The following is an 83,639-nucleotide window of genomic DNA, read 5'->3' as shown; positions in this document are numbered from 1 at the left end:
GTGCGGAGGTGGGACGACGAAATCGAATTCTAACGAATGACCGATTTCTGTCCCACTCTCTATTTTGACGATTCAGTTTCATCCTTTAAGATCTCTTTCTTCACGCGCACCGTACTCTCATACTCAGCTCCAGCTAAACGGTCAAACGGAAAGCGACGATTAAGTAAGACGATGGCAAGAGTCAGAATCAAATACAATAAAAGTGCAAAGAAGAGCAATAAAATTATGGATAGGGTTAAGAGGGAATTATCCGTCAAATCGCTGTTCAAGAACGAAATCAAATAGAACAATCCCTGAGGAATCAGATAGAAATAGCCGACTACTAGGATCCCCCGCCAGATGGTGCGAAGCCATTTTTGCTTTTCAAAATGCAGGCGGAATTTCAGCAAAGCCATTCCCAAGGTTTTGCCCCGCCACAAGGGAATCAGGCCAAAATAAACAGCCAAAATCGCTACATAAGGAATCGCCCCTAAACGCTCGATCAGCGCGTAAAGTAAGGATAGCATCACAAAGTCGATCAAGAAAGCTAGACCCATCCGAAGACCCGATACTTTCATCCCTACTCGGAAAGAATGCTGGTCGATTTCATCTCGCGTCGGCAATAACCAAACTAGGAACCAACCGAGCAGGTAGCCCACTCCACCACCGGTGGTATTTTGAATGATATCATCGACATCTGCTAGGCGGTAAGGACCCGGATACCTAAAGTAGAGACCTGATAACTGGGTCAGCTCCAAAAAGAGACTAAAGAGGGCTGTCAGGAGAATCGTTTTCTTAAAACCACACTTGAAATAATAGCGCAGATACATCCCAAAAGGAATCAACATCAGAACATTAAAGGCAGGCACATAAAAAGTCGGATGCTTAATGGCCTGAAGCCAAGTGCTTGTCTGCGCCAGATCAAAGGGACTCTCCTTGAAAAAATCCACCACAAAGGCAAAGGGATAAAGATTGATCATTTCCGAGTAGCTGGTATGGATCTTACTTGGATCCGGCAGGGGCAAGACCACCAAGAGATAGACCGTCATCAAGTAAAGCATAAAAGAATAGAAAATCAGCACCCGTAATTTATTGACCGAGCCATATTTTCGGTAATTCAAAATCATGTAGGGCAAGGTCAGCAAAAACGCTAGGAAAGGAAAGAGCTGAACAGCTGTTTTAATTGTAGAAATATAGCCCATTGTGTCTCCTTTTTTTCGTTATAAAATCACCCTTTGCACAATGACAAAAGGTGATTTTTCATTGATATAGAGTATTATACGGCGCAGTGAGGGAAGAGTCAAGGAAGCAGGATGAAAATCTCGCTTAAGAGCCAGTTTCATTGGTAGAAGCCTTCTTCAGGCTGTTACTTCCGAAAAAGACCAATAGATAACTGGCAATCCCTGAAAGGTGTAGCCAGGTCGAGATCCAGCCGGTGATGGCCGGTAAGAGCATGAGGCCAGATAGAAAAACTAAGAATAGATAAAACAGTTTTACGGAGAGCGAATACTCTTTCCACATATTTGGTAGGATCAGAACTCCCCCGGTTACAAAGGCATAGCCTACAGCAGAGATCCCTGTTGCCTGAATGTCCTGCCCTTGCGTTAAAAGATGAAAAATGATGGAAGAGAGAGCTGTCGCCGTCACAAAAACAATCAATACTTGCCTGGATCCTCTTTTTCTTTCTAACAGTCCACCAAAAGGAAGGACCATGAGTCCATTTAAAATCAAATGGACCCATAAAAACCAGACAGGGGCTCCTTTACTGCCATGCATCAAGGTCCCACTGACATACTGCCAAGCATAGGCCGGCTTCGAATGAAAGGCCAACAGGTCATACATAGCATCCCCAAAAAAGGAAGTCAACAGGCCGAGCAACAAACAAGTTAAAGACAAAGTACTGACAACGGGGTAGGTTTTGAGGATTCTTTTCATGTTTCTCTTCTCTTTTTCAAAAAATAGCGTTACGATGTATCCATTCACGACCATTATACCATTTATTGTATTGGAGACAGAAAACTTTTTGGCTTCTTTCGTTTCAAATCTTTGCTGGAAAGCCTGAATATCGTGACCTATTAGTCGATCATTATTCAGACCTCATCCCTATTATTAGAATACCGTAGCGGATATTTGACTTTCCATTTCAGAGGGTATATACTTATATTAATCTGAACTAAATAGTTTTAATTCTTTAAATGAACTGTCTTCAATTCAGATTAAAAAACTACTTACTTAACGGAGGTGACACTATGTCATTAGAAGAAAAATTGAACCAAGCCAAAGGCTCTGTTAAAGAAGGCTTCGGTAAAGTAACCGGCGACACAAAAACAGAAGCTGAAGGCGTTGCTGAAAAAGTTGCATCAAAAGCTAAAGAAGTTGCTGAAGATGCAAAAGAAGCTGTTGAAGGAGCTATCAAGGGCGTGAAGAATATCCTTCACAAAGACGATAAATAATCCTTAACGTTCTAAAACCACCCTATTTTCTACAGTCCTATTTGACTAGGGAAGATAGGGTGGTTTTTTGTTTATTTCTAATTCAGTTCCGGTATACAAAAAGAACACCCCGAAGGGTGCTCATTGTAATGATTAGCATTCTTTTAATAGAACGTTTACTAAAGCTACTTTACAAATTTTTTAGAATTTTTATGTTATAGCTCTATCTTGGAATGAAATTTATTTTGATTGACTCATCCCTTTCAACATCGTCACCTCCATTTTCGACACCATTCATATAAATCCACGCTATTTAAAGTATCGTTTTGTTTTTCTTAATTGTGCAATATTGATATAGAGATGGATTAGAGCCGTTATAAGGACACCAACTAACTGCACTTCACCAAGAATGATGGATAAGGCAAATAAGATGATATAGACCGATGGTAAGATTAACTGATTGAGTTTGAACAAGATTAAATAAGCCTCTGCCATTTCCGCCTGTTTTTCTCCCTCATCATACGTTTCTAGATAGTCTAATACTTCTTTTGGTGTGGCTAAAATAGAGATCTGGTAATTACGAATTTTGCTCGTTGTTTTGACGCAGAAACTTCCAACAAGAATGGTTAATACCGCTAAGAGAAAAACTGATAACGGAAGATCATGACTAGGTAACACGGTAACCAAACTGAAAAACATACTAACTTGCAAAACATTGTAAGCAACTGTCCCATAATCTAGAGAGCGATACATCTTGATATAAGCCAGCTCATTTAATTCATCATCTTCTTCTGCTAGGTAGCTATCATAAGCTTTCCTACTATTCATAATAAAATAAAGAGCTACTATGGTCGATAGTATTCCCAGACAGAAAAAGAAGGTCGTCAAAACAAACTGTACTTGCTCTTGAGAAATGTTTAAATGAAGATTTGTGAAGGCAACACCAAACATTCCGATTAAACCACCCAACAATAAACTTCCTAACAATAGTAATAAATGTTTCTTTTTCATTTTCCATCTTCTTTCTAAAATAAACTAAGTAGTCCTTGAACCAGAGCATGACCAAATCCAAAGGTAGCTGTTAACACTTGATCACCAAAGCTATTCAGGAGAATGGAAACTATATAGAAAAATAGGATCTTGTAGCCTGATTTTTTGATGACTTCTTCAAGAGACCCACTCCCCATCCAGCCAGCTAAAAGGGCATAGCTTATCACTGTGAGAAGACTAATTTCTATAGAAGATAAAAAAAGCAAAGCGACTAATGCACGAACCATCAGGGGATCTACCTTGAAATAATTAGCGATACCCGCACAAACCCCTGCAATTTCTTTGTGTTCGGTATCTACTTGAAAATCTGCCAAAAACTCTTTCATAATCTTACTCCTTTTATACTCTTTCTTTTACTTTCTTTTCCACCCGCTCAAAGACGAAACTAAGAATCAAGCTAGTCCAGAAAAAATAATTACTGTCTAAAATGTGAAACCATCCCAGCAAGGTCCCGATCATCATCGAAACATTTGCTACAAAGGCAATGATACAAAGATAATACATTACTCTATATTTGTTCATGATTCTTCCTCCTCTAAGCGAAATACCGACTCTACTGGCTCATGAAATATCTGAGAGATTTTCAAGGCAATTATAATAGAGGGGGTATACTCATCACGCTCTAGCAAACTAATAGTCTGCCTCGATATACCTGCTAGCTTTGCAAGCTCGGTTTGGTTTAAACCATCACGAGCGCGAAGCTCTTTTAAACGACTTTTTAGCTTCATATTTACCATTGTCTATCAAATTCAACCATTTGGCTTAGATAGCCTAAAAACGGTAGAATTTGATCTTTCCTCCTTTGCTATTAAATAAGATAGTATTAACGATGCACACATAGTTCCTCCCTATCTAAGTTCTTATTTCTTTAACTTGATTACATTGTAACATATCTTTTTATTTTTGACAATGATATTAGTCAAAAATATCATGATTTTTGTCAATTTGTAAACAATTTAAGTCAAATTGCTCATTCTGATTCAAAATTGCTTAGAGCATTTCTCTAAACAGTGACAATATGAAGGCTTAATATCACAAAAGGTATAAGGTGAATTTTGGGGTGAACTTTGTATTTTTGAAACAAAAAAGACAGCCAAGAGAGTTCTCTTGAATGTCTGTAAACGTCGATAGTTTCGTATTGATTAAGATTTTGAGTCAACTGACTTTGTCAGGATGCAGCCGTATTTGTACGTGGCTAAAGCCACAACAACTGTGTCAATTGCCACAATTTAGCATGAAAATACAAAAAAACACCTTGCAAGATGCAAAGTGTTTTCGTTTGTATTCTGCTGTCCAGCAACGAATTAACGTTTAGAAAACTGGCTATCTTTACGAGCTTTTTTCAATCCTAGTTTGAAAAGTCTGGCTTTTAGGACAGCTAAAAAGCGCTTGATAGGAAACATCCGAAGAGTTTCTGCCGATTTTGATTTCAAGAAATAGGAATAGATGTATTTAAAATAGTGCAATTTCTTAACGCAAAACTTTCAATCCTATCCTCTTCCTTCTTATCCTAACAAAGTTTGTAATATTGGAATAACAACGATAAATAGAACCGTACTTAGAGTCACCACATTCGTAGAGAATTCTACATCTCCTTTGCCCTGATTAGCAAGGATTGGGAGAACAGCTAAAGCTGGTGTAGCGGACTGAATCATAAAGGTCTTAAATTCTACTGTTGCCATATTTGGTGCAAAGAACTTCAATACAAGAAGCATGATTAGAGGAGCTAGGATAAAGCGTCCAACTAAAGTGACAATTGTATCTTTATCAAAAGTAATAGTTTTCAAGCCTGCCTTTGCAAGAACGATACCAATATAAATCAGAGATAGGGGAGTGACGATATTTCCAACATAGGTTAAGGTATTCGTTGCGAAATTTGGAATAGAGATTCGGAGAATCAAAAACAGTAGAGCCACAAGAAAACCTACAAGCGGAGCTGGTAGCAATTTCTTCCAGTCAAATTTACTTGTCTCCTTGCTTTGACCCGATTTACTATCGCTCGTCATCAAATACACGCCCAATGTCCAGGTAGAAATCGTGTTGGTGATATAGTAAATTAAGAAATAAGGAAGAGCCTGATCCCCAAAAAGAGCAACGTTTAAAGGTAAACCAATAAAAATAGTATTGGCATTCACAAAGGTATTCATCATGGTTCCTCGCCGTCCTGGACGAACCTTGAAAACCATAACTGCAATATAAGCTACGATATAGCCCAAGATAAAGGCCACAAATGTATAAAGGAGGCCTCCAGAAAGACTGATTAGCTTATCTAGCGTTAGGTATTTCATCACCGACACAAAGATTGACGCTGGCAAGGCTACATTCATGATTAAACGAGATAGGTTAGGTCCAAAGTCATCTCCAAACCATCCCTTCACCTGAAGAATATACCCCAAAACAATGATAGCGATAATCGGAATGATACTCGTAATCGAGGTTAAAAAGAGTGACATAGGTATCCTTTCTAAATTACTTAAGTCCACAGCCCATACAAATCTGTCGCTAGCAAAGGATAGGCAGCAACAGTGAATTATTTATACTCTGGATACCACTTCAAATCACGAACTGCTTTGGACATATCTGTTTCCTTAGCACGCGCAAGACCTTGCTCTTGCGCTTTTTTAGCGACTGCTTCTGCTACTTTAATAGAAACTTCTGCTACATACTTGAACGGTGGCAAGACAGGAGCTCCTGGTTGGCCTGGATTGACAATACCACTCAATGAATGAGCCGCTGCTCCAATCATTTCATCAGTCAAAAGACTTGCTTCAGAAGCCAGCATACCTAGACCAAGACCTGGGTAAATCAAGGCATTATTGGCTTGACCAATCACATAGTCGACACCTTTATAAGAAACTGTATCAGCAGGAATTCCTGTTGCGACAAAAGCTTTGCCATCTGACCATTCAATCAAATCTTTGGCACTAGCTTCTGCTAGTTTGGTTGGATTTGACAAAGGGAAAATCATCGGACGTTCTGTGTTTTCACACATAGCTTCTACTATTTCTTTAGTGAAGGTATTAGGTTGAGTCGAAGTTCCTACAAGAATGGTTGGCTTCACAGTCTTCACTACTTCAAGCAGGTCAGTCAACTTGTCTGCATTACTAAAGTCAGCACGTTTCTTAGCAAACGGTTTTTGTTCAGGAGTTAGGTCATCCATGTCATCAAAGAGAAGACCTTGTTTATCAACCATAAAGAAACGTTTATAGGCTTCTTCTTCAGAAAGACCTTCACTCACCATTTCACGAAGAACACGAGAGGCAATTCCTGCACCCGCAGTACCACCACCATAGCAGAGATAAACTTGATCTGTTAATTTTTCACCACTAATATCCAGTGAACCAAAGATACCACCTAAGGTAACGATTCCTGTACCTTGAATATCATCATTAAAAGTTGGAATTTGTTTCCGGTATTTTTCAAGAATATTGGCAGCATTCGAGCGGCCGAAGTCTTCCCAGTGAAGGTAGAGTTTAGGAAAGAGACGTTCTGCTGTTTGAACAAATTGGTCAATGAAGTCGTAGTAACGATCTCCGCGAACCCGTTCGTGACGATTTCCTAAGTAATTAGGGTTGTTACGAAGTTCTTCACGGTTAGTTCCTGCATCAATAACTAAAGGAAGGACCATAGAAGGATCGATTCCAGCAGCACCCGTGTAGACCATCAATTTCCCAACAGAAATATCGACACCATTTGTTCCCCAGTCCCCGATTCCAAGGATTCCTTCTGCATCTGTTACAACAATGAGACGAATCTCGCGATCCCCAGCAGCATTTTTCAAAGTGGCTTCAATATTTTCAGGATGATTGATATCAAGATATCCCGCATATTGGGGATCTACAAAGAGGTCACTATAGCCTTCAATGGTATCTGCAATGGTTGGATCGTATACAATTGGATTAAATTCCTCCAAATGTTGAGAAAAGAGGTAATAGAAAAGAGTCCGGTTGGTATTAAAAATTTCCATAAGGAAAAGACGCTTTTCCAAATCATTGGCTTTTGTTTGCATTTGCGCATAAGTTTGCGCCGCTTGTTCTTCAATCGTTTGAACATACGGTGGCAGTAAACCAACAAGGCCTAGTTCCTTTCGCTCCTCTAAGGTAAAGGCAGTACCTTTATTGAGGAAAGGGTTGTTTAAAATATCATGTGCAGTCATAGTGCAACCTCCTTTTTGTTTCTATTATACCACTTAAAATGAATTGTTCGTCCAACTTTGTTGTTTAAAAAATACGATTATGTTCGTATATGTTATAATGAGTCTACGAGAACAATTTTCTAATAAGCTTTTTTATACTTAAAACACTATTATTGATGATGCTTCAAGTTGTTATATTTTATAAAGTTCTGAAGTCATGAAACTCTCGATGAGCACTCTTTACTAAAAGTTTCAAGTATAGCAAAATAATCATACAAATTGGCAATCCTAATTAAAATTAATACCATATAAGTTCCTTATACAATACTTTGTACTTTTTAATGTGTTTTTTTGTCATGCAAAACTTGTATTCTATTTATATGACAAATAAAAACTATTTACAACACTATATTTCCCAAAAAGTGAAATATTTTCGAACACAAAACAAAATGAGCCAGGAAGAACTTTCGGAACAAGCGGGACTTGGGCTTAAGTATATCAACCAACTCGAAAACCAAAATGTGAATCTGACCATTCACAGTCTTGAAAAAGTGATTGACGCCCTAGAGATGACCCCAGAGGAATTTTTCAATTTTGATAGTCTTGAATCAACCTCTGATAAGACTGACAATCTTTCACTCAAAAGAATCAACATGAAGATTAAACAGCTCCCTATTGATAAACGAGAAAAGATGTTGGTCATTTTTGAAAGTATCTTAGATAATCTTTGAGATTCCTGACTCACTTACATTTTAACCGGCGAATACTCGTATAGTCAAATTGTAGGATACGGATAAAATTTATTTATCTGGTGATTTCCACTTATTTTGTCTCCAATTAATGAAAGTGAGCCCCTATGAATTTAAAAGATCTACAATATTTTTATGACCTCTGCCAGCTTCAATCCTATACGGAAGTAGCAAAACTACATAAAGTCAGCCAACCATCTATTTCTTATGCCATCAAGCGCTTAGAGGAATCTTTTAATTGCAAATTGATTCACCACGATCCCTCGCATCGTTCCTTCAAACTCACTCCTCAAGGGCAAATCCTTCTAAAGCATACAGAAAAGATCTTACCTGAGGTTATTTCTACTCGCAAAGAAATTAATCGCTCCTTGGCACAATACTCTACTGTAGGATTCCCTCCTATTATCATTCAGTATCTCTTTGCTGCCTTAAACGAAAAAGATAAATTCGATTTTTTAAAAAAGGTACGCCCTATCCGCGGTGGCTCCTTAGAGTTATTAAATCTTCTCCTCAAGGGAGACCTTGATGCAAGCCTACTCGGCTTGATTGAACCACTCAATCATCCTTCAATAGAGACACATGAACTCTTTCATAAAGAACTGTATGTCGTTTTATCTAAGAACCATCCTCTTGCTACTGCTCCTTCCCTCACTTTTGAAGAGTTAGTAGATCAATCCTTTATACTTTTAGACGAACACTTTGTGCACCTGAAAGCTTTTGAACTACTTAATCAAAAGTATCAAAACAAGGCAGAAATATTCTTTAAGACTGACGACATTGTCATCATTAAAGAACTTTTAAAGAAAGGGATTGGCCTTAGTTTACTGGCTGATATCGCACTTTCTGATGAAGATGATGATTTAATAAAAATCCCTCTAATATCGGAGGACCAGATAACATTTACAGTTTATTACGCTTATCTCAAATCAGCTACACTGTCATCAGAAGTAAAAGCCTTATTTCATCTCATTAAATCATATGAATAGAAAAAAACTCTAGCTATCAACTACCTGATAGCTAGAGTTTTTTACATTATAGCTCTTAGACTAAAGCGTGAAGAAATAGGATATGATCGCCGAATTTTTCATTTACCCGATACCCTTCAAGGAGATTTCTAATTATAAATCTACAAGATATCAATAAAAAAGAACACCCCGAAAGGTGCTCTTTGTAAGTATCATAATTCCTTCGAAGAACGTTTACTAAATTGTGATGCTTTACGAGCTTTCTTAAGACCTGGTTTGGAAAGTATGGATTTCAGTTGGACTAAAAACAGCGTAATATCAAGGCTTTTCAGAACGATATCTACTTTTTAATTTCATAAAATATGAATCAATAAATTATAAATAGGGGAATAGTTTAGGTCTGTAAGCATTAAAATAATACACCTAACTTTGGTCACCGTTTTCTAGTTATTCACTCTTTTTTCAGATAGTGTTTTTAAAGTTATGATGTAAAATGCCGCAATTAAAACACTATACATCATAATCGGAGGATAGAGAATTAAGGATAGAATCAATCCCACTCCTTTAATTATTAGGTCAGGTATCAATAACTTTCTATATTGTGCGGTAGCTTCAAGTAATTCTTTCTGATCTATATTGGGTTTATCAATTACTTTATGTAGAAACCAGTTTGCTACCGTTGAAACAATAACGATCAGTCCATAAAAGAGCTGTGCCGTATGATCCATGAAATGACTACTAACTATTCCAGTAGCATAGGGCATAAATGAAACAAAAAATAAAAGATACAAATTCTTTCAAATTCCTCCCTTTTCAACTTGGCTAACTTGACCTGCATTACCTAGGTCGCTTTGCTTTAAATTATACTTTTTTCTTAAACATTTGATACGAGTAGGTATTTCTTGTGAGTAATTTTCATCAAAAAATTTCATATATAATCTCCCTATAATCATGGAAAAGTAGTAAAAATAGTTGTTATCCTAGTTGATTAAAAAAATCTCTGATTTCCTCATCTTTTATAAAATAATATATAATTTTCCCCTCTCTTCTAGTGTCCAAGATGTTTTGATTGGCTAGTTTACGAAGATGGTGGGAGGCAGATGCCATACTGAGATTTAATAAACAGGCTATATCGCAGACACAGAGTTCTTCGACGGCAAGGAGATAAAAGATGATATTTATCTGTTTATTATCGGTAAATTTTGATAAAATGCGAAGTGATTTTTGGACTTTTTCCTTTTCAAGGTAGTTCGTTGCGGTTGTAACATTTTGTTGATTTATAACATCCACTTGACAGATACTATCTTTTTTCATAATTTTTTCTCCTAGCTTAACACAGCCCATAGCATGTCAAAGCTGTTGTTTTCAATCAAGATATACATCCCCAATCCTAAATAGACAACGGCAATAAACCATCTGCTATATTTTTCCAAAGTTTCTCCAACAGAAGGGACTTGTGCTAATTTTTGGGCAGAAAAAACCAAGAGATAAATCATGACTAGAAAAGTAAGTAAAGTCACTATCAAATTCGCTAAATTTAAGGTGGTAAAATATGGGACAAAGACACCAATATTGTCAGCGCCACAACTTGCAAAAGTAATCATAGCGACTAGAAAAATCAGGTTTTTATTGTCTTTTCGCAAACCATCTTTTGCAATAGCTTCTCCATCAGAATCTCCTAAAAGCAAAACTTTGAGGCCTAGGAAAATTGGAATCAAACCGAGTAAACCTAAAATCTCTTTACTAGGAATATAATTTAAGACAAATGCAAAAAGCAAACTTAGGAATATTAGACTAACAGAGCCTAGAAATTGTCCTAAATAGATGTTAATGATGTCCTTTCTGCTTTTTCTTTTGGCAAAAAATAACATTAGGATAATAAGTAAGTCTACGGCTGTCCCAGAATACAGGATTATTGAAGTAACAATATTTTGAATCATAAAACACCTCATTCAAATATATTTTTGAATGTATTCTAACATTAAACTTTGTAGATGTCAACTTAAAATCCACCAATTAATAATTGCATGTCAATATTTGTATTGTAAAACTAGTTTCAGAAATATATAGTTTTAAAGTATGTCCACTGCCAATGGTTTTTTCAATATTTAAAAGGAGAGAACCAATTTGGTCCTCTCCAGGGTATAATTTTCCACCAACCCACTACAGTTGACAAAGAGCCGTTATTCTCAAATGAGACAACTCCTTTTAGTTTTTATAACCTCAGCTTCTCGGTCTCTTACCTACTTTTAATAGAAAGACTACGAAGGACGATTCTTAAAGTAGTCAGATTGTGCAATATCGAAAGATTAGATGGGCTTAACCAATTTAACAACCCAAATCCAATTAAACTTCCATTTATTACAACTGTTTCTTGAATATTTCTTTGAATTAATTTCTGCAACGATTCAGATAAAGAATTCAATTCCTCGAAGAAATCTAAACGATTATCTAATAATAAAATATCACTCATCTGCTTAGAAATATCAGCACTTTCATTCATCACAACCCCAATATCTGCAAGCGTCAAGGCAGCAGAGTCGTTTAACCCGTCTCCAACCATCAAAATAGTTCGGCCAGCTTTCTGTAATTCCTGAACCAACTGAAACTTACCATCTGGTTTTAAATCAGTATAAACGTTGTCAAATGGCAGATCTTTAACCAACTCTTCTGTTCTAGCCAACGTATCACCAGTTGCCAGAATCAGTTTTTTCCCTTGGCGCTTTAGCTTTTTCAATGCAACTTTCGCCTCGCTTCTCAAGGGAGTGTGGATACAAAACATCCCAATTAATTCTTTCTTATAAGCCAAAAACAATAAATTGTAATGAGTCTTATATTGCTCAATCAAGGCCAGCTGCTCAGAACTAATTCTTACCTGTTCGTCTTGCATTAGTACATAATTTCCAATGACAACCGATTGACCATCAATTTGCGATTTAATCCCTTTGCTTGCAACATACTGAAGCTTGCCATGCATTTCTTCGTGTTCAATGCCTTCAATTTCAGCTTGTTTAACAATTGCATTGGCAATAGGATGATAGATATGTTCCTCCAAACATGCACTTATTCTTAAAATATCTTTCTCAGTATAATCTCCGAAAGGAAGAACCTTTTCAACCAAAGGATAACTCGTCGTGATGGTACCCGTTTTATCAAACAAGAAAGTATCCACTTCCAGATATTTTTCTAATACATCACCATCTTTAATAACCATTTCTCGATTTAGACCTTCCTTTATGGCCGTAAGGTAGGCTACAGGTGTGGATATTTTTAGAGCACATGAAAAATCCACCAATAAAAAGGAAATGGCTTTTGAAAACGAACCTGTTAACAGATAAGTCAAACCAGCACCTAAGAAGTTATATTTTACAACCTTGTCTGCCATCCTAATAAAATGACGTTGTTTTGTCTTCTTACTCTCTTCAGATTTTTTCATCAGATTGATGAGTTGCAAAATACGACTGTTTATCTGATTATCAGTCACACGAATTCTTAACTCTCCTGTTTCCAAAACAGTATTCGCACATACAGAATCTCCCTCTTTCTTTTCAACAGGGAAGCTCTCTCCAGTCAAGGAACTCTCATTGACCATGCCTAATCCTGAAACCACTTGGCCGTCAAACAAGATTTCATTACCTTGGGAGACAACTAATACATCACCTACTTGAACATCAGAACTCTTGATGCTGATGACCATGTCTCCCCGCACTAAGAAAACATCACTTTCTTTAGCAAGAAGGCTTTGTTCCAAATCTGTTGCTGTTTTTTTTAAAGACCACTGATCCAGATGATTACCCAAATCAAGCATAAACATGATGTTGCTAGCTGTCTTGGATTGGTTCATAAACAAGGACAACAAAATGGCCGAACAGTCCAAGACCTCCATGGTTAGTTCCTTGCGCGCTAAAGTTTGATAGGCTTCTTTGACATAACCCAAAGCCTGATAACAAGTCCAAATATAACGAATAGGGTAGGGTACAAAACTTCGAAACAGCAAACGCTTAATCGCTGCACCCGATACAATTGAATAAGCACTCTCTTCTCTACGAATGGGAAGAGTCATCAAGTCCGAAACTTTCCCCTTGTCAATTTTTTTTAAAAAGGCCTCTGCATTTTCTAATACAGAGAAGCCTTCTTTCATACGTAGAGTAAAGTGCTGCTGATCCATATAAAACTGAATAGAGTCGATCCCTTTTTCATCTTTAGCCAAGGAACGAAGATAATCTTGAATATCCAAGGTCAGTGAAAACGAGGACGATAATCGGATATGTTGATATCCTCTGTGTAGCACTTTAAAAGACATATTATTCACCTGTCAGGCTATCTAATTGTTCTTCTTTCTTTTCCTGTTCGTATAAATATTTAGCGTCTTGTAAAACATCATCACCGTGTTGTTTTACAACAGAAACAGATGCATCCAGTCCATCTTTCAATTTGTAAGCTTTAGCCAAGGCCTTAGAATAGCCTTTCTTAGCTTCTTTACTTGCTAAGACTTTCAAGCCAAGCGTCCCAAATGCTACCCCTCCTAAGAAGAGAGATGATTTTTTCGCAACTTTTGCGACGTTTAATACTTCTTTTAACATGTTTATTTCCTCCTTGTAACTATTGTAGCGAAAAATGACAGCAAAAGCAATTGCTGATATCTGATATATAGATAAAATTCTCTATACTGATATTTAATTATATTATGATGAAAACAATATACTTTATTTTTTGATACTGTAAATAATTATGTGTAAACACTTAAGTAGAGTTACGGAGTGTTAATTAAATAAGCTTTCAAGTGTATCAGAACATTGACCAAACCCTTTATGGATTCGTTGACTTTGCTTGAAATTATAATCTTCAAACAACGTAACTAAGTAACGTTCCAGAGCCTCCTCATTAGGAAAAAGAACCTTCTTTTTCGTTTGATGTTTGATTTCTTTGTTAAGAGACTCAATGAGGTTTGTCGAATACATGCTGTGCCAAATCTGGTAGGGAAACTGATAAAAAGTTAAAAGATTATCCGTCTTCTCCAGACTTTCCATGACTTTCCTATACTTTGGTTTCCATTCGGCGAGAAAGTCCTCTAAAGCTTGTCCTGCCATTTCTAAATTTTCAGCACGATAAATCATTATAAATTGCCCCAGAATAACCGCTCTATCTGCTCGTTTCACTTTACTAGCTAGATTTCGACTAATATGAATTAAGCAACATTGTTGTTTAGCTAATGGGTGAGCCTGACTGATAATCTGCTCAAGCCCCTTAAAGCCATCTGTAACTACAAGAGAAATCTGTTGGATTCCTTGGTTTTGAAGCTTGTCTAACAGGGTGGACCAAGAAGCATTGTTTTCTTGAGGCAACTGTGCATAGCATATCTCTATGCGACTAAAGTCGCTAGAGCTATCCTAATTGCGCACCGCCAGTTCTCATAGAAAAAAACACCTTGCAAGATGCAAAGTGTTTTCGTTTGTATTCTGCTGTCCAGTAACGAATTAACGTTTACTAAATTGTGATGCTTTACGGGCCTTTTTCAAGCCTGGTTTCTTACGTTCAACTTTACGTGAGTCACGTGTAAGAAGTCCTGCGCGTTTCAATGAATCGCGGAAGTCTGGGTCTACTTGAAGAAGGGCACGAGCGATACCGTGACGGATAGCTCCTGCTTGACCAGCGTATCCACCACCTACAACGTTAACGAAAACGTCGTATGAACCTGCAGTTGAAGTAACTGCGAATGGTTGGTTGATGACCAAACGAAGGTCAGCGTGTGGGATGTACTCTTCAACATCTTTTTTGTTAACAGTGATTTTACCAGTTCCTGGAACAAGGCGAACGCGTGCAACAGCGTTTTTACGACGTCCAGTACCTGCATATTGTGCTTGTGACATACTTTATTGTTCCTTTCCTTAGATAAGTCCTGAAATATCAAGAACTTCTGGTTGTTGTGCAGCGTGAGTGTGCTCAGCTCCAACGAATACTTTCAATTTCATACCTTGAGCGCGGCCAAGAGTATTGTGTGGAAGCATACCTTTAACTGATTTCTCGATCAAACGAACTGCATTTTTAGAACGAAGTTCACCAGCAGAGATTGATTTCAATCCACCTGGGTGGTTTGAGTGAGTGTAGTAGATCTTATCAGTTGCTTTTTTACCAGTCAATTTAACTTTTTCAGCATTGATAACGATTACGAAGTCACCTGTATCAGTGTGAGGTGTGAATGTTGGTTTGTTTTTTCCGCGAAGCACGCTAGCAACAACTGCTGAAAGGCGTCCAAGAGGTACATCAGTTGCGTCAACAACGTACCATTTGCGTTCTACTTGGCCTGGTTTAGCCATGAATGTAGTTTTGTTCATGATTTCTCCTATATGAATGTCGTTTTTGTTTACAGGGCGGATGTTCCGGTCCGCAAGTTATTTGAAAGGTTCCGGGGCCTTACAAATGGGGTAAACAATACCGCCTACTATTGTATCAAAATTCTAAGATAAAAGTCAACCGATTTGGAAAATTATTTGCGATTTTCTTTTCCAATGACAAAACCGATCAAAGAATTCGGGCCAACATGGGCTGAAATAACCGGTCCAAGGGGCATCACAAGGACTTCATCAATCCCTTCAAGCGCAAGTATTTCTTGCTTCAGTGCTTCTGCTCCTTCTAGATCGTTGGTATATGATACCAAGGCTGTGCCTTCACCGATATCGGCTTTGATCAGCTCCAGTAATTCTCGGACAGCTTTTTTGCGTCCCCGAACCTTGCTAATAGGAACTAATTTCCCTTCCGCATCTATCCAGAGAATGGGTTTGATGCTGGCCAAACTTCCCATGATCGCAGCACTTTTTGAGAGACGGCCGCCACGCATGAGGTGATATAGATCATCGACGAGGAAATAAGTCCGCAGTTTTGGAGCTAGAGCCATGATCTCTTCTTTGGCTTCTGCTAATGAGCGACCCGCATCGCGCGCAGCTACCGCCCGCATGACCAGATAGCCCTCTCCAATCCCAGCAGCCTTAGGATCGACAATCTCAATCACGGCTTCCGGATAGTCTTCTAAAACCAGGTCTCGTGCCATGACTGCACTCTGATAGGTCCCTGATAAGACCGATGAAAAGGCTACATAAAGTACAGCTTTTCCTTCTTTTGCAAAGTGCTTAAAGGTCTCCTGGAATTGGCCCACATTAACCTGACTGGTTGTCGGTTTGGCCCCATTTTTCATGCCTTCTAAAAGCTCAGGGCTGGTCAATTGACCTTCTCCTACTGTCTGGTATACCGTCCCATCTAACTCAATGGTCAAACCCAGAATGGTTACCTGGTGTTCCTTGGCCCAATTTTGGTCCAAATCTGCGGTCGAATCGGTTAAAATAGCAAATGTCATTTCTTGTCTCCCATCATTTCTTGTAATTGTCGCAATACTTCGTGATCAAGCGGTCGCATGGGTGGTTTTTGATCATTGACCACTCGCTTCGCCTGATTGAGGTTTCCTTTGACGACTGCGACTCGTTTCTCTAACTCTCTAGCAGATACCCGAAGGGCTCCTTGAGCAAAGACAGTCCATTGTTCATGTAAGTCACTGGTTGCAACGGATACCTGGTGGAGGGGCGTATTGAGCTCTGCCGCCAAGCGCTCGATATAGTCATCTGCCGTCTCATCCTCACCGGTAAAGACCACCTGAACATTGAACTCATCGTAGGTCTGCCGCACTCCTGGCATATACTGGGCATCAAAGACACAGATGACTTCGATCCCTTCAAAGCTAGCATAATGGCTCAGTTTTTGCAGGAGGATGTTGCGCGCCGCATCGAGCTCACTTTTTTGAAAGAGCTGGCGGGTCTCCTGCCAGAAGGCAATCATATTGTAGCCGTCAACCAATAAGATTTTTCGTTTCATATCATTGCCTCTCTACTATTTATAGTCGGTTGCGAAAGACCTCATACATGAGGATAGCTGCTGCCACACTGGCATTGAGGCTTTGAACATGGCCATTCATAGGAATGGTGATCATCTCATCGACTTGCTTTTTGATATTGGCTGAGATCCCTTTTCCTTCATTACCAATGATCAAAGCCAACTTACCAGCCGTATTCCACTGGTGAGATGGCGTGCCGTTCATATCGGTTCCAAAGATCCAGAAGCCCTCTTCCTTTAACTTGTCTAGGGTTTGGCTGAGATTGGTCACACGGGCAATGGGAATGTGTTCCACTGCTCCGGTAGACGTTTTTGAAACCACTGGGGTTACCCCGACTGCCCGGTGCTTAGGAATGATGACCCCTGAGACATTGGTCGCATCAGCTGTCCGCAAGATGGATCCAAGATTGTGCGGATCGGTCAAGCCATCGAGAATCAACAAAAGCGGGTTCTCTTCTTGGGCTGTCCGTTTCAGAATCGCTGCCAAGTCTGTATAAGCAAAGGCTGCGACACGAAGGACGAATCCTTGGTGAACGGCTCCTTCTGTCATTTCTTGCAGGGTTTTCTTTGGCGTCCAAGAAATCGACACTTTTTTCTCGGCTGCTAAGGCCTTGATCTTGTCAACATTTTTCCCTCGGAGGTCTTCTTGAATATATAATTTATTGCCTGTATTGGCTTGTAAAGCCTCGGTGACTGCATGGACACCGTATACGATATCGTTATTTTCCATAGAACTAGTATACCACAAGAAAGAAGGATGAGGCCAATTCATGATATAATGAAATGAAATCTATCTCAGCGAAACCAGCAAAATAGAAAGGAAGCCATGCCTCTTTTTCAACGAACCATCAAGCTCACCTTGGCCACCTGTTTAGCAGCTGCCCTTGCTTATGCTCTGGGCTTGACCTATGCCATCTCAGCTGGCGTCATTGCCATCTTGAGCATCTCTGATACGCGACGGAGTACGATCAAGCAAGCCTACCAGCGCTTTATGTCGACCTTGCTAGCCCTTGTGATCGGAAGTATCGCTTTTTCCTTTTTTGGCTTCAACCTTTGGGCACTGGGAGTCTTTATCGCTCTCTATGCTCCTTGTGCCTTTCTAATGGGATGGCAGATCGGCATCACGCCTAGTACGGTCCTGGTCACCCATCTCTTGATTGAGCAGTCTACTTCCTGGGGGCTCTTGCTCAATGAACTTGCCCTCTTTTTAATCGGGACCAGCTTTGCTCTGCTGGCCAATCTCTATATGCCTTCTAATCAGGCTGCGATTGATCACTACCATGATGTTGTCGAAGACCAACTGAAAAAGATCCTTGGTCGTTTTGCGGAATTACTTGGTAAGGGGGATGGTCGCAACGATGCCCGCTTGATCAAGGAATTGGATGGTATCCTAAAGGACGCTTTAAATCTTGTCTATCTGGATCATTCCAACCACCTTTTTCATCAAACCAACTACCACATTCACTACTTCGAAATGCGCAAGCGTCAAAACGACATCCTGCGGGATATGGCAGAAAACGTCAACCGCTGTCAGTTAGCAGCGAGTGAAAGTATGATCCTGGCTCAACTTTTTAAGAAGACTGCGCAACAGTTAAGTCAGGAAAATCCTGCCCAAAATCTTCTAGATGATATTACTCAGTATTTGGCGATCTTCCGCGAACGGCCCTTGCCCAAGACCCGGGAAGAATTCGAAACACGCGCCACCTTACTCCAATTGTTAAGAGATTTAGAAACCTTCATTCAGGTCAAGGTAGATTTTTATCAACAATTTCATCAGGAGACAGAATAGACAGAGAAGCCCTTGCAAGATGCAAAGGCTTTTTTATTGCGGGAACTGTTGAAAACGCTTTCCTAAAATGGTATACTAGAACAGGAAAATAACTTTTTAAGGAGGGTCTTCTATATGAAGTCTTCATATAAGAAACATTTGTACACTACGACACTCAGCCTCTCAGCTGCTGTCTTGCTTTCCGTTATCGGACATGGCCAAGTATCAGCCGATAGCTTAGAAGCGCCTCAAACAGAACCAAGTACGGTCCTTGAAGCGGCACCCGCTACTGAGCAATCTGTGACAGCTGAGACTGCCAGTCCTGCTACAGCTGAAAAAGGAGACACCGCAGCCCCTGCCACTTCTGCAGAAGCAGCAACGACTTCTGATGTGGCTTCTACTACAGAAGTTGCTCCAGCCGCTAGTCCAAGCACTAACCGTGCTGCAACGACCGCTGACCAAGCGACACGATTGGCTGATAGTACCATTTATCTCTCTGAAAAGAGCACGATTGATGACAAAGTCCAAGAAAAAGCTCAAGCTGCTGGCAAGATCAACTGGACCTTGGACAACAAGCCTCTCTCGGAGTGGAAAACCTGGGATATGGAGACTGGAACCCTGAGCAAGGATCTATTCCTTACTATCACAGAGACTGCAAACGGCAATGATTTGGATCTCCATATGGAAGTAAAAGATCTCTTTGGTGAAGATCTTAGCCTTCGGAGCCCAAATAATATCCGCCGGACTTACCGCAACTACATCGGCAATCATGAGCTGGTCGGGACCAATGCAGACTTGGGTGTGACCATCAATAAAACTCTTGTTTTTCGACCTTACCAAGACTACCATACACATGAAGAGATGCTCGCTGCTATCGAAAAATCCAAGGAAGAAGCGAAACCTGATCGTTTAGTGCAGTTAGAAACCCTTGGTAAGAGCGCCCAAGGCCGGGACATGAAGATGGGGATCGTGAGCAAGGACCAAGCCAGCATCGATCACTACCTGTCTAGTACCAACCCTACAGCTTTGACCAAACCAAGCGAAATGCTGGCTGCACTGAAGGACAAGACCTTGGATTACAAACTACCTGTCTTAGTCCACAACACCCACGCGGATGAACAGCCAGGGATCGACATCATCACAGGCCTCTTCAATACCTTTGCGACCAAGGAAAAGGTGACCTTTAACACCACAGATGAAGCTGGAAATGCTAAGACAGTCACGCTAGACATCCCAACTCTCCTAAATAAATTCATCTTCTTATTTGACTTCACGGAAAACCCAGATGGGGATGCTCTCAACCTGCGGGCCCTAGCAAACGGGCTCGATCCAAACCGGGATGCTAGCTACCAAACCAACCCTGAAGTTCGCACGGTTATCCAAATGATCAACAAGTGGAATCCGATCGCTCTCTACGACTTACACGGTTTTGTAAAAGAATTCTTAATCGAACCTGCAACACCTCCACATGATCCGAACTTCGAATACGACCTCATGTCCAACCTCATGCTGGAAAATGCCCATCATATGGGCCGGGCTGGAGTTGCTAATTCCAAATACGACAGCTACATCATTCCAAAACTGGATTGGGGAGATGGCTGGGATGATTCCTTCTCAGGTTATACAGGTGTCTATGCTGTCTATCACGGTATCTTGGGCCACACCATTGAAATACCAGAATCCAACCAAGAATCCTATAAGGCTGGACGCAATGCTGTCCTCGGCGGCATTGACTTCCTCAACCAAGATCCAGACAAACTCCTTGAGATGCGGCTCAACTTCTACTTACGTGGTCTCAATAAAACTGAAGATCCAAAAGCTGAAAATGAACTGGTCGGCCCAAATGGGGAAATAGTTGGACGTGTGAAAAACGGTCGTCCAAAATTCTTCCCAGACTACTACGTCATCCCAATGAGCCTCGACAAAGACAACGATGCCCAAGAAGCTTTCAATATGATCGACTACTTCAAACGCAATGGTGTCCTCGTCAAAGAACTCAAAGAAGATATTGGCAACTATAAAAAAGGAGACTTAGTCATTGATATGGCCCAAGCCAAACGGGGCTATGCCAACCATATTCTCTATAAGGGCTCCAACGAATCTGCCTGGGCTGCGATGTACGCAGAGTTACTGGTTAACTTCCCAGATATGAGAGGGTTCAAGTCCGAACCTGTCTTTGAGGATGGTCTTTTCAATGGAAAATTAGGCGAAGTCACCACTACCCGTGCGACTCGTACTTCTGAGATCGATCCAAAAGCTCCTTACTATGTGATCGCAAATACCTCAGCCAGTGCCGTTAAAGCTATCAACCAGGCCATTTCCCAAGGAAAATCTGTCTACCTAACAGATGATGGCTACATCGTTGACCGCGATACCTTTGCTTCGCTCCTGCCAAACTATGCCATCTATGGTGATGCCCTCTACAAGGTACCAAGCGGGCCAACCTTGAAACCGATGAAGGTCTACTCTCCAAACTACCACTATAATTGGGCTGGAGTAGATGCGCCTGCTCATACTAGTCTGGTCCTTGAAAAATTAGGCTTCCAAATCGTCAATACACCAGAAGAAGCGGATGTTGTTATTTTGGAAAGCAACCGCTTTGACGCTTCCATTTTTGGCAAGAAACCAACCCTTGTCATTGGTGGGGAAGCCATGCAAAAATTGGAAAAATTGGGAGTTCTTACAGGATTTGACGCTGAAAAATTAAAAGGCGGTAGTGACTACGAAGGCTTGATGAAAGCGATTATTGATGATCAGGATCCATTGACCAGCGGATACAAGAAAAATACCCTCTTCTACTCCAATTCAGGAAACTGGATTGAAAAGGTTCCAGAGCATTTCAAGACCTTGATGAGCATCGCTCCGAGTGATTATTATATTGCAGGTTGGTGGCCACATAACGATGTTCTGGCCAACAAAGTCATGGCCATCTCTGGAGAACTGATGGGACAACCACTCTTTGTCTATGCAGGAAATCCAACCAACCGTCAACACCCTGTCCACTTCTTCCGCTGGGTAACCAATGCGATCTTTGGCAGCAAGTTGGCTAGCTTGATGGATTACGTCCCAGCTAAAGAACCAGATCAAGTGGTGGTTCCAATTCATAACCAAACAAGCACTCCACAGCCAATCTTGACCAAGAAGGATACTCCTAAAGTCCTCCTTCCACAAAAAGAAACGACAGTTGAAAATGAAGAAAGCGTGCAAGCCTTGACTTACCAAGTAGGACAAAGCTTCCAAGAAAGTCCAGCCAAGGCACAATTGCCACAAACTGGAGAAGACACAAGGGCGCACTTCATTCTTTCAGGCTTCTTGCTAGCCGTTAGCGGAGGCTTCCTTCTCTTGAAAAAGAAAGAAGTGGAGTAAGTTCCAGGCTTAGACTTGGATGACATGAAAAGAACCCTCGCATCTGCGAAGGTTCTTTTCTATTCCACCAATTCCAACACAACAGTTTGGTAAGGGGCCAATTCTAATACCTGATCTCCTTCTTGGAACAACCCAGCAGTATTATTTAAAACGAGCGTTTTAATCGGAGCTGGCAACTCCAAAGTGGCCTCACGATTTTGGAAATTGCTGATTACCAAGAGGCGCTTGTCCCCACGGCGTTCGAAGGCGATGATATTCTCACGGTCCCGATAAGCTGGGATCATATCTCCAAACCGGATGGTATTTCCATAGAGGGGATGGCGATACAAGGCCGTCAGCTGACGGTAATAATTCAAGATAGAATCTGGATCCTTTTCCTGGTCTTCCACATTAATGGAATAATCTGGTTTGGGACTGATCAGCCAGGCTGGTCCATCGCTAAAGCCCAGACCTGGCTCCGCTGACCACTGCATCGGTGTCCGCGCATTGTCTCGGCTGTAGTTGGCAATCACTGCTAAGGCTTCTTCCTCGCTCAAACCAGCTTCTTTAGCCACATGATAGCCATTGATGGTCGCGATATCATCAAAGTCCTCTACTGATTCAAAGACTTGGTTTTCCATTCCAATTTCTTGGCCTTGATAGATAAACGGAATTCCCTTGCGCAAAACCTGAATAGTTCCTAGGGCTTTTTTACTGGTGTCGTTTACTGGACCTTCCACAATATAATGGGACACGCCACGAGGTTCATCGTGGTTCTCAATGATGGTCGAGAGAACTCCAATACTATCTGCGCGCTCATGCGCTTGGAAAATACTTTCCTTGAGTTCATCTGCTGTTGGAAGACTATGGTCAAACCAGCCTTTTCCTTCCTGCCCTAAGCAGGTTTGTTTGAAATCAAAGATCGATGAGAAAACGCCATCTTTTCCGATAAAGAAATGCAACTCTTCGTCGGTTTCATTGAACACTTCCCCTACTGTGAAGGCATTGTACTTGGCAAAGGTCCGCTCATTTAACTCTTGCAAGAAGGGTTCAATCGATTGGGCATTCACTAGAGACTCCGGTACTGGGACCAAGCCATTTTCGCGATCAGACGGAAGCGAACGCCATTCTAGATCTTTTTTGATATTGATAATAGCATCGATCCTAAAGCCCGCGATTCCCTTGTCCAACCACCAGTTGATCATCTTGTAAATTTCTTCGCGCAAGACAGGATTTTGCCAATTGAGGTCTGGCTGGTCCTTGTGGAAAGAATGGAGATAGTACTTATTGGTGCCAGGAACCGGCTCCCAAACACTGCCCCCAAAATAACTTTCCCAGTTGTTGGGTTCTTTGTCACTTTCGATAAAATAAAAGTAATCCGCATAAGGGCCATCTGGATCCGCTAAAGCCTTTTGGAACCACTCGTGATGACTGGAACAATGGTTGACCACCAAGTCCATGATGATAGAAATGCCCCGCTTCTTACCTTCCGCAATCAACTCTTCCATATCTTCCATAGTCCCAAAGAGGGGATCAATGGCATAATAGTCTGAAATATCATAGCCCTGGTCAATAAAAGGACTCTTGTAAACAGGAGATAGCCAGAGAATATCAATTCCTAAGTCTTGAAGGTAATCGAGTTTCTCCGCGATTCCTTTTAAATCCCCAACACCATCACCATTGCTGTCCTTAAAGCTTTTTGGGTAAATCTGGTAAGCGACCTTCCCCTTCCACCAGTCTTTTTCCATGTCTTGTCTCCTTAAAATGAAAGAGACCGAGACAAATCGTCTCAGTCTCTATAGTGTCAGTAGGTATTAGTATACTGTTTTTTCAGTTTCTTTGTCGAAGAAGTGAGCTTTGTTCAAGTCAAATCCAAGTTCGATGGTTGCACCAGTTCCAAGGTAGTCACGCGCATCCACTTTAGCGATGAATTCGTTGTCACCAACTTGGCAATACAAGTGAGATTCAGAACCGAGCAACTCAGACACAGAGATCGTAGCTTTCACAACTGATTCTGGGAAAGTTTCAAGGAATGCAGCTTCTGTATTCACGTCTTCTGGACGGATACCAAAGATCAATTCTTTACCATCATAGCCTTTTTCTTTCAAGACTTTCAAAGCACCTTCTGGAACTTTCAAATTCAATCCATTAGCAACGATGTGTCCACCTTCCAATTTCACGTTAATGAAGTTCATCGCAGGGCTTCCGATGAATCCAGCTACGAATTTGTTCACTGGGTTTTTGTATACTTCTTGAGGAGTTCCGATTTGTTCTACACGTCCGATTGTACCAGTACCTGCAGGGTTTTTAGTAGCAGACATGATAACGATACGGTCAGCAAGTGTCATCGCTTCTGTTTGGTCGTGAGTTACATAGATCGTTGTAGCTCCGATACGACGGTGGATTTTCGCGATTTCAGCACGCATGGATACACGCAATTTTGCATCCAAGTTTGACAAAGGTTCGTCCATCAAGAATACTTTTGCATCACGGACAATGGCACGTCCCATGGCCACACGTTGACGTTGACCACCAGAAAGGTCAGCTGGTTTACGATCCAAGAATTCTTTCAAGCCAAGGATTTCAGCTGCTTCTTGTACACGTTTGTCGATATCTTCCTTGCTGTATTTACGCAATTTCAAACCAAATGCCATGTTATCGTACACAGTCATGTGTGGGTAAAGAGCGTAGTTTTGGAATACCATGGCGATGTCACGGTCTTTAGGTGCCACGTTGTTTACAACAGTACCATCGATGGAACATTCACCTTCTGTGATATCTTCAAGACCAGCGATCATACGAAGAGTTGTTGATTTACCACATCCTGAAGGACCTACGAAAACGATAAACTCTTTGTCTTTGATGTCCAAGTTGAAGTCTTCAACTGAGTAGTGTTCGCTGTTTGGATATTTTTTGTAAATATTTTTAAGATTTAATTCTACCATGATGGTACTCCTTTGATTTTTATAGTTCTATTGTAAATGAAAACGTTTTACAAATCTATGGCAAGTCTCACAAAAAAGAAAAAGAGTTTTGTGCAAGTTGCACAAAACTCTCGATTGATTCCGTTTAAATTACATCTTGTAAGACTAAATGGTAGCAAAGAGCCAGATCTGTCAGATTTTTCAACTGGAGACCCGTTAGCTCTTCCCACTTATCAATCTTGTATTGGAGCGAATTACGATGGAGATAGAGTTGCTGGGCTGCCTTGGTTACGACTGCCCCATTTTCCCAAAGAGCGACAATGATATCTTGCAATTGATCTTGACTTTCAATCAACTGATGCAAGCGTTCTTTGATCGGGGTAAGATCCAGACCTGCCTGCTCGATCCCCCACAGATAGAGTTGAGAAAAGCGATAGACGCCTTGATGCCCTTCTCGGATCCAAGCTCGAAAAACCGCCTGTTCTGCTCGGATAACCGGAGCCACTTTTCCTTCTTTTGACTCAGTCCATACCTGCCCGACCAGGATAGATAAACGAATATTGAAGTCATATTCCATAGCAGAGACGGTATCTTTTAAGATATCGGCCACAGGCAAAGACTGGTCTTGGTCCAGAATGAGCACGTAGTCCTGTCCACTCAGTTGCAAGGTTGCTCGGAAGTTGGGCAAGAGTGTCTGCATCATCTCTAACCAAGAAGCCATCCCTTCCGCTGTTGAGTGCGAGAGGTGGCAATAGACAAGCTGCATTTTTTTGATGACCTGAGGGGCTTCTCCCTTTCCATCGATCAGGTATTGGTACCAAGGATTGGGGGCAACCTCTTCTTCACCGCCCAACCAGGAAATCAATTGTTTTTCTCGCTCGGTTAACTCTTCTTCCTTCAGTAGCAGCCATTGATGAGCCTGAAGGGGTATCGCTACATAACCAGCTGGTGGATGGGCTTGTTCCGTCACCTCTGCATGAGGAAACCACTCTCTGATATTTTTCACTGCTTTCTTCCTTCTTCTACTTGCTGGATGCACCAGTTGATCAATTCTTCTAAACGAGCAAGCTCACCCGTCATATGAAGATAGCCCATAACGGCTTCAAAGCCTGTCGACATGCGATAAGTCACGACATCCGCATTTTTGGCCTTGGTATGGCTATTGGTATTGCGACCGCGCTTGTAGATCTCCAACTCTTTTTCTGTCAGAATTTCTTGCTCCAGCATGCTTTCAATCAAGCTAGCCTGAGCTCTAGCAGAGACGTAGCGGGTTGCAGCCTGGTGAAGCTTATTGGGCTTGGTCATCCCTTGAAAAATTAGGTGCCTGCGAATATACATGGAATAGACCGCATCCCCTTCAAAGGCAAGGGCGATCCCATTGATTAGATTGACATCAATCACGTGTCCACCTTACACCTTCTTTTGTATCCAAGAGCTTGATTCCTTGCGCTGCCAATTCATCGCGAATGGCATCTGCTCGCGCAAAGTCTTTCTTAGCCCGCGCTTCCTGACGTTCAGCGATCAAGGCTTCAATATCCGCATCCAAAACTTCTTCAACAAAGACCACTCCAAAGACTTCTAACATCTTTGCCAAGGCATCCTTGACGTCTTGGTTGTAGTGGCCGGAATTGATCCATTTGGCTAATTCAAAGACAACGGTGATTCCGTTTGCGGCATTGATATCTTCATCCATGGCCGCAATAAACTTGTCCACAAAGTTTTGTAAGTCTGCTGGATCCACTTCTCCGGCGAAAGGTTGCTCATAGGTATTTTTCAAATACTTAAGGTTGGTCTCCGCATCGCGGACAGCTTTTTCTGTGAAGTTAATCGGCTTGCGGTAGTGCTGGGTCGCAAAGAAGAAACGAAGCACTTGACCATCGATCGTCTTCAAAGCATCATGCACAGTGATAAAGTTGCCCAAGGACTTGGACATCTTGACATTGTCAATATTGACAAAGCCATTGTGCATCCAGTAGTTGGCAAAGGTTTGACCAGTTTTAGCCTCTGACTGGGCAATTTCATTGGTATGGTGCGGAAACTCAAGGTCAGCTCCACCACCGTGGATATCAATGGTATCGCCTAAAATCCCCGTTGACATGACCGAACACTCAATGTGCCAGCCAGGACGACCAGGTCCCCAAGGGCTTTCCCAAGAAACTTCACCTGGTTTAGCAGCTTTCCAGAGGGCAAAATCGACTGGATTTTCCTTGCGAGCTGTTTCCTCATCTGTCCGACCAGAAGCGCCTAGCTCTAGGTCTTCCAAAGTTTTATTGGCTAACTTAGCATAGTTGTGGGATTTTTCCACACGGAAATAGACATCGCCTTGGCTCTCGTAGGCATAGCCTTTTTCGATCAAGTCGGTAACAAAGCGAATGATGTCATCCATAAACTCAACCACACGAGGGTGACGGGTTGCAGGCTTGACCCCAAGAGCCGTCACATCTTCACGAAAGGCCGCGATGTACTTATCCGCCACTTCCTGAGGAGTAATGCCTTCTTCCTTGGCACGGTTGATGATCTTATCATCCACATCGGTAAAGTTGGAAATATAGGCAACTTCGTAGCCACGATACTCAAAGTAGCGACGAATCGTGTCAAAGGCTACCGTTGAACGGGCATTCCCAACGTGGATATAGTTGTAAACTGTTGGCCCACAAACATACATGCGGACCTTCCCTTCCTCGATGGGGACAAATTCTCGCAAATCACGAGACATGGTATCATAAATTTTTAACACGCTTCATTTCCTTTCTGTTTCTACTCTTTTGGCTTCAAATAAACCACCTGAGTCTGTTTGACAAAGCCAATCTTTTCATACAAACGTTTGGCACCTACATTGCTGTCTTCCACGGCAATCTGAAATGCCTTGTCATTTTGCTCAATGAGTTGGTTGACAAGGGATTTTGCCAGGTAGCTCCCATAGCCTTTGCCACGTTCAAGTTCAGCTATTGCTAAACCGTAGAAGTAATTGGTATTACTCGATAAATCAACCGTGCAAGTCCCTATAACCTGACCGTTTTTTAATAAAATATATAGGCGACTTTCTGGATCCTTCAGAGCTTTAGCGACATATCTATCCACAACTTCCCTAGATTCATGTTCCTCTGAAAATGCCTGAAATTTCAACTGACTAATTTGATCCTGATAGGAACGATCTGCTAACAAAACGTCCAGATTGGAAACAGTGGCTAACGGATAAGGTCTTCTATCCTTACCTAACCAGGTTTCTGTCTCTTCATCCTCGACCAGTCCCCAATTGCTGGCAAACTCAGGATGGAGCTCTAGAAAAACACGCTCTGTCTGAAAAGTCACAGACTCAATGGGATAAGATGCCGTTTCTGTCTCAAAACTTCTATACAAAGCACGCGCAATGCCTTGACGACGATGACTGGGGTGGACCAGAATCGCTACCTCCACATCTGGGTCATCTGCATAAACCGTTAATAGGCCAACAAGTTCACCTTTTTCATAATAAAGGAAAAAGGCGGGCATATCGGGATCAAAATTGAGCATATTGGAGAGATAAGGATCCCGAAAAGTTCCGTCATCCTTCTGACAGATGGCAATAAGGGCCTTTGCTTCCAGTAGTTGGTGGTCATTCAATGTATTGGTTGCTTGAATCACGTAGCGATCTCCTTACAAACTAGAAGACCGATGACTGGCTTCCTTAGCATGCTCCATCTTATTCACATAGTATTCGCGTTTTTCTTCTTCTTGGTGAATGATTGGCTCATCCTTCTTACCGTGAACACGAACAATCTTAGCAGGGATTCCGACAACGGTCACATCACTCGGTACATCGGAGACCACGACCGCTCCCGCTCCTACTTTGGCCTTGGCCCCAATCTCAATCGGACCGATGACCTGAGCATGAGCGGAGACCAAGGCTCCTTCACGAACCGTTGGATGGCGTTTACCGACATCCTTCCCTGTTCCCCCAAGGGTCACCCCGTGGTAGAGCATGACGCCTTTTTCAACAATGGCCGTTTCCCCGATAACGAGGCCCGCTCCATGGTCGATAAAGACACCGGAAGCAATGGTCGCACCTGGATGGATTTCAATCTGGGTCCAAAAACGCCAGAACTGACTATGCATCCGAGCTAGAAGCTTAAAGCCATGATTCCACAAAAAGTGGGAAACACGGTGAGCTGCCAGTGCTTTGACGCCCGGATAGGTCAAAAGGACCTCCAGCGAGGTACGCGCTGCTGGGTCATTTTCTTTTACAATATCGATGGTTTCACGCCACCATCCCATACCGTGCTCCTCCTTTTCTAATGATTATTCTGAATCTTTTTGTGTAATAGTAAAGTCTTTTTTAGTTTTGTGGTCTTTGTTGTGGTGACGAGGACGGTCGCCATGGCGATGAGTTTTTTCACCTTTTTCCTCGCTGTTTTCTGCTTTTGGCGGACGAGGGAGAAGAGCTTTCATAGAAGCATCGACACGACCTTTTTCGTCAATCTTTATAATCTTCACATCGACTTCATCACCGATGGCTACCAAGTCTTCGACACGGTTGGTGCGCGTCCAAGCCATTTCAGAGATATGAACGAGGGCATCCGTCTTGTCAAAGAGGTTGACAAAAGCACCAAATTTCTCGATCCGAACCACTTTAGCATGGTAGACTTCATCCACTTTCGCTTCACGAACCAAACCAGCAATGATTTCCTTAGCACGGTTGATGGCATCTTGGTCGCTCGAGTAGATAGATACGTTACCTTCTTCGTCGATATCAATCTTAACGCCTGTTTCAGCGATAATCTTATCGATGGTTTCTCCACCCTTACCGATGACAATCTTAATCTTGTCCACATCAATCTTGATGGTATCAATTTTTGGAGCAGTTGGAGCCAATTCTGGACGCACTTCTGGAATGGTTGCTTCGATCACATCAAGGATTTCAAAACGAGCTTTCTTGGCTTGAGCAAGAGCTTCCGTCAAGATTTCTGCAGTAATCCCTTGGATCTTGATATCCATCTGAAGGGCTGTAATCCCGTCACGCGTACCTGCAACCTTGAAGTCCATATCTCCAAAGTGGTCTTCCAAACCTTGGATATCTGTCAATACGGTGTAGTTATTTCCATCTGAGATCAGACCCATAGCAATCCCTGCTACTGGTGCCTTGATTGGCACACCACCAGCCATAAGAGCAAGCGTTCCCGCACAGATAGAGGCTTGAGATGAAGAACCGTTTGATTCCAAGACTTCTGCTACCAAACGGATCGCGTATGGGAATTCTTCCAAGCTTGGCAAGACTTGAGCAAGAGCACGCTCTCCAAGAGCACCGTGACCAATTTCACGACGACCAGGTGCACCGTAACGTCCAGTTTCCCCTACAGAGTATTGTGGGAAGTTATAGTGGTGCATAAAGCGTTTCTTGTACTCTGGATCCAAACCATCGATGATTTGCGTTTCACCCATTGGCGCCAAAGTCAAGATAGAAAGAGCCTGCGTTTGTCCACGAGTAAAGAGACCTGAACCGTGCACACGAGGAAGGTAGTCGACTTGTGCATCCAACGGACGGATTTCATCGACCTTACGGCCGTCAGGACGAACCTTATCTTCCGTGATCAAACGGCGCACTTCTGCGTGTTCCATTTGTTCCAAGATTTCAGCTACATCACGCATGATGCGGTCAAATTCTTCGTGATCTGCATATTTTTCTTCGTAAACGGCTGTCACTTGGTCTTTAACCGCTTGAGTCGCAGCTTCACGAGCTAATTTTTCTTCTACTTGGACTGCTTTTTGGAGGTCACTGTTGTAGGCTGCAATGATTTCAGCCTGCAATTCAGCGTCCACGTGAAGCAATTCTACCTCTGCTTTTTCTTTCCCAACTGCTGCTACGATTTCTTCTTGGAAGGCAATCAATTCTTTAACAGCTTCGTGCCCTTTCAGAAGAGCTTCCAACATGATTTCTTCTGACAATTCTTTGGCGCCAGACTCTACCATGTTGATAGCGTGTTTGGTACCAGCTACTGTCAATTCAAGAAGCGAGCGCTCAGCTTGTTCTTGCGTTGGGTTGATGATGATTTCTCCATCGATATAACCTACTTGTACTCCAGCGATTGGTCCGTCAAACGGAATATCTGAGATAGAAAGCGCCAATGATGAACCAAACATAGCTGCCATTGGTGCAGATGCATTTTCATCGTAAGAAAGAACCGTGTTGATGACTTGCACTTCATTACGGAAGCCTTCCGCAAACATTGGACGGATTGGACGGTCGATCAAACGCGCTGTCAAGGTCGCATCTGTTGAAGGACGTCCTTCCCGTTTCATAAAGCCACCAGGAAATTTCCCAGCCGCATACATTTTTTCTTCGTAGTTGACTTGAAGTGGGAAGAAATCCCCAGTTGCCATCTTCTTAGACATGACAGCTGCCGTCAAGACAGTTGACTCACCGTAACGTACGACAACAGCGCCATTTGCTTGCTTGGCAACCTGACCAGTCTCTACGATCAACTCACGACCCGCAAAAGTCGTTTGAAACACTTGTTTTGTCATTGTAATCCCCTTTGGATTGATAAAATTATACGACTTGCCTACAAAGATCAAGATATTTTGGACGGTTCGGCTTGCCGAACATTTCTGTAGAAAAATAGGAAGGTGACGCCGCACTCGATGAGTGCTAGGAAGCTTATCTTTTTTCCTAAGAAATGAGGCCAAAATTCAGTTCATCAGGATACAAAGGGCGTGAAGAATCCCGTATGAAAATAGGAGATTGACGCAGTGTGCCACGCACACTAGGAAATCTATCTTTTTCACTAGGGATTTAGCCCGTGTTCAATTACTCAAGATACCAAGCCGTCAAGCAACTCAACGAGATAGGAATTTCAACAGCCTATCTGTATGTTATATCCTCATCTTTGTATCCAAGCACGTATACCTTTTATTTTAACATATTCAAGCCCAAAAGAAAAAGGCTTTGAGGGCCTTTTTCTTTGATTCTTCAGCAAGTTCTATATAAAAATTTTAGAGCTAGATATAGCTTCTGATTATTTTTACGATTTTGCGAATTCAGTGCTGTCGACATAAAAGCGTGTTTTATGTGTTCCACCCTTGTAGTCCTTATTGTTTCGTTTCAAGACAAACCGTCTGTATGGTTCAGAAGTCCCTTGGATCGATGTGGTCACTTCAACTGAATCTTCATTGATCACCCATTCATCCGGTGAAGGGATTTCCATCGGTGGCATCGCTCCGCCACGACCACCAGGTACAATTTCGTAGAAGGCCTTGTCTTTTGTCGAATAGATCCAGCCGTCTTTCTTTTCATTTGTAAGCTGGATCAGCTTGTCTTGGGAAAGACTGCGGATAGAGTCCGATGTCTCTTCTGCATCTAATTTATCAATGATATCTTGCAGATTATAGGTCCCCGGCGTGTAGGTATTGTAGTAATCAATGAACATGTCTTGCGAGTAGCCTTCAACTGCACTGTGATCGTTGTTCAACTCCAGCAAACGAGTCGGTTGTACCTGAAGTGAATAAGTCAAAGACGCACTGTTTTCAATGATCGAATAGATATCCGCTTGGTCTGCTTTTGATAAGGTCCCAATGGCTTCTTTGTCATTTTTATCTGACTTAGCTTCTTCTGTTTGCTCTTTTTCTTGTGCCTTGTCAGATGATTTTTTAACCGATGAAGCTCCTACAGGACTGTGCTTACGCTCATAGCGTTTTGGGGTGCAAGCTGCTAGGGAAAGCAAGAGGGCTGCAGCTAGTAAATAGGTTCCAATTTTTTTCATGTTTGTCTCCTTATTTTTTAGTTCACACGGTAGTACAAATCGTTCCCATTCGTAGCATCACTCTTACTCCAGTAAATGGATTCACTGCCACCTTCTCTTGAAGGAATGAAAAGAATAGGCGTTTCGTTCGTTGCGCCGGGCATCCGACTAACTCCGTGTAAATTGCCTTCCTTGAAGTAAAAACCAGAAAATTGAACACCATTGACAGCACTACCATTGACTTTCACAATTCCTTGCGCATCAAACTCAATACTCGTTCCGTGCTTATTTTCCCATACTCCTGCTACACTTGAGAAATTTCCAGCTTTAATTTCTTCTAGATTCATTCCAGTCTTTGTAGCGGCAGGCGCTGAAGCTGATTCAGTATTGCCACTCACGCGCGTTGTATAGTCAAGGGCAATCCAGCCTTGTCCAGATTCCAATTTGCCCCAGGTATGACCATCCGCCTCTACGGTTTCCGTAATAGTGTGAGTGCCTTTTGTGATCATCCCTGCAGAGGGCGCTGAAGTAGATGGTTCTTTTCGAATACGAAGATCCGACACACTGACTTGCACTTGGAAACTTTCTGATTTTTTCTCTTCTGCTTTTGCTGTTGATTTGGAATCGCCTGAACCGTCAAAGTTTTTCCAGTCTAGTTTACTGAGGTCCAACTGCTTGGCTGACATCCCAAGAGCTTGTTCTGCTGTTTTCTTCCCACCAATTTGAATGGTTGCTTTCTTTTCTTCCTTGGCTCCCCCTTTTCCTAGTGAATAAAGGGTTAATTCCATTTCTGGATTAAGGGATTGCCAAGTGGCGTAGACGATTTGTCCATTGTCAAAAACATCTAAGCTGGAGCGATAGCCACCTGCAGAAGCTACATAGGCTACATGGAGCAAGGTTGGCTGGTTATCTTTCAAATAATACACAGCAGCAATCGTTTTGCCATCCCCAATCAGCAGTTCGTCATTACCATCACGATTAAGATCCTCAAAAGCATATTTCCACTCATTGGTACTCCCAAGTGTTTGAAGGTTAAAGACATACGCATATTCTTCTGAAGTTGCTTCGATCTTCTTCAGTTCATTTTGTAAAGCTGTTTGGTCCTTAGTATTAATGGCAACCGCATAAGACTTATAGCGATCTAATACCTCTTGATAATACTTTTGACCTGTATCCTTCTTCTCTTTTTTAACCGATGATGACGTTGCTGTCTTTGGTTTGCTTTGGCGTTCATAGCGTTTGGGCGTACAAGCCACCAGAGCTAGAACGGACGCACCCACCAGTAGTGAAATCATCAATTTTCTCATAGTACCACTCCTTTAGTCCACACGGTAGAAAAAGTCACTTTCTTCCCACCATGCTGATTGACCTGCCCAAATACGATCTTTCCCACTATCAGAAGGATCTGCTTTCTGTTCAACATAAACAGGAAGAGTAACTCCTGCCGGAATAAATCTGATAATCGCACCACCAACCTTATCCTTAGGATTACTGAATCCTCCACTAAGGTGATTATCCGTTGGTTGAATTCGATTGATCAGCATATTTTCACCATTCAAGAAAACCTGATCTGCTGATCCGTTCCCATCAAATACCAGTGTCCAACCCTTCCCATTTTTCCAGGTCCCTGCAATACTTGAAAAATCACCGTTCTGAATTTCTTGAATATTCATTCCACTGCTTTTCTTACTTGTGCTTGCTGATTTAGAACCATCCACTCGCGTTGTATAGTCAAGGGCAATCCAGCCTTGTCCAGATTCCAATTTGCCCCAAGTATGGCCATCCGCGTCTACAGTTTCCGTAATGGTGTGAGTACCTTTTGCGATCATCCCTGCAGAGGGAGCTGAAGTAGACGGTTCTTTCCGAATACGAAGATCGGCCACGCTAACTTGTACTTGGAAGCTTTCTGATTTTTTCTCTTCTGCTTTTGCTGTTGATTTGGAGTCCCCTGAACCATCAAATATTTTCCAATCGAGCTTACGGAGGTCCAACTTCTTAGCTGAAATCCCAAGAGCTTGTTCTGCTGTTTGATCCCCACCAATTTGAATGGTCGCTTTCTTTTCTTCCTTGGCTTCGCCTTTTCCTTGCGAATAAAGGGTCAATTCCATTTCTGGATTAATGGATTGCCAAGTGGCATAGACGATTTGTCCATTGTCAAAAACATCTAAACTTGAGCGATAGCCACCCACCGCAGCTGTATAAGCTGTATGGAGCAATTCAGCTTTTTGACCCTTGAGATAATAGATAGCAGAAACATACTGTTTGTTTCCCGTGTATTGATTAGACACCAAGAGCTCATCCACTCCATCTTGGTTCAAGTCTGTAAATGCATATTGGAAGGTGACCGGAGTTTCCAAGCGTTCCAAAGCATCTAGATAGGTGCTTTCTTCTGAACCGGCTGGCAATTTACCCAACTCCGTAAACAGGCCTGCTTTATCCCCATTTTTAAGAGCTGTATCATACTTAGCATACCGCTCCAAAACCTCTTGATAGTTCTTTTGTCCTGTATCCTTCTTATCTTTTTTAACAGCTGATGACATTGCTGCCTTTGGTTTACTTTGACGTTCGTAGCGTTTGGGGGAGCAAGCCACTAAAGATAAAACGGATGCACCTGCCAGTAGTGAAATCATGACCTTTTTCATAAAAACCTCCTCATATCTATCCTAGTATATCAAAAATGGTCAATTTTTCCACCTCTTTTCAAGTTTTTTACACAAGCATTTTCCCCTCCCCTCTATGTTTCTGCCCTTTTTTCTGATATACTTAGTATAGTTATTTGATCAAAAGGAGAACACTATGGAATTAAAAAAACGTTCTGAATTTCCTGAGAACGAACTCTGGGACCTCACAGCCCTCTATCAAGACCAGGAAGACTTCTTGCGTGCCATTGAAAAGACTCGCGAGGAAATCAATGAATTCATCCGTAACTACAAGGGCAAGCTCCACACCTTTGAAGACTTTGAAGCTGCCTTTGCAGTCTTTGAACAAATTCAGATCCAACTCAGCCATATCGGTAACTACAGTTTTATGCCACAAACCACTGATTTTGGCGACGAAGCTTTTGCAGAGATTGCTCAAGCGGGGATGGATTTCGAAACTTGGGCAAGCGTTGAACTTTCCTTCTTTGACGATGCTTTGGTCGAAGCAGATGAAGAAGTCCTCGAACGCCTGGGACAACTCCCTCACCTCACTTTTGCCATTCGTCAGGCTAAAATCAAAAAAGCCCACTACTTAGGAGCTGATGTGGAAAAGACCTTGACCAACCTGGGTGAAGTCTTCTACGGGCCTCAAGACATCTATACCAAGATGCGGGCAGGCGACTTTGAAATGGCTGATTTTGAAGTAGATGGAAAAGTTTACAAGAATAGCTTTGTTACCTATGAAAACTTCTACCAAAACCATGAGAATGCGGAAATCCGTGAAAAAGCCTTTCGTTCTTTCTCAGAAGGTCTCCGCAAGCACCAAAACACGGCTGCTGCTACCTATCTAGCCCAAGTCAAATCTGAAAAACTAATCGCAGATATGCGAGGCTACGACTCTGTCTTTGACTATCTCCTAGCTGAGCAGGAAGTGGATCGTGCCATGTTTGACCGTCAGATTGATCTGATCATGAAGGACTTCGCTCCAGTCGCTCAAAAATTCCTCAAACACGTGGCCAAGGTCAACGGCCTTGAGAAAATGACCTTTGCTGATTGGAAGTTGGACTTAGACAGTGCGCTCAACCCAGATGTCACCATTGATGACGCTTATGACTTGGTCATGAAATCTGTGGCACCTCTTGGCGAAGAATATTCTCGCGAAATTGCCCGCTACCAAACCGAACGTTGGGTCGACTTTGCTGCCAATGAAGGCAAGGATTCCGGTGGTTATGCAGCCGATCCTTACCGCGTCCATCCTTATGTCCTCATGAGCTGGACAGGACGGATGAGCGATGTTTACACCCTAATCCACGAGATCGGACACTCTGGTCAATTCATCTTCTCAGACAACAACCAAAGCTACTTCAACGCCCACATGTCGACCTACTATGTGGAAGCTCCTTCTACCTTTAACGAGCTCCTCCTAAGCGACTACTTGGAACACCAGTTTGACGACCCTCGTCAAAAACGCTTTGCCCTAGCTCACCGCTTGACAGACACCTACTTCCACAACTTCATCACCCACTTGCTAGAAGCAGCCTTCCAACGCAAGGTCTACACCCTGATCGAAGAAGGTGGTACCTTCGGCGCTAGCAAGCTCAACAGCATCATGAAGGAAGTCTTGACCGAATTCTGGGGAGATGCTGTTGAAATCGATGACGATGCAGCTCTAACTTGGATGCGCCAAAGCCACTACTACATGGGACTTTACAGCTACACCTACTCAGCTGGATTAGTAATCTCAACAGCGGGTTACTTACATTTGAAAAACTCCGAAAACGGAGCCAAAGATTGGCTGGACCTTCTCAAATCAGGTGGTAGCAAGACCCCACTTGAGTCTGCTATGATTATCGGAGCAGATATCTCAACCGACAAACCACTTCGGGATACGATTCAATTCCTTTCAGACACTGTGGATCAAATCATTGCATACAGTGCTGAGTTATGAGTATAAGCAAAAACAGATTGGATTTTTCCAATCTGTTTTGCTTATCCCCAAAAGCTATCTTCTTCAGCTTGATCTGAAGAGAAGAGCCAAACTTCTTTGATTTTCCCGTCTTCAATACGGAAGAGGTCAATCCCGTTCATATTGAGTTCAGTACCATCAGCCCGTGTTCCAAGAAAAGTAACATTAGCTGCGACAAAATCCTTATTATCAGAAACCCAATTTGTTATCACCTTAAAGGTTCCATTAGTTTTCTCAGCAAATGTAGCTAGGTGAGCTCCTAGTTGGTCCTTACCAACAACTGTACCAGATATACTATGAGTACCAGGTTGATGCCAGACAATATCGTCTGCCATCGTTTCAAAGACACCAGGAAAGTCACCAGCAATTAAAGCTTGGTTATAAGTATTGAAAATTTCTAAGTTTGTTGACATATCTATTCTCCATTTCATTTTTATGATATAATTTTAACAGTTACAAACAAAAAAACAAGTAGACACTTTTTTGATAGCTGGTATCAAAATCAATACTATTGTTGCTAATAAAGGATAAATTTTTTTAAAAATAGAAAGAAGATGTTTTATGCCAAATAAAGTGAGTGAGTATGGTATTTGTCCATTTGCGACAACGCAGAGGGTTTTAACAGGGAAATGGGCACTGGTAATCATTTATCAGTTGAGTACGGGTACTAAACGATTTAAAGAATTGCAGAGATTATTGCCTGGGATTACTCAAACTATTTTGACACGTCATCTCCGTCAATTAGAAAAGGATAAGATTGTTCAACGAAAGGTCTATGCGGAAGTACCCCCACGAGTTGAGTACAGCTTAACCGAAATGGGGCAGAAATTCAGAGTTGTCTTAGATGCTGTTGAGAACTGGGGTCTGGATTATATCAAGTTGCTAAAAATGTAGAGGTATTGACCATGTATCAAGAATTACAAAGTAAAGTGACAGAAGAAAAACCAAGCTATCGTCAAGAAGAAATCCATTGGTTGCTGGAACATTTGGGAGACCCCTCGCCCGAAATTCGCGATGATCTCGTTTTTACCAGCTTGGCTAGAGGGATTCAAGAAGAACTGTTTACACAGGAACAATTTCATTTGATTGCTGAGGCGATCTCGTCCAATGAAGGAGTAGAAAAAGAGATTGATAAGATTGGGCTATCAACACTTGAGCGTTCTTTTAAAGCCCTTGTTTATGCCAACCTCCTATCTGCAGATGCCAATCCGCAATCAATTTTTTATCAAAGATTAAAAGCCGATATAAGATATATTTTACTGGATCAAGGTTTACATTATCTTTTAAAAGAAAAGGATACAACTGGTTTTTCAAGCCAGTATGGCTGGGTTCACGCTTTTGCGCATGGAGCTGATCTTTTGACAGAAGTAGTTTGTCATCCAGACTTTCCTAATGACAAAGTTCATGAAGTATTGAACATACTTGGCCAAGTCTTTAGAAGAATTTCAATTCGTTTTACCTCTGATGAGGATTGGCGCTTGGCGAGAGTGCTCTATGAACCTATTTTGCAAGGAAAAATCGAGCAAGAACAAGTAGCTTCTTGGATAAAGACGCTTGACTTTCCAATAGACGAAAGGGAAGATTTTTATAAATTTTCCAACCTTAGATCCTGTCTGTTAGAAGTCTATATTCAACTTGACCAAAGAAACTTTTTACAAGATGAGTTAAAAGTGGCCATTCAATCTTTTCAATACTAACTGTTGATAGTGAAATTTAAACTCTCCAAAATATTCTAAGTCACTTTTCGTGAAAAATTATTGAAGATAAAAGAGCCTTGCTCCTCATATAAAAGGACAGGGCTCTTTCTTTGGATATAAAAAAGCACTCCTATTTTACCAATGGAAGTGCTTAGGATATTAACTCAATTCAGCCACAATAGCCTTGATTTGTTCTGCAGTGTGAACACCAGCAACTTGTTTAACCACTTGTCCATCTTTTTTGAAAAGAAGAGTAGGGATAGACATAATGCCGAAAGCACGCGCTGTATTTGGATTTTCGTCAACGTCCATTTTAACGATTTTTAAGACATCTTCTGAAAGTTCTTCAGACAATTTATCCAAGATTGGTCCTTGCATACGACATGGACCACACCAGGTCGCCCAAAAGTCTACCAAGACCAATCCTTCTTTCGTTTCTGCTTCAAATGTTGCGTCTGTAATTGCTTTTGCCATTGTTTTTCTCCTTTAATTTTTGTATTGATCGAGGTCTTGCTTCATCAAATAGAAGAAGACATCTCCGTAAGTACCGTGATAATCGAGTTCGTGCCCATTATAGGTCAATTTTTGTACGGGATAGTAATCCGCTACACCAATCAAGCAGGTCTGTTGGGATCGTTCAAACTCTTCATAGGAATCAAAATGCATGACCCGTTCTTGTTTTGCACCATCTAGATATGTAATTTCAATCATATCAGCAACCTCTATTTCTTAAGATGTATCTATTGTAACTACATTTATTACATCTGTCAAACAAAATGACTTGCTCAGAATGATGGATCTTGTGCGATAAGGAAAAGACAATAAAACAGCTCCCTGAATTCAGAGAGCTGTTTTGAGCTCGGGCTAAAATCTTGGTGAAAACAAAAAATCTCCCCGAAGGGAGACAGTTCTGGTCTATTTTACCTTACGATGCTAGGAACCGTAGCCGAAGATTATACTGGGTAAAACCGTTCTAGAAAAGGCGACGAACCGAAGATTGTAGGCTCTATCGTGCCATTTTCATACATAATGTATAGTCCAAGTGTAATGAATACTAAGGGCACAACGATTCGCTCATATTTCTCAATTGTCTCGGATATTAACGGCATAGAGGATAGCACACGACTAAGCTCGCAAAAGATAATTATGCCGATTGCAAACACAAGCAACGCTACAAGTGTCTGTGACCAATCTAACGAAGCAAAATAAGGTATATAGATACCTAAATTATCTCCGCCAGACGCAATTGTCAGTAATGTAACTGTCCAAAACAGTTGATTTGACTTGCTTTGTTCAAATCTTTCAATAATTTCTTCCTCTTCTTCCTCACCTTCTCCAACAATTGCAAAGCGAATCCCTAAATAGATAGGGATTAAACCAAGCAATCCAACCATCCATTCTTCAGGCACGAAATTGACGACATAAGCAGCAACTAAACTCGCCCCTACAAGTAAGCCTGTACCTAGATATTGCCCCGCATAAATATGCCATTTCTGTTTATTCTGTGATAGCTGTGCAAATAAAATAATTAAAATAATTAAATAATCGATACTGGTGGAAATATAAACACCAATAGCAGATATGATTGTCTGTCCCATAAAAAAACTCCTGTATTAGTCAGTAATAAATCAGCAGATTTTAGGGAAGCACAGACACATTAATTTAGCTATCGCTAGTGGGTAATGTCGAACGTAGGAAAGCATTTTACTCCTCCTCAAAACGTAGTTACAAAGTAATTTCTAACCGGAATTCGGTGACTACTTCCATGTAAAGTATAACTCACTATACTTTACTTTGTAAAGTGTGGACTCTCCGAGGGGGCTTGCAGACTGCTACTATTTGAGTTTTTGTAGTCTCCAAAATTGTGGCCGATAAAACCTCAATAAAAAAGCCCTCTGAAGCCAGAGAACTCATTTGAGCTCGGGCTAAAATCCTAGTAAAAATAAAAATCTCCCCGAAGGGAGATAGATCTGGTTTATTTTACCTTACGATGCTAGGAACCGTAGCCGAAGATTATACTCGAGTATATCGAGGCAAGGTGACAACGCAGCGTAAGTGGAAAATAGAGCAGATTAACGACGAAGTCCAAGAGAGTTGATCAACTCACGGTAACGGTTAACGTCGTTCTTACGAAGGTAAGCCAACAAGTTACGACGGCGACCGATTTTCTTCATCAAACCACGGTATGTAGCGTGGTCTTTTTTGTGTTGTTTGATGTGGTCGTTCAAGTGGTTGATTTCCCAAGTAAGGACAGCAACTTGTACTTCTACTGAACCAGTGTCACCTTCGTGACGTGCGTATTGTGCAATGATTTCATTTTTTTTCTCTTTTGAGATTGCCATGATAAGCTCCTTTTCTTTATGCTCTATCCGAGTGGCAGGTTTGGCATATCCTGCTACCAAGAAAGAGTTAGTTGTCTATTCGACCTTCTTATTCTACCAAGATTTCATCTTTCTGTCAAACACTTATGTTTCCTTCAAGATGGATTTTTAAGATGAATCTCAGGAATTTGGACGGTTTGATGGAGCATTCTTCTAGCAAGTTATTCAAAAAGACAAATATCTTTTAGGATATTTGCCTTTTAATAGTATGAATCTTATTTTTCTTCTCGTTTCGTACGTAAGAGCAATCCAACTGCGACAACTGCTAAGAGGGTTCCTACTCCAGTCAACCCGTAGGCAACGACTTCACCAGTTGATGGAAGAATTTTTTTCTTTCCTTCTCTTGGTGTGGTTGGAGTTTCTGGTTTTTCCGGTTTGCTTGGCGGTGTTGTAGGAGGTGTTGTTGGTGGAGTGGTCGGTGGTGTCGTTGGCGGTGTACTTGGTGGAGTGGTCGGTGGTGTTGTTGGTGGCGTATGACGATTGGTTACCGTGAAACCATCAATAGTTGTTGTATAGCCAACTACTGGATCCTCTGTAATGGTGTAAGTAATCTTCTTACCTTCCTTGTATACGGGTAGATCCGTAAAGCTTGCCTGCCAATTATCAGTAGCTGTGATTTCTTTTACAGCCACTTCTTGACCATCCGCAAGGAGACGAACTGTGATTTTTTCAGGACGAACACCATCTTTGTTGTCTGCGTCATCCCAGATCTTTTTAACCGCTACTTCCGTTACTTCTGGCGTGCGGCTATTAGTGATCACTACATTTCCCTTGTTACTGTCATCAACCGTACTAGTATAGCCTTTGACTGTTCCAACTTCTTTCACTTGGTACTGAATCTCTTTGCCTTTCACTTTTAGAGGCAAATTGCTAAAGGTATGAGTCCAGTTATTTTTAGCAGAAAGTTCCACTTCTTTTCCTTGAGCTTTGCCGTCTGCATAGAGCTGTACCTTAATAGTACTTGGACGTTTGCCATCTTGGTCATTGTTGTCTTCCCAACGTTTTGTAACAGTGACGCTGGTTTTACCTGGCTTGTAGCTATTGGTAATGGTTGTTCCATCAATCGCAGCAGAGTAATTGGCTACTGTGTCTTCTGTGACTGTGTAGACAATTTGTTTACCGTTATTGTATTTTGGAAGATTGGTAAAGACTGTCTTCCAATCAGTCACTGCACTTAGCTCTTGGCTAGCTACTTCTGTACCATCTGCAAGGAGACGAACTGTGACCTTGTCAGGACGAACACCATCTTGATTATCATTATCTTTCCAGATCTTCGTTACTGGAATTTCAACAACTTCTGGTGTACGAGTGTTGGTAATATTGGTTCCTTCGATAGTTGTTTCATAGCCTTCAACAGGTTCTTCTGAAACAGTGTAGGCAATGACATTGCCAGCATCATCGACCACATCGAGATTATCAAAACGATAAGCCCAAGTTCCTGCTGCATCTGGTTTCACTTCTTTAGAAGCAACTTTGACTCCATTTGCTAGGAGGTTGACGGTGATTTTTGATGGACGCTTGCCATCTTGGTTGTCATTGTCATTCCATGTCTTTTGACCAGCAACGCTTGTTTTTTCTTTTTGGTTGACGACATCACGAGAAATTGCGAGATCATTTCCAAAATCATCCTTGCTGATCTTGATCGGCTCTTCTGAGAGAACATAGCCTGTTGGAGCTTGAATTTCTTGAACCGTATAAGCTTGTTTGATCAAACCAGTAATGGCGCCAACACCATTCTCATCTGTCGTAATGGTTCCCACTTGCTCACCTGTAGCATCGGCTGTCACAGCAAATACAGCACCGGCAAGAGCCTGACCATTTTCACCTTTTTTATGAATAGTGAAGGAGTATTTCTCACCATTAAATTTTCCATCAAGGAACTGATACAGAATATCTGCAACCTTATTTTGCTCCTTGATTTCTGTAGCTGTCATGCTAGCATTGTTTTTGTAGGAAGTATTGATGGCTGGGACCTTGTCCAAATAAACATCATAGCGAATCGTCATTCCTTGTTCTGGAGCTAGATCTCCGATATGAACAGTTAGAGATTGACCATCGGCACTGACAACAGGGGAATAATTCTTGGTGACGTTGGTGGTGTCTCTTAAATGATAGGCACCATCTTCGTCACTGATTTTCCAAGTTCCTGTATGAATGCTAACAGAATCTGCTTTGATCTTTCCATCAGTGAAAGCCAATTGGTCTTTAATATCAATATTATGAAGGGCTGTGTGACCTTGATTGATGTTCAAGGTATAGGTCAATTTTAATTTATCGTCTGAATTTGTCCAACCCCATTTGCTAAAGACTTCTGGAGTAGGAGGATTTTCACCCGGATTAACCCCTTTGTAATCGATATTCCCACCTGAAATCACTTTCTTATCGATCGTGAGAGTAAAATCAAGCGTCTTTTGTCCTTTGACAACTTGGTGGTCTACACGCGCAAAGAAACGCAGTTTCCCTGTCACATTGGCCATTCTTTCAGGATAGTCCGTATAAGTTACCGTAATGACTTTTCTTTGATCATCTACCGTTGCTGTCGCAACCTTTTGACCACTTGGATCCAGCAGGTCAATGGTATCTGTTTCAAAGACCTTAAAATCATTTCCAAGTTGGATAACGGTCTGATCCCCCGCCTTTACACGTCCATTTGGTAGGACAAAGTTTGCTTCAACTTGAAAACTTTCCCAAACACCAAGCGGATCTGTAATCGCTCCACCAGTCGATTTCGAGATGTTTACAGATGTCACAACATCATTGATCGTGTCCGCATGGACTTTAGAGAGACTATTTGGTTTGGCAAACCCTAAAGCCGCTAGTAAAAACAGGGCAACTGTTGTCACAACAGAATAGAGCCACTTTTTCATAAACGATTTATCTCCTTTTTCTACGTTTACTAGATTAGGTATGTGAGCCGAAAAATTATCACTACATATTGTGATTTTTCACACAACCCATCTTCTTTCATTATAATCGTTTCACTTTGATATGACAAGCTAATATATATGTTTTTTGTATTTTAGGTGCATTTTCTTGATACAAATAAAAAATAGCAGTCTATGTAGATCAGACTGCTTATTTTTTCACTTATAAAGGAAGCCCAAATATCTCTAGGGAAGCCAATTCAGAAGGATGGAGTCTTCGCCATTCTCCCAATTGAAGAGTTGGATCTAGCGTTAAAGGTCCCATAGAAATCCGCTCTAAATCTACGACTTCTTTGCCACAGGCAGCAACCATACGCTTGACCTGATGGAATTTTCCTTCTGCGATTTCAATTTCGACATAGGAGCTGGCGCTTGCCTTATTCACCTCTAAAATCTGCAACCTCGCAGGCAGAGTCGTAAAATCTTTGAGGGCAATGCCTTCTTCAAAACGGGCTACATCTGCCTCATCCATAATCCCAGCTACCCGGGCACGGTAGATCTTCGACACATGCTTCTTCGGCGAAAGCATAGCATGGGCGAGCTTACCATTATTGGTCAAAAGCAGCAAGCCATGGGTATCGATATCTAAGCGCCCGACAGGAAAGACTTCCTTGTGACGGGCTGTCTCATCCAATAGATCCAAGACAGTTTGGTGATGATCATCCTCGGTCGCTGAGATGACCCCAGCTGGTTTATTGAGCAGATAATACACGAAGGTTTCATAGACCAGATCTTCCCCCATAAAGGTCACCCGATCCTTATCTGGATCAATCTGTAGCTTTCCTGCTGTCTCTTTTTTTCCATTTACTGCGATTTTCTTTTGCTTGAGGAGTTGCTTGACCTCGGTCCTGCTCCCCACGCCACAATCCACTAAGAATTTATCGAGGCGCATGATTACTTCCCGCTCTTTCGTACAATCCAAAGGCCAAAAAAGGAAACTAGGATCATGAGGATACCAGAAAATCCAAAAATGAAGACTGGAGCAGATGAGATCGTCCCTAATAGACTAAGGACAAAGGTCGTTGCGATCGAACCTGTACTACATCCCAAAACCGCAATGGACGTTGCCTGGTTCAAGACCCCTGCTGGCATCTTATCCGATAAGACATTGTAAACCGTTGTCAGAGCCACACTGTAGGCGAAGCCAGATGCAATGGTCACAAGGGCAAGAATAAGGAGATTTGGAGAAATCCCAATCAATAGTTGAGTCACACCAAAGGCTAGGCCTGATACCAATAATAGGCGGTCCCGGAATAGATGGGTCAAGGGCGAGAAGGCCAAACCTGCCAAGATCCCAACAAATTGCATGGCTGAGAGAATCATTCCGGCAGTTTGTGCAGTGCCCTGTCCGACTTGTTCCACCACACTTGGAATCCGGACGGTGATCATCACATTGGACAAGACAATAGCTGCCGCAACAACAGCTAAGCCCAAAGCCGTCCGCCATTGACCACCTGTCATCTTGGCATCCTGGTGTTTTTCCTCCACCTCTTCTGTCTTAGATCCATAAGGTACAAATAAGAGATACAAAAATAAGATAGGAATACTGATGCCATAAACGAGAAAGGCCGCCTGCCAACCAAAGCGAATCAAGAGACTAACCCCAAAGGTCAAAACCGCCGTTCCAACAACTTCTGCAGAACCACGAATGCCAAGAGTTTGGACGCGTTCTTTTCCTTTATAGCGCTCACTGATAATGGCAATAGCAGAAACATTAAGTAAACCGACCGCCATCCCGAAAATAATCCGAGACAAAAACACAACCGGATAGGCTGGACTAATCAAAGGAATAAAGCCACACAGAGCATAAGCGACTAATCCTGTCACAATCATCTGGCGCTCTGAAAACAGACGCTCAATCCATTTATTAAAGATGAGTGAGACCATAATTCCAGCGGAAGGAAGTGAAACCAAGAGCTCAATTAAGCTGTGAGGAATTCCCTTGTAATAGGCAAACATGGCCGGTTGCGCACTCGAAATTGAAAACGAGGTCGTTAAAATAAATGAAAGCGCGAGAATACTCACTTTTTCCATGATTCTTTTCATCATTGTTTCCTTTAAACTAAACTTTTTTTCACACTCCCTCTATGATAACACGACCAAGTAAGAGGAAGCAATAGATTACATCAAAAAAAACGAAATGATTTCTCCATCATTTCGTTCGTGCTAGTAATTGCGAGGCAAAGACTCCCGTTCCAACCATCAAAGCACCAGTCAAAACAAAGAGCAGGTGATTGGAGGGAGCTAGTGGCGTCACCAACTGAATAAAGAAAGAAGAGAGGGCTGATCCGAGATTGCAGCCAATCAAGACAAGCGAGGTCGCAAGATTCAGGAGATTGGTCGGAATTTTTTCAGATAAGTGATAGAAGATACTGGTGACTCCCGTACTGTAGGTAAATCCTGCCAAGAGGGTTCCTAGAACCAGACTCCACAGCTGTCCAGACAAGCCAATCAAGGCTAAAGCTAGACCGAAACCAAAGCACATGATCATGAGCAAGTTCTTTTTGAAAACATGTGTCAAACTGGCAAAGCCCACTCCTGCTACAATCCCTGTCAATTGCATCAGACTCAAGACGGTTCCAGCTGTTGTCGCTGTTCCCATACGGGCGTCAACGATGATATCCGGCACGCGCAGGCTAATGATAGAATTGAAACAAATGATGATGCCAGCAATCACGGCTAGCATGAGACTAAAACGCCATTGAGGGGAGCGAAGGCGTGCGGATCCTGACTTTTTCACCTTCAAGCTAGCCTGTTTTTTCCCCTTAGGATAGGGAACAAAAAGGATATAGAGGAGTAAAATCAAGTAACCACCTCCATATACAGCAAAGATCGCTGGCCAGCCTAGGGGCAAGAGTTGTCCAACAATAAAAGTCAAGATGGCAGAGCCCACCACTTCAGCAGATCCCCGATAGCCTAGCATCCGGGTCTTGTCATTGCCTGAGTAGCGCTCACTGATAATTGAAATAGCCTTGGCATTGATCATTCCTGTCCCCAAGCCAAAGACCAAACGACTCAGAAAGATGAGAGGATAGTCCTGCACAACCAAAGGCACAAGGCCGCTAGTTGAAAACAGCAAAAGTCCTGCGACAATCATCTGGCGCTCACTCATCCACCGCTCGATCAGGCTATTTAAAAAGAGCATGGCCACAACCGCAAAGGCCGGCAGGGGAACCAAGAGTTCCACCTGGCCTGCTGAATATCCAAATTGGCTAAAATAGGCCTTCATAGCCGGCAAACCGGCTGTAATTGAAAATGATGAGATCAGCATGAGCGACAAGCTCAAGAGACTGATTCTTTCCATTGTTTTTTTCATTTTTTTATTTCCTACACTTTACTGGTAACATTTGACTTTACTAATTTTTTTAGAAAAGATTCAAACTCGTATTTTCAATAGAATCCTAGTATAATCAATTTAGAAAGAGAAAAACAGGACATTTGTCCTATTTTAGGAGATTGAGATGAAAAAAATTTCCCCATCTACGAAACTCATGGAGATCATCACTGATTACCAATTGGATCAGATCTTTCCAGGTGACTGTCTTAGTCAGCTGGACCTCGTTCTCTATCAGGCTGGAGAGTATATCTGCCGCCAGGGTTCTGACCAAGATGTCATTCCTTATTTTCTCAAAGGCCGGCTCAAGATCGTCCACAGTCTTGAAAATGGTAGCGACACCATCCTTGAAATCCAAGAAAAACCTGGACTGTTAGGAGAGATTGAGCTCCTGCTCGATCGGGTCTGTATCACATCGGTCATTGCAGACCAAGACTCACTAGTCGTCCAGCTCTCTGCTCGGCATTTCAAGGACCGCCTCCTGCTGGACCCGACCTTTTTGCGTTCTACGGCCAAGACCTTGGCTGAGAAATTGCACCAGATCAACTATTTGGCTCCTGCCAACTTTCATTATTCGGTCAAGGAGCGCCTCGCTACACATTTTTTGGAACATGGTGATGAAAACGGGATCCTCAAGCCCAAGATGAATCAACTGGCCCTGCGTTTTGGGATCAGCTACCGCCACCTTAGCCGCGTGATCAAGCAGATGATTGACGAGGGGTTGATCCAAAGAGAAGGGCGGGTCTATACGATTTTAGACCAAAAAAGAATGGGCGACTTGTCCATCAAACACACGGAAACAACTGACAGAAAACTTTAATTTCACGTTCTTTTGTGTTATCATGGAAGGTAGAAAGAAAGTGAGAGTAAGACAATGAAAGCAATTGAAAAAGTTACAAGAGCATCCCATTTGATTGATATGGATGACATCATCCGCGAAGGAAATCCAACACTTCGAGCTGTTGCGGAAGATGTGACCTTCCCTTTGTCTGACCAGGAAATTATCCTGGGTGAAAAAATGATGCAATTCTTGCACCATTCTCAAGACCCTGTTATGGCTGAAAAACTTGGCCTCCGTGGAGGAGTGGGACTCGCTGCCCCTCAGCTGGACATCTCGAAACGCATTATCGCTGTTTTGGTGCCCAATCCAGAAGATGCCGATGGTAACCCACCAAAAGAAGCCTATAGTCTTCAAGAAGTCATGTACAATCCAAAGGTTGTCGCCCATTCTGTGCAAGACGCGGCTCTTGGAGATGGGGAAGGCTGTCTCTCTGTAGACCGCAACGTCCCAGGCTATGTGGTTCGCCATGCCCGCGTGACCGTGGAGTATTTCACAAAAGAAGGTGAAAAGAAACGCATCAAACTCAAAGGCTACAACTCCATCGTCGTTCAACATGAAATCGACCACACCAATGGCATCATGTTCTATGACCGCATCAATCCAAACAACCCATTTGAAATCAAAGAAGGACTCTTGATTTTAGAATAGCGTAACTGTCAAAAATACCTAACTGAGGAAGCTCTCGGTTAGGTATTTTTTGTTATTTTTTGCCTTGCCTTTTCTTTGAAAATTTGCGCATGATGGCACGTGCTACGCTAATGAAGAAATCCAAGACGAGCCCCAAGGTAAGCATTCTGACAATCCACACTAATAAAATTGGTCGTGCTAGACTCGAGCCATTATATCCTAAATGATCAAGTCCTATAATTATCAATAGATAGCATACTATTTCTAACGGAATCCGAATTTTAGCTTTTTTCAGACTGAAGCCTTTCAACCAATCCCATAGTAAATTCCACAGCGTCGGATTATCCTCAGGTTCATCTTCCCAGTATTCCTTGCTTTTTGTTTTCAAATACAAGAGGTAACCCACTTCTGTCAGCAACTGAGTAAAGGCATAGCTGAATAATATGCTTACGGATACTCCTAGCACCACTCCAAAATAGCCAGTAAGGGTCGCTCCTATCATGAAGCAGACGAAGATAATCGTTAGGGCATTGCTACTATAACTACTTGATTTTGCGAAATAATTTCCCAGGGTTCTAGTTGGCGAAAAGCCAATCTTTAACTGCTTCTTAAGCCAAAAATAATGATAAATAAAGCCCAATAAGGTACAAATCACAAGAAAAGGAATGACGATGAAACCATATTTCGGGAAACCTACTTCAAATTCCTTATTTGCCAGAGCAGAAACAATGATGAGCAAGCCCATGACTTGGAGCGATAAAAACATTCCTGCATAGGTGAATAAGAGTAGAATCGTTGACAATACTTGTCTTCTATATATAAATGCCCCCATTAACGGCAAGAAGAATGCAATAATATGGTAAAGACAATAGACAACGAGGATATCAAAAAACCAATGACTAAATGGTTTTATACCTTTCGATACATCATACGAATAAAAGCAAAGGATTTCAAATGCGAACAGAAATACGCCTGTCCACGAATTGATCATCATAGCCACAGAAGCACGTGTATTGGCTAAACTTTTAAAATAGACTTTGTTCGCCTGCTCAATATCGACTTTCTTTTCATTTTTCATGACATGCTCCTTTCTAGAAAATTGTTTTAAGGTCCAAAAGTAGATGGAGGCTACTCTTGCTTCTGGGTTTCACTCCACTGGATCTACTTGATTTTGGCTTTGAAAGAGATGATTGGGGAATAAAAAATTAAATTCCCAGCTGATAAAAATAGAAATGAAATACATAATAAAACTATATGAAAAATAAAATTAGGGCTAAGGTTTAAAAGAATCACGTAGCATACTGCAATTGATACTACTAAAGCAAATAATGTTAAAGTCAGAATCAATAGTATTTTCTTTATCTCACTTGGGAAACAATATACTTTTCGAGGTGTTTTATCTGCCACAATTTCACGCATCCCTTCTCCTCTACCCATCCAAATCCGAAGTCCCACTACAAAAATTAAAATCAACATCATCAAGGTTAGATTGACGAAGCGAGAAGTAAAATTGAGGAATTTTTCTATTGGAAATACCCTTGCTAATAGCATGGAGGTTACACCTAGACCAACCGATGCCCTCCCGATATTATTATTCACTAAACTCTGATGATGCTTGTCTCTTTCAAACACTTTCGGAGCTAAGGTTTCTACTTCATCCTCTGTTAGCTGATAGGCCTTATGAGGGATAAAATAAACAAACCACGGAAGAAAATAGGTGATGACAATCGGCCGATCAACTTCCATCAAATACCACTCTCCATCGACTTTTAACAAATGGTAGCGAAAGTTCATTTTCGGTAAGCGTTCGATTTTTGCTGGTTGAAACATAGATTAACCTTTCTTGATCGCTTCATACTTCAGAAGAAAAACGAGTCTACTCTGAATATTGTTTTTCTTATTTTTTAATTTTTGCTTTGAAATCATCGCCTGGAGCATATAAGCCTAAAATAGCTGATGCTAAATACATAAATGAAGTAATAAATAGGACCATATGAACAATTAAATTTGGTTTAATTTTACTCAAAACTGAGTAAATCATTGCACTTGACAAAAACAAAGGAACTATCAACAATAAAAGATTTCTTAGTACTATCCTAAATTTTACGGGGCGACAATAGATTCTATTAGCTTTTTGAGAAGCTATCATTACCGTCTCTATTTTCCTAGTACTCAGCCAAATACGAAGTCCAATAACAATACATAGAACAAGGATCATTAGCACTAGATTAAGTAGATGGGAGCTAAAATATAAATAATCCTCTATTGGAAAAGCTCTGCCTAGTAAAACTGCTAAGGAACCAGCACCAAGAGCTGAAATCCCTGCTTTAGTCTGACTTGAAAGTATGTTCTTATCTCTTTCAAGCACTTTTGGAGCTATTGTTTGTACTTCATCTTCGGTCAGCTGATAAGCTTTATGAGGGACAAAATAGGTAAACCATGGAAGAAAATAACTTGTTATAATTGGCCGATCGACTTCCATTAAATACCATTCATTCTCTACTTTTAACAAACGATAGCGAAAATTCATTTTCGGTAAATACTCGATTTTTGCGGGTTTAAACATAGATTGATCTTACTTTCTATACTATTTTATTCTTATACAGTCAAAATTATCTTACTTATTCACGAAAGAACATACCTTCCATCATACCTGATTTTACTTTGATGATCAAGTTTTGACAAAAAAAGTATCCAACTTCTTAGCAGTTGGATACTTTTTACTCTATTATTTCTCGGCACAGTGGTTGATTGACGGTACTTGAACCTTTCGGTTCTTCGTCCAGTCTAATCAACTGTGTGGGGGCAAAACTACGAAATCAAACTCTTCGAGTTACTGATTTCTGTCTCTTGGCGCAGTGGTTGATTGGAATTACTCCTACCTGCGGTACTCGTACTTCCTAATCAACTGTGCGGGGGCAGGACTACGAAATCGAGACTGCGTCTACCGATTTCTGTCTCTTGGCGCAGTGGTTGATTGGAATTACTCCTACCTACGGTACTCGTACTTCCTAATCAACTGTGCGGGGGCAGGACTACGAAATCGAGACTACGTCTACCGATTTCTGTCCTGCTCCCTATATTGCCCAATCTCCGTTGCGGAAGACTGGGACGCGGGTGCCGTCTTCTCGGATGCCGTCGATATCCATTTGGCTTGAGCCGATCATGAAGTCGACGTGAACGTCTGAGCGGTTGAGGCCGGCTGCTTCGAGTTCTTCTTCTGTGAATTCTGCGCCCCCTTCTACGCTGGTTGCATAGGCTGCCCCGATGGCCAAGTGGTTAGAGGCATTTTCATCAAAGAGGGTGTTAAAGAAGGTAATGCCTGATTGGGAAATTGGGCTTGGGTCTGGTACGAGGGCACATTCCCCCAAGGCACGCGCTCCCTTGTTTTTGAAGACCAAATCTTTCATGACTTGATCGCCCTTTTCAGCTGTGATATCCACAATTTCTCCATTTTCAAAGGTCACTTTGATGCCTTCAATGATGTTCCCATTGTAGCTAAGCGGTTTTGTAGAGGTGACATAACCTTCTGCACGACGGAAGTCAGGAGCTGTGAAGACCTCTTCTGTCGGCATATTTGGCAAGAAACCTTCGCCTTGGGCATTGATAGCTCCGGCAGATTCCCAGACGTGGTTTTTCGGCAAGCCAAGAGTCAAATCGGTGCCTGGTGCTGTGTAGTGAAGGGCTGAGAATTGTTCTTTATTAAGTGTATCTGCCTTGCTCTTCAAAATAGCAGCATGCTCTTCCCAAGCCTTGACTGGATCTTCCTCATAGACCCGGCAAGTCTTGAAGATTTGATCCCACAGGAGATCCACTGCTTCTTCGTCGCTCGTAGCATTTGGGAAGACCTTTTTCGCCCACTCTAAGCCTGCTGCTGCAGCAACTGTCCAGCTGACCTTGTTGGATTGAGTGGCGATGCGCATTGGTTTCATGGCCATGCCCAAAGCCTTGGCAGAAGCAGAAAGTTTCTCTGCATCGACACCGTTCAAGGCACCTGGATCAGACGAGCGCACACCCAAACGACTGGCCTTGTGTTCCAAGAGGTAGTTCATCTCTGCAATCTTGTAGTCAGGCACGTTGTCCAAGCGATCCATCGGTGCATGGAGGAATTTTCCCCGGGTAGTAAAATCATCTGCCCATTGGACAATGACTTCGTGCGCACCCAAGGCATAGGCTTCCTTCACGATCAAGTGGGCCAACTCCCTTTGTTCCACATCGATGTTCAAGACCAAGGTATGGCCAGGTTGCACGTTGATGCCGTTCGCCACCAACAATTTTGCGTATTTTTCTAAGTTTTCTTTAAAATTTGGTAAAACCATTATTTTCTCCTTCATAAGTGAATGATCTCTTCCTAGTATACCACAAGTCCATGCAAAAAGGATTCCGCTCCTGCAGAATCCTGTTTCTTGTTCCTTTTAGCTTAAGGAAGAACATAGCCTTGATCATCCACTGTATGGGGATGCCCAGAATTGCCATTCTCCCTCAAGGCTTCTAAATCTTGATCCAAAATCGAATTGTAATCCGTACTACCTTCACGGGTTACTCGCGTCGATACTTGGCGCAAGAGTTTTTCATTGAGATTGCGGACCCAGCGACCATTACTATGATCATTGGCACGCATATAATTTTCTCTGACGATTTCTCCATAAAGAGCTTCATTGACTTGGTAGCCTTGCTTGCGCAATCCCAACAGACCGATCTCGACAATCTCATCTGGACTATAGTCTTCAAAGTCAAATGTAGTCGGGATCCGACTTTGCAAACCTGAATTGACCTGCAAGAAGTCATGCATCTCTCTGGTATAGCCAGCAAAGATAATAACGATATCGCGACGGTGGTCCTCCATAAATTTAAGGACTTCGTCCAAGGCTTCCTTCCCGAAATCATCTGTTGAACCGGTAAAGAGCGTATAGGCCTCATCGATAAAGAGGACGCCACCTAGTGCACTTTCTAGGACTTCGCGCGTCTTCAAGGCCGTTTGACCTTGGTAGCCTCCAACTAGATTGCTCCGCGAAACTTCGATGAATTTCTTCTGCTTGATCACCCCTTTTTGGAAGAGGATATTGCCCAAAATGCGGGCCACGGTCGTCTTCCCTGTACCAGGATTTCCAAGAAAGAGAGAGTGCAAGGTCGTATCTTCGACAATGCCACCTTGTTCGGCCCGTTTTTGGTTGAACTCAGCCATGGCTACGAACTGTTCGACTTGCTCTTTCACCTTGGCAATTCCAACCAGACGGTTGAGGGCAGCCATTCCATCTTCTTCCTTATCGGCTCCTGCCTGGTACTTACCTTGGTTAAGGACAGCATCGATATCGCTATTGAGGATGGTCTCAATATCATCAGAACCTTGGGCCACTACCCGATCTGCCATGGTCTTGGTCAATTGCTCATCCAGGTTACGGATCCAGCGACCATTGCTCTTATCTAGCGAGCCATCATAGGCCCGTTTGACATGACGCGCATAGTAATCCCGGTCTTCGAGCTTGTAGTCCCCTTTGCTTAAGATCATTTCGCCCAGTTGGACAATCTCATCTCCCGTGAAATCTTCAAAGATGAAATTATTTGGCACCCGAGAACGAAGTCCTGGATTGGTCTTTAAGAACTCCTCCATTTCCTTGGTATAACCGGCAAAGATGATCATGATGTCATCGCGATTATCCTCCATAAATTTGAGGATGGTATTGATCGCCTCGATCCCAAAATCTGCGCCGCTGTCCTTTTTATCCAAGCTATAGGCTTCATCAATAAAGAGGATGCCCCCACGCGCTTTTTCAAGCAGGGCCTGGGTCTGTTCAGCTGTTCCTCCAATATTCGAAGAGATCAGATCGGACTCCGTTGCTTCCACGAAACGGAATTCCTCCCCTGAGAGGACACCTGCATCAAAGAGCACTTGTCCCAACAGACGGGCCACCGTGGTCTTCCCTGTACCAGGGTTTCCCATAAAGGCCGCGTGTAAGGTTTGCTTTTCAGGAGCCTTACCACTGGCGATTCGTTTCTTGTTAAATTCCACCATGTTGATCATTTTCTTGATCTCATGTTTAACTTTTTCAAGACCGATCAGGCTATTTAGTTCCTGAAGAGCATCTTGTTTCTTCTCTGGTCCAGAGTCCGTTGTAGGGGTTGATGCCACCGTTGCATCCATTGCCTGTCCCGTAGGAACGACTTGCGCATTGCCCTTGGCCACTTCTCTGCCAATGAGATAGTCACAACCATCCTCGATTTCCTTGGTCAGATCACGCGCATCGCCCTGCCTATAGGTTATGGTGCCCACCTTCGCAAAGGCTCCACCTTGAAGCCGTATATTGGGATCCGCAATCTTATGACAAATCATATGCTCAGCCATCAGCACACTCTCATCAAAAACTCCAAATGAAATGGTTTGGGTATTCTCATTCAAGAAAGTCGTTTCTCCAGTCAAAGAAGCAAATGATGCTTCATAGACGCATAAACATTCTGAAAATGTAGCCTGGTGAGCTCGGACCATACTATTGTATGAATTGATGGAGGTCATACGATCCGAATCCGAATTGAATTGAACATTATTGTCAAGACAGACCCCAGTCCCCGTAGGTAGTTCAATTTTACAGTTTTCAGACTCCCAAATGACATTCCTCAACCAAACTGGTGGAAAATCATTTTCCAGATCCCCGCCTGTAATCGTTGAATTTTTTGCGATCACTTCTGAGTCCTTGGCATGGATCGTATTATTCCCAAATTTTTCAATTTGGACATTTTCTAAGGTCAACTTGGAACCTTCTGATAGTTCTATCTTAGAAAAAATCGTTGAATTGCGAATGGACAATTCCGAAGCGGACATACCGATGGCACTTTGGTGTTTTTCCGGAACCTTCATTCCGACTCCTTCCAAAGTCATTTTCGAATTCGTATCCATATAGATAAAAAATTCATTATTTGTTGGAGTGGTTGCTTCAAAATAGACCTGTTTACAGGTGATGTCTGAGCCATTCCATAAGATCAAAGTAGTATAATTTCCACCAACTTTAAACCACAAGTCTTCAAACGTCACCTGAACTCCTTCTACAAATCGGAAGGAAGCCTCAATGATGTTGTTAAACATGCGCCCATTACCATTTGGATTTGGGACCACATGCCCCACGAAATGAAGGTTTTTGTCGATCTCGATCACTTTATTTGTCGGCCATTGAAAGACATACCCATTTTCAAACTCGATGGTATCCCCATCCTGCGCTTTTTCAAGTGCATCCATAAAGTTCCAACTATTGTTGTAAGGACCTACTAAATATCTTGCCACGCGCTTCTCCTCTGTTTCATTTTTTTGGAAGAACATCCATTGTTTTTCTGTTTCCTGTTTACAAACACTTGTCACTAAAAATTGTAACACATTCCAGGGCCAAAGAAAACACTTATCCGGTCTGAACGGACTGAAAAACCTCTATTTTCAAAAAGAAAATAGAGGCTGTCAGTCAATCTTTCAAGGCTGAACATAAGCTGGCTAGAGCAATCGCTCCTGAGAGCATGGCAGTGGAAAGGAGCAGCACATGGTCTGCTACTTCTAACTTATAGACAAAGACTTTTTCAGCTGGTTTGTCTTCCGCAAAAATGTCAACCGTCATGTTCCATTCCTTTCTTAGTCATCCTCCTCACCCAGATAGAGACGTCGGGCTTCTGGGCTGTTACTAAGAATATCGAGATAGGTTTCATACTCATCGGGCAAGGGCTTTCCCAAAGAAATATCTAGCTCTGGATTCACATTTTTCCCAAAAAGAAAGTAGAGATAGAGACGTTCATTGAGCGTCGGAAAGGCTTCGAGAGACATGAGCTCAGCCTGCCCTACCCGTTCCCAATCCTGTTCTTGGATGTCTGGTAGGATATAGGCTTGGAAGAGGCCCATTAGAGGATTATCCTCTGGTAGGCCACTATCCTTGTCCGCCTGAACCAAGGAAAGCCGTTGGCCAAAACCAGCTACTTGGCGCTCCCGTCCCTTCACCGAAACCGTAATCGAATGCCCACCCAAATGGCTATAAATCCATTCTTTGGGTAACCGATAATCTAAGAGAGGGTCAAGATCTTTGACAATCGTTATAGGACTAGAGCGTAGAAACTGACGAGTGACTGCTTTACAAAAGAGAATTTTCTCCTCTTTCAAGGTCACTCCCTTCCAGCTATTTTCCTGCTTGAAATGGTTAAAAAACACCAGATAGGGCTCTCGCACCATTTGTGCTAAGACATAGACGCCGTTTCGTAGGCGAATGGAAATGACTTTCCCTGACTTCCAGGGTATTGCTCTTTTTTTCTTTTCTATCATTAGCCAACCTCAAACTTAGCGAGGATCGTTGAATCCATCAAAACAAATCACTGTGACTTCCTGTCCTCAGCAAGTTTAAAATCAATTCGTCCTTATCTACTTTGTAAACCAAAAGCCAATCCGGCTGGATATGACACTCCCGAACACCTTGGAAATGCTTGGAATCAGTCAATTGATGATCACGATATCTGACAGGAAGTTCTTTTTCTTGTATCAGAAAATTCAAAACTTCTTCTAACAAGTCTGCCTTCAAACCACGCTTCATTGCCAACTTAAAATCTTTTTTAAACTGTTTATGATAACGAATCTTAAGCACGCAGGTCCTCCATCAAGTCTGAGACTGATTCAAAGGGTTGACTCATATTCCGATTTTGCTCTACATCCGTTACAACTTGGAGCAACTTCCCATGATCGTCTAATCGAACATCAAAAGGTAAGCCCTGATATTGAATAGCCTGACGGAGGAAAATGTTGATAGCCGTTGTCATATCCATTCCTAAATGATTGAACACTAGTTGGGCCTGCTCCTTGACCTCACTATCCAAACGGATACTCATGCTCGTCTTTGACATATTCTCACCTTCTTTCTATAGACTATTTTAACAAAAAAGAAGGTTATTGTAAATCCATTGGATATACAACAGCCTTCTAATTAGTATTCATTTTTCATTAGATGAAACTTGATCAACTTTTGTGAATAGATTCCCTCCATCAAAACAAATCATCAAAGAGACTGAGCTGGTTATCCTCTGGCATATTGCCAAGAATGCCCATCTCATCCATCTTTTCAACCAGGGTGGACGAGACACCGCCGCGCTTGCGGAGCTCGGTCTTAGAAAGGAATTCTCCTTCTTCACGCGCCCGCACGATCTGCTTGGCAACGTTCTCTCCCAGACCATCCATCGCGACAAATGGCGGAATGAGGGTGTCCCCATCTATCAAGAATTCTGTCGCCTGACTGCGATAGAGGTCTAGCTTGCCAAACTTGAAGCCCCGCTCCCACATCTCATTGACAATCTCAAGAGTAGTGTAGAGGTCGATCTCCACATTGGAAGCTTCGTTGTTCTTGCGTTTTTCAGCAATCTCCTTCATCCGAGCTTTCACGGCTTCTAGGCCAGCCCCCATGGTTTTGATGTCAAAGGCTTTGGCCCGAATCGAGAAGTAGGCACAGTAATAATAGAGAGGATGATGCACCTTAAAGTAGGCCACACGAAGGGCCATCATAACATAGGCCGCCGCATGGGCTTTGGGGAACATGTACTTGATCTTCCCACAGGACTCGATGTACCACTCAGGAACATTGTTTTCCTTCATGGCTTGGATGTAGCCATTGCGCTCTTCTTCTGAGATCTTGAGCCACATGCCTTTCCGCACGCGCTCCATGATGGTAAAGGCCGTCTTAGGCTCGAGCCCTGCGTGCATGAGGTAAACCATGATGTCGTCCCGACATCCGATAACGGTCGATAGGTCGGCAATGCCCGCCTTGATCAAGTCTTGGGCATTTCCCAACCACACGTCGGTACCGTGAGACAGACCAGAGAGCTGAAGTAACTCTGCGAAGGTCGTCGGATGGGTCTCTTCGACCATGCCCCGAACAAAGTTGGTCCCAAACTCTGGAATCCCCAACATTCCTGTCGGCGTTCCGATCTGCTCGGCTGTCACCCCTAGCACTTCTGTCCCAGAAAAGAGGGCCATGACCCCTGGATCATCCATAGGAATATCATTCGGATCAATACCCGACAAGTCTTGGAGCTTGCGAATCATGGTCGGATCATCATGTCCCAGGACATCGAGCTTGAGGACGTTCTCATCGATATCGTGGAAGTTAAAGTGAGTGGTCTGCCATTCAGCGGTCACATCATCTGCCGGATACTGGACCGGAGTAAAGTCATAGACATCCATATAGTTTGGAATAACAACGATTCCCCCCGGGTGCTGACCGGTCGTCCGTTTGACCCCAGCTGCACCAAGGGCTAAGCGTTCGACCTCGGCATCTCGGTAGTACTTGCCAAAATCCCGCTCATAGCCCTTGACAAAACCGTAGGCAGTCTTAGCTGCGACCGTACCTACTGTTCCTGCTCGGAAAGCATATTCTTCCCCAAAGATATCGCGAACATCCAAGTGGGCACTCGGCTGGTCTTCCCCAGAGAAGTTCAAATCGATATCGGGTACCTTGTCCCCATCGAAACCAAGGAAGGTTTCAAAGGGAATATCCTGTCCATTTTTGCTGAGCTTGTGGCCACAGTTTGGACAATCCTTGTCCGGCATATCAAAACCAGATCCATAAGAACCATCTGTAATGAACTCACTGTACTGGCACTGGCTGCAGACATAGTGAGGCGAGAGCGGATTGACCTCAGTGATCCCGATCATGGTCGCGACAAAGCTGGATCCAACGGATCCACGCGATCCAACCAGGTAGCCCCGCTCATTGGAACGGTGCACCAGCATTTGCGATGCCAGATAAATCACGGCAAAGCCATTCCCCAAAATAGAGGTCAATTCCTTTTCAATCCGCAGATCGACAATATCAGGGAGTGGATTACCATAGATCTCAAAGGCCCGCTGATAGGTTAATTCCGCAACCGTTTCTTCGGCCTTGTCGATAAATGGCGTATAGAGGTCGCCCTTTACTACTTCGACCGGCTCAAAGGTCTCTGCGAGCGCATTGGTATTTTCAATGACAATCTTGCGCGCCAAGTCTTCTCCCAAAAAGGCAAATTCATCTAGCATTTCATTGGTAGTTCTGAAATGCGCTTTAGGAAGTGGCGCTGGCTGGGCATCTTCTCCATGCCCAATGGTCCGGTTGATCATGGCCCCTTGACCGAGACTGCGGACAATGATCTCCCGATAGATCTCATCTTCCGGTTCCAGATAGTGGACATTCCCTGTGGCAAGAACGGGCTTACCTAGGCGATCTCCCACCTCGATCAAGCTCTTGATAATGGTCTGGAGCTCCTCCATGTCCTTGACCTGCTCCTTAGCAATGAGAGGCGCGTAGATAGCCGGTGGCATAACCTCGATAAAGTCGTAGTACTTGGCCACTTCGACTGCCGCATCCACACCTTGGGACATGACCGCATCAAAGACTTCCCCTTCTGAGCAGGCCGATCCAAGGATCAAGCCCTCGCGGTGGGCATCCAGCACGGTCTTGGGAATCCGTGGGACTCCTTCGAAATACTTGGTCCCAGAAAGCGAGACCAGTTTAAACATATTCTTAAGGCCGGTCTGATTCTTGACATAGACAGTCGCATGCTTGACCCGCGCCTTCTTATAAGAATTCTCATCGATCAAATCGATATTCAGATCCTTGAGATTGGTCACCCCATGCTTTTCAGCGACATCTTTGATGAAGATAAAGAGCAGGCGCCCCGTCGCTTCCGCATCGTAGTTGGCCATATGGTGGTGTTCTAGGCCCACTCCAAACCTCTTGGTCAATGGCCCCAAGCCATGCCGTTTAAAATCTGGATAGAGGTTGCGGGCAAATTCCAGCGTATCGATGACTGGCTGGGTGATCTTCGGAAGACCATGACGCTCATAGTTGGCATTCATGAAGCCCACGTCAAAGGTAGCATTGTGGGCAACGAGCACCGTTCCCTCACAGAAGGCCTGAAATTCCTTCAAGACCTGCACCAAGGGCTTGGCTCCACGGACGTGCTCATTGGTAATGCCTGTCAATTGGCTCGTAAAGGCCGACAGAGGATGGCCCGGATCGATAAACTCGTCAAACTCCTCAATGACATTGCCCTTGTACATCTTAGAAGCAGCGACCTGGATTAAGTCATTGTAAATGGCTGAAAGTCCCGTCGTTTCCACGTCAAAGACCACATAGGTCGCTTCATTGAGGTCTAGATCCACCTCATTATAGGTGATCGGCACCTTATCCTCTACAATATTGGCTTCCATCCCATAGATCAGCTGGATCCCAGCCTTCTTGGCTGCTTTAAAGCCATGTGGGAAGCTCTGCACATTGCCATGGTCGGTGATGGCCACCGCCTTGTGGCCCCACTCAGCTGCCTTGGCAACCAGCTCTTCGACTTCCGGCAGGGCATCCATAGTTGACATATTGGTATGGGCGTGGAATTCCACCCGGCGCTCCCCTTCTGGCATCAGGTCCTTGCGGGCATAATGGACGACTTCCTGGATGTCTTGGACATTCATGGTCAAGTCGCGCGTGAAATTGTTCATTTCGATGTTTCCCCGCACCCGTAGCCAGCTGTTCTTCTTGATCATGTCAAACTTCTGGGCTTCTTCCTCATTTTTGACCCATTTCTGAAGGGAAAAACTCGAGGTATAGTCGGTCATCTTAAAGCTGATCAAGACCCGACCGGTCCGTGTCACCTTGTGCTCCACGTCAAAGACCACACCCTCAAAGACAATTCGGTTCTCTTCTGTTGTGATCTCGATCATCGGAGTGATCTCGGCCTTGTCTAGCTTGGGTTTAGCCGCAACTTTCTTAGCCTTGAAATCAAAGGCTGGCTTTTCTTCAACCGCTGGTGGCGGAGCCATCTGGGCCAAGGATTCCATAGCCCTCAAGGTCTCTTCATTGGCCGCTTGGAAGATCTTTTCATTTTCCTGCTCAAAGCGCGCCACTTCTTGCTCTGTCAGCACATCATCAGACTCCACCCGACAGGTGAAATGCGGAAAACCAAAGGCCTCCAACTGCTTGGCAAGATTAGGCAAATGGTTCTTACGGAAATGCTCTGTATCGACCGAAGAAGGCCCTGAGATGATCAATTCCTGCCCTTCCGCGCGCACCTGCAAGTCTTGGTACAGCCCCTTAAAGCCTTGACTCGCGCAAGGACCATCCTCAAAGACCTCCCGGTAGTAGGCCTGCAATAAATCCGCAGAAAAATTCTGATTGGCCACTTGAATGGTAAAAGTCGCCTGGTTTCCTGTCTTTGAAAATTCGTCCTTCAAGCGCCGGCGCAATTCCTTAAACAAAGCAATCGGCAAGACTTCCGCAAAGGCAAAGCGGAACTCCCAGACCCGACTGATCTTGTGCACCACAACTTCTTGAATCTCCGCATGCAAAAAGGCACTGGAAGATCGCATCTCCAGCGGCATATCCAGCTGATCCATTAAAATTTCAAAGGTGTTGGACATTGTTTCTCCCTTGATCTTGATTCTTTTGCTCGCTTTTAACTGGCCTGATTCTAAGCAAAAACAGACCAGTCAAAAACATTCGTAACCCTTATTTTATCACAATTTAAGGATTAATTCGAGGGAGAAGTGAAGACGAAAAAATCACCGCTAGATCGGTGATTTCTCGATGATTGATCAACAGCAGGCAATCCTGATCACTCTCCACTGGTTGCTTCTATCTCTGAACTGGAGCTCGGTGTCCGCAGCAGGTCCTTCATCTGAGACTGGACCGCTTCTCTTGAGCTTTGTTCTTGCTTTTGGATATTCTCCACAGCTAGCTGCAATTTCTGCTGGATTTCCACTTTTTCCACTTGCTCCTTTTGCGCTTGGAGGGTCGGGCGGTACATGGCAAAGAAAGAACCGATGACCACGATCAAAGCGATCAGACTCACCCCATAGCGTTTTGACTGTTCCTGAGAGTCAACCTTGACGCCTTTGACCGACACCTCCTTCCACTCCGGATGCTCTTTCTCACAGGCATCTTTCTTAGCCTTGGTCGGCATGACCAAGACTTGGTTCATTAAGGAAATCATCCCCATAACCACAAGTAAGTAGGGAATATAACGCGATTTATTGAAGATCATAACGATCAATAACACAAGACCGATCCCTGCAATCCCCAGATTAAAAGCAAAACGCATCCGAAATTCTTTTTTCAGCTGTAAATAAATCTCTTTAGACATCGGTCACTCCTTCTTTTGATTTTCTTTCCAAGTAATATAATCCTGATAACTTTTAATTGGGTAGTCTGTTAAAGGTTGTGCATCATCAGCATAGGGTTTATCTACGGGATAAACAGTCAAGCTCTTTTCTCCCACAGGAGCTAACCAATGCAACATCTGATTAAACCATTCTTCCGATGACACCATACTTTGACGAGGATAGACCGTTCCACCTTTACTGATCATTTCTTTTATCTGTGGATGATCTTTTATTAAATTAATATCATATCCTTTTTTCGATGTTTCCTTATCTGATCCATCTTTTTTCAAGTGATTTAATAAAAGATACCCGTTATTTTTAGCTATATCCGCTAATGTAGTCGCGTTAACATCACTGGATAAAGGAAGAGTAGAAGTGTCCTCTAGATTATCCATTGAGTTTATTTTTTTATATTCTTCAGGAATATCACTTATTTTATGTGTTTCTAAATTTAGAAATACTTTCTTATCTTTATCTGACCCAGTTTCTCCTTTAGGCCGAACCATTAATAGTAAATAATCTGTTCCTTGATAATGTGAAATATAATCTGAACTGATCGGAAAATAAGAAGAATCATAAGATGATACAGCTTTATAAAGATCTATTTTTTCGGAAGGATACCCCGCTTTTTCTAAATCAAAAATGACTAGATTAAAATACTCTCCTTTTTGTTGTGCATGCTCTGGAATATATTCTCCACCTACTTTATAAAGAATGTGACCTTCTTGACTAATCGTATAGCGTTTCCCTGGAGCCCATCCGCCTGTCATTGCTACAAATTGATTTTTGTCACCAAATACTTTAATATCGTTGGATGTTATTGATTGAAACGTGTTATAAGTTTTAGTTTTCGAACTCCCACCGAAATACAAAAATCCAATTGCTACTATAACAATAAGAAGAAGTAAACCGGTCCCCATCACTAAAACTTTCTTCTTTCTCATACCAACCTCTTTCTTTACCAGTATTAACTTCATGACCTCTTGAATACTTAATAAAACTAATAATTGCTTAGTCCATCCAAAATACAAGAATCACTCAAAAAATATTTCCTACTATCTTGCCGGAAATCCATCATTTATACTTCATTCCCATGATAATGGCCACAACTGCCAAAATAGGCAATAATATCAACATCCAGATACCAATCCACATTTCCCGCTTATAAGATTTGTCTAGTCCACTATAGCGTTCAACGTATGATTCTTTTGGACAGGCTGGATTATACCAGACCGTCATGGTCGATCCCAGTGGAAAAGCATCTTGAAAAAGATTACCCTTTGATTCTGTAGAATTGGTGTAGATGGTTATCCTTTGTGCCATCAAATCGATATCGCTAGCTGATTGATTCATTTTCCAAGGAAGTGTCGCCCGCACCACCCAATAATATTTCAGGCTATTACGATAGGTCTGACCATCCACTCTATATTCGACAATTGGAGCCGCTACTATCTGTGTCCTCTTATAGCCAATTACCACTCCCTCAACGCTCTTTGACGAGAGGGTCTTAATCCTAACTTCTCTTCTATAAAAATATCCAAAAAAGAGTACTTCAAACAAAGGAAATCCAATAACAGCAACAGCAATGACTAGAAGTATTCTGATATCGGGCATACCCATCACCTACTTCATCATCAGATCTGACATACTAAGACTCATCTTCGTTTCATCCGATATCTTCTCCACGATCGAGCTTTGTTCACTCGTCAAAGGAAGCAATAAGAGAGTCGCAGATTGCGTTGGTAATTTGCCATTTTCAGAAATACTATACTCAACTAACTGATTTTGATATATCGATTGTCCATCATAACTCCAATTGAGCTTAAATTCTGCATCATGATCAATATTCGTTGTCGTTTTGTTGACCAACATAAATACTGCATATTCTTGTTGGTTCAAAGTATAGGTACTCCCTGTATAATACAAAGTGATCTCACCTTGCTTACCAGACTCTGGATGCTCCTTAACCAACTTCTTACCCAGTTCGATCAAGTCAGATGTTTTTCCTTCATACTGAGGTGCTACTACAAATTTCAAGCCCTTTTCCTCTTTAGTAGACGAGGAAGCCTTTGTAGTTTGCTCCGTTTTGCTTGCGGGTGCCTCCTTGGCCTCTTTTTTCGTCTGAGCACAAGCTGTTAAAACAAGCACACTCGCCAGCAATACTAGCATCTTTTTCATGGATCATTTTCCTTCTTTTATAATTGAGTTGGATTAAAAAACAGTTTCTACTATCATACCGAAAATTAGTTTGAAGAGCAAGTTCGTCACTAAGTGGAGAGAGTTGAGGGAATGAAAAAGAGAGAACCGTGGTTCTCTCTAAAATCTCTTTTGCTTCTCTTCATTTTCAACTAGCTCATTTAAGAGTTTAGCTCGTTGCTTTCATTAAAAGAATGCGCTATGCAGGGAAATCGTTGAATTGTGAATTGGTATTCTCCACCATTTTTCGACGAAAATGCTGATCAGAGGTCGTTTTTCCTCCTTGTATATACCGTTCTTGACGTTGCAATCCAGTCTCCGGCGCTTTCGTATACATAGTCTGACCAATTGAATTAGCCATAGAGTCATCTGCTACTCTGAAAGATTCACCAACATTACACAAGAATTCATCCAAAGATCCAATTGTCTCCTTCATTTCAGAAGATAATTTTTTTAAACTATCTGTTGCATTTTGAATTTGTTCTGTGGCACTAGACTCAATGTAATCAGAAGCATTATTTTCTAATTCAGAGCTCAAATCCCGAAAAGCACCATTCACCCTGTTTAAATTATCAGGATTAATATTCTTTAGATTCTTATCCATTTTATCCCCCCTTGTTATCTTGTTCAACCAATACTAGGCGTCCTTTATTTAAGGCGATACCTTTTTCTACATCAAAATAAGCTTCAAACTCTTCTTTAGTATTCACTTGATGAACCTGTCCATCCTTACTCAATTCTGCCGGAATTGTCATTCCTTCATAGAGATTGGTGTTCGCTGGGACAAATAGTTGGTACAAGTTGATAAACTCTTGGACATTGCCGAAGACAACATTATTAGTTAATTTAGCATCAAGCAAAATATATAATTGAGAATCTTTTTTACGAAGTAATTGATAGGCTTTTGGATCAGATTTTTCTAGAACACTTCCCTTTAAATTATTAGGAAAGAAAGTTATTTGATTCTGCTTCATATTATCATATATAGTAGTGATTCCTACTGGGCCACGATTTTCAAGAATAACTTTTAATTTTCCTAAATCAACTAAAGGAGTTTCTATTCCTCTCAGTTCTTTTGAATCCTCCCATTCGATTTTCTTCGTTTCAAGATTGAGCCATAAATTTTTACTAACACGTTTGTTATCAGTAGTTATATAGATCTTTATTGGGAGATAATCTTTCCCATTAATTTCCTGGATATCTCCAGTCTCTGCTGGAAAATAATTTCTATTGTAATGTCTTACAAGCCGATAAAGATCTACTTCCTCCTTTTTTATATGCTTATTTTGAATTGTATTAATCGAAAGTTTATAATATCCCTCTGATTCATCTTTTGGCCACTGATAGTCAGGTATATCCTTTAATTTTTTTAGAAATTCTCTAACAATATATCTCTGATTCGATGCACCATGGGCATTTAAAAGGTTCTCACTTGAATGTGGGTAGTACTTTGCAAATAACTTATCTTCCTCAGGAGTTAAAGACTTCCAATGGACAACAACTCCTCGACCATCCTCTAAAAATTGATAGGAATCAATTTCCCATTGTCCGGTATAATAAAAATAATTCTCATATTTTTCACGTTCCTGCTTAGCTTTTTCTTGTTTTTGGTGATCTAGAAAGGTAAGTAAGCCAAAAACAGCTACTGCAATAGCTAGAAGCAAGGAACCACATAAAATTAATTTTCTTTTCATTTCTCCTCCTAAGAACCATACTTTTCGCTAAAATATTTATCAAAATTTGTGATAGCACCTCCACCTACAGAATCTATTAATACAGCCTGTATTTGGGAAATTTGTTCTGGAGTCATATTCTGTACGGTTAATGGTTTATCATTAAATAATTCACCTATTGCTCCTGTCATTGTATGAAAGACACGTTCTTCTGGAGATGCGTTTTCCGCATTGAAACTATCTTCATCAGAATGTTCTCCTAAAAGAAAATCTCTCATACGAGGATCATCATGAAATGCTTCATTTATCTTCTCTTTAACCTCCGCAACAGATACATCTTCGGGACGTTTTGACTGCTGATCTTCTACAAATCCCATTATCCCTTTTTGATTCAGCTCCTCTATTCGTTTATAAGCCCCATAATCCGTATAGATATCTGAACTCTCTGTAATTGGTTTTGATCCCCTTAGGTTTTTACTATCTCTACTATATAAAGCCCATCCTCCCTGACCAACAAGAAGATTATATATTTTCTTTTCTAATTTATCTTTTTTCGCTTTAACACCTTCAACTTGTTCATCCAATTTTATAAACTCCTGTAAACTATCAGCAATAGGAGAAAGTACATTCCCTGTATTTTTAACAATTGTTTTTATACGTCCCGATGTCATCTCTTCTAAAATATTCTGTGTATTTTCTACACCTTCTCCAACATCAGGTTTTATTGAATTAGTCAGTATACTAAACGTACCTGATGCTACTGGACCCCCAACAAATTCTATAACAGCTTTCATACCATTTTTTGCTACAGATAAATAGAAGTCTTCTTCAGCTTTCCGTTGTTCCTGAGCAATTTGCTCTAGTTCTACCTGGAACTGAGAGTCAAGCGAACCAACAATTCCATTCTCAAAGTGAGAAGTATAGTTATTATAAGTTGTTACAATATCTCCTTCGACCTTGTCATATCTCTGAATAGGAGCACTTTCATTTCTGATAACCACCTTGCTGGCTGTTGAAACAGATAGGTACCATTCCGCATCAGCAGCATTATTCAATCCAATACGTAGTCCACGACGAACATAACTATCCCTTACTTTGTGGGAAGGAGTACTCTCTATTATGCTGTCTCTCTTATGCTCTGTCCCAATTTTTAACACTCGTATTGAAGCCAATAAACCTGATAAATCATTCATTTGTTGTAATTCTTTTTTGTATTGGTTCCATTCTACTTCATTAAAATCAGGTGATTTTTCAAATTTTTTCATTTCTGCAACATGAATCTTTTTCAAAACAGCATGAATATTGCCAAGATTCGTTACAATGTCTTTTACTTTGGATTGATCAGCTTTTTCAAGTGCATATAAAAATGACTGCATTTTGTTAATTCCTGACTCGCTTCTATCCAGCCAAGAAGTCATATCTTCTGCTACATTTTTATATGCCCCCTCAGAAACTTTAGACGGGTCCTCCGCCATTATATTTGCAATTTCTGCGATATTCCCTTTTAATTGTGAATTTAGGATCTTAACATCAGTTTCCGTACTTACTCTATAAAGATAAACCATTTTTTCTTTATTGAGATTACCAGTCTTGATAGCCTCTAATAGATCTGGAATAGATACTTTCGACACTGCTTTTGCATTCTGAGTTTGCGCTGTCAAAGATGTAAACAAATCGGCCGAACCGTTAACATTATCTGATAATACAGAATCTGCCACTAAAATTCCAGTATGAGTCCCTGATCGGGCAAGAACCTCAGTTGTTATATACATGTCTGCTACAAGATCAAAGCTTCCTAAACTAGAATCTCCTTCTCCCATAGCTTCAACAGCTTCATCCAGCACAGTAACTAAATTATCCTTAACAATTGTAATCTCATTACGTTGAGGTGTAGTAAGAGAATTTAATAGAGTAGTCATTGCATCATCATCTGTGTATGCTAAACTTGAGAACCCCAACCCCTTAATCGCATCTGTGAAAGTGGATATATGACGCCCGTAAGTTCGAATAGCCTCAGGAGCTGTAGAAAATATGGTCGTTTGGATATTATTTAATACACTAAAGAATGCATTAATAGCCTCTGCTTTTTCACCTTCTAGACTCGTATTGAATTCACGAACTGTATCGTTAGCAGCTAGTTCGAATTTACCAGCGAACCCCTGGATGCTAGTTGCATAATTCTCTAAACCAGAAATATTCTTTACTTTTACTGTCATACATTCACTTCCTTTATGAGTTCATAGCTGCTATCAAAGCACTCTGAGCATTCGCCGCCTTCGTATTAGCTGTTGCTAAATCTGCTTCTACCTGTTTAATTTTGGCACTCAGTAATCCTAGAATTTCCTCTTTTTTTGCTGATAATATTTTCTCTAAAGAAGTCAAGTCTGCTTTTTCTTGGTGTTCTTCATCATCATACTTATCACCTGCAATATTTTCAGAAAGTGTCACCTCATACTTTATAGTTGTTGACTGTTTGTTCAATTTTGTATGAATAGCTCTCAACTTTGAAACTTCCCCTGATAATCGAGTAACTTCAATACTTGCTTCAATAGATGCTCTTGTTAAAGCATTTAATGTCGCTTGATTAGCCATAATTCATCCCCTTCTATTTCATTAATACTTTCACTTTTCTTACAAATCCATCTTCTACATAGTAGTTCACTTGGCTATCAAGTGGTTCTTCACGGACTGGTCGATTGATAACATTTAGGACACTTTGATCTGTAATCCGCATGGCCACGATCGCTTGTTTATAGAGTTTGATAGATTTTGATACTTCGTCAATTTTTCGATTCAACTGACTACCACTCATAGCTACTGTAGCATAGCCTGCACGCGCCCCTTTTTCAAGGACATAGTTCAGACTAGATTGAAGATCCATACTTAGATCATTCATAAGTTCTAGTTGATTGTATAGCACAATCGTTGCTTCATGTTGCGATTTCTGCTGTTCCAATCTCAATTGGATATTTTCTTCCATTTTCTTGATTCCAGCTACATAGTCTTCCTTCGTAGAGAGAATCGTCACACCTTCCATCTCTGGCAATTCATTGTAAGTTGGCGCCAACACAATCACCTTTTGCTTACTACGAGCAACTTGTTTGACGAATTGTGTCATCTGCTCTTCCTTGTCTGTCAGATAGAGAAGGTTGCCTTTCTTGAGATCCCATGTCACCGGTTCAACTGTTTCCAGATCCAATCCGAGTGGTACTTTTCCTTCATCCAGCAAAGTTGCTACATCCTCACGTCCATAGAAGGCTGCTTCTGTCAACTCATCTGGCACCATTGGGATGCCTGCTGGGGTGTGGCCTGTCCACATCTCTTTAAGGCTTTGGACTTGGTCGCGGAGGTTGTTGATGATTTGGATATCGTTTTCTCCTGCGACAGGTAGGGCGAACTGGACGACATCGACTTCGTCACGCTTCATGAGGGCGCGTCCCTTGATATCTTCCATCGTAGACGCCAGTGGGGTTGCTCCCACGATACCGCGGACTTCAGAGATATCATTTTGTGGCAAGGTCAACTGGTGCTTGAAGTTTGAATAGAGCTGAGCCCGTAGGTTGTTCTGACGGCTAGCTGTGATGATCAGGTGCACACCGATGCTGAGACCTTCACGAGAGATCCGCATGAAGAGCTTGAAGAGGTCTGTCTCATAAGGCTCGTCCTTCATCGACTCGTAGCTATCCATCAAGATGACCATGGTTGGCTCTTGCTTACCGGTCACTTCACGGTAGAGGGCGATGGTGCCGACACCATGCTCAGAGAGGAGCTTCTTCCTGCGATCCAACTCGCGGTTGATGATCCGGATGAATTTCTGGATTTTTTCCGTCTGATCGAGCAAGAGGCTATCGGCCACATGTGGCAATTGGCTCAAGGGTGCTAGACCATTGGTTCCGAAATCCAGCAGGTACATGGTCAGATTTTCTGGGCTCTGCTTGCGAGCCAGATCCATTGCGGCTGTCTGAAGGAAAGTGGTCTTTCCTGTACCTGGACTTCCGTAAAGGAGGATATTCCCATCTTTTGACAGATCGATAGCGACAGCTTCTTGTTTTTGCGCTTGTGGGATATCGGCGACCCCGATCAGGACGCTTGGAGCTGTCCGTTTTTGCCAAGCCTCGATCGGCACGACCTTGTCCAACTCATCCAGCGTGATCCGCTCTTTGAGGGGTGGCAACCATGGTTGAGCGACAGCTGCGATGCCTTCTTCTTGGTGCAAGTGGTTGATTTCCTGCACGATAACATCCAGCTCTGTCGGTACTTCCTTGATTTCTTCTGCCATATCCAGACCAGAAAGGTCTTGGTTGAGAACTTCGTATTGGCCCAGTTCATTGATCAAGTAAATGGTATGGTCTTCGATTCCTAGCTGGTCTTTCTCAGGCTGGTAGTCTGCTCCTGACCAAGCGGTTTGGAAGAGTTCATAGACTTCGTTGTTGCCGACTTGAAGGTAGGCACGACCGGTCTGGGTGATCTCAGCCGCATCTGCCGTCCGCAGCATCTCCATGGAGTCGCCACGGTCTGCCACCTTGAGGGCTAGCTTGAAGCGGGAGTTGGACCAGATCTGGTCATCCACGACCCCAGAAGGTTTTTGCGTCGCAAGGATCAGGTGTACCCCGAGGGAACGTCCGACACGCGCGATAGAGACCAATTCCTTGATGAAGTCTGGTTGGTTGACCTTGAGTTCGGCAAACTCGTCACTGATCAAGAAGAGGTGAGGAAGCGGTTCGGTCGCTTCACCGAGTTTAAATTTCTTTTGGTATTGATTGATATGGTTGACCCCATATTGACCAAAGAGCCGCTCCCGACGATGGATCTCCGCATTAATAGAGGATAGGGCCCGCATGGACTGGGCACCATCCAAGTTGGTGATGGTCCCAAGCAAATGAGGCAGATCCTTGAAGAGATTGGCCATTCCCCCACCCTTGTAGTCGATGAGGAGGAAAGCCACATCGTGTGGGTGGAAGTTGACAGCAAGGCTCAAGATATAAGACTGAATGGTTTCAGACTTACCAGAACCGGTTGTCCCTGCGATCAAACCGTGTGGTCCATGAGCTTTTTCATGGAGATTGAGATATACCAAATCGTCCTTACCGCGCAGACCAATCGGCACGGCCAAACTTTGGTAAGGAGCATGGCTCTCCCAACGACTCAAGACCTTGAGGTCATTGAACGTTTCCGCTTGGTACATTTCAAGGAAAGTTACCGAGTCCGGAATCGAGCTCTTAAGCTGTTGGATATGCTTAAGAGGGGCAAGGCCACGCGAGATGGCTTCCTTGTCATAACCTTCAGGGAAGTGATCCAATTGGAAGTCAAGCTCCCGAAGGACCCCTTCTTGCAGGAGCAATTGCCCTTGGTTGCGGTCCTTGATAGAGATAACGGTTTGGATATTTTCAGAAAGAGATGAGAGCACGTCTGCCACATAGATGATGGAGCAGCCGAGCTCTGTCGGATCCTCACGGAAGAACTCCATGATGACATGGTCCAAAATCAAGGTTTCATCGGTGATGAGGACCACATAGTGAGGGTGGAAGATCTTGGTATCATTAGCTTTTTCTTCCTCTTTTTGCGCCTTGCGGAGCTTGAGGATTTGGTTGAGACTGTTCAAGACCTGATCGCGTGTCCGCTGATTGTAGACAAAGCTACGGACATTCATGTCTTGCAAGGTCGCATGAGGTAACCAGCGCATCCAATCCCAGCTTTCTTTTTCCTCTTCTGGAATGATCGGAATAATGGTCAGATCATGGTAAGAGTGAAAGACTGCCAATTGAGCAACGAGGAGTTGCAACTGCTCGAGCACGATGGGACGAGGGCCGACATAGCCTACGGGTCCCCGATTAAGGCTGGCTACAATCGGAAGATTGTCGATCTTTTGATGCGCTTGGAAAAGGGCATAGCCTTCTTCTTCCAAGGCATCTTTCTTCCCACTGCGTTCTTCCTGACCATATTTGAGCTCATAGCTGGTTGGAACCTTGCCCAAGCCCAAACGATAGGCCAAAAAGTCAAAATGAAGCGGTGTTTTTTCGTAGATCCGCGAGTCATAGCGTTTGACCATCTTGGTCAAGTCTTCGATGGCTGGGAAATGGTAAAACATGCCTTCTCGCTGTTTCCGAGAGAGCTGTTCCAAGTCCTTAGCCTTGTCCTTGAGATAGAGATGGTAGAGCTCCACCCGCTCTTTCTTATCTTCTTTGTATTTCTTACGATTCTTGAAAAATCCTTGTACCGAAAAGATGACACTAACCACAGACATGGATACCGTCGCGATGATATAGAGCCCCCGCGGTTGGAAAATGGTGATCAAGAGGGTCACCCCAACCATGATGAGGGGTGGCATGATCAACTTCAAGAGTTCATCGGATGGTTTTTGGGGCTCCGCACCCGGAGGATTGATCAGGATCTTGTCTTCCGAACTCCGGTAGATGATCCGCGGAGACCGGTGGTACTCTGGATAGTCCTTGTAAAAGTCGTAACGCGAATGCAAGCGCGGCACCAGATAAGGACTCACTTCGACCGATCCTTCCACGCCAAATTCTTCCGGGTAGAGCTTAAAGGTCACATCTCCAATTGCCAGCTCATCTCCAAAAGCTAGTGGAACAGTCGCTTCAGTAACGAGTTTGTGGTTATGGTAGAGTTTTCCAGATAAGAGCTGGCAAGTCCAGATCTGGTCTTTTTTCACAAGGAGAAAGCGCACTGGATAATGCACGTGCACATCCGCACCTTGTTCATCTGCTACCAGGATCTCTTCCTTGTCGAGCAGCTCATAGGTATGGACTTCCCCTGTCGCCAAGTAGCAGACCACATCTCCAAGGATCTTGCTATTTTCTAGCACGCCCTTGTCTTCCCCATATTGGTAGAAGACTTCTCCTTGACTCCATTGGAAATGAAGGGGATTTTCTTGCGAAGAAATGGTCAACTGAGCTGTTTCTTGATTCGATACGGTCGCTGTTTTCCCCTCTTCTAGCGCTAGCTCATAGCGAAAACCTTTTTTATAGAGTATGATATGTTTTTTCATAGACTACTCCTTGTGTTCGCTAGATTCAGTTGAGCTTGCTGTTGTAGAAGACGAGCTTTCTGTTGAGGAGCCTTCTGTAGACGAAGCTGTTGTCGAACTGCTGGTTGAAGCTTTGGTTTCATCCTTCTCTGCTTCCAAGAGTTCAGAGCGAGCATCCCAGTATTTCTTGTATTCGCCCTCTAGCTCAGAGAGTTTCTTCTCGCGTTGTTCACCAGAGAGTTTTTCGCTATCACGTGTCGCCTTGATTTCTTTGCGAAGGGCATAGATGATCAAGTCTGAATCGTCGATCCGCTTGGCTGTATCCAAGGCTTGGGTAAAGTCATGACGGCCGATATAGATCCAGTAGTGAAGATAGAGACTGTCTGACTTGAGCGTGACGTTGTTGAGGATGACCTTCTTTTGGTCCTCTGAGAAATTCAAGCCCTGCAAATAAGAGGTCGCCAACTCATATTTCTGCGTCGTTGGAAGACTGCTTGGAGCTACTCCCTCCAACTCATCGATCACACCGGTGTAGTCTACCTTGAGATAGGCTGTATCCGCTTGAAGCAACTTTTCTTTAAAGGGTGCTTGGAAAAAGACCAAATAGATCAAAGGCAAAAGTAAGAGGGCCACTACAGCGGAAAGCCATACGGTTGCCAACTTAAAGATTCGGTGTTGACGGCTTGAAACCAAAGTCAAGGTCTTTTCTTCCTCTTCCTTACGCTCTTGATAGGCTTTTTCTAAGAGAGCTTTCATCTCTTCTAAGCTAGTGGCATCACGGATTTCTACCAAGAAATCTGGCAGATCTTCTAATTCAAGCGTCCCTTGATAGAGCTCCATGAAGTCCCAGTCACCAAAAAGAGTAACGGCATAGCACTTAGCCTGGCGCAAAAATTCAACCTGATCCCACTTGCGTGGTACCATCATTCCCGGAACCCCGCGGTAAGCAATCTTAACTTGTGCATCCTTGGTCACAAACAAATTGACGGGATGCAACATAAAGGTCACTGGAAGCTCCAATGCTGGCGCCAAATCCAAGACATTGATGGCTAGACGCAGACGGTCTGAAACTGGTAATTCTTTGATTTCTTCTGGACTCAAGCCCAGCGCATCTGTCTGATAGGTCAGATGAATCTGGTCTTGATCGGCCGTCATGCTTTGCTCTAAAAACAGGGGATGATGGAGATCCAAAATCCATAAATTGCGTAAATCCTGGCTATCCACTTCTGAACGCTTGAGGTCCAGTCGCCAGCTCGTTTCTTCTTTTTCAAAACGGAAGACTTGTTCTTCCAGTGTAAATTGTTCTTCTTTCACCTTACCACTCCTCAATCTCGATTAGATCACCACTCGTGATCGGATACTCTTGTACCACCTTGCCTTCATCCAGCAAGATGCCTTTATTTACCACGCGCAACTGATACTTGCTTCTAGGCTCCATGGCAGACCCAAAGATCTGATCCAATTCCCGAATCAAGCGTCGCACCTCCATCCGCGTTGGGATTCGGAGGTCATGGCTTGCCCCATTCATACGGAAGGTAACATTGATATGTTGGTCCATTTAGGCCTCTTTTCTATAGATTCGATAAGAAATATAGCCAGCAATCCCAAAGAGAAGGGCACTCCAAGCCAGCATTTGCAAAGCTGGAATAAAATCCGACAAACTGGCCGAATTGTCCTCCACATTGGACTCAAATTTAGATAATTTTTGATTTTCCGGCTGGAACAGGTCCGCTTCAGGCCCTGTTTTTTTCTTTCCCTTTATAGCAGAAAACAACTGGCCGTCTGAATCGGTCAATTGTTTCTCTTGCTTGCGTTTTTCATCTGCTAATTTTTTCTGATCCTTCTCATTGAAAAGAGACTCAGTCGCATCCAATTGGCCCCCGAGTGTCTTTTCCTCTTCTGTCTCCAAACGTGAGTTGTTGACCTGCAGACGATTATCAATAAAATCATCTGCAGAAACAACAACTACTGGCAAGAGACTAAAGACAAAGAGAAGATACATCATTTTTTTCATAAGCTTGATTCAATTTCCTTTGTTTGAGTAAACTTCTTTGGAATGAAGATATTGGCAACAGCCAAAAGGCCGAAGAAGACCAACAATCCGAAGAAGACGCCGATACCGGCTGTTTGTCCATCAAAGTAACCCGCAAACTGTCCTTCTAAAATAGAAAGGAGGTTGACATTTTTCACCAGTGCTGGAAGGCCTGACAAGGTCGCGGTCGTTCCGATCGCGCTTGATAGGTAAACATAACTGATCAACATGAAGAAGGCCAGTCCCATTCCAATCACACGGAAGTGTTTCAAGAGGAGGTATTGCAGTTGTACCAAGACAAAACTTGCTAGAACCGCTAAGAATACCCATGAAGGTACATATTCACGACCAACAGAGAGTTGAATACTTGAAATCATTCCGATCACCAGTCCAAGGATGAGAGAAAGTCCTACAAGGACACCGACAGACAAGAGATCTGATTCTTGCAAGCGATTCAATTTGAAACGATCTTTCACCTTACGGATGATTGGCTGAGTCGCAAAGAGATAAGCTGTAAAGAGGCTCAAGATTTCTAGCATAAAGATCCAGATAAATGGACGGTAGACGTTGATGGTCGCTTTCACAGAAGTAGATTTCTCTGCAACTGGATTTGACAAGAAATCGAGCAATACTTCATTTGGCACTCCATTTTCATAGGCATTGTTGAAGACTTTACGGAAGGCTTCGACGAAATTCCCGTTTTCAGACAATTCCTTATCGAATTCACCCATCAAGCTCTCTGCATTGCTAGACAATTTCTCTGTATTGCCTTGGGCTCTTTCCAATTCTTTGTTCAATTGGCTAAAAATTTCATTGGTAGAGTTGGCAGCGTCCACATTGCTACGAGATGAACTCTTAACACCTTCTGTCGAGCTCAATAAGGAAGTGTATTCAGAACCAAGAGCAGACAAGTCTGCATCCGTCTTGGTTTGAGCTTCCGTAACGGTTGCTTGTGCAGTTGAGATAGCCTCTAAGCGTTTTTGAAGCTCTGCATACTGCGTCAATTGATCGTTGATATTTTGGGTTAGATCTTTGTTGGTATTTTCGATTGCTGTAAGGTTAGCCTGTAATTCTGGCCCCAAGACTTGCAACTGTTTGAGGGTGTCATCTAGCTTAGCTTTCACACTATTCGTTGCATTCCCAGTTTCATCCGTTTCAATACTCTTACGGTAGTCCTTTATGTTACTTGAAACAGCAGCCTTCACGATGTCGACCAAAGCGTTTGTCAAATCCATATCCTCGATTGGATCATAGAGCGAATGACGAACATGGCTGTCATCTTCTGGATAGTAGGCATCGATCAATGCTCCTGCGCGTTGATAATCCAAGGCGATTTCACTGGCTTTCGACGCATAGTTAGCGACAGCTGTTTTCAATTCATCTGCAGATACGGTCACACTGGTTGAGGAAACTCCATTCACAAGGACTTCAACATCAATCGCGCTTGGCATAGTCCCTCCATCTTCAACAAGGTGAATTTGAATTTGTTTGCCATCTTTCAGTTCGACTTCCTGTTCGCCGCTACCTGCATAAGTATGTCCATCATAGGTCCAAGTATCAACCTTGACTCCTGCTGGTACTTGGATGCTAACCTTCTGTTTTCCAGATTTAGCATTAAGGACATCGGCAACTGCAGTTGTTTTGGCATCCACTTCTGCAGCCAAAGTTTTTAATTCATCAGCATTCCCTTTTGCTTGTGCCTTCGTTCCAGCAAAAGCACTATCAAAATGAATTGCTGTATTGAGGTTGCCATATTTATTCAGATTAAGACTAGCTGGATCTAAAGACGGAAGTTTTTCAATTGCTTGACGAATGTCATCATCCGCTTTATTACGAGCCTTGCTGATAGTTTCGATTTTTGTCTTCCCAATCAAGGTACGAAGGGTGACTTTTTCTCCTTCTTTTAGACCATAGTAGTCAAGGATCTTCTCTTTTACAGAAGACTCGATGTTCTTTTCGTGCTCATCTAATTTGTCACGTTCTGCCTTGATCCCTTTTTCGAGGTCTGCCACACGATCATTCACATCCTTAGTCAAACTTGCATAAGTCTTCGTAGCAGAAGGATCTCCTTCACCCTCCGCCGGCTGACTCAATTGTTTGGTAATCGCTTCTTGATTTTGTTGCAACCTCTTGTACAAGTCCTGAGTTTTTTCACTGACAACAGACTGATTCATAGCCATCAATTGGTTCATGAATTCTTCATGGCTGATCTTATCCGCAGAACGTTGCTTAATCAGCAACTCAAAATTTTGACCGTACTGATCTTGAGATTGGGTCAATTGATCAAAAGCCTGGGTATAAGACTCAAGAACTGTCTTCAGAGCATTGTTGGACTCAACGGATGAGGTAGACAAGCTATAAAGACTCGGGAAGATATTCTTAGAATCTAAAGCCGAATCCAACAAGTTACTCCGGTAAGAACCAATGTTGGTCGATTGGATTTTATTGCTTGTCTCTACGTTCTTTTGAGCTGTATAAAGATTGCTCAAAATGCTGACCATATACATATCGACCAGTTGGCTATTCAAGTCTGAAACAATATTCTTGGCAACCTTAGTGGCCTCATTTTCAACTTGAGAATTTCCAGCTGCATTAACCTTATAAGTAACGGTTGTCTTCTCAGCATTAACCGCATTCACTTCCAAGACCTTTTCTGAGAAGTCACTTGGAATGACGATCATCAACTGGTACTTGCCATCTGCAAGCCCCGACTCAGCGGCTCCACGAGGAAGTACAGACCAGTTTTGCGAATTATCCCGCTCGATATTCTTTACATAGCTAGCACCGAGGTTGTATTCTTTGTCATTCAGCTTAACTGCCTTATCTTCATTGACAACCGCAATGTTAAGCTTTGTGTTTTCTGTCGTTTGTACAGTCTTGGCTTCGTTTTGCTTTTGGTCCTTTTGAACTGTCGTATAAAGACCCACTACAGATCCCATCAAAAGGAGCACAACTGCACTCTGACCGATGTATTTTAACCATTTTTTATTTTTAACTTCCATACCTTTTCCTTTTTCTAATTCATAGATACAAAATAGGGGTTAGGAATTAAGAATCTAACCCCTATTTTCTATATATCAAAAGACAAAAGGGTGATCTACCTACAAGAAGTTAGATCACCTCCAAGACTATCTTAGTGGATTTGTGAAGCGATATCTTGGTCAGTTTGTTCAACGATATCAGCAACTTTGATCAATTGAGCGTTGATGTCTTCCAACAATTGAGCGAATTGTTTGATTTTTGGAGACAATTCGTTGAATTGTGCTTCAAAGCTATCAAATGCAGATCCATCCCAGTTTGCGTCGATGACTTGTTGTTCATGAGTCAAAGTGTTAAGGATTTGATCGATTTCTTGAGAACCTTGTGCATAGCGTTGTGCTGATTGACGTAGTTCTTCTGGAGTTAATTTAATTTGAGCCATATGTTTCTCCTTTTGGGCTGATACCCTTATATATTTTTCATAAACAATACGTTTTAGTACGAATTAGTAAAATGCCAGATAACTGTATATTTTACCTTTCCCTCCCTATTTGTATTATTTACTTAAAAATATCTTAATGAAATATTGCAAGAAAGTCAAGTTTTAAGGGCTAACTGATAAAACATTGTAACTTTGTTACAGCAGTGTAACATTTTGTCATATAACTGTAACATTTTTCTGAAATTCCTTGTCTCAGTAGTCTCCAACTAGTATTATTTCCGGGTAAAAAAGAAGACACTCTGTCCTTCTATATTAACTCAACACATAGATAAAAATTGTTGATTTTAGGTGTTTTTAGATACAACTTTTGATGATTTTTGTATATTTTTTCATTTTTTAAGCTTTTATGGTATAATGAGAACTGTTTAGAGCTTGTTTCATACAAGATCGAACACCATTAACTTATAAGGAGTCTCTATGAAAAAAATAGTATTGACCTCTCTCTGCCTTCTAGCTCTCTCCGCATGTAGCCAAGGCCAAGCAGAAAAAGGAAAAACTTCAACAACATCTAGCCAAAGCACTTCCCAAGTAAAAAAAGAAAAAGAAGAGAACGTTCGAACCAAAACTTTCTCCACAGAACTTAACGATCACCATCAAAACAAAATTCAAATCGGCTACAAAAAAGAAGAAATTGTCTCTTTTACTTTTCTTAGTTTTGAACCCATTTCCTCAGATTTGCAAGACTTGGATCTTTCCGAATTAAAGGAAATCTACCAAGAAGAATTAGAACAGAGCGATATCTATAAAAGCTTAAATGGCAAGCCTGGACTTAGCTTCCGCATTCAAATTTCGAAAGATAAACAATCCTATGCTAAGGTCTTACATGCTGACTTCTCAAAAATCAAGAAAGATGAGTTTGCTTCCATCTACGGAGATCAAGGGGAGGAAGAAACAGCCGAGTTCAAGAAATACCTCAATGGAAAACCACAAGATCTCTTTACCTATTTCAAAGATCAAGGCCTCAAAGAAGAAAAATAAAAAGAGCTTCCTGAGTTTCATCACCACACTGGTGAGATCTCAGAAAGCTTTTTCTTATTTATTCAAAATCGAAAGAGTTTCAAGGAGATTGTCCGCATGAACTTCGATGGTATCTCCTGTCGCTTTGATTTTCACTTCAACGATGCCTTCAGCTGCTTTTTTCCCAACGGTTACGCGGATTGGAAGTCCAATCAAATCGCTATCGCTGAATTTGACACCAGCGCGTTCATTTCGGTCATCCACCAAGACTTCGTAGCCTTTATTGACCAAGGCTTCTTCGATCCGATTAGTCAAAGCAAGGCTTGCTTCATCCTTGACATTGACTGGGATCAAATGCACATCAAATGGCGCCAATTCTTTAGGGAAGTTAATTCCCCAAGCGTAACGGTATTCCCCTTTTGGAGTCTTATTGACAAAGAGGCGTGCATGTTGCTCCATAACGGCTGAAAGAAGACGGCTGACACCGATCCCGTAGCAACCCATGATGATTGGAACCGCACGACCGTTTTCGTCCAAGACATCTGCTCCCATGCTAGCTGAGTAGCGTGTACCAAGTTTGAAGATGTGGCCAATTTCGATCCCACGCGCAAAGTTCAAGACTCCTTTCCCATCTGGTGAGATCTCGCCTTCACGAACTTCACGAATATCGACGTATTCTGCAGTAAAGTCACGTCCTGGGTTGACACCTGTCAAGTGGTAGCCTGTTTCATTGGCACCTACCACTGCATTGCGACTGTCTTGGACCTTGCGGTCTGCGATAATCTTAACATTTTCAGGAAGATCTACTGGACCGAGAGAGCCAAAATCAGCTCCCAATAATTCTTTCACTTCTACTTCGGTTGCAGGTTCAAAGAAATCTGCTCCAAGATGGTTTTTCAACTTCACTTCATTAAGCTGATCATTACCAACAAGAAGGGCTACAACAGGTTCATCATCAGCAATGTAAACCAAAGTCTTGATAGTTGCTTCTTCTGGAACATTCAAGAAAGCTACCACTTCATCAATGGATTTAACACCTGGTGTTTCCACGCGTTTTACTTCTTCTTCCGCTACGACACGGTTGCTTGGCTTGTACTCATTGGTAGCCATCTCCAAGTTCGCAGCATAACTTGATTCACTTGAGTAAGCAATGGTATCTTCCCCAGAGACCATCCATTTGAGCAATTCTGCCTTGATTTCTTCTTGCACTTCTGCAGGAATCTCGTCAAATGACGCAACCGACTTGTCTAACACCACCCAACGGTCAAGGTCTGTTCGAGTAGGGGTGATGGCCATAAATTCTTGGCTATCTTTACCACCCATGGCTCCACCGTCACCAATGATGGCTTTGAAGTCCAAACCACTACGAGTGAAGATACGCTCGTAGGCTGCCTTGTATTCATCATAGGTTACATCCAAACTATCGTAGTTAGCGTGGAAACTATAACCATCTTTCATGATGAATTCACGCGTACGAAGAAGTCCATTCCGTGGACGTTTTTCATCACGGTATTTAGGCTGGATTTGGTACAAGTTCAGTGGTAATTGCTTGTATGACTTGACTGAGTCACGAACAATAGCGGTAAAAGTTTCTTCGTGGGTTGGCCCCAAGATAAAGTCAGAACCTTCGCGATTTTTCAATTTGTACAAGTCTTCACCGTAGGTATCATAACGGCCAGATTCACGCCAAAGATCTGCACTAAGAAGGGCCGGAGCCAGCATTTCTACTGCTCCAATTTTTTCGAATTCTTGGCGCATGATGCCTTTTGCTTTTTCAATCACTCGATTTGCTAATGGCAGATAAGAATAAACACCAGCTGAGACTTGGCGAACATAACCTGCACGCAACATCAAAGCATGGCTAATGACCTGAGCATCGCTTGGCATTTCGCGAAGCGTTGGAATCAACATTTTACTTTGTTTCATGGACAATATCCTTTTCTATTTCAAAAATAATTTCATAATATCATTCCAGGTGACAGCAATCATCAAAATAACCATTACAGCTACACCTGCAAGCGTCATATAGGTTTCTACTTCTTGTTTCAGTGGCTTTCTCCGGACGACCTCAATCAAATTGATCAAGATTTTCCCACCATCTAAAGCCGGAATCGGGATTAGATTGAAGATCCCAATATTGATGGAGAGCATGGCCATGAGTGATAAGACTGCGGGAATCCCTAATTGAGCAGCTTGTGAGCTGGCATTGTAGATAGCGACCGGGCCACCCAGTTTATTGAGACTAAAGTGGAAAATGATATCTTTCAGGGCTCCCAGGATCCGGGTCGCTGTATTCCAGGTATCTGTAAAACCAGACAAGAGTTTATCCACAAATCCTGTCTTGATCCCATTTGTCACACCCAGATAGTAACGATTCCCTGACTTGGTTGGCTTCACTTTGACTTCTTTTTCTTGGCCGTCTGTTTTGACTTTCAGGGTCAATTCAGGAGCCGTCTTGCTGTCCTTGGTCGCTTTTTCGACAGCATCTGTCAACTCATCCCAGTTGCTAACGGTATCGTTGTTGACTTGAAGGATCTGAACAGTGCTTTTGACACCGACCTTAGCCAGCGCCCCATCGGGTGCCACCTGAACGTTGTTGCTGTAGTAGTCAATCGCACCACCGCGCATAAAGGCTAAAAGTGAGTAGACAACAATACTGAGGATAAAGTTGTTCATAGGACCCGCAAAGTTGGTGATTAATCGTCCCCAAATGCTGGCATTCTGATACTGAACATCTCTCGGTGCAATCCGCACTTCTGTCCCATCTTCCTCAACAATAGTCGCATCATGATCGACACTATAGGTCTTTGTCTCATCGAGAACCAAGCC

At 42.4% G+C, this 83,639-nt stretch carries 76 protein-coding genes and 1 pseudogene; 11 read left to right on the top strand and 66 right to left on the bottom strand.

Annotation, left to right across the window (positions count from 1 at the left end; all coding sequences use genetic code 11):
* Positions 1 to 59: 59 nt before the first annotated feature.
* Complete coding sequence (locus AB5Y61_RS06825) at positions 60 to 1,181, bottom strand: VanZ family protein (RefSeq protein WP_368403616.1); 1,122 nt, start codon at positions 1,179 to 1,181, stop codon at positions 60 to 62.
* Positions 1,182 to 1,305: 124 nt separating this feature from the next.
* Positions 1,306 to 1,914 (bottom strand): rhomboid family intramembrane serine protease, encoded by a 609-nt coding sequence (locus AB5Y61_RS06820; RefSeq protein ID WP_368403615.1) that lies wholly within the window; start codon positions 1,912 to 1,914, stop codon positions 1,306 to 1,308.
* 314 nt (positions 1,915 to 2,228) lie between these two features.
* Between AB5Y61_RS06820 and AB5Y61_RS06815 the strand changes: the two genes are divergently transcribed.
* Positions 2,229 to 2,432, top strand: a complete 204-nt coding sequence (locus AB5Y61_RS06815) for a CsbD family protein (RefSeq protein WP_368403614.1) — start codon at positions 2,229 to 2,231, stop codon at positions 2,430 to 2,432.
* A 288-nt stretch (positions 2,433 to 2,720) separates the two neighbouring features.
* Here the strand turns inward: AB5Y61_RS06815 and AB5Y61_RS06810 are convergent, their stop codons facing one another.
* The 6 genes from AB5Y61_RS06810 to AB5Y61_RS06785 all read right to left on the bottom strand — a co-directional run bounded on the left by AB5Y61_RS06810 (position 2,721) and on the right by AB5Y61_RS06785 (position 7,617).
* On the bottom strand, positions 2,721 to 3,422 hold the full coding sequence (locus AB5Y61_RS06810; protein ID WP_368403613.1) for a DUF3169 family protein: 702 nt from the start codon (positions 3,420 to 3,422) through the stop codon (positions 2,721 to 2,723).
* 14 nt (positions 3,423 to 3,436) lie between these two features.
* A complete protein-coding gene (locus tag AB5Y61_RS06805) occupies positions 3,437 to 3,787 on the bottom strand; it encodes a PspC domain-containing protein (protein WP_195327355.1) in 351 nt (116 codons plus the stop codon).
* A 13-nt stretch (positions 3,788 to 3,800) separates the two neighbouring features.
* Entirely contained in the window at positions 3,801 to 3,983 is a 183-nt protein-coding gene (locus AB5Y61_RS06800) for a hypothetical protein (protein ID WP_195327357.1), read from the bottom strand.
* A complete protein-coding gene (locus AB5Y61_RS06795) occupies positions 3,980 to 4,189 on the bottom strand; it encodes a helix-turn-helix transcriptional regulator (RefSeq protein ID WP_368403618.1) in 210 nt (69 codons plus the stop codon). The genes AB5Y61_RS06800 and AB5Y61_RS06795 overlap by 4 nt, the downstream gene beginning before the upstream one ends.
* A 777-nt stretch (positions 4,190 to 4,966) precedes the next feature.
* Positions 4,967 to 5,914 carry an AEC family transporter gene (locus tag AB5Y61_RS06790; RefSeq protein ID WP_368403612.1) on the bottom strand — a complete coding sequence of 316 codons (948 nt, stop codon included), beginning with the start codon at positions 5,912 to 5,914 and terminating at the stop codon, positions 4,967 to 4,969.
* Between the two features lie 77 nt (positions 5,915 to 5,991).
* Positions 5,992 to 7,617 (bottom strand): malolactic enzyme, encoded by a 1,626-nt coding sequence (locus AB5Y61_RS06785; RefSeq protein ID WP_368403611.1) that lies wholly within the window; start codon positions 7,615 to 7,617, stop codon positions 5,992 to 5,994.
* A 359-nt stretch (positions 7,618 to 7,976) separates the two neighbouring features.
* On the opposite strand from AB5Y61_RS06785, the gene AB5Y61_RS06780 reads away from it, so the two are divergent.
* Both AB5Y61_RS06780 and AB5Y61_RS06775 read left to right on the top strand, forming a co-directional pair.
* Positions 7,977 to 8,327, top strand: coding sequence for a helix-turn-helix domain-containing protein (locus AB5Y61_RS06780; protein WP_049518052.1), 351 nt, complete (start codon positions 7,977 to 7,979; stop codon positions 8,325 to 8,327).
* Between the two features lie 125 nt (positions 8,328 to 8,452).
* Complete coding sequence (locus AB5Y61_RS06775; RefSeq protein WP_368403610.1) at positions 8,453 to 9,331, top strand: LysR family transcriptional regulator; 879 nt, start codon at positions 8,453 to 8,455, stop codon at positions 9,329 to 9,331.
* Between the two features lie 422 nt (positions 9,332 to 9,753).
* On the opposite strand, the gene AB5Y61_RS06770 is transcribed toward AB5Y61_RS06775, so the two are convergent.
* The 12 genes and pseudogenes from AB5Y61_RS06770 to rlmB form a co-directional block, all read right to left on the bottom strand.
* Complete coding sequence (locus tag AB5Y61_RS06770) at positions 9,754 to 10,038, bottom strand: hypothetical protein (protein ID WP_439145117.1); 285 nt, start codon at positions 10,036 to 10,038, stop codon at positions 9,754 to 9,756.
* Between the two features lie 69 nt (positions 10,039 to 10,107).
* The gene (locus AB5Y61_RS06765) at positions 10,108 to 10,242 is read right to left on the bottom strand and encodes a hypothetical protein (RefSeq protein ID WP_002889641.1); all 135 of its coding nucleotides are present in this window, start codon (positions 10,240 to 10,242) and stop codon (positions 10,108 to 10,110) included.
* A 43-nt stretch (positions 10,243 to 10,285) separates the two neighbouring features.
* Positions 10,286 to 10,624 carry a Cd(II)/Zn(II)-sensing metalloregulatory transcriptional regulator CadX gene (gene cadX / locus AB5Y61_RS06760; protein WP_000711078.1) on the bottom strand — a complete coding sequence of 113 codons (339 nt, stop codon included), beginning with the start codon at positions 10,622 to 10,624 and terminating at the stop codon, positions 10,286 to 10,288.
* Positions 10,625 to 10,635: 11 nt separating this feature from the next.
* Positions 10,636 to 11,250 (bottom strand): CadD family cadmium resistance transporter, encoded by a 615-nt coding sequence (locus AB5Y61_RS06755; protein WP_368403609.1) that lies wholly within the window; start codon positions 11,248 to 11,250, stop codon positions 10,636 to 10,638.
* 299 nt (positions 11,251 to 11,549) lie between these two features.
* Complete coding sequence (locus AB5Y61_RS06750) at positions 11,550 to 13,613, bottom strand: heavy metal translocating P-type ATPase (RefSeq protein WP_002893754.1); 2,064 nt, start codon at positions 13,611 to 13,613, stop codon at positions 11,550 to 11,552.
* A gap of 1 nt (position 13,614) precedes the next feature.
* Positions 13,615 to 13,893 (bottom strand): DUF6110 family protein, encoded by a 279-nt coding sequence (locus AB5Y61_RS06745; RefSeq protein ID WP_002893755.1) that lies wholly within the window; start codon positions 13,891 to 13,893, stop codon positions 13,615 to 13,617.
* A 180-nt stretch (positions 13,894 to 14,073) separates the two neighbouring features.
* Positions 14,074 to 14,664 (bottom strand): annotated as a pseudogene (locus AB5Y61_RS06740) (IS256 family transposase); the annotation flags it as partial.
* Positions 14,665 to 14,787: 123 nt separating this feature from the next.
* Positions 14,788 to 15,180 (bottom strand): 30S ribosomal protein S9, encoded by a 393-nt coding sequence (gene rpsI, locus AB5Y61_RS06735; RefSeq protein ID WP_002893764.1) that lies wholly within the window; start codon positions 15,178 to 15,180, stop codon positions 14,788 to 14,790.
* Between the two features lie 18 nt (positions 15,181 to 15,198).
* A complete protein-coding gene (gene rplM, locus AB5Y61_RS06730; RefSeq protein ID WP_002876943.1) occupies positions 15,199 to 15,645 on the bottom strand; it encodes a 50S ribosomal protein L13 in 447 nt (148 codons plus the stop codon).
* Positions 15,646 to 15,797: 152 nt separating this feature from the next.
* Positions 15,798 to 16,661: a DegV family protein gene (locus tag AB5Y61_RS06725; protein WP_368403608.1), complete on the bottom strand. Its 864-nt coding sequence runs from the start codon at positions 16,659 to 16,661 to the stop codon at positions 15,798 to 15,800.
* Positions 16,658 to 17,173 carry an NYN domain-containing protein gene (locus tag AB5Y61_RS06720; RefSeq protein ID WP_368403607.1) on the bottom strand — a complete coding sequence of 172 codons (516 nt, stop codon included), beginning with the start codon at positions 17,171 to 17,173 and terminating at the stop codon, positions 16,658 to 16,660. Before AB5Y61_RS06720 ends, AB5Y61_RS06725 begins: the two co-directional genes overlap by 4 nt.
* A 19-nt stretch (positions 17,174 to 17,192) precedes the next feature.
* Positions 17,193 to 17,921: a 23S rRNA (guanosine(2251)-2'-O)-methyltransferase RlmB gene (gene rlmB / locus AB5Y61_RS06715; RefSeq protein ID WP_205011099.1), complete on the bottom strand. Its 729-nt coding sequence runs from the start codon at positions 17,919 to 17,921 to the stop codon at positions 17,193 to 17,195.
* A gap of 96 nt (positions 17,922 to 18,017) precedes the next feature.
* Here rlmB and AB5Y61_RS06710 point away from each other — a divergent pair, with 96 nt between their 5' ends.
* Both AB5Y61_RS06710 and AB5Y61_RS06705 read left to right on the top strand, forming a co-directional pair.
* The gene (locus AB5Y61_RS06710) at positions 18,018 to 18,980 is read left to right on the top strand and encodes an aromatic acid exporter family protein (protein WP_368403606.1); all 963 of its coding nucleotides are present in this window, start codon (positions 18,018 to 18,020) and stop codon (positions 18,978 to 18,980) included.
* Between the two features lie 114 nt (positions 18,981 to 19,094).
* Positions 19,095 to 22,325 (top strand): LPXTG-anchored zinc carboxypeptidase, encoded by a 3,231-nt coding sequence (locus tag AB5Y61_RS06705; protein WP_368403605.1) that lies wholly within the window; start codon positions 19,095 to 19,097, stop codon positions 22,323 to 22,325.
* Positions 22,326 to 22,384: 59 nt separating this feature from the next.
* On the opposite strand, the gene AB5Y61_RS06700 is transcribed toward AB5Y61_RS06705, so the two are convergent.
* From AB5Y61_RS06700 to AB5Y61_RS06650, 11 genes are all read right to left on the bottom strand, one after another.
* Positions 22,385 to 24,052: an alpha-glucosidase gene (locus tag AB5Y61_RS06700; RefSeq protein ID WP_368403604.1), complete on the bottom strand. Its 1,668-nt coding sequence runs from the start codon at positions 24,050 to 24,052 to the stop codon at positions 22,385 to 22,387.
* 66 nt (positions 24,053 to 24,118) lie between these two features.
* Positions 24,119 to 25,249 carry an ABC transporter ATP-binding protein gene (locus AB5Y61_RS06695; protein WP_049518228.1) on the bottom strand — a complete coding sequence of 377 codons (1,131 nt, stop codon included), beginning with the start codon at positions 25,247 to 25,249 and terminating at the stop codon, positions 24,119 to 24,121.
* A 124-nt stretch (positions 25,250 to 25,373) separates the two neighbouring features.
* On the bottom strand, positions 25,374 to 26,234 hold the full coding sequence (locus tag AB5Y61_RS06690; RefSeq protein ID WP_368403603.1) for a helix-turn-helix domain-containing protein: 861 nt from the start codon (positions 26,232 to 26,234) through the stop codon (positions 25,374 to 25,376).
* Complete coding sequence (locus tag AB5Y61_RS06685; RefSeq protein WP_049503453.1) at positions 26,231 to 26,629, bottom strand: Mini-ribonuclease 3; 399 nt, start codon at positions 26,627 to 26,629, stop codon at positions 26,231 to 26,233. Before AB5Y61_RS06685 ends, AB5Y61_RS06690 begins: the two co-directional genes overlap by 4 nt.
* Positions 26,622 to 27,965, bottom strand: coding sequence for a cysteine--tRNA ligase (gene cysS / locus AB5Y61_RS06680; protein ID WP_070449746.1), 1,344 nt, complete (start codon positions 27,963 to 27,965; stop codon positions 26,622 to 26,624). The genes AB5Y61_RS06685 and cysS overlap by 8 nt, the downstream gene beginning before the upstream one ends.
* Positions 27,966 to 27,985: 20 nt before the next feature.
* Complete coding sequence (locus tag AB5Y61_RS06675; RefSeq protein WP_368403602.1) at positions 27,986 to 28,852, bottom strand: GNAT family N-acetyltransferase; 867 nt, start codon at positions 28,850 to 28,852, stop codon at positions 27,986 to 27,988.
* A gap of 12 nt (positions 28,853 to 28,864) precedes the next feature.
* The gene (gene cysE, locus AB5Y61_RS06670; protein WP_031576159.1) at positions 28,865 to 29,482 is read right to left on the bottom strand and encodes a serine O-acetyltransferase; all 618 of its coding nucleotides are present in this window, start codon (positions 29,480 to 29,482) and stop codon (positions 28,865 to 28,867) included.
* Positions 29,483 to 29,506: 24 nt separating this feature from the next.
* The gene (pnp, locus tag AB5Y61_RS06665; protein ID WP_368403601.1) at positions 29,507 to 31,729 is read right to left on the bottom strand and encodes a polyribonucleotide nucleotidyltransferase; all 2,223 of its coding nucleotides are present in this window, start codon (positions 31,727 to 31,729) and stop codon (positions 29,507 to 29,509) included.
* Positions 31,730 to 32,226: 497 nt separating this feature from the next.
* Complete coding sequence (locus AB5Y61_RS06660) at positions 32,227 to 32,964, bottom strand: hypothetical protein (RefSeq protein ID WP_368403600.1); 738 nt, start codon at positions 32,962 to 32,964, stop codon at positions 32,227 to 32,229.
* Between the two features lie 17 nt (positions 32,965 to 32,981).
* Positions 32,982 to 34,250: a DUF6287 domain-containing protein gene (locus AB5Y61_RS06655; RefSeq protein WP_368403599.1), complete on the bottom strand. Its 1,269-nt coding sequence runs from the start codon at positions 34,248 to 34,250 to the stop codon at positions 32,982 to 32,984.
* 12 nt (positions 34,251 to 34,262) lie between these two features.
* Positions 34,263 to 35,585, bottom strand: coding sequence for a DUF6287 domain-containing protein (locus AB5Y61_RS06650; protein ID WP_368403598.1), 1,323 nt, complete (start codon positions 35,583 to 35,585; stop codon positions 34,263 to 34,265).
* A gap of 154 nt (positions 35,586 to 35,739) precedes the next feature.
* Between AB5Y61_RS06650 and pepF the strand changes: the two genes are divergently transcribed.
* Complete coding sequence (gene pepF / locus AB5Y61_RS06645) at positions 35,740 to 37,530, top strand: oligoendopeptidase F (RefSeq protein WP_368403597.1); 1,791 nt, start codon at positions 35,740 to 35,742, stop codon at positions 37,528 to 37,530.
* 41 nt (positions 37,531 to 37,571) lie between these two features.
* Here the strand turns inward: pepF and AB5Y61_RS06640 are convergent, their stop codons facing one another.
* On the bottom strand, positions 37,572 to 37,961 hold the full coding sequence (locus AB5Y61_RS06640; protein WP_061455680.1) for a nuclear transport factor 2 family protein: 390 nt from the start codon (positions 37,959 to 37,961) through the stop codon (positions 37,572 to 37,574).
* Between the two features lie 148 nt (positions 37,962 to 38,109).
* Between AB5Y61_RS06640 and AB5Y61_RS06635 the strand changes: the two genes are divergently transcribed.
* Together AB5Y61_RS06635 and AB5Y61_RS06630 are read left to right on the top strand one after the other, a co-directional pair.
* On the top strand, positions 38,110 to 38,442 hold the full coding sequence (locus AB5Y61_RS06635) for a winged helix-turn-helix transcriptional regulator (protein WP_156672094.1): 333 nt from the start codon (positions 38,110 to 38,112) through the stop codon (positions 38,440 to 38,442).
* An 11-nt stretch (positions 38,443 to 38,453) separates the two neighbouring features.
* A complete protein-coding gene (locus AB5Y61_RS06630) occupies positions 38,454 to 39,245 on the top strand; it encodes a DUF2785 domain-containing protein (RefSeq protein WP_368403596.1) in 792 nt (263 codons plus the stop codon).
* A gap of 159 nt (positions 39,246 to 39,404) precedes the next feature.
* On the opposite strand, the gene trxA is transcribed toward AB5Y61_RS06630, so the two are convergent.
* The 8 genes from trxA to AB5Y61_RS06590 all read right to left on the bottom strand — a co-directional run bounded on the left by trxA (position 39,405) and on the right by AB5Y61_RS06590 (position 47,866).
* The gene (trxA, locus tag AB5Y61_RS06625) at positions 39,405 to 39,719 is read right to left on the bottom strand and encodes a thioredoxin (protein WP_006595584.1); all 315 of its coding nucleotides are present in this window, start codon (positions 39,717 to 39,719) and stop codon (positions 39,405 to 39,407) included.
* Positions 39,720 to 39,731: 12 nt separating this feature from the next.
* Complete coding sequence (locus AB5Y61_RS06620) at positions 39,732 to 39,956, bottom strand: DUF4649 family protein (protein ID WP_023024402.1); 225 nt, start codon at positions 39,954 to 39,956, stop codon at positions 39,732 to 39,734.
* A 242-nt stretch (positions 39,957 to 40,198) separates the two neighbouring features.
* Entirely contained in the window at positions 40,199 to 40,843 is a 645-nt protein-coding gene (locus tag AB5Y61_RS06615; RefSeq protein ID WP_368403595.1) for a CadD family cadmium resistance transporter, read from the bottom strand.
* Positions 40,844 to 41,317: 474 nt separating this feature from the next.
* Complete coding sequence (gene rpsO, locus AB5Y61_RS06610) at positions 41,318 to 41,587, bottom strand: 30S ribosomal protein S15 (RefSeq protein ID WP_004193424.1); 270 nt, start codon at positions 41,585 to 41,587, stop codon at positions 41,318 to 41,320.
* Positions 41,588 to 41,841: 254 nt separating this feature from the next.
* On the bottom strand, positions 41,842 to 44,493 hold the full coding sequence (locus AB5Y61_RS06605; RefSeq protein ID WP_368403594.1) for a Cna B-type domain-containing protein: 2,652 nt from the start codon (positions 44,491 to 44,493) through the stop codon (positions 41,842 to 41,844).
* A 220-nt stretch (positions 44,494 to 44,713) separates the two neighbouring features.
* Positions 44,714 to 45,442 (bottom strand): pseudouridine synthase, encoded by a 729-nt coding sequence (locus AB5Y61_RS06600; RefSeq protein WP_368403593.1) that lies wholly within the window; start codon positions 45,440 to 45,442, stop codon positions 44,714 to 44,716.
* 2 nt (positions 45,443 to 45,444) lie between these two features.
* Entirely contained in the window at positions 45,445 to 46,596 is a 1,152-nt protein-coding gene (locus tag AB5Y61_RS06595) for an MFS transporter (protein WP_368403592.1), read from the bottom strand.
* Positions 46,597 to 46,702: 106 nt separating this feature from the next.
* On the bottom strand, positions 46,703 to 47,866 hold the full coding sequence (locus tag AB5Y61_RS06590) for an MFS transporter (protein WP_368403591.1): 1,164 nt from the start codon (positions 47,864 to 47,866) through the stop codon (positions 46,703 to 46,705).
* A gap of 145 nt (positions 47,867 to 48,011) precedes the next feature.
* Here AB5Y61_RS06590 and AB5Y61_RS06585 point away from each other — a divergent pair, with 145 nt between their 5' ends.
* Together AB5Y61_RS06585 and def are read left to right on the top strand one after the other, a co-directional pair.
* A complete protein-coding gene (locus AB5Y61_RS06585; RefSeq protein WP_368403590.1) occupies positions 48,012 to 48,704 on the top strand; it encodes a cyclic nucleotide-binding domain-containing protein in 693 nt (230 codons plus the stop codon).
* Between the two features lie 54 nt (positions 48,705 to 48,758).
* Positions 48,759 to 49,373: a peptide deformylase gene (gene def / locus AB5Y61_RS06580; RefSeq protein WP_368403589.1), complete on the top strand. Its 615-nt coding sequence runs from the start codon at positions 48,759 to 48,761 to the stop codon at positions 49,371 to 49,373.
* 52 nt (positions 49,374 to 49,425) lie between these two features.
* Here def and AB5Y61_RS06575 read toward each other — a convergent pair whose 3' ends face one another.
* The 24 genes from AB5Y61_RS06575 to AB5Y61_RS06460 all read right to left on the bottom strand — a co-directional run bounded on the left by AB5Y61_RS06575 (position 49,426) and on the right by AB5Y61_RS06460 (position 79,793).
* Entirely contained in the window at positions 49,426 to 50,430 is a 1,005-nt protein-coding gene (locus AB5Y61_RS06575; RefSeq protein WP_368403588.1) for a hypothetical protein, read from the bottom strand.
* Positions 50,431 to 50,513: 83 nt separating this feature from the next.
* Positions 50,514 to 51,182, bottom strand: a complete 669-nt coding sequence (locus tag AB5Y61_RS06570) for a DUF443 family protein (protein ID WP_368403587.1) — start codon at positions 51,180 to 51,182, stop codon at positions 50,514 to 50,516.
* A 67-nt stretch (positions 51,183 to 51,249) separates the two neighbouring features.
* Positions 51,250 to 51,918: a DUF443 family protein gene (locus tag AB5Y61_RS06565; protein ID WP_368403586.1), complete on the bottom strand. Its 669-nt coding sequence runs from the start codon at positions 51,916 to 51,918 to the stop codon at positions 51,250 to 51,252.
* Positions 51,919 to 52,429: 511 nt separating this feature from the next.
* Positions 52,430 to 53,671, bottom strand: a complete 1,242-nt coding sequence (locus AB5Y61_RS06560) for an aminopeptidase (protein ID WP_368403585.1) — start codon at positions 53,669 to 53,671, stop codon at positions 52,430 to 52,432.
* Between the two features lie 101 nt (positions 53,672 to 53,772).
* Positions 53,773 to 56,625: an AAA family ATPase gene (locus AB5Y61_RS06555; RefSeq protein WP_368403584.1), complete on the bottom strand. Its 2,853-nt coding sequence runs from the start codon at positions 56,623 to 56,625 to the stop codon at positions 53,773 to 53,775.
* 172 nt (positions 56,626 to 56,797) lie between these two features.
* On the bottom strand, positions 56,798 to 56,947 hold the full coding sequence (locus AB5Y61_RS06550) for a hypothetical protein (RefSeq protein WP_368403583.1): 150 nt from the start codon (positions 56,945 to 56,947) through the stop codon (positions 56,798 to 56,800).
* Positions 56,948 to 56,961: 14 nt separating this feature from the next.
* A complete protein-coding gene (locus AB5Y61_RS06545; protein ID WP_368403582.1) occupies positions 56,962 to 57,639 on the bottom strand; it encodes a hypothetical protein in 678 nt (225 codons plus the stop codon).
* A 37-nt stretch (positions 57,640 to 57,676) separates the two neighbouring features.
* Positions 57,677 to 57,955: a type II toxin-antitoxin system YafQ family toxin gene (locus AB5Y61_RS06540; RefSeq protein ID WP_134974599.1), complete on the bottom strand. Its 279-nt coding sequence runs from the start codon at positions 57,953 to 57,955 to the stop codon at positions 57,677 to 57,679.
* A complete protein-coding gene (locus AB5Y61_RS06535; RefSeq protein ID WP_009732165.1) occupies positions 57,948 to 58,211 on the bottom strand; it encodes a type II toxin-antitoxin system RelB/DinJ family antitoxin in 264 nt (87 codons plus the stop codon). Before AB5Y61_RS06535 ends, AB5Y61_RS06540 begins: the two co-directional genes overlap by 8 nt.
* A 139-nt stretch (positions 58,212 to 58,350) precedes the next feature.
* Positions 58,351 to 62,745: a PolC-type DNA polymerase III gene (locus AB5Y61_RS06530; RefSeq protein WP_368403581.1), complete on the bottom strand. Its 4,395-nt coding sequence runs from the start codon at positions 62,743 to 62,745 to the stop codon at positions 58,351 to 58,353.
* A gap of 194 nt (positions 62,746 to 62,939) precedes the next feature.
* Positions 62,940 to 63,467, bottom strand: a complete 528-nt coding sequence (locus AB5Y61_RS06525) for a hypothetical protein (RefSeq protein WP_368403580.1) — start codon at positions 63,465 to 63,467, stop codon at positions 62,940 to 62,942.
* 3 nt (positions 63,468 to 63,470) lie between these two features.
* Positions 63,471 to 64,430 carry a hypothetical protein gene (locus tag AB5Y61_RS06520; RefSeq protein ID WP_368403579.1) on the bottom strand — a complete coding sequence of 320 codons (960 nt, stop codon included), beginning with the start codon at positions 64,428 to 64,430 and terminating at the stop codon, positions 63,471 to 63,473.
* 130 nt (positions 64,431 to 64,560) lie between these two features.
* Entirely contained in the window at positions 64,561 to 64,965 is a 405-nt protein-coding gene (locus tag AB5Y61_RS06515; protein ID WP_439145116.1) for a DUF3592 domain-containing protein, read from the bottom strand.
* A 144-nt stretch (positions 64,966 to 65,109) separates the two neighbouring features.
* Positions 65,110 to 65,664, bottom strand: coding sequence for a hypothetical protein (locus AB5Y61_RS06510; protein WP_368403577.1), 555 nt, complete (start codon positions 65,662 to 65,664; stop codon positions 65,110 to 65,112).
* 217 nt (positions 65,665 to 65,881) lie between these two features.
* Positions 65,882 to 66,286: a hypothetical protein gene (locus tag AB5Y61_RS06505; RefSeq protein ID WP_368403576.1), complete on the bottom strand. Its 405-nt coding sequence runs from the start codon at positions 66,284 to 66,286 to the stop codon at positions 65,882 to 65,884.
* A 1-nt stretch (position 66,287) separates the two neighbouring features.
* A complete protein-coding gene (locus AB5Y61_RS06500; RefSeq protein WP_368403575.1) occupies positions 66,288 to 67,376 on the bottom strand; it encodes a hypothetical protein in 1,089 nt (362 codons plus the stop codon).
* Between the two features lie 8 nt (positions 67,377 to 67,384).
* Complete coding sequence (locus AB5Y61_RS06495; RefSeq protein ID WP_368403574.1) at positions 67,385 to 69,571, bottom strand: hypothetical protein; 2,187 nt, start codon at positions 69,569 to 69,571, stop codon at positions 67,385 to 67,387.
* Between the two features lie 13 nt (positions 69,572 to 69,584).
* Positions 69,585 to 69,947: a hypothetical protein gene (locus AB5Y61_RS06490; RefSeq protein ID WP_368403573.1), complete on the bottom strand. Its 363-nt coding sequence runs from the start codon at positions 69,945 to 69,947 to the stop codon at positions 69,585 to 69,587.
* A 13-nt stretch (positions 69,948 to 69,960) separates the two neighbouring features.
* Entirely contained in the window at positions 69,961 to 74,361 is a 4,401-nt protein-coding gene (essC, locus tag AB5Y61_RS06485) for a type VII secretion protein EssC (RefSeq protein ID WP_368403572.1), read from the bottom strand.
* A 3-nt stretch (positions 74,362 to 74,364) separates the two neighbouring features.
* Entirely contained in the window at positions 74,365 to 75,654 is a 1,290-nt protein-coding gene (gene essB / locus AB5Y61_RS06480) for a type VII secretion protein EssB (RefSeq protein WP_368403571.1), read from the bottom strand.
* Position 75,655: 1 nt separating this feature from the next.
* Positions 75,656 to 75,898, bottom strand: coding sequence for an EsaB/YukD family protein (locus AB5Y61_RS06475; RefSeq protein WP_003013697.1), 243 nt, complete (start codon positions 75,896 to 75,898; stop codon positions 75,656 to 75,658).
* Entirely contained in the window at positions 75,899 to 76,354 is a 456-nt protein-coding gene (gene essA / locus AB5Y61_RS06470) for a type VII secretion protein EssA (protein ID WP_368403570.1), read from the bottom strand.
* Complete coding sequence (esaA, locus tag AB5Y61_RS06465; RefSeq protein WP_368403569.1) at positions 76,351 to 79,374, bottom strand: type VII secretion protein EsaA; 3,024 nt, start codon at positions 79,372 to 79,374, stop codon at positions 76,351 to 76,353. Before esaA ends, essA begins: the two co-directional genes overlap by 4 nt.
* A gap of 131 nt (positions 79,375 to 79,505) precedes the next feature.
* Positions 79,506 to 79,793 (bottom strand): WXG100 family type VII secretion target, encoded by a 288-nt coding sequence (locus AB5Y61_RS06460; protein WP_368403568.1) that lies wholly within the window; start codon positions 79,791 to 79,793, stop codon positions 79,506 to 79,508.
* A 477-nt stretch (positions 79,794 to 80,270) separates the two neighbouring features.
* On the opposite strand from AB5Y61_RS06460, the gene AB5Y61_RS06455 reads away from it, so the two are divergent.
* Complete coding sequence (locus AB5Y61_RS06455; protein ID WP_368403567.1) at positions 80,271 to 80,831, top strand: hypothetical protein; 561 nt, start codon at positions 80,271 to 80,273, stop codon at positions 80,829 to 80,831.
* A 54-nt stretch (positions 80,832 to 80,885) separates the two neighbouring features.
* Here AB5Y61_RS06455 and AB5Y61_RS06450 read toward each other — a convergent pair whose 3' ends face one another.
* Together AB5Y61_RS06450 and AB5Y61_RS06445 are read right to left on the bottom strand one after the other, a co-directional pair.
* Positions 80,886 to 82,736: a proline--tRNA ligase gene (locus tag AB5Y61_RS06450; protein ID WP_368403566.1), complete on the bottom strand. Its 1,851-nt coding sequence runs from the start codon at positions 82,734 to 82,736 to the stop codon at positions 80,886 to 80,888.
* A 15-nt stretch (positions 82,737 to 82,751) separates the two neighbouring features.
* Positions 82,752 to 83,639: RIP metalloprotease (locus AB5Y61_RS06445; protein WP_368403565.1), on the bottom strand; the 888-nt coding region annotated here is incomplete at its 5' end.

The organism is Streptococcus parasanguinis (genome assembly GCF_040908565.1).
Classification (GTDB): domain Bacteria; phylum Bacillota; class Bacilli; order Lactobacillales; family Streptococcaceae; genus Streptococcus; species Streptococcus parasanguinis_AC.
The sequence above is the reverse complement of the archived record's forward strand: the minus strand, read 5'-3'. Positions and strand labels throughout refer to the sequence as shown.

What these genes read in the sequence shown, in the direction of transcription:
- AB5Y61_RS06825 (WP_368403616.1), bottom strand. Translation starts at nt 1,181, where the DNA reads ATGGGCTATATTTCTACAATTAAAACAGCTGTTCAGCTCTTTCCTTTC.
- rpsI (WP_002893764.1), bottom strand. Translation starts at nt 15,180, where the DNA reads ATGTCACAAGCACAATATGCAGGTACTGGACGTCGTAAAAACGCTGTT.
- AB5Y61_RS06490 (WP_368403573.1), bottom strand. Translation starts at nt 69,947, where the DNA reads ATGGCTAATCAAGCGACATTAAATGCTTTAACAAGAGCATCTATTGAA.
- AB5Y61_RS06785 (WP_368403611.1), bottom strand. Translation starts at nt 7,617, where the DNA reads ATGACTGCACATGATATTTTAAACAACCCTTTCCTCAATAAAGGTACT.
- AB5Y61_RS06720 (WP_368403607.1), bottom strand. Translation starts at nt 17,173, where the DNA reads ATGAAACGAAAAATCTTATTGGTTGACGGCTACAATATGATTGCCTTC.
- AB5Y61_RS06650 (WP_368403598.1), bottom strand. Translation starts at nt 35,585, where the DNA reads ATGAAAAAGGTCATGATTTCACTACTGGCAGGTGCATCCGTTTTATCT.
- rplM (WP_002876943.1), bottom strand. Translation starts at nt 15,645, where the DNA reads ATGAACAAAACTACATTCATGGCTAAACCAGGCCAAGTAGAACGCAAA.
- AB5Y61_RS06770 (WP_439145117.1), bottom strand. Translation starts at nt 10,038, where the DNA reads ATGGATCATACGGCACAGCTCTTTTATGGACTGATCGTTATTGTTTCA.
- AB5Y61_RS06560 (WP_368403585.1), bottom strand. Translation starts at nt 53,671, where the DNA reads ATGGTTTTACCAAATTTTAAAGAAAACTTAGAAAAATACGCAAAATTG.
- AB5Y61_RS06725 (WP_368403608.1), bottom strand. Translation starts at nt 16,661, where the DNA reads ATGACATTTGCTATTTTAACCGATTCGACCGCAGATTTGGACCAAAAT.
- essA (WP_368403570.1), bottom strand. Translation starts at nt 76,354, where the DNA reads ATGAAAAAAATGATGTATCTTCTCTTTGTCTTTAGTCTCTTGCCAGTA.
- AB5Y61_RS06790 (WP_368403612.1), bottom strand. Translation starts at nt 5,914, where the DNA reads ATGTCACTCTTTTTAACCTCGATTACGAGTATCATTCCGATTATCGCT.
- AB5Y61_RS06810 (WP_368403613.1), bottom strand. Translation starts at nt 3,422, where the DNA reads ATGAAAAAGAAACATTTATTACTATTGTTAGGAAGTTTATTGTTGGGT.
- AB5Y61_RS06455 (WP_368403567.1), top strand. Translation starts at nt 80,271, where the DNA reads ATGAAAAAAATAGTATTGACCTCTCTCTGCCTTCTAGCTCTCTCCGCA.
- AB5Y61_RS06590 (WP_368403591.1), bottom strand. Translation starts at nt 47,866, where the DNA reads ATGAAAAAAACAATGGAAAGAATCAGTCTCTTGAGCTTGTCGCTCATG.
- AB5Y61_RS06705 (WP_368403605.1), top strand. Translation starts at nt 19,095, where the DNA reads ATGAAGTCTTCATATAAGAAACATTTGTACACTACGACACTCAGCCTC.
- pepF (WP_368403597.1), top strand. Translation starts at nt 35,740, where the DNA reads ATGGAATTAAAAAAACGTTCTGAATTTCCTGAGAACGAACTCTGGGAC.
- AB5Y61_RS06595 (WP_368403592.1), bottom strand. Translation starts at nt 46,596, where the DNA reads ATGAAAAGAATCATGGAAAAAGTGAGTATTCTCGCGCTTTCATTTATT.
- cadX (WP_000711078.1), bottom strand. Translation starts at nt 10,624, where the DNA reads ATGAAAAAAGATAGTATCTGTCAAGTGGATGTTATAAATCAACAAAAT.
- rlmB (WP_205011099.1), bottom strand. Translation starts at nt 17,921, where the DNA reads ATGGAAAATAACGATATCGTATACGGTGTCCATGCAGTCACCGAGGCT.
- AB5Y61_RS06780 (WP_049518052.1), top strand. Translation starts at nt 7,977, where the DNA reads ATGACAAATAAAAACTATTTACAACACTATATTTCCCAAAAAGTGAAA.
- AB5Y61_RS06635 (WP_156672094.1), top strand. Translation starts at nt 38,110, where the DNA reads ATGCCAAATAAAGTGAGTGAGTATGGTATTTGTCCATTTGCGACAACG.
- AB5Y61_RS06545 (WP_368403582.1), bottom strand. Translation starts at nt 57,639, where the DNA reads ATGATAGAAAAGAAAAAAAGAGCAATACCCTGGAAGTCAGGGAAAGTC.
- esaA (WP_368403569.1), bottom strand. Translation starts at nt 79,374, where the DNA reads ATGGAAGTTAAAAATAAAAAATGGTTAAAATACATCGGTCAGAGTGCA.
- AB5Y61_RS06520 (WP_368403579.1), bottom strand. Translation starts at nt 64,430, where the DNA reads ATGAGAAAGAAGAAAGTTTTAGTGATGGGGACCGGTTTACTTCTTCTT.
- AB5Y61_RS06500 (WP_368403575.1), bottom strand. Translation starts at nt 67,376, where the DNA reads ATGAAAAGAAAATTAATTTTATGTGGTTCCTTGCTTCTAGCTATTGCA.
- AB5Y61_RS06460 (WP_368403568.1), bottom strand. Translation starts at nt 79,793, where the DNA reads ATGGCTCAAATTAAATTAACTCCAGAAGAACTACGTCAATCAGCACAA.
- rpsO (WP_004193424.1), bottom strand. Translation starts at nt 41,587, where the DNA reads ATGGCAATCTCAAAAGAGAAAAAAAATGAAATCATTGCACAATACGCA.
- AB5Y61_RS06710 (WP_368403606.1), top strand. Translation starts at nt 18,018, where the DNA reads ATGCCTCTTTTTCAACGAACCATCAAGCTCACCTTGGCCACCTGTTTA.
- AB5Y61_RS06700 (WP_368403604.1), bottom strand. Translation starts at nt 24,052, where the DNA reads ATGGAAAAAGACTGGTGGAAGGGGAAGGTCGCTTACCAGATTTACCCA.
- AB5Y61_RS06475 (WP_003013697.1), bottom strand. Translation starts at nt 75,898, where the DNA reads ATGGACCAACATATCAATGTTACCTTCCGTATGAATGGGGCAAGCCAT.
- AB5Y61_RS06765 (WP_002889641.1), bottom strand. Translation starts at nt 10,242, where the DNA reads ATGAAATTTTTTGATGAAAATTACTCACAAGAAATACCTACTCGTATC.
- AB5Y61_RS06795 (WP_368403618.1), bottom strand. Translation starts at nt 4,189, where the DNA reads ATGAAGCTAAAAAGTCGTTTAAAAGAGCTTCGCGCTCGTGATGGTTTA.
- AB5Y61_RS06750 (WP_002893754.1), bottom strand. Translation starts at nt 13,613, where the DNA reads ATGTCTTTTAAAGTGCTACACAGAGGATATCAACATATCCGATTATCG.
- AB5Y61_RS06805 (WP_195327355.1), bottom strand. Translation starts at nt 3,787, where the DNA reads ATGAAAGAGTTTTTGGCAGATTTTCAAGTAGATACCGAACACAAAGAA.
- AB5Y61_RS06800 (WP_195327357.1), bottom strand. Translation starts at nt 3,983, where the DNA reads ATGAACAAATATAGAGTAATGTATTATCTTTGTATCATTGCCTTTGTA.
- AB5Y61_RS06820 (WP_368403615.1), bottom strand. Translation starts at nt 1,914, where the DNA reads ATGAAAAGAATCCTCAAAACCTACCCCGTTGTCAGTACTTTGTCTTTA.
- AB5Y61_RS06815 (WP_368403614.1), top strand. Translation starts at nt 2,229, where the DNA reads ATGTCATTAGAAGAAAAATTGAACCAAGCCAAAGGCTCTGTTAAAGAA.
- AB5Y61_RS06495 (WP_368403574.1), bottom strand. Translation starts at nt 69,571, where the DNA reads ATGACAGTAAAAGTAAAGAATATTTCTGGTTTAGAGAATTATGCAACT.
- AB5Y61_RS06450 (WP_368403566.1), bottom strand. Translation starts at nt 82,736, where the DNA reads ATGAAACAAAGTAAAATGTTGATTCCAACGCTTCGCGAAATGCCAAGC.
- AB5Y61_RS06695 (WP_049518228.1), bottom strand. Translation starts at nt 25,249, where the DNA reads ATGGTAGAATTAAATCTTAAAAATATTTACAAAAAATATCCAAACAGC.
- AB5Y61_RS06530 (WP_368403581.1), bottom strand. Translation starts at nt 62,745, where the DNA reads ATGTCCAACACCTTTGAAATTTTAATGGATCAGCTGGATATGCCGCTG.
- AB5Y61_RS06550 (WP_368403583.1), bottom strand. Translation starts at nt 56,947, where the DNA reads ATGACGGTTGACATTTTTGCGGAAGACAAACCAGCTGAAAAAGTCTTT.
- AB5Y61_RS06755 (WP_368403609.1), bottom strand. Translation starts at nt 11,250, where the DNA reads ATGATTCAAAATATTGTTACTTCAATAATCCTGTATTCTGGGACAGCC.
- AB5Y61_RS06775 (WP_368403610.1), top strand. Translation starts at nt 8,453, where the DNA reads ATGAATTTAAAAGATCTACAATATTTTTATGACCTCTGCCAGCTTCAA.
- cysE (WP_031576159.1), bottom strand. Translation starts at nt 29,482, where the DNA reads ATGGGATGGTGGCGTGAAACCATCGATATTGTAAAAGAAAATGACCCA.
- AB5Y61_RS06620 (WP_023024402.1), bottom strand. Translation starts at nt 39,956, where the DNA reads ATGATTGAAATTACATATCTAGATGGTGCAAAACAAGAACGGGTCATG.
- pnp (WP_368403601.1), bottom strand. Translation starts at nt 31,729, where the DNA reads ATGACAAAACAAGTGTTTCAAACGACTTTTGCGGGTCGTGAGTTGATC.
- AB5Y61_RS06630 (WP_368403596.1), top strand. Translation starts at nt 38,454, where the DNA reads ATGTATCAAGAATTACAAAGTAAAGTGACAGAAGAAAAACCAAGCTAT.
- AB5Y61_RS06615 (WP_368403595.1), bottom strand. Translation starts at nt 40,843, where the DNA reads ATGGGACAGACAATCATATCTGCTATTGGTGTTTATATTTCCACCAGT.
- AB5Y61_RS06745 (WP_002893755.1), bottom strand. Translation starts at nt 13,893, where the DNA reads ATGTTAAAAGAAGTATTAAACGTCGCAAAAGTTGCGAAAAAATCATCT.
- AB5Y61_RS06510 (WP_368403577.1), bottom strand. Translation starts at nt 65,664, where the DNA reads ATGAAAAAGATGCTAGTATTGCTGGCGAGTGTGCTTGTTTTAACAGCT.
- AB5Y61_RS06535 (WP_009732165.1), bottom strand. Translation starts at nt 58,211, where the DNA reads ATGTCAAAGACGAGCATGAGTATCCGTTTGGATAGTGAGGTCAAGGAG.
- def (WP_368403589.1), top strand. Translation starts at nt 48,759, where the DNA reads ATGAAAGCAATTGAAAAAGTTACAAGAGCATCCCATTTGATTGATATG.
- essC (WP_368403572.1), bottom strand. Translation starts at nt 74,361, where the DNA reads ATGAAAAAACATATCATACTCTATAAAAAAGGTTTTCGCTATGAGCTA.
- AB5Y61_RS06565 (WP_368403586.1), bottom strand. Translation starts at nt 51,918, where the DNA reads ATGTTTAAACCCGCAAAAATCGAGTATTTACCGAAAATGAATTTTCGC.
- AB5Y61_RS06575 (WP_368403588.1), bottom strand. Translation starts at nt 50,430, where the DNA reads ATGAAAAATGAAAAGAAAGTCGATATTGAGCAGGCGAACAAAGTCTAT.
- AB5Y61_RS06505 (WP_368403576.1), bottom strand. Translation starts at nt 66,286, where the DNA reads ATGGATAAGAATCTAAAGAATATTAATCCTGATAATTTAAACAGGGTG.
- AB5Y61_RS06640 (WP_061455680.1), bottom strand. Translation starts at nt 37,961, where the DNA reads ATGTCAACAAACTTAGAAATTTTCAATACTTATAACCAAGCTTTAATT.
- trxA (WP_006595584.1), bottom strand. Translation starts at nt 39,719, where the DNA reads ATGGCAAAAGCAATTACAGACGCAACATTTGAAGCAGAAACGAAAGAA.
- AB5Y61_RS06525 (WP_368403580.1), bottom strand. Translation starts at nt 63,467, where the DNA reads ATGTCTAAAGAGATTTATTTACAGCTGAAAAAAGAATTTCGGATGCGT.
- AB5Y61_RS06655 (WP_368403599.1), bottom strand. Translation starts at nt 34,250, where the DNA reads ATGAGAAAATTGATGATTTCACTACTGGTGGGTGCGTCCGTTCTAGCT.
- AB5Y61_RS06660 (WP_368403600.1), bottom strand. Translation starts at nt 32,964, where the DNA reads ATGAAAAAAATTGGAACCTATTTACTAGCTGCAGCCCTCTTGCTTTCC.
- AB5Y61_RS06600 (WP_368403593.1), bottom strand. Translation starts at nt 45,442, where the DNA reads ATGCGCCTCGATAAATTCTTAGTGGATTGTGGCGTGGGGAGCAGGACC.
- AB5Y61_RS06605 (WP_368403594.1), bottom strand. Translation starts at nt 44,493, where the DNA reads ATGAAAAAGTGGCTCTATTCTGTTGTGACAACAGTTGCCCTGTTTTTA.
- AB5Y61_RS06570 (WP_368403587.1), bottom strand. Translation starts at nt 51,182, where the DNA reads ATGTTTCAACCAGCAAAAATCGAACGCTTACCGAAAATGAACTTTCGC.
- AB5Y61_RS06585 (WP_368403590.1), top strand. Translation starts at nt 48,012, where the DNA reads ATGAAAAAAATTTCCCCATCTACGAAACTCATGGAGATCATCACTGAT.